Genomic DNA, 111,271 nt, shown 5'->3' with positions numbered 1-111,271 from the left:
TGGTCGGCGACATCTCCTTCGGCGCCTTCACCCGGTTGCCCGCGCTGGCCGCCGCGATGCTGGTGTTCACGCTGGTCCTGGCGAACTTCTTCGACGCGATGGGCACGATGACCGGCCTCGGCAAGGAGGGCGAGCTCACCGACGAGAAGGGCAACCTCCCGGGCATCGGCAAGGCGCTGGCCGTCGAGGGCCTGGGCGCGGTGGCCGGTGGTGTGGGCTCGGCGAGCTCCAACACGGTCTTCGTGGAGTCGGCTTCGGGCATCGCCGAGGGCGCGCGCACCGGTCTGGCCAACGTGGTCACCGGTGCGCTGTTCCTGGCGGCGATGTTCCTGACCCCGCTCTACCAGGTGATCCCGGTGGAGGCCGCGGCCCCGGCGCTGGTCGTGGTGGGCGCGATGATGCTCGCGCAGATCCGCCAGATCGACCTGTCGGACTTCACGGTCGCGCTGCCTGCGTTCCTGACCATCGCGGTCATGCCGTTCACGTACTCGATCGCCAACGGCATCGGTGCCGGGTTCGTCAGCTACGTGCTGCTGCGGACCTTCACCGGCAAGGCCCGCGAGGTGCACCCGCTGATGTGGGTCGTGGCGGCCGCCTTCGTCCTGTACTTCGCCTCCGGCCCGCTGAGCTCGGTGCTCGGGGTCTGAACCACTGCTGAAAGAGGCACTCGCGTCCAGGAAAACTCGGACGCGAGTGCCTCTTTTTCACGCTTCGGGCACGGGTTGTGGCCTGACCTTTTGGCGCTGCGAGCCATGTTCACGTCAAATGCTCCGTTCGGAGGCATCCGCTGGCTAAGGTATGCGACCACTGGTCGTCTGATCAGTTTGTCCGAATTCCCGAGATAGTTTGGTAGACTAACGACGTGTCCGATATCGCGGAGCGCGAACGCACCCTGGCAAGCCGCCTGCGGCTCGCGGTCGTTCGCCTGAACCGGCGGTTGCGCGCGCAGCGGGCCGATTCGGCCCTCACGCTGTCCCAGCTGTCAGCCCTGTCCTGCCTGCACAAGGCCGGCTCCATGACGCCGGGAGAGCTGGCGTCCAAGGAAGGTGTCCAGCCTCCCTCGATGACCCGGGTCATCGCGGCGCTGGAGGAGAACGGTCTGGTGGTCCGGCGACCGCACCCCACCGACGGCCGGCAGGCCATCGTCGAGGTGACCGAGCCCGGTGTCGCCCGAGTGGAAGAGGAAGTCACCATCCGCGAGCGATGGCTCGACCAGCACCTCGCGGAGCTCGACGCGGAAGAGCTGGAGGTGCTGTCCCGCGCCTCCGAGATCATCGACCGGCTGGCCAGTCGATGAGCGAGAGCTGAGAGGCGGTTCGCGGAAGCGTGGTTGACCAAGTTCGAAGGTCTGCGGAAGACGAGGACGCCGAAGACCCGGTCAACCGGCAGACGCCGTCCGCGACGGATCGGGAAGTGGACGCCGGCGGAGGGATGTTCCGCTCGCTGCGCGAGCGCAACTACCGCTACTACGCGTCCGGGCAGGTCGTCTCGCTGACCGGGACCTGGATGCAGCGGGCCGCGCAGGACTGGCTCGTCCTGGAGCTCTCCGGTGGAAGCCCGGCCGCGCTCGGCCTGGCCGTGGCGCTGCAGTTCCTCCCCACCCTCGCGCTCACGCTGTGGGCGGGGGTGTTCGCCGACCGGTTCGACAAGCGCCGGATCCTGATCGTCACGCAAAGCGCCCTGGGCCTCTGCGGCTTCGCGCTGGGGACGCTCGACGTGACCGGGATCGTCGCCCTCTGGCACGTCTACGTGCTGTGCTTCGTGCTCGGATGCTTCTCGGCGGTGAACGCGCCGGTGCGGCAGTCCTTCGTGGTGGAGATGGTCGGTCCCGCGCAACTGACCAACGCCGTCGCGCTGAACTCCATGACCTTCAACCTGGCCCGCATCGTCGGGCCTGCGATCGCCGGCGTCGCCATCACCGCCGTCGGCACCGGATGGGTGTTCCTGGTCAACGGGCTGAGCTCGGTGGCCGTGGTCGCCGGTCTCCTGCTGATGGACACCGCCCTTCTGCACCGCGCCACGGCAGTGGGCAAGGAACGAGGTCAGCTCCGGGCCGGCCTGCGCTACGTGCGCGGCCGCCCGGACCTGGTCGTCGTGCTGGTGCTGGTGTTCTGCATCGGCACCTTCGGGATGAACTTCGAGAGCACCTTCGCGGTGATCGCCCGCAACGTGTTCCACCACGACGCCGACGGCTACGGCATGCTCATCACGATGCTGGCCGTGGGCACGCTGACCGGCGCGACGCTGGCCGCCCGCCGCAGCGCCCGGCCCGGTTCCCGGCTGCGGCTGATGCTGGTCGGCGCCGGGGTGTTCGGGGCGCTGGAGGCGCTGGCCGGGGTCATGCCGTCCTACTGGCTGTTCGCGGCGACGCTGGTCCCGATGGGCGTCGCGGTCATGACCTTCACGACCAGTGCGAACTCGACCGTGCAGCTGGCCGTCGAGCCGACGATGCGAGGTCGCGTGATGGGCCTCTACATGTTGCTGTTCATGGGGGGCAAGCCGCTCGGCGGTCTCGCCTCGGGTTGGCTGGCGGAGGTCTTCGGGCCGCGCTGGCCGGTGCTGCTCGGCGGCCTGCTCTCGTTGGCCGCCGCGATCGGAGGCGCTCTCGTGCTGTCTCAGCAGCGCAAGAAGGGGTTGATCCAGCCACAAGGTTAGGCTAACCTAATACATGTCCGCTTCGTGGTGGGAGCGGTAGTCAGTTCGGGAACAGATCGAGCCCCGGCCTCCTTCGGGAGACCGGGGCTCGATCATTACCGGCGGCAAGAACTTGTCGGAGCACTCACCGCCGAGCCGGGGCCCACGATTTCAATGGAAGTCGGGTGCCCGATTCCCATTGAAATCGCGTCAGGCCGTGGGCAGGCGCAGGCCGTTGAGGCCCTTGCGGGCGTCGTCGAAGCGCTTGGCGACCTCGTCCCAGTTGACGACGTTCCACAGCTGCTTGACGTAGTCCGCCTTCACGTTGCGGTACTGCAGGTAGTAGGCGTGCTCCCAGATGTCGAACACCAGCAGGGGAGTGGTGGTGATCGACAGGTTGGAGTGGTGGTCGCGCAGCTGCTGGGTGATCAGCCGCTGACCGACCGGGTCCCACGCCAGCACGCCCCAGCCGTTGCCCTGGATCGTGGTCGACACCGCCTCCATCTGGGCGCGGAACTTGTCGAACGAGCCGAAGTCCTGGTCGATGGCCGCCGCCAGCTCGCCCGTCGGCTTGTCGCCGCCGTTCGGGGACAGGATCTTCCACCACACCAGGTGCATCGAGTGCCCGGCGAGGTTGAACGCCAGCGTGGTCTCCAGGCCGACGATCGAGGAGAAGTCGCCCTTGTCGCGCGCCTCGGCGATCTTGTCGATCGTGTCGTTCGCGCCCTTGACGTAGGTGGCGTGGTGCTTGCTGTGGTGCAGCTCGTTGATCTCCCCGGAGATCGCCGGCTCCAACGCCGCGTAGTCGTAGTCCAACTCCGGCAGCACGTACTCGGGCACCGGGGTCTCCCTCCGTAGTCGACACCATCTGGTTGTTGCCACCCTATGGCAATTGCTCAAGGGTGGCTACAGGTGCCCTCGGAGCGTCAGCCCGCCGGCCAGCTGTGCACCGGATCGCCGTTGTCGGCCAGCTCGATGTAGCGGCGCAGCATCGACGTCAGCGCGGCATGGCGATCCGCGCCGTCGGCCTCCAGCCGCGCGACCGCGTCCCGCTGCCAGGTGGCGCCGTTGCGGCGGTTCAGGCACCGCTGCTCGATGACGCCGAGGTAGCGGGAACGCGCCTCGTCGGAGACCCCGCAGGCCGCGAGCCCCTCGTGGGCCATCGGCAGCAGGCGGCGCAGGACCAGCTCGTCCGGCCTGACCCAGCCCGAACCCGGCCAGTAGAGGTGCGCGTCGAAGCCGTGCCGGGCGCCCGCGTAGAAGTTCTCCTCGGCCGCCGCGAACGACATCTGAGTCCAGAGTGGACGATCATGCTCGGTCAGCGCGCGCTGCGCGCCGTAGAAGAACATCGCGTTCGCCACGATGTCGACCACCGACGGGCCCGCGGGCAGCACCCGGTTCTCGATCCGCAGGTGCGGCACACCGTCGACCAGGTCGTAGACCGGGCGGTTCCAGCGCCAGATCGTGCCGTTGTGCAGCCGCAGCTCGTTGAGCTTCGGGGCGCGGCCGTTGTCCAGCGCGGCCACCGGATCCTCTTCCTCCGGTTCCGGCAGCAGTGCGGGGAAGTAGCGGACGTTCTCCTCGAACAGGTCGAAGATCGAGGTGATCCACCGCTCACCGAACCACACCCTCGGCCGCACGCCCTGGTTGCGCAGCTCCGTCGGGCGGGTGTCGGTGGCCTGCAGGAACAGCGGGATCCGCGTCTCGTGCCAGAGCGCCTTGCCCAGCAGGAAGGGGGAGTTCGCGCCGAGCGCGACCTGCACGCCCGCCAGGCACTGGGCGGCGTTCCAGTGCGCCGCGAAGTCCTCCGGAGCCACCTGCAGGTGCAGCTGCACCGACGTGCACGCCGACTCCGGCGCGATCGAATCCGCGTAGGAACGCAGCCGTTCCGGTCCCGCGTCGGCCAGCGGAACGCCCTCCATGTCCAGCAGCATCTCCTCGCCGCGGGCCATGATGATCTGGTCGTTGAGCACTGAGTAGCGCGGATTGCTCGTCAGCGTCGACGGGTCGAAGTGCAAGCTGCTCAGCGTCGGTAACGACCCGATCATGGCGATCTTCGCGCCCGCGTCGTGCGCCCCGGCGTCGGCTCTGCGCAACGCCGCCCGCACGCCTTCCTCCAAGCGCAGCGCGCTGTCGCCGGCGAGCACCCGCGGTTCGACGTTGAGCTCGATGTTCTGCTGCCCCAGCTCGGTGGTGAAAATCGCCTCGCTGATTTTCTCCAGCACCACCACGTTGTTCATCGACGGCTGCATGTGCTCGTCCACCAAGCACAATTCCATCTCCAGCCCCATCTGTTGATGGGGGAAGGAGAATTCACCATCGGCGAGCATGCGGGCCAGGGCGTCCAGTCCGCGTTGCATCTTGTTCCGATAGCGTTGCCGATCAATCGGTTTGAAGGATCGATCGTCCACGTGCCGTCCCATGCCGTCTCCCCTTTATCGGCAGCACGTCAGCGCCCAGCGCTGGGGGAACCACCGTGACACATCCCCACCTGCGGAGCCAGCGGCCAAAACGGTGTCAGCCGCGCAACGCCCCCACCTCGCGAACGCGCACGGCATTCAGCCTTTCCCGCTCCGCTGAAACGCGTTGAAATGGGCCGCCGGGAGCATTCCCGCGCGCTGTTCGGTGTTGCCCGCACGGGCAATCGGTCCAATCCGAGCCGGAAGTGGACGGCAACCAGTCCACCGCGATCCGGAGGCCCCGGCATCACGCAGCGTCGCCCTCTCGTCTGTTGGGGCGAGAACTTTCCCACCACTTCCGCGCGGCACTCGCGAAGTTCTCACGACCACCGCACGAGCAGGTCTGAACAAATCCCCCGAGGCGAATCCGAAATCGTGCATAACGCCACATCCATTCCCGTCACCGACCCCAACCCCGCAACACCAAGGCCCCCTTTCACCCACCGATTCCCGACCCCGCCAGGAGGAAGGGAACCTTCCTGTCATCGCCGCGGGCGAGCGGGGGAACCTTCCTGTCACGTCCCCGCGGGCGGGCGGGCGCGTGCGTGGGAACCTCTCGCTCATGCCGGACCCCGACGTGGGGAGCGTGGGAACCTTCCTGTCACCGGCGGTCGCGGTGCGGATGGGACAATGCCCGTCGTGGCGGAGATGGTCGAGATCAGCGACGTCGACGATCCTCGGGTCGACGACTTCCGCGATCTGTCCCGCGCGGACCGCAGGCCGGACCGGCCCGGCGGGCGCGGGCTGGTGATCGCCGAGGGCGTGGTGGTGGTCGAGCGGTTGCTCGCCTCGCCCTACCCGGTGCGGGCGTTGTTCGGGGTGCGTCGCCGGATCGAGGAGCTGGCCGAGGCCACCGCCGGGCTCGACGTGCCCGCCTACGCCACCGACGCCGACGTGATGGCGCGGGTCGTCGGGTTCCACCTCAACCGCGGTGTGCTCGCGGTGGCCGACCGGGCGCCGGTCGTCGACCCCGCCGAGCTGATCGGCCGCGCGCAGCGGCTGGCCGTGCTCGAAGGCATCGGCGACCACGAGAACCTCGGGGCGCTGTTCCGCAACGCCGCCGCGCTCGGCGTCGACGGCGTGCTGCTCGGCGCCGGGTGCTCGGACCCGCTCTACCGGCGCAGCGTGCGGGTGTCGATGGGGCACGTGCTGCGGGTGCCCTTCGCCCACCTCGAATCCTGGCCCGCCGACCTGAAGATGCTCCGCGAGGAGGGGTTCCGCATCGCCGCGCTCACCCCGCGCGGGGACTCCCGGCCGTTGCGCGAGGCCGGGCTGGATCGCGGGAAGACCGCCGTCCTGCTCGGGTCGGAAGGCCCGGGGCTGACCGACGAGGCCATCGAGGCCGCTGACGTCGCGGTGCGGATCCCGATGGCCCACGGGGTCGATTCGCTCAACGTCGCCACGGCCGGGGCCATCACCTTCCACGCGCTGAGCGGGACCTGATGGACGCCGGTTGGGAGCTGCACGCGCGGTCCGGACGCGCCGTGCTGGTGCGCGGCGACGGCGCCGAGTACGACCCGGCGCGGCTGCGGCTGCCCGAGGCGCTCGTCGCGGCGCTGCACGAGTGGGCCGGCGTGGCCGAGCTCGTGCAGAACGGCGAGTCGGCGCAGACCGGGGAGATCGTGTCCCGCCGCGGACGGCAGCTGGCGACGCGACTCGCCGCCGAGACCGGTGGCCGCGTCGGCTACGTCGATCCGCTCAGCGGGGAACTCGCCCAGATCGGGCGGCCGCGTTCGGCTCAGGCGATTCGCCGCGGCGGACGCCCGGTCGCGCCGGTGAACCCGACGCCGTGGGGTACCGGGCTGATGATCAGCGCGGTCATCGCGGCGATCGTGGCCGTGACGCTCGGCGTCGTCACCCAGGGGCTGGCCGACGTCAGCGGCGTTCTCGCGCTGTTCGTCAACATCGCCATCGCCGCCGGGTTCGCGCCCTCGATCTGGCTGGGCCGCAACGTGCCGGTCTGGCGCTGGGTCGCCTTCGGGACCGCGGCGGGCCTGGTGATCTCCTGGATCGTCGGGCTGCTCAGCCTGCTCGGACCCGGCTGAGAACGAGAAACGGCCAGGCCGCGAAGGCCTGGCCGTTCTTCGGTGAACCTGCTCAGCGGTGCGAGCGGACGCCCAGCAGCACGTCCTCCCACGACGGCACTATCGGGTGGCTCTTGCGGGCGTTGCGCTTGGGCTCGGCCTTGGTGTCCTCGGCGGACTCGGTCTCGGCCTTGGCCGGTTCCTCGATCGGCTCCGGGGTTTCCAGGTCCAGCGTCGGTTCGGCGGGCTCGACGGGCTCCGGTTCCGGTGGTTCGACGCGCTGCAGCGTCGGCTCGGCGCGGGCCGCCGGGGCCTCGGGCAGCACGGGCTGCGGCTCCGGCTCGATCGGCGCCGGGCCCGGCTGCTGGTCGAGCTGCAGCGCTTCGCGGGCCAGCTCGGTCACCGGTCGGACCGTGCGCAGCGGCCGGTTCGGCGACGGGTCGAGCAGGTCGACCGCGTGCTCGTCGAGCGAGGCGACGGTGCCGCCGTGCGCGCCGGGGTGGAACACCCAGTGCGCGCTGTTCTCCGAGCGACCGGCCTGCCAGGACAGCTGCACGACCCACTTGTTGTCGTCGCCGCGCCAGGCGTCCCAGTTGGCCTCGGTGTACTCGTGGCCGCGCATCCCGAAGGTGTGCGCGATGACCTCGCCGAGCGTCTGCACGTCGGGGCCGTCCTCGCGGACCGGGTGGGCGCGCTGGGCCATCTCGGCGATCTGGGCGCGTTCGAGCAGCACCGGGTACGCGTAGCGCTCGATGCGGTGCTCGGGCAGGCCCGAGGTGGCCGCTATCTGGGCGACGGACGCGCCGGAGCGGATGCGGGCCTGGATCTCGCGCGGCCGCATCTGCTGCTCCATCTCGATCTGCACCTGGCCCAGCCGGGTGAGGTCGCCGCGGGAAGCCGCGCGCAACCGCTCGTCGGCGGGCACGGTGAATCGCTCACCGTTCTCCGGGTCCTCGCAGATGACGGATTCACCGTCCTCGTCGAGCCCGACCACTCGCAGCGCTCGCATCACGCCAGCCTCCCGCCGACCTACATGTCACCAAGCTGTGACAGTAACCCGGCGCGCCGCCTTGACGCGGGAGGCACGCCGGGTACTCGTGTCGTTCGTTGGTCGCCCTGTCGGCTTCGATCTTGCCCTATGCGCGCGGGTCGCGCGAATGAGTTGAACTACTCAACTCCTGCGACCATCACTCGTGGTGATCAACTTCGTCGCTGATCGCGACCGCGAAACGGCAACGGCCGCCGGGGAAATCCGCAGGTCGCGGATGTCGCCCGACGGCCGCATAGCGCGATCAGGACAGCTTTGAAATCACCCAGTCGATGGACTTGGTCAGCTGGGTGATGTCGTCCGGCTCGATGGCCGGGAACATGCCGATCCGCAGCTGGTTGCGGCCCAGCTTGCGGTACGGCTCGGTGTCGACGATGCCGTTGGCGCGCAGCGCCTTGGCGATCGCGGCGGCGTCGATCGAGTCGTCGAAGTCGATGGTGCCGACGACCTGCGAGCGCTTCGCCGGGTCGGTGACGAACGGCGTCGCGTGCTCCGAGGCCTCCGCCCAGTCGTAGAGGCGCTTCGAGGACTCCTTGGTGCGCGCGTCGCACCAGGACAGGCCACCCTGGCCGTTCATCCACTCGATCTGGTCGGCCAGCATGAACAGCGTGGCGACCGCCGGCGTGTTGTAGGTCTGGTCCTTGCGCGAGTTGTCCAGCGCGGTCGGCAGCGACAGGAACTCCGGCACCCAGCGGTCCGAAGCGCCGATCTCGTTGACCCGCTCGATCGCGGCCGGGCTCATCGCGGCCAGCCACAGCCCGCCGTCGGAGGCGAAGGACTTCTGCGGAGCGAAGTAGTAGACGTCCACGTCCGAGGCGTTGAAGCCCAGACCACCGGCGCCCGAGGTGGCGTCCACGGCGATCAGCGCGTTCTCCGAGCCCGCCGGGCGGGACGGCGGCAGCATGACGCCGGTGGAGGTCTCGTTGTGCGCCCAGCCGATCAGGTCGACGCTCGGGTCCGACACCGGCTCCGGGGCGTCACCCGGCTCGGCGGAGACCACGACCGGGTCGCCGAGGAAGGGAGCGGTCTTGGCGGCCTTGGCGAACTTCGAGGAGAACTCGCCGTAGGTCAGGTGCAGCGAGCGCTCGCGGATCAGACCGAAGGTCGCGGCGTCCCAGAACGCGGTGGTGCCGCCGACGCCGAGCACGACCTCGTAGCCCTCGGGCAGCGAGTACAGCTCCCGCAGTCCCTCGCGGACCCGTCCGACCAGGGACTTCACCGGCTTCTGGCGGTGGGAGGTGCCCATCACCGCGGCGCCCTCGTTCGCCAGCCGCGCGAGCTGCTCCGGGCGCACCTTGGAAGGTCCGCAGCCGAATCGGCCGTCCGAGGGCTGGAGTTCGTCGGGCAGCTTCAGGGTCGTCGGGTCGGTGGTCTCGGCCTGCGTCATTCCGGCGCCTCCGGGCGTTGTTGTGGTGACTGTGCGGGTCGGTGAGAATCCCGTCCCCGCGCGCCAGTGGCCAGGTCCGCCGGCGCCATTGCCGGCTCGGCTCAAGTGTTGCAGCAGGGTTACCGCGCGGTGTCCGGCGGCTGCTGCCGCACCGCAACTTACTGCTGTTCGCCTCCCCGGCCAACCACACTGTGGCCCAGAAGGCCCGTTCGAGTCGGACTGATCAGGCGAATCCGGGCGCTCCGCAGCACTTCTTGTACTTGCGTCCCGAGCCGCACCAGCAGGTGTCGTTGCGGCCCGGTGGCCAGGGGAGATACCGGCCGTCGTGGGCCTCCTCGAAGACGAAGTCGTCAGGGGCCTCGGGGTCGGCCGGGTCGATGCCGAAGGAAGCGGCGAACTCCTCCACGGCGGTGACGGTCGTGGGAACCAGGCAGGCGCCCGTGGGGACGTCGGCGAGCTCGCGCTGCACCGAGCGCCGGTAGTCCTCGTGCGTCGTGCCCTCGTTCCACCACTCCGGGTGCTCGGCGACCGAGCGGGCGAACTCCTCCGCGGTCCACAGCGGGACCGGGTAGAGGGTGAGGGAGAGGTTCCCCTCCTCGTCCACGAGTCCGTCGAGGTCGCCTTCCTCGTCGGTGAGCCGGTGGATCCCCTCGCTCACCTCCTCGTGGTGCGCGGCGCAGCGCTGGACGAACTCGTCCATCGCGTCGGCGGGCATGCCCTGGTCGCGGCGGGCGTGCCAGCGCTCCATGAGCAGGTCGAACCCCTGATCGGTGGCCTCCAGCGGCTCGTCCAGCGACGGGACGATGTGGTTCGCGCCCGCGTTGAGCCAGCGCATCCCCTCGGCGACGTCGCCCGAGGCGGCGAAGCCGTAGTGGACGTCCATGTAGGTCATCGCGACCTTGCTCGGCGTGCGGCGCAGCTCGTCGAGCAGTGGCGCGGCCTCGTCGGTGCGCCCGTGGGTGAGCAGGTAGGCGATGTAGGCGCCCTTGCCGCTGAGCGGACCGGCGTCGACGTCGAGCTTGAATGCCCTGGTCACGGCGTCGCGCTCGCGTTCGTGCTCGTCGGCCAGGTGCCAGTTCTCGGCGGCCTGGACGAGTTCGGAGCACGGATCGTCGCAGAGCGCCGCGTCCTCCTCGAGGGCCTGGGCGTTCTGGACGTGCACACTCCGCGAATCGGTCACGAGCTCAAGGTAAACCCCGGTGGGCCGGTCATCGGACCGGCCCACCCGGGGCTCACACGGGTGCGATGACCTGCGTGATCGTGTCCCAGCCCGCGACGTCCTGCGGGGAGCGCGGGGCCGGGCCGACGTACTGCGCCGACGGCCGGACCAGGCGCCCGGTCTTCTTCTGCTCCAGGACGTGCGCCGACCAGCCGGCGAGCCGGGCGGCGGTGAACATCGAGGGCATCATCGTCGTCGGCACCTGGGCGAAGTCGAGGACGACGGCCGCCCAGAACTCCACGTTGGTCTCGATCTGGCGGTCGGGTCGCCTTTCGCGCAGCTCGGCCAGCGCGGCCTGCTCCAGCTCGCGGGCCACCTCGAAGCGGGGGGCCTTGAGCTGGTCGCAGGTGTTGCGCAGGACGCGGGCGCGCGGGTCCTCGGCGCGGTAGACGCGGTGCCCGAACCCCATCAGCCGGTCACCTCGGTCGAGGATGTCGGCCACCACCCGGCGGGCGTCGCCGGTGCGCTCGACCTCCTCGATCATCGGCAGCACCCGGGCCGGGGCGCCGCCGTGCAGCGGGCCGGACATGGCGCCGACCGCACCCGACAGGCTCGCGCCCACGTCGGCGCCGGTGGAGGCGATGACGCGGGCGGTGAAGGTCGAGGCGTTGAGCCCGTGCTCGGCCGCCGACACCCAGTAGGCGTCCAGCGCCTGCACGTGGGCCGGGTCGGGCTCGCCGCGCCACCGGGTCAGGAACTGCTCGGTGGTGGTCCTGGCCTCGGCGATGCGGGCGTGCGGGACCGGCGCCTGGTCGCCGCGCGCGGACTGGGCGATGTAGGACAGGCCGAGCGAGCAGGCCCGCGCGAGCTGCTCGCGCACCTGCTCCGCCTCGATGTCGAGCACCGGCTCGAAGCCGAAGGCGGGTGCGGTCATGGCCAGCGCGGCCTGGGCGTCGGCCCGCACGTCGCCGGTGCGGACCGGCAGCGGGAGGTCCTCGGCGAGCGGCAGCCCACCGCCGAAGGCCCCGTCGACCAGGAGCGTCCAGACGTCGCCGAAGGAGACCGTGCCCACCAGGTCCTCGATGTCCACGCCTCGGTAGCGCAGCGCGCCACCGTCCCGGTCGGGTTCGGCGATCTCGGTCTGGAAGGCGACCACGCCTTCCAAGCCGGGGCGGAATTCGCTCATAGCTGCCTCGTCTCCTGGTCGTAGGGGTGCGCGCGTGCGGTTGGGCGGGCGGCGTGGCGGGGGTGTCCGCCCACAGTGCACCGCCGGGGGAAGAACCGGCAATGGAGTCGGGGTGGGAAAAAATTCCGAGATGAGTTGACGCGGGGGGAATGGATGGTTTTGCTCCCCGTGGAAAAATTCCGGAAAAATTGTTGTTTCGCAACGTGGCGATCCGGACGAATCGGTCGTCTGATCAGGGGCTGACCCCACCCGGGTGTGTTAAGGATTCAGACATGCACCTCGCCCCGCACGAGCGCGACAAGCTGCTCGTCTACGTCGCAGCGCAACTGGCCCGCGAACGGATGGACCGCGGCCTCAAGCTCAACCACCCCGAAGCGATCGCGCTGATCACCCACCACGTCGCCGAGGGCGCCCGCGACGGGCGCACCGTGGCCGAGCTCATGCAGAGCGGGCGCGAGGTGCTGCGCGCCGACCAGGTGCTCGACGGGGTGCCGGAGATGATCCACGACGTGCAGGTCGAAGCGACCTTCCCGGACGGGACCAAGCTCGTCACCGTCCACGACCCGATCACCTGAGCAGGAGCCGCGCATGCGTCCCGGCGAGATCATCACCGCCGACGAGCCGATCCCGCTGAACCCCGGCGGGCAGCGCGTCCGGCTCACCATCGTCAACCGCGCCGACCGGGCCGTGCAGGTCGGCTCGCACTACCACTTCGCCGCGGTCAACCCCGGCCTGGAGTTCGACCGCGCCGCCGCGTGGGGCCACCGGCTCGACGTGCCCTCGGGCACCGCCGTGCGCTTCGAACCCGGCGTGGAGCGCGAGGTCGACCTGGTGCCGATCGGCGGGGCCCGGCTGGTGCGCGGGCTGCGCCCGGAGTTCGCCGGTGAGCTCGACCAGCGGGACCACCAGGCCCGCGACTTCGCCTACGGGCAGAAAGGTGAGGGAACCCGGTGAGCACGCCCTCCATCGACCGATCCCGCTACGTCGAGCTGTTCGGCCCCACCACCGGGGACCGCATCCGGCTCGCCGACACCGACCTGCTCATCGAGATCACCGAGGACCGCAGCCGCGGCCCCGAGGGCTCCGGTGAGGAGGCCGTGTTCGGCGGCGGCAAGGTCATCCGCGAATCGATGGGCCAGTCCGTGGCCACGCGCGCCGAGGGAACGCCCGACGTGGTGATCACCGGAGCGGTGATCCTGGACCACTGGGGCGTGGTCAAGGCCGACGTCGGCATCCGCGACGGCCGCATCGTCGGCATCGGCAAGGCCGGCAACCCCGACGTCGCCGACGGGGTGGACCCGGCGCTGGTCATCGGCCCGTCCACCGAGATCGTCGCGGGCAACGGCCGGATCCTCACCGCGGGCGGCATCGACTGCCACGTGCACTTCATCTGCCCGCAGGAAGCCGACACCGCGCTGGCCAGCGGCATCACCACGCTCATCGGCGGCGGCACCGGTCCCGCCGAGGGAAGCAAGGCCACCACCGTCACGCCCGGGGCCTGGAACCTCGCGCGGATGATGCAGTCGATGGACCACGTGCCGGTCAACGTGCTGCTGCTCGGCAAGGGCAACACCACGCGCGGGGAAGCGCTGCTGGAGCAGCTGCGCGCCGGGGCCGGTGGGCTCAAGATCCACGAGGACTGGGGCGCCACGCCCGCCGTCATCGACGCCTCGCTGCGGGCGGCCGAGGAGACCGGCGCGCAGGTCGCCATCCACACCGACACGCTCAACGAGACCGGCTTCCTGGAGTCCACGCTCGCGGCCATCAACGGCCGGTCGATCAACGCCTACCACGCCGAAGGCGCCGGTGGCGGGCACGCGCCGGACATCATCAAGGTCGCCGCGGCCGCGAACGTGCTGCCCTCCTCGACCAACCCGACCCGGCCGCACACCGTCAACACCATCGACGAGCACCTCGACATGCTCATGGTGTGCCACCACCTCAACCCGTCGGTGCCCGAGGACCTGGCCTTCGCGGAGAGCCGCATCCGGCCCTCGACGATCGCGGCCGAGGACGTGCTGCACGACCTCGGCGCCATCTCGATGATCAGCTCCGACGCCCAGGCGATGGGCCGCATCGGCGAGGTCGTGCTGCGCACCTGGCAGACCGCGCACGCCATGAAGCGGCGCAGGGGTTCCCTCGACGGCGACACCCGCGCCGACAACAACCGGGCCCAGCGCTACGTCGCGAAGTACACGATCAACCCGGCCCTGGCGCACGGCATCGCGGGCGAGGTCGGCTCCGTGGAGGTCGGCAAGCTCGCCGACCTGGTGCTGTGGGAACCGCAGTTCTTCGGCGTCCGCCCGCACTCGGTGCTCAAGGGCGGGTTCGCGGCGTGGGCGGCGATGGGTGACGCGAACGCGTCCATCCCGACCCCGCAGCCCTACGTGCTCCGGCCCAGCTTCGGCTCGGCGCCGCGCACCGCCGCCGCGAGCAGCTCGTTCTTCGTGGCGCCCGCGTCGCTGGACGACGGCCTGGCCGAGCGGCTGGAGCTGAGCTCGCGGATGACCGCGATCGAGAGCACCCGCGACGTCACCAAGGCCGACATGGTGCGCAACTCGGCGACCCCCGACATCCAGGTCGACCCCGACAGCTTCGCGGTCCGCGTCGACGGCGACCTCGTCGAGCCCGACCCGGTCCGCGAGCTGCCGATGGCGCAGCGCTACTTCCTGTTCTGATGGGAATCGCTGCGCTGGCGCTGGCCGACTCCCGGTTCCCCGGGGGCGGCCACGCGCACTCCGGCGGCGTCGAGGAAGCCGCCTCGCGGGGACTCGTCAACAGCGTTGCCGACCTGCGGGAATTCATGCGCGGCAGGCTCTTCGGCGCGGGTTCGGGGCAGGCGGTCTTCGCCGCCGCCGCGACCCACGCCGCGCTCCGCGGTGTCCACACCGGACACTGGGCGGAGCTGGACGTCGAGTTCGACGCCCGCACCCCGTCCCCGGCGCAGCGGGAGGCCTCGCGCGCGCAGGGGAAGGGGATGCTCCGCGCCGGCCGGGCCGCCTGGCCCTCGCCGACGCTCACCGAACTGGTGGCCGCGACGCCGCGACCACACCACCCGATCGTGCTGGGCGTGCTGGCGGCGACCGCCGGGTCGTCGCCCCGGGAGGTCGCGCTGACCGCCGGATACCTGGCGATCAGCGGACCCGCCTCGGCCGGTATCCGGCTGCTGGGGCTGGACCCGTTCGCGGTCAACGCGGCGCTCGTTGAGCTCTCCGCGGAGCTCGACGAGATCGCCGACGAGGCCGCCCGGCTCGCGGGCACCGCCCCGGCCGAGCTGCCCGCGCCCGGTGCCCCGGCGCTGGACCTGCTCGCCGAGGCGCACGATCGTCATCACCGGGAAGAGGTGCGTCTCTTTGCTTCCTGATCACGGCCGCGGACACGGCCACACGCATCCGGTCGGGTTCGACCCGACCGCCGCCGGACCCGATCCGCACGCGGCGACGCCGCAGCGCGGCAGGCCGTTCCGGCTGGGCATCGGCGGCCCGGTGGGCAGCGGGAAGACGGCGCTGACCGCCGCGCTGTGCCGCGCGCTCGGTCAGGAGATCGACCTGGCGGTGGTCACCAACGACATCTACACCACCGAGGACGCCGACTTCCTGCGCAAGGCGGGTGTGCTCGACGTCGACCGGATCGAGGCGGTGCAGACCGGGGCCTGCCCGCACACCGCGATCCGCGACGACATCACCGCCAACCTCGACGCCGTCGACCGGCTGACCGACCGGCACCCGGGCCTGGAGCTGGTGATCGTGGAGAGCGGCGGCGACAACCTCACCGCCGTGTTCAGCCGTGGCCTGGCCGACCGGCAGATCTTCGTCGTCGACGTCGCGGGCGGGGACAAGGTCCCCCGCAAGGGCGGTCCGGGCGTCACCACGGCGGACCTGCTGGTCATCAACAAGGTCGACCTCGCCGAGCTCGTCGGCGCCGACATGGACGTGATGGTCTCCGACGCCCACCGCATGCGCGGGAACCTCCCGGTCATCACCCAGTCCCTGACCCGCACCCCCAACGCCCCCGACGTCGCCGCGTGGGTTCGCGACCAGGTGAAGGTCGGCATCGGTGCGTGAGCTCGGCAGCGGACGGCCCTTCCTCGAATCACCCGTGATCGAAGTCCCTTCCGCCCGGACGGTCTGGGCGAGAACCGTCCCCGGCGAAGCGCGATGAAGGCCACCGCCCTGCTGTCCGTCGAGCTCTCCGGCGACCGCGCGGTCGTCCGCGAGCTGCGCTCGCAGGCCCCGATCACGCTGGTGCCGCGCCGCACCGCCACCGCCGGTGGCCGGACCGCCGTCGTCCACCTGGTGAACTCGGCCGCGACCCCGCTCGGCGGCGACCACGTCGACCTGCGGGTGCGGGTCGGGGCCGGAGCCCGGCTCCGGCTCGCCGGGACGGCGGCGACCGTCGCCCTGCCCGGCCGTGGGAGCAGCCGTTCCACCGTGCGCATCGAGGTCGACGAGGGCGGCGCGGTCGAGTACCTCCCCGAGGCCTCGGTGATCAGCTCGCGGGCCGATCACGAGTCGGAGCTGATCGTCGAGCTGGCCGCCGGTGCGCGGGCGCGGTGCCGGGAGACCTTGGTGCTCGGGCGATACGGGGAACCTTCCGGTCACCTGGTCGCCTCGACGCACCTCACGCGGTCGGGCGTTCCCCTGCTGCGGCAGCGGCTCGACCTCGGCGACGCGCGGATGGCGGCCAGCACCGGCTACCTCGCGGGCGCGCGCGTGCTGGCCACCGAGACCGTCGCGTGGGACCGCGACCCGCTCGACCCGGCCAGCGGCCAGTGGTGGTCGCTGGCGCCGCTGGCCGCTGGGGGAGCGCTGGCGACCGCGGTCGCCGACGACGCGGTCACGGCCGACCGCCGCCTGGCGGAGGCCCTGTCCCATCATCCGGACGCGAAGGACCTGGTCCTGCCGATCTGGTGACGTGGGGTGAGCGAAAGGTTCCCCTGCTCGCGTCCCAGCGCAACGGCTGTTCGGGTGACGTGAGGGCGGTGTGGGAACGATCACTGCATCGGTTGCGGAATCGATCGTGATCTATCGTCGATTCGGCTCCCGTTCCGATCCCGTTTACCGTCATAGCGAAATGGCCGGGGCGCATCGCGCGCGTCGGTCTCGTCCAACCCGTACCGTCCGGCGCTGGGGCGAAGTGCGTCCAGGCCGGAATGTCGAAGTCGAGTCGTGCCGTTCGCCGGACGAGTCAGGGAGGAAGAGGATGTCGGAGGCCAAGGTCGCGATGCCGTCCATGCGCGTGTCCTACGAAGCGGGGGCGCTGCACGAGGACTCGCTCGCCGGCACCTGGCACGAGCAGCTGCAGCTGTGGTTCGACGAGGCCCTCGCCGCGGAGCTGGTCGAACCCAACGCGATGGTGCTGGCCACCGCGGACCCGGAGGGCTTCCCGTCGTCGCGGACCGTGTTGTGCAAGGGCTTCGACGAGCGCGGCGTGGTGTTCTTCACCAACTACACCTCCAACAAGAGCCACGACCTGAAGTCGACTCGCGTCGCGGCGGCGACGTTCCCGTGGCTGGGTCTGCAGCGCCAGGTCAACGTGCGCGGCGAGGTCGAGAAGGTCACCCCGGCCGAGACCGCCGAGTACTGGGCCGAGCGCCCGCGCGGTTCGCAGCTGGGCGCCTGGGCGTCGCCGCAGTCGCGCGTGGTCAACGGCCGCGAGGCGCTGGAGAACTCGCTCAACGGCATCGAGCGCCGCTTCGGCGACGCCGAGAAGGTCCCGGTCCCGCCGCACTGGGGCGGCTGGCGGATCCGGCCGGACTACGTCGAGTTCTGGCAGGGCCGCCCCGACCGGCTGCACGACCGGCTGCGCTTCCGCCGCAACGACGACCGCTGGACCGTCGAGCGCCTCGCCCCCTGACCGAAGTTCTCATGAAAACCTCCCTCCCCATCTCCACCCAGGAGATGGGGAGGTTTTCATGAGAATTGTCCCTCCCCACCACAAGTCTCGATCGGGTGTGGGAGGACGAAGTTTTCATGAAAACTTCCCCCATCACCCAGGGTCTCGACGGGACCCCGAGGAGACGAGGTTTTCATGAGAACTGCGGTCTCCCCCTTGGGGGCTAGAGGTTGTGACGTGGGGTTTCGTGGGGATCCCGGTCTCCACTCCGGGGTCTGGAGGGGTTGTGGGGTGGGGGAAGTTTTCATGAGAACTTCCCCCGTCACGTTCGGGTGTTGAGGTTGTGGGGACGGGGACAGTTTTCATGAAAACTGTCCTCCCGATCTCGGGTCTCGACGGGGTTCTGGGGACGAGGTTTTCATGAAAACCGTCCCTTCCTCCGGGGATCTCGACCAGGTGTGGGTGGGGAGGTCGGTCACATGCGGTGGAAACGAGTGGTCCATTAGCTTCGCGAAGGACTAGGCTGCTGCGTTCGTGCGGCAGAGCAGCGGAACCCTTCCCCGGCGCAGCGTCAAGTCCTTGCTCGGCAAGGTCTTCATCGACACCCGACCGCTGCAGTACCCGGCCTACCGGCGGCTGTGGCTGTCCAACATCGTCACCGCGGTCGGTGCCCAGTTCTCCGCCGTGGCCGTGCCCAAGCAGCTCTACGACATCACAGGCTCGTCGTTCTACGTCGGGCTCGCGGGCATCTTCGGCCTGGTCCCGCTGCTGGTGTTCGGCCTGTGGGGTGGGGCGATCGCGGACTCCGTCGACCGCCGCAAGCTGCTGATCATCACCAACGGCGGCCTCGCGGGAACCTCCGTGCTGCTGTGGCTGGTCGCCTACGCGGGCATCCCGTCGGTGTGGCTGGTGCTGGTGCTGTTCGCGCTCCAGCAGACCTTCTTCGCGGTCAACTCGCCGACCCGCGGTGCCGCCATCGCGCGGCTGATCCCCACCCACCTGCTCCCGTCCGCGCAGGCCCTGGGCGCCACCGTCTTCCAGCTCGGATCGATCGTCGGACCGCTGCTGGCGGGAGTCCTGCTGCCGCTGCTGGGGCTGTCCGTGCTGTACCTGGTGGACGCGATCGCGCTGTGCCTGGCGCTGGTGGCGGTGTTCCGGCTGCCCGCGCTGCCGCCGCAGGACGGCGCGCCGAAGAAGGCCGGGCTGCGCTCGGTCCTCGACGGCTTCCGCTACCTCGGCCTGCACGCGGTGCTGCTGGCCTCGTTCCTGCTGGACATCATCGCGATGGTCTTCGGCATGCCGCGCGCGCTGTTCCCGGAGATGGCCGAGCGCACCTTCGGCGACCCGCCGGGCGGCGGGGCCGCGCTCGGCTGGCTGTACGCGGCGATCCCGCTGGGGGCCTTCTTCTTCGGGCTGTTCTCCGGCTGGCTGCACCGCATCGCCCGGCACGGCGTCGGCGTGACCGCGGCCGTCGTGGCCTGGGGCGTGGCGATCATCGGCTTCGGGTTCGCCGACTCGCTGTGGCTGGCGGTGCTGTTCCTGGCGCTCGGCGGCGGAGCGGACCTGATCAGCATGGTCTACCGGAGTTCGATCCTGCAGGCCGCGGCGACCGACGAGATGCGCGGCCGCATCCAGGGCGTGTTCACCGTCGTCGTCGCGGGCGGCCCGCGGCTCGCCGACACCCTGCACGGGGTGGCCGGTGCCGCGCTGGGCACCGGTGCCGCGGTGATGATCGGGGGAGTGCTCGTGGTGGTGGCCGCAGCTCTGTCGGCGGTGTGCCTGCCCGCGTTCTGGAAGTACCGCGCCCCCACCGGCGACGGCGCGTGACCTGATCGGGACGGAGCGTCCGGATTGGGCACTCCGCCACGCCTGCGCCACCCGACGGAGTGCGTTTCGACCAGGGGCGGGCAGACAAGCCCGAAACGGACCCTGCACACTGCTCAGCTATGGCCAACGAAACGTCCGTCAACGCGCCTGGCGGTGCGCAGGAGCCCGGCCTCAAGAAGGTGATGGGCCCCAAACTGCTTCTCTTCTTCGTGGTCGGAGACATCCTCGGGACCACGATCTATTCGTTGACCGGGAAGGTCGCCGACAAGGTCGGCGGAGCGCTCTGGGTGCCGTTCCTGGTCGCGTTCGTGGTCGCGTTCCTGACCGCGTTCAGCTACCTGGAGCTGGTCGGCAAGTACCCGAGGGCCGGTGGTGCGCCGCTGTACGTGCACAAGGCGTTCGGCATCCACTTCGTGACGTTCCTGATCGCCTTCGCGGTGATGTGCTCCGGCATCACCTCGGCCTCGTCGGCCGCGCAGGCGTTCAGCGGTGACTACCTGAGCGGCATCTTCGGCGAGGGCGTCGAGCCCTACTCGTGGATGGTCGCGCTCGGCTTCCTGCTGCTGCTCGCCGCGATCAACTTCCGCGGTGTCGGCGAGTCGGTGAAGATGAACGTGGTCCTGACCTGCGTGGAGCTGTCCGGTCTGGCGATCGTGATCGTGTTCGGCCTGATCGCCATCTTCGGCGGCAGCCACAGCGCCGACATCACCCCGGACCCGAGCAGGCTGACGCAGTTCGACTCCGGCAGCTCGCCGCTGCTGGCCGTCACGTCGGCCACCGCGCTCGCGTTCTTCGCGATGGTCGGCTTCGAGGACTCGGTGAACATGGCCGAGGAGACCAAGGACCCGGCGAAGAACTTCCCGCGCGCGCTGCTCCTGGGCATGATCATCACCGCGACGATCTACCTGATCATCGCGCTGATCACCTCGACGCTGGTGCCCACCGAGGAGCTCGCCGAGTCCGACGGACCGCTGCTGCTGGTGGTCAAGGCCGCCGCCCCGTGGTTCCCGCCGGTCCTGTTCTCGCTGATCGCGCTGTTCGCGGTCACCAACACCGCGCTGATCAACATGCTGATGGCCAGTCGGCTCGTCTACGGCATGGCCAACGAGGGAGTCGTCCCGGGCGCGTTCGGCAAGGTCCACAAGGGCCGTCGCACGCCGTGGGTGTCGATCCTGTTCACCAGCATCATCGCCATGATCCTGGTGAGCTCGCTGGAGATCTCGGACCTCGGCAGCACCACCTCGCTGCTGCTGCTCGTGGTCTTCGCCGTGGTCAACGTGGCGGTGCTGGTGCTGCGCAAGGACGAGGTCGAGCACGAGCACTTCAAGGCCCCCACCTGGGTTCCCGTGCTGGGCGCGCTGACCTGCGTGTTCTTCGCCAGCCCGCTGTCCGGGCGGCCGGCCACCGAGTACATCATCGCCGGCATCCTGCTGGGCATCGGCGTGATCTTCTGGCTGATCAACTACTTCATCAAGGGCAAGACGGACTTCGACGCCGAGGCGCTGAGCAAGTAGTCCCCTTCGACGATCGGGAGGCGGTTCCCGGTGCCGTTCGCGGTGCCAGGAGCCGCCTCCTGGTCGTAGAGTGGCGGCGTGCATGATCCTCTTCCCGCCACCGGCAGGCAGTTCGAGATCGCCTCGGGGACCGCGAAGGCGGTCATCACCGAGTTCGGCGCTGCGCTGCGCTCCTACACCGTCGACGGCGTGCCGTTCACCGAGACCTTCGACGCCGACCACCTCCCGCCGTCCGCGGCGGGCGCGGTGCTGGTGCCGTGGCCGAACCGGGTCGCCGACGGCCGCTGGGTGCTCGACGGCGAACCGCAGCAGCTCGCGCTGACCGAGCCCGACCGGCACAACGCCATCCACGGCCTGCTGCGGCACGAGCCGTGGTCGATCGTCGAGCACACCGACTCCGCCGTCGTGCTGCAGGCGACCGTCTCACCGCGTCCGGGCTGGCCGGTGCCGCTGCTGACGTCCATCGGCTACGCGCTCGACGGCGACGGGCTCACCGTGACCCACACCGTCGAGAACCTGGGCGGGCGCGCGGTCCCCTTCGGCGTCGGGGTGCACCCGTACCCGCGCGCGGGTGCCGTCGAGACCGACGAGTGCACGCTGCGCCTGGCGGCCTCGACCGTGCTGCCCGTCGACGCCGACCGGCTGCTGCCGGTCCGCCCGCCCCGGGCGCTGGAGGGGGACGAGGTCGACTTCCGCACCGGCCGCCGCCTCGCCGGTGTCTGGCTCGACACCGCCTTCGGGGGCGCCGCCCCGGCCCCCGACGACCCGGCGGGACTGGTCCGGCACTCGCTGACCGGCCCGGACGGCCGCGGCGTCCAGCTCTGGGCGGACCCGGTGTTCAAGTGGGTCCAGGTCTACACGGCCGAGGACTTCCCGGAGCGCGGCCGGGCGGTCGCCATCGAACCGATGACCTGCCCGCCGGACGCCCTCAACTCCGGCACCGACCTCATCACCCTGAACCCGGGCGAAGCCTGGACAGCCCACTGGGGCCTATCGCCCCTCTGACCTGCGGGGAAGTCTTTTTCTTCAGGTGTGGGACTCAGCCCGCACCGCCGCGGGTTCTGACACGTCTTCTGGTGAGGACAGCCGAAGCGCCGTGAATTGGTCATACATCAGTCTCGGATCCCGGAGCCAGAAGGCGTGTCAGGTTCCGCTACCCGCACCGCCAAGCAGAGTGACCACACGGCTCGTTCATCCAGCCAGGTGGCGGCCGATGACCATGCGTTGGATCTGGTTGGTGCCCTCGAAGATCTGCAGGACCTTCGCCTCGCGCATGTAGCGCTCGGCGGGGAAGTCGCGGGTGTAGCCGGCGCCGCCGAGGACCTGCACCGCGTCGGTGGTGACCTTCATCGCCGCGTCGGTGGCCACGAGCTTGGCGACCGACGCCTGCTCGCCGAAGGGGAGTCCCGCGTCGCGGCGGCGGGCGGCGTCGAGGTAGGTCGCGCGGGCGGAGTGGATGGCCGCGGCCATGTCGGCCAGCATGAACTCGATCCCCTGGAACCGGATGATCGGCTGCCCGAACTGCGTGCGCTGCTTGGCGTAGTCCACCGCCAGGTCCAACGCGGCCTGGGCGAGCCCGACGGCGCAGGCCGCGATGCCCAGGCGACCGGAGTCCAGCGAGCACAGCGCGATCTTGAGCCCGTCGCCCTCCTCGCCGAGCAGCCGGTCGGCCGGGACGTGGGCGTCCTCGAAGTACAGCGGTGTCGTCGGTGACCCGGTGAGTCCCATCTTGTGCTCGGGCGGGCCCGCCGTCAGGCCCGAGGTGGTCGAGTCGACCAGCAGGCAGCTGATGCGGTGCGGGCCGTCGCCGGTGCGGGCCATGAGCGTGTAGAAGTCCGCCTCGCTGCCGTGGGTGATCCACGCCTTCTGCCCGTTGACGACGTAGTCGTCACCGCTGCGCTCGGCGCGGGTGCTCAGCGCGGCGGCGTCGGAGCCGGCGTGCGGCTCGGACAGCGCGTAGGCGCCCAGCAGCGAGCCGCCGATCATCTCCGGGAGCCACCGTTCGCGCTGTTCAGCGGTGCCGAAGCGGGACAGCGGGTAGCAGCTCATGGTGTGCACCGACAGGCTCACGCCGACCGTCATCCAGGCGCTGCTGATCTCCTCCAGCACCTGCAGGTACACCTCGTAGGGCTGCGCGCCGCCACCGTGCTCCTCCGGGTAGGGCAGGCCCAGCAGCCCGGCCTCGCCGAGCAGGCGGAACGCGTCGCGCGGGAACTTCCCGGCGGCCTCGTCCTCGGCGGCGCGGCCGGCGAGTTCATCGCGGGCGATCTCGCGGGTCAACGCGAGCAGGTCTGCGGCTTCCTCGGTCGGAAGAAGACGGTCAACGGTCATGGCGCGCTCCCGCGGTCCAGTGTGCGTAGCCGGTGTGCGTACTGCAACCAGTACTGTAGGCGGTACTGCAGTACTGTGAAAAGGTCTGCTCGGATGCCTAGAGTTCCTGTGGCAGGCTTTCGCTGATGAGCACCTCCCGAGCCGAGCGGACGCTGAACCCGAGACGAGCCGACCTGCTGGACCGGCTCCGCGATCTGTTCCTGGCCGAGGGGTTCGCCCACTTCACCCTCGACGACCTGGCGGGCAGGCTCCGCTGCTCGAAGTCGACGCTCTACACGCTGGCCGGCAGCAAGGACCAGCTCGCGGTCCGCGTCGTCGCGCACTACTTCAAGAACGCCACCGAGGACATCGAGCGCCGCACCGGCGCCGCCGAGGACGCCCGCGAGAAGGTGCGCGCCTACCTCGACGCGGCCGCCGAGGCGCTGCGCCCCGCCTCGCGGGAGTTCATCAACGACATGGCCGCCAACCTCGCGACCCGCGCCACCTACGAGGCCAACGCGCACGCCGCGGGAGACCGCCTCCGCGGGTTCATCTCCGAGGGCGTGCGGCAAGGTGTGTTCCGCGAAGTCCACGCGGGCTTCGTCGGTGAGATGGTCGGCCGGACCATCGCCGGCATCCAGCGCGGCGAGATCGGCGAGCGCACGGGTTTGTCCGACGCCGCCGCGTTCGCCGCGCTGTCGCAGTTCCTGCTGGGCGGACTGGCCCAGGACGAGAAGCCCGAAGCGGACCCGCTCGAAGCGGACCCATCAGAAGTGGACCCGTTAGAAGTGGACCCATCAGAAGTGGACACAGTGGAGGAAAAGTGATCGTCATCGGCGGAGAGGCCCTCGTCGACCTCGTGCCGGATCCGTCCACCCCGGACGGTGAGCTCGGCCCGCTGCACCCGTTGCTCGGCGGCGGCCCGTACAACGTGGCCATCGCGCTGGGCAGGCTCGGTGCGCCTGTCGCGTTCTACGCGAAGCTGTCCACCGACCAGTTCGGCGACCGGATGCTGCAGCGGCTCACCGAGTCCGAAGTGGACACGTCGCTGGTGCAGCGCGGCCCGGAGCCCACGACGCTGGCCGTCGTCGGGCTGGAGCCCAACGGTTCGGCCCGCTACAGCTTCCACACCGAGGGCACCGCCGCGCGGTTCGTCGCCGACCGGCCGCTGCCGGTCGAGACCACCGCGTTGTGCCTGGGCACGCTGGGCATGGTGCTCGAACCCGGCGCCACCACCTACGAGAAGGCGCTGTTCCGCGAGGCCGAGCGGGGCGTGTTCATCGCGCTGGACCCCAACGTCCGCGCCGACCTCATCGCCGACCCGGACGCCTACCGCGCGCGATTCGCCTCCTGGTTGCCCTCGGTCGGGCTGCTCAAGGTCTCCGACGACGACGCCGAATGGCTCGCTCCCGGCCGCGACGTGCTCGACGCGGCCCGCGAGTGGCAGTCGCGAGGACCCGCCGCAGTGGTGGTGACCAGGGGTGCTGACGGGATCACCGCGGTCACCTCCGAGGGCGAGATCACGGTGCCCGGCCGCCGCGTCGAGGTCGCCGACACCATCGGCGCGGGCGACACCGTGCAGGCCGCGCTGCTGGCCTGGCTGGACCGCAACGGCGCGCTGTCGCCGGAGAAGGTCCGCGCGCTCGACGCCGAGCAGTGGGAGCGGGCGCTGGCGTTCGCCGCGTCCGCCGCGGCGATCACCGTCTCGCGCGCGGGGGCCGAACCGCCGTGGTCCTCGGAGCTCGATGCGTGATCGAAATCCATCCGGGGGGTGGCGAACACGCCCTGTGAGCTCACGCGCCTGACTGCGGAAGGTGGAGTCCGGATTAGACCGATCGGATTTCACGCGTGGTCACGATGGTGGCGTCAAACGGTGGCGGAGCGTCGACAAAGGCGCTCCGGCTACCGGTAAGTGTGATGTGATCGTGGTCCCACCTGCAAAAAAGAGGAAACGCGATTGCTGCGCGGGGACCCTCCGGCGGTCTAGCGTGACTACTGACAGGACCCCAACGGGGTGGTGCTGCGACGGTTCGGACACCCCGACCGGAGCGCGGGCGACACGGAGCCCTGCCGCTTGGCTGGGCAATCGCGGTCGTCACCACGCACCCCTTGACGAGCGCGAGAGGTTCCCGAATGCCCGACGACGTGACCGCCAAACGTACCGTCGCGCTGCGCTATGACGCCGGCGAGCACGAAATGCAGGTGACGCAACCGACCGAGGGTGCGCCTGGCGTCGATCTCGGCAAGTTGCTGTCTCAGACCGGTTTGGTGACGTTGGATCCGGGCTTCGTCAACACGGCAGCCTGCCTTTCCGACATCACCTACATCGACGGCGACGCCGGCATCCTCCGGTACCGCGGCTACCCCATCGAGGAGCTCGCCGCGAAGTCGAACTTCATCGAGGTCAGCTACCTGCTCATCTACGGTGAGCTGCCGACCCAGCAGGAGTACGACGCGTTCTCCGAGCGCATCAAGCGGCACACGCTGCTGCACGAAGACCTCAAGCAGTTCTTCGACGGCTTCCCCCGCGACGCGCACCCGATGCCGGTGCTGTCGTCCGCGGTCTCCGCGCTGTCGACCTTCTACCAGGACGCGCTCGACCCGTTCGACAAGGACCAGGTCGAGCTGTCCACGGTCCGCTTGCTGGCGAAGCTGCCCACGATCGCGGCCTACGCCTACAAGAAGTCGGTCGGCCAGCCGTTCCTGTACCCGGACAACTCGCTGGGCCTGGTGGAGAACTTCCTCCGGATGACCTTCGGCTTCCCCGCCGAGCCCTACGAGGTCGACCCGACCCTGGCCCGCGCGCTGGACCTGCTGTTCATCCTGCACGCCGACCACGAGCAGAACTGCTCGACCTCGACGGTGCGGATGGTCGGCTCGTCCGAGGCCAACATGTTCGCCAGCGTCTCGGCCGGCATCAACGCCCTGTTCGGCCCGCTGCACGGCGGCGCCAACAGCGCGGTGCTGGAGATGCTGGAGGGCATCCAGGCCAACGGCGGCGACGTCGACGCGTTCGTCGAGCGGGTGAAGAACAAGGAGCCCGGCGTCCGCCTGATGGGCTTCGGTCACCGGGTCTACAAGAACTACGACCCGCGCGCCGCGATCATCAAGAAGACCGCCGACGAGGTGCTGTCCAAGCTGGGCGCCAACGACCCGCTGCTGGACATCGCCCTGCGGCTGGAGGAGAAGGCGCTGGCCGACGACTACTTCGTCTCGCGCAAGCTCTACCCGAACGTGGACTTCTACACCGGCCTGATCTACAAGGCGATGGGCTTCCCGACGAAGTACTTCACGGTGCTGTTCGCGCTCGGCCGCCTGCCCGGTTGGATCGCGCACTGGCGCGAGATGATCGAGGACCCGGCCCGCAAGATCAGCCGTCCGCGCCAGGTCTACACCGGCTCCGGCGAGCGCTCGTACAAGCCGATGGACCAGCGCTGATCTGAATCGTTACCTGAATCAAGTCGGGGGCCGCGTTCCTCCGACCACGCATTGGGCCCCGGAGAGCCCGGCCACCAGGCCGGCCCCGGGGCCTTTCTGCGTCCCGCCCCTGGGCACGGCGCGGCCGGGCGACGGATTACGGCCGTGTTCGGCAAACGGATTACGGCCGTGTTCGGGTGCCGGAATACGGCCGCAATCCTGAAAACCTCGTCGGGTCAGGGGTCGATTCCGCCCAGGGCGCGGGTGACGAGGTCGTGGACCCGGGGGAGGGCCGCGGCGCGTTCGGCGGGGTCGAGGCCGATGCGGGAGCGGCGGTCGAGGACGTCGTCGGCGTCGAGGGCGCCTTCGTGGCGCACCGCCCAGAGGACTTCGGCGGCGGTGAGGTGAAGGCCCTCCGCCACCGGTTCGCCGAGGTCGGGGTCGAGTTCGGACAGCGCCGCGACGCGGGCGGCCTCGGTGCCGTACTTGGCGACGAGCGCGGCGGGGGCCTCGACGTCGGTGAGGTGCCGTCGAGGGGCCGCTCCGACCAGCGGGATCTCGGTGGTGCGGGAGGGGCCCGCCGACAGGCCGCGGGTGCTCACGGCGGCGTCGACCGCGTCGGCCGCCATCTTCCGGTAGGTGGTGAGCTTGCCGCCGACGACCGTGATGATCCCTTCCTCCGAGGTGAGCACCGCGTGGTGGCGGGACAGGTCCGCCGAGTCCTTGCCGTCCTGCTGCAGCAGCGGCCGGAGACCGGCGAACGAGCCGAGGACGTGCTCGCGGGTCAGCGGTGCGCCGAGCACGTCGCGGATGCCGGCCAGAAGGAAGTCCACATCGGACTCCGGGACCTCCGGCACGCTCGGGACCGGGCCGGGTGTGGGTTCGTCGGTCAGGCCGAGCAGGGCGCGGCCGTCGGGAAGCGGGATGAGCAGCAGGAACCGTCCCGTCGCGCCCGCCATCGGCGCCACCACGGCGGTTCCCGCCACGCCGGCCGCGTCGGCGTCGACGACCAGGTGCGATCCGCGCGACGGGCTCAGCTTCACCTCCGGCGCCAGGTCTCCGGCCCACACCCCGGCCGCGTTGACCACCGAGCGGGCGCGGATCCGCAGCGATTCCCCGCTGCGCGCGTCCACCACGTCGGCGCCGCCGCCGTCGAGGGACTCCACCGCGCAGCGGGTGAGGATGCGCGCGCCGAAACCGGCCGCGGTGCGCGCCAGCGCGACCACCAGCCGCGCGTCGTCCACCAGCTGGCCGTCGAAGCTCAGCAAGCCGCCGCGCAGCCCGGCCCGGCGCAGGCCCGGGACCAGCGCGAGCGCTTCGGCCGAGGGGATCCGCTTGGGCGGCGGCAGCACGTCCGAGGGCGTTCGCGCCACGCGCCGCAGCGCGTCGCCGGCGCGCAGCCCGGCGTGGAGGAAGGCCTCCTTTCGCCGCGGGACGCCCTCGTGCAGCGGGATGATCTGGGGCAGCGCGCGCACCAGGTGCGGGGCCGTGCGGGTCATCAGCACGTTGCGCTCCACCGCGCTCTCCCGGGCCAGGGCGACGTCGCCGTGCGCGAGGTAGCGCAGGCCGCCGTGCACGAGCTTGCTGGAGAAGCGAGAAGTTCCCCACGCGAGGTCCTCGGCCTCGACGAGCGCGACGGACAGTCCCCTCGCGGCCGCGTCGAGGGCGACCCCGGTGCCGGTGACGCCTCCGCCGACGACGAGAAGGTCGACTTCCTGCTCCGCGGCCGCGTGCAGGTCGTCCTTCAGCCGGGCGGAGTTCAGCGAGGTGGCGCGCAGCGATCCGGCGGGAAGCGGTGTGGTGGTCATGCGGGGCTCCTTGGCTGGAGGGCGCCTTCGGGTCGAAGCGCGCCGTCGAGGAGGAGGGCGAGTTCGTCGGTGAGTGCGTCGAGGTCGAGGTCCTGGCTCGCCGGCCCGGCCGAGATGACGAACGACTGGGTCAGCAGCAGCAGCGAACGGGCCTGCACCGCGACGTCGCCGGGCCGGATCGACCCGTCGGCGTGCCCGGCTTTCAGGAACTCGCGGAGGAACCCGTCGGCGGCGATCTGCGTGCTGCCCAGCCGTTCCACCAGGTAGGGCAGCAGGAGTTCGGCGTCGGTGTCGAGGACCCGTTGCAGCAGCGGGGCTTCGTGCAGCAGCCTGATGCCGCGCACCATGCCGTTGACCAGCCGAGTCCGCGCGTCACCGGTTCCCGCGGCCCGGTGGGCCTGCTCCAGGACTTCGCCGAACTCGACCGTGACGAGGGTGGTCACCATGCTGCCGACGTCGGGGAAGCGCCGGTAGAGCGTCATCCGGCTGACCCCGGCGGTGCGGGCGACCTCGGTGAGCGTGGTGCGCCGGACGCCGTTGGTGAGCACGCACTCGCGGGCCGCGCGGAGCAGGTCGGCGTCGTCGACGCGGTTGGCCGCCTGGCGCCTCCCGGTGCCGGTGGAGCGCACTTCGACCCGATCGATGCTGTGACAATCCGACTCCATGTGTCACACTCTAGCCGTGAACGGCCAGATCGAACACACCCTCCGCGGCAGCTGGACCTCATCGGGGGCAGCCGCCGCGCACCTGTCCCCGGCCGCGATGCGCTGGCTGCGCCACCGCATCGGGCTCGCCGAGACGACCACCCCGGCGGTGCCGTCGTCCCTGCTCGACGTACCCGCGAGCGCCCTCGACGACACCCCGCGCGCCGAGCTGGAGGCGCTGCTGGGCGAGCGGCACGTGCTCACCGACGCCGCCGCGCGCCTGGGCCGGGCCGGCGGGATGTCCTACAGCGACCTGATGCGCCGCCGCGACGGCGCGGAGCTCGCCGTGCCCGACGCGGTGCTGCTGCCCGCCGAACCGGAGCTGGTGCAGGGCGTGCTGGAGGTCTGCGCCCGCCACGACATCGCGGTCGTGCCCTTCGGCGGCGGGACGTCCGTGGTGGGCGGCGTCGACGCGCTGCGCGGCGGCAAGCGCGCCGTCGTCGCCCTCGACCTCGTGCGGCTGGACCGGCTGGTCTCCCTCGACCCCGACTCGCGGATCGCCGTGCTGCAGGCCGGGATGCGCGCCACAGAGGCCGAATCGCTGCTGGCCGCGCACGGTTTCACGCTCGGGCACTTCCCGCAGTCCTTCGAGCGCGCCACCATCGGCGGGTTCGCCGCGACCCGCTCGGCCGGTCAGGCGTCCTCGGGTTACGGGCGGTTCGAGGACATGGTCGAGGGCGTGCGCCTGGCGACCCCGGCCGGTGAGTGGAAGCTCGGCGTCGCACCGGCCTCGGCGGCGGGACCCGATCTGCGGCAGCTGGCCATCGGCAGCGAGGGGGCCCTCGGTGTCATCACCGAGGTCGCCGTGCGCGTGCGGCCGGCACCCCGCCGGACCCGCTACGAAGCGCTCGTCGTCGACGGCTGGCAGGCCGGTAGCGACGCGGTGCGCGCGCTCGCGCAGGACCGGGTGGCGGCCGACGTGACCAGGCTGTCGGACCCGGACGAGACCGAGGTGCAGCTCGCGCTGTCGGGTCAGCTCAAGGCACGTGCGCTCGGGAACTTCTTGCGCGCCAAGGGCGTTCGCAACCCCTGCCTGCTGGTGCTGGGCTGGGACGCCGGTTCCCGCACCGAGCTCAAGCAGCGCCGGGCGGCCGCGCGCCGCGCCCTGCGGGACGTGCGGACGGTGCGGCTGGGCCGCGCGGTCGGCGAGTCCTGGCGGTCGCACCGGTTCGCCGGGCCCCGGCAGCGCGACGCCCTGCTCGACCGGGGTGTGTGCGTGGAGACGCTGGAGACCGCCACCACCTGGAGCGGGCTCAGCGAGCTGCGCTCGGCCGTGCGCACGGCGCTGCTGCGCAACCTCAACTCCGGCAGCAGGCCGCCGATCGTGATGTGCCACGTCTCGCACGCCTACGAGACCGGTGCCTCGCTGTACTTCACGGTGCTCGCGCCGCGCGACTCCGAGCACGCGCTCGGCCAGTGGCAGCGCGCGAAGGAAGCCGCCTGCGACGCCATCGCCGGGCGCGGCACCATCAGCCACCACCACGCCGTCGGCGTCGACCACCGGCCGTGGCTGAGCGCGGAGATCGGCGACCTCGGTGTGTCGGTGCTGGCGGCGGCCAAGCGGGCGGTCGACCCGACCGGCATCCTCAACCCGGGCAAGCTGATCCGCGACTGAGGGCTGTCGATCGCGGATCAGCCGGGCGTCTCAGCGGCGACCAGCCGAGATCGCCGCGTACCGGTAGCCGAGACCCCGGTAGAGCCGCAGGGCCGGTTCGTTGTCCGGGTCGACCATGAGCACGACGTCGCCGAGCCGGGCGAGTTCGCGGGTGATGAAGGTGCACACGCGGGTCGAGAGCCCCTCGCCGCGGTGGTCGGGACGAGTGGCGACCCCGGACACGTAGCGCAGGCCGGGCGCGGGCCAGGAGTCGCCGGCGACCGAGATCGGCGCGCCGTCGGCGCCGCGGATCCCCGCCCACCGCACCGCACCCGGGTCGTCGGGGAACAGGTACGAGCCGGGGTTGGCCTCGCGCAGCAGCGCGTCGATCGCGGGAACGTCGGCGTCGGTCAACCACTCGACACCCGGGACGGGCCGCTGCGGCGGAGGGGCGTCGAGGTGCATCCAGCCGAAGGTCGCCAGCACCTCGGTCCCGAGCCGTTCGGCGACCTGCGCGGCCAGCGGGGCTCCCGCCAGCAACCGGACCTTCTCACCGGACACCGTCGGCAGGACCTCGCGCAGCAGCGCGACCACGTCGTCGACCTCACCGGCGTGCACGAGCCGATCGGACCGGTTCAACCGGGGCGCGAACACCGCCACCGCGCTCCCGCGCCGCCAGGCCCTCCCGCGCTCGTGCGGATACCCGGGCTCCAGCGCTTGAGCGGCCCACCGCAGCATCAGATCCGGCGACACCGCGGCCACCTCCGCCGCGCTCCCCAACACCTCCACGACGGCGAGCGTAGTGCCGCCGGGTGCGACGGCTCCGCGGCGGCGGTGGTCACCAGGTGACAGTTTTAGTGAGAACTGTCCCGACATTTCGGACATTGATCATGGGTGATTCGAGGAAGAACTGTCCCCTGGTGACGAGAGCACCCGACGGAACGCCGTCGTCCCGTCGGAACGCCGCAGCCCGTCGGAATGCGGTCATCGCGAGGGGAGGGCGGTTCGCGCCGGGTGGGGTCACCTGCCGTGGGGTCGGGTCACTTGCGGCGGCGGGGGAGGGGGAGGCGTGGTTTGGCGATGGCGGAGCGGAGGGCGTCGTAGGCCTCGTGGGCCGCGATGCGGGACTCCATCGGCGTGGCGTCCGGCGCGCTGCGGTCCGGGGCCGGAACACCGTCGGAGCGCAGCCAGCGCTCGTCCCAGACGACCTGCATCGCGGACTTCCAGATCCCCTTGAGCTCGGCGACCAGCTCGTCGCGGGTCTGCTCGGACTCCTCCTTGCGCTGGTTGCCCGCCGCGACCTGCTCACCGAGGTCCTTGGCGGTCTCCCGCTCGTGCTTGCGCATCTGCTTGCCCGCGGCCGTGGCCAGCTCCGCCAGCTCGCGGTAGCGCTCCGCCGCCGTCTCAGTCACCGGCTTCCTCCCGCACTCCCGCTTCCGGTTCCGCCGAGCGCTGCTCGGGTTCGGTCGACCGCTGGGCCGGGACCTCCGGCGCCCCGCCCAGGTCGAAGGGCAGCACCACCTCGGGCCGCGAGTGCACCGAGCGGTCGAAGAACAGGCCGCGGCGCGACCGCGGCGACCAGTTCACCGGCTGCCCCGCGGCGAAGGCGCTGAGCTCCTGGCCGTGCACGTCGAAGGCCACCCACGCGCCGATGTCGTCCACCGGACCCATGCCGAGGGTGTTCTTCACCCGCTGCACGCTGCGCCACCAGCCGAGCACGTGCACACGGGACTCGGGGCCCTGCTTGAGGATCGTGCGCAGCGAGTCCAGCGCGGAGGCCCGCGTGACGGGGTCCTTGCGCTCCAGCGTCGTCTGCGCCGCGTCGACCGCGTAGAGCACCACGCAGTGCCGGACCGGGGACGCGCCCGCGCCGATCTCGGCGGCGATGCCGTCGAGCGTCTCGGAGATCCCGTCCAGCCCGACCAGGTCGACCTGGTGGCCGCGTCCCTCCAGCTCGGTGGCGACGGCGCGCGCGTCGTCGTCCACGTCGTCGAGCAGCGAGCCGATGGTGAACCGGATCGTCCCCGGCTCGTGCTGGCGCGACAGCGACAGCGCCGCCGCACCCAGCGCGCTGGTCGTGTCCTCGGGCACCGAACCGATCACCGCGACGTTGCGGCCCGGCGAACGCGACATCCGTACCGCGGCGGCGGTGCCCTCGACGTCGATGATCTGCCCGAGCAGCGCGCGCGGCGTGCTCACCGACGTCGTCAGCTTCCGGTAGTCCTCCAGCGCGGAGAGCTTCGGCAGGTTGGAGCCGTCGAACAACCGGGGCGCCAGGGCACCGGCCGAACGCCGTTTCCACAGCTTCTGCTGCAGCTCGTGGAAGGTGTCGCGGGCGGTGGCGTCCGGGACGCGCGCGATCTCGTTGCCGTGCTTGACACCCGACTCGTGGTTGACCACGGCGTGCCAGCGCGGCAGCTCCATCGCCGCCTGGTTGTGCTCGGTGAGCACCCGCCGCGCCTTGGGCAGCGCGATGCGCAGGATGAACTGCTCGAAGATCGCCGGCTTGCCCCAGAACGCCTCGATGCCGGAGACGTCCTGGCTGGCCAGCACCAGGTGGATGCCCTGCGAACGCCCGCGCCGCGCAACGTCTTCCAGCAGCTTGGTGGCCTGCGCGGTCACCGGGTCGCGGTCGGCGAACAGGTACTGGAACTCGTCGATCACCGCGACGATCCGCGGCCAGCGGCCCTCGGGGTCCTCGGCGCGCAGCTCTTCGAGCTTGGTGACCTCGTGCTGCTTGGCGACGTCGGCACGTCTTCGCATCTCGTCGGCCAGGAACCGCAGCAGCGCCAGGCCGAACTCGCGGTCGGTGTTGACGTTGACGCCCACCAGCTTGGCGTGCGGCAACCAGCTGGGGTCGCGCTTGCCCGGTGTGAACTGGGCGAACGACACGCCTTCCTTGAAGTCCAGCAGGTACAGCTCCAGCTCGTCCGGCGAGTAGCGGGCGGCCATCGCGCCGAGCATGCCGTAGAGGAAGTTGGTCTTGCCCGAGCCGCTGGGACCGCCGATGAGGGTGTGCGGGCTGGCGTCGCCGAGCCGCACCCACACCTCCTCGCCCTCGTCGAACCCGACGGGGGCCTGCAGCTCCGAACGCGAGTGGCACTGCCACAGCTCGTCCGGCATCAGGTCGTCGAAGGTGCGCACCCGGGCCCGTCGCGACTCGAAGTCGGTCGCGATCGTCCCGCACGCCTTGGCGGCCTGGCCGCGGGTCGGCGGATCGTCCAGCGCCACAACGGCTTCCGGTCCGGTCATGCTGGTGCGCGCGCGGTTCTCGCCGATCAGCGTGATGGACTCGATGGAGCTGTTGACGGTCAGCGGCAGGTCGACGGTGATCAGCTGGATGCCGCAGGCCAGGCCGTTGCGGGCGATCCGCTGGAGCTGTTGCTGCTGCTCGTCGCGCAGCGGGTTGCCGTTGCCGAACAGCACCGCGATCCGCCACGGCTCGCTGCGCCTGCCGTGCGCGGAGGCCAGCGCGCGCAGCGTGGTGTGCTCGCCGAGCAGGGCGTGGGAGTGGATGCGCTTGATGTGGTCGGAGAGCGCGTCGAGCATGTCGCCGAGCCGCGTCGGGTCGTGGGCGGTGAGCAGTCCGGCGCTGCTGAGCGGGTGCAGGTCGGGCAGCGTGCCGGTCAGCCGGGCGACGTCCCAGCTGTGGATCCGCACCTGGCCTGGCTGGAAGTGGCTGATGATGCGCAGCAGCAGGTTCTGCACCAGCGTCTCGGCGGTCTCCGGCACCTCGTCGGTGGTGATGCGCAGGTGCGCGAAGTCCAGTGCCGGGACGACGGCGGGGAAGGACGGCGACAGCGGGGAGTCCGGCACGCTCGCGGTGCCGATGCGCCACAGCTCGGGCGGGTTGGCGGGGTCGCCGTCGCCGGAGCTCCCGAGCCAGGTGTCGAAGGGTTCCGAGGCGCTGCCGGGGGAGTTGGACTCGACCAGCTTCTCCAGCGACGGCGGGCCCTGCTCGGTCCAGTCCCGGTAGATCTCGTCGCGGTCGGCGAGCGCGCGGGTCAGCGCGGCCTGGAACCGCGGGTCGGCCGGATCGTCGGTGATCTGCTCCGGTTCGCGCTCGGCCTCGGCCGTGCCGAGCTGCGCGATGCGCAGCGCGTGCTCCTGCTCGGCGCAGGTGTCGATCACCTGCTGGTGGGCGTTCTCGGCGGCCCCGAGCGCGTCGGAGATGCTGCGGCGGAGGTGCTCGAAGGCCGATTCGATGCGACTTCGCCGGTCACTGCGTTTCACCACACGCCACCCTCGGACACCGGGTTACGGAACGTGATCAAGGTACCACCTAGGAGTAAGCCCCGCCTAACCCATGCGTGAGCGCGAATCTCGCGCAGTGGGACGGAATTCCTCCGGTTCGAGCGCCCTAGAGGCGGGTCGAGAAGTCGCGGATCGTGCTCAGCACCAGGTCGATCATGCGCTGCGCCCGTTCGACCTGGTCGTGGGTGCGGGGGAGTCCCGGCGGCAGGACGGTTTCCGGGTGCTCGGGGTCGAGCTGGACGAGCGCCCGCCGGGCCTCGTCGAGCTTGCCCTGGCAGGTGCCCAGGTGGGCACCCGCCTCTTCGAGCCTGCGCTCGATCTCCTGCAGCGCCTGGAGGAGTTCGTCGAGGGAGGACACGGTTACAGCCGTCCGGCGTAGCTCTCGGTGGAGGTGATCGTCGCCTGCAGCGTGCCCTGCGCTCCGCTGAGGGTCTGCAGGACCTCGGCGAGCATGCCGTAGGCGTGCTGCATCTCGTCCTGAGCGGTCCCCTGGATGGCGCCGGAGAGCGCGGCCTGGGCCTCTTCGAGGACGAGCGCGGTCTGCTGGATGGCCGCGACGCCTTCCTGCATCTTCTGGTTGGCCAGCGAGATGCCCGCGCGAACTTCTTCCACGCCTGCCATGGATGTGGTCCTCTCCCAGGGCGGTACGACTCTGTAACGATGCACAACGTAGTGCCCGAGCAAGATCACCGCGCGGCCGGGGGCCGCCCTTGTTGATCATTGTTCGGTCTTGGCAGGCGGGCATGTTTGAGTCGGTTGTCTACTGTGGATTGTTGGGCAGCGGGGCGCGCTCGGCCTCTTCCGACCACGTCTCGATGAGCAGCCGCTCGCCCGCCGGGACGAGCTCGCCGACCAGCTCCGGGTCGTCGACCACCGACCACGCCGTCGGCGGTGCGCAGGCGACGCGGTGGCGGGCGTAGTCCGGCCCGAGCTCGCGCAGGAAGTTGCGCACGACGCGGGACAGCGCGGCCACGTGCCAGCCGGTCTCGCCGGTGCCGCGGCTCATGGTCAGCGCCCAGCAGCCGGGTTCCTCGTCGGAGCAGTCGGCGGCGGTGATCACCCGGCCGTCGATCCGTCTGACCAGGCCCTCGCAGGCCTCCCGCGCCGAGGCCTCGTCCTGGGCTCCGACGACGACCGTGATGTGCAGTTCGAGCTCGCTGTGCGCTTCCATCGCGGAGGATTCTTCCGCATGAGCCCGCGAGTTCGAACCGCCGAGGCGGTCAGGAGTTGATCTCGCTCCCGTCGTCGGCGAGGCCGTAGTAGGCGTAGAGGTCGCGGCCCTCGGTGTCGGTGAGCCGACCGCCGATCGCCTCGACTGTGGGTGCGTTGCGGATCGTCGCGCGGGTCACCGGGATCTCCAGCCGGTTCTCCGCCTTGGTGGCGCCGTCGAGCGGCACGAAGGTCTCCTTGATGCCCAGCAGGCCCAGCCGCACCGTGACCCATTCGGGTTGGTTGGTGTGGTCGTCGACGTAGACGTTGCCGACCCGGCCGACCCGGTTGCCATCCTGATCGAAAACCGGTGTCCCGATCAGATCTTGCGCGCGCTCGACGTTCATGACAGCCCCCCGCTCTCCGGTCTTCAAGCTGCCCGGGAGAGCAGGGGGCTGCAACCGCGCAAGCGACACGCCTCACCCGATCGAGTAATGATCGTCAGTATTAGTAACGGCTCTAAGAATTCAGCGCTCGTCCGATGAAGTTGTGCACATCGGCCATGACCTCGGCCTTGTTCGTCTCGTTGAACAGCTCGTGGCGGGCGCCCGGGTAGATGTGCTCGTGGAACTCGTGGCCGCGGATCCGGTCGATGCCGGTGCGCGTGTCCGCCTCCGGCACCAGCTCGTCGTCCTCGCCGTGGATCCACAGCGTCGGGATCTCCAGCGTCGGGCCCTCGTTGATAGCCAGCAGGCAGTCGTCGATGGCCCGCAGCGTCGCGCGCTTGAACGGCCCGTGCCACACCAGCTCGTCGGCCAGGTAGGCCGCGCCGACCTCCGGGTCCCGCGACAGCGTCGCCGGGTCGATGGGGGTGTCCGGGATCTCGTCGTGCTCCAGCAGGTCCAGCACGTGCCAGGTGCCCAGCACCGGCCCCGACAGCACCACCGCGGCCAGCTGCCGCTGGTGCTCCTGGGCGAAGCGCGCCGCGAGCATGCCGCCCATCGAGTGCCCGATCAGCACCACCGGAAGGTCCGGGTGCTGCGCGGTGACCTCGCGCCGCAGCGCCTCCAGGTCACCGACCAGCACCTCGGCGTCCTCGTAGTGGACCCGGTCGCCCGGGGAACGGCCGTGGCCGATGTGGTCCGGCGCCCAGACCAGCGCCCGCGCGTGCACCAGCTGCTCCGCGACCCACTGGTAGCGCCCGGAGTGCTCGCCGTAGCCGTGCGCGATCAGCGCGATCCACCCCGGGTTCTCCGCCGACCACTCCCGCACGGCCAGCGGCCCCAGGCTCCCGGCCACCTCGCGATCAGTTGACTCGATCATGTGGCCACCACAGCACAAACCCACTGCCGCGGCCACCACCTCCCGACGGAGTTTCCGCGGTCGCGGGCTCAGCCCTGGTGGTAGGCGGTCTCGTCGAGAGCTCCGCCGCCGCACACGGCGTCGCCGGTCCAGGGGACCGGGAGCCAATCGGTCTCGTCGGGCGGGATGACCTCCAGGCCGGTGGCCGTCGGCTGGCACGGGTAGCCCTCGTCGCCGTGCGGGACGGCGCTCCAGTGCAGCGTCGCCGACGCCGACTCGCCCGGATCCAGGCCGATGAGCGTCGGGCCCGGGTTGGCGGTGCGGGTGACCTCGGTCGGCAGCGGGTTGCCCGCGTCGTCGACCAGCTGCATCCCGCCGTAGCCGTAGAGCGTGCAGTAGGAGCCGCTGGAGTTGGTCAGCGTCAGGTCCGCGTAGCGCTGGCCCGCTCCCGCCTCGACCCGCGACATGCTGCCGCTGAGCTGCGAGGTGTGGCAGCGCGGATCGCGCGGTTGCGGCGCGTCCTGCGCGTTGGCCGGCAGCGCCGAGCCCGCCAGGGCTCCGGCGGCCAGCAGGCCTGCGGACGTCTGCAGAATGCGTGCTCCGATGTGCCGGTTCACGGCCATCACCCCCGTTCCCGCCGCCCCAGCGGGTTCGTGTGCGGGCTGTTGTGTGCGGGCCCTCTCGCGGGCCCTCTGCGTTCGGGACTCTGCTGTTGAGTAGACGTCCGCCGGCGGAAATGGTTGCCCGCGCCGGGAAATCGGCGGTGCTTTCGCGGGTCCGCCCTCACTGTGCATCGCGTGAAGGAAACTCGCGACTAGGATCAGTGGATAGCGCGACCGGGTGAGTAGGAATACGCACTGATTGCATTGCGTGGGACTTTCCTCGGGCTTTCGGCCCTTGATCTTAACCCGAATGGCGGAACTTCCTGTTTCTCCGGCTTCGATAGTTTGAGCAGTGCCAGATGTCAGAAGTCAGTGCGGCCAGAAGTGCAGGGGGTAAATCATGGCCGAACGCATTCCCGGTATCGACGTCGCGAGATACCAGGGGGAACCGGACTGGGGAGCCGTGCGCGGCGCCGGTTACGTCTTCACCTACATCAAGGCGACCGAGGGCATCGGTTACGTCAGTCCCACGCTCGACTCCCAGCTCAACGGAGCGCGCGGGGCCGGCATGGTCACCGGGCTCTACCACTTCGCCAGGCCCGACACCAACGCCCCGCAGCAGGAGGCCGCCGACTTCGCCGCGCAGCTGGCGCGGACGAACTCCGCCGGGCCCGGCAACCTCCCGCCGTGCCTGGACATGGAGACCGACGCGCCCAACCTGGGCGGGTGGATCAAGGGGTTCATCGACGCGCTGCGCGGCCACACCGGCCGCAACGAGATCGTCGTCTACGCGTCCAGCTCGTGGTTCCAGGACAAGCTCGCCACCGACACCTGGATCGACCCGGGCGTCTTCCTGTGGGTCGCGCACTACGGGCGCAACCCCGGTGAACCCGGGTACATGACCGACCGCGTCGTGATCCACCAGCACGCCTCCGACGGGCAGGTCCCCGGCATCGGCGGCGACACCGACCTCAACGTCTCGCTGGTTCCGCTGGAGGTGCTCACCGGGGCGGGCGCCCCGCCGCCTCCGCCGCCGGCGCCGCCGCAGGAGACCTACGTGGTGCAGCCCGGTGACACGCTGTCGGACATCGGCGCCAAGCTCGGCGTCGACTGGCGGGAGATCGCGCGGGTGAACGGAATCGCCGACCCGGATCTGATCTACGTGGGGCAGGTCCTCAAGATTCCACGCTGAGATTCCTCTCAGTTCGAGCCCGGCATCGAGTGGTGAAAACCGGTGCCGGGCTTCGCATTTCCGCGATCTCATTTCCTTTCGGAAAAGGTTGGTCACGGATCACCGGTTACCGGTTCCGCCGCGATCAACTCGGGTTACCGTTTTCGTGAACATCACCCGAGTTGGAGGTGAACGCGATGGCGGACGTCGCTGTGCTGGTCCGGGCCCACTGGACTCGCGGTGAGCCCGGGAGGGAAGCGCCGGCCGAACTGGTCACGGCGCTGTATCGCTGGTGGGTCGTCGCGATGGTGCTCAAGATCCTCGGCGCCACCTGGGACATCTGCTGGCACTTCCGCTGGTTGCGGGACGACCTGGCGCCGCCGCACCTGCTCAACTCGGTCGGCACCGTGATGGTGATCGGGCTGGTGGTCTTCCACAGCTACACCGGCATCGGCGTCGACAAGGTCACGCTGCGCTGGATGCAGTGGGGGCTGGGGATCTTCCTAGTCGCCGCGCCGCTGGACGTGATCAACCACCGGGTCAACGGCCTGGACATCACCGCCTGGAGCCCGTCGCACGCGCTGCTGTACCTGGGCACCGGGATGATGAGCATCGGACTGCTGCTCGGCTGGTACCGGCAGGGCCGCTCCGACCGGTACTACTACCCGATCACGTACTTCCTGTGGTTCACCGTGCTGGACAACTTCATGTTCCTCAACCAGCACCAGGAGTACGGCGTGCTCGGGCTGGCGGCCTGGGAACGCGGCACGCCCTACGCCGAGGACAGCCTGCTGCAGTTCGCCGCCGACCAGCTGCACCGGCCGCTGGACTACATCGCGGTGGAGAACTTCACGCTGCCCACGCCCGACTGGCTCTACCCGGTCTGGGCGGTGCTGACCGGGCTCGGGACGCTGCTGCTCGCGCGGACCCTCGTCGGCCGCCGCTGGACGGCCACCACGATCGCCGCCGGGTACCTGGTGTTCCGCTGCGTGGCGTGGGCGCTGCTGGCCGCCGCCGACTTCCCGATCTCCACGGTCCCGTTCTTCCTGCTCATCGGTGCTCTGGCCATCGACATGTCCGCCCAGCTGATCACCCGGCTGCGGCCGCTGATCGGTGCTGCTGCGGTGACGGCCGCGGCCTACGCGGCGCTGTGGCTGCAGGACGCCTACATCGCCGCGCCGCCGTCGGACTACGCGTCCGCGCTGTACGTGGTGGCGCTGCTGGCCGCGATGTGGTGGCTGTTCGAGCACCTCGGCTCGGGCGGCGTGCGCCGCATCGAGCAGCACCTGGCGGCGATCCGCGACCGGCGGGGCCGCGGTCTCAGCCCTCGCTGAGGCCGGTCAGACGATCACGGGCGCCCGGGAGAGGACGACACCGAGGCCGTAGGCGACGCCCATCACCGCGACCTCGACGGCCACCCAGGTCAGCAGCGCGGTCCGCTCCTGCCGTGCGAGGCGCGGCAGGAGCCGGAAGCGCATCTGGGCGCCGATCGCGCCGAGCAGCACCAGGCAGACGAGCTTGCCGATGAGGATCTGGCCGTACTGGGTGGTGACCAGGCCGATCAGCCCCACGTTCGGGGTGATGACCAGCTCCATCAGGCCGTTGAACAGCCCCGAGGCGCCGACCACGAGCAGCGCCAGCCCGGCGAGCTTGGAGAAGCGCGGCATGGCCTCGGCGAGCAGTCCGCGACGCGGTGCGACCAGCAGCGCCACCGCGGCCAGGCCGCCGACCCACATGGCCGCGCCGACCACGTGCAGCTCCATCGAGATCATGCTGAAGTCGTGGTACTGCCAGTCGGTGGCGTGCCCGGTCAGCGGCATCGGCAGCAGCCCGAGCAGGGCGACGATGGTGCGGAGCTCGGTGGGCACCGACTCGCCGAAGCGGACCGCGAGCAAACCCACCAGCGCGCACAGCAGGCCCGCGCCCGCGCTGGTGAGCAGTCCGGGCCCGGCCGGGACGTTGTTGACGTAGTCGACGAGCAGCCCGGTGGTGGCCGCGGCCCCGGGGCTGGCCTCCATTGCCTGCAGGACCAGCGAGAACAGCGCGGCGAGCATCCACACCAGGGCGGCGACCACGGTGAGCCGGCGGGCCTGGGCGAGCACCGGTTCGGTGTGCTCGGGCCGGTCGAAGCCGACGAGCTTGGGCAGCATCGACAGGCCGACCGTGGCCAGCGCGGCCAGGTCGAGCACGGCTCGCGCGACCGGGATGCCGAAGCGGACCAGGGGTGGCAGCGCGGGAAGTCCGGGGATGGTGCCGACGTCGGTGTAGGCCGTGGCGGCCAGCGCGGCCAGCAGCGCGGCGCCCACCAGGGCCACGACGACCAGTGCTTTCGCGGCGCGCGGGCGGTCCCGCACTGCCTGCTCTTTCCCGGATGTCGCTTCGCGCACTGCCACGTTCCGCATGATGTCACCCGAACGTGCGTGCGGAGGTCGGAGTCCGACTGAGATCACTCCTCGTGATGGAAATGTTCCCGAGAGCGAGTGCGGCGTGGCGGCGTGATGTTCTCCCCATGTCGTTTGGATCACCGTTTCCGGCGCCCGATTGTTGATCTTCATTTTCGCTGATCTGCCTGCTCCAAAGGCATGTTCGGGGAAATGGTTCGCATGCGAGGCAATTGCCGGGAGCGGGCTGCGGAGGTGAGGGCACGGTTGTGCGATGTGTTGCTGACAAAGTCCTCAGCCTCGTTGTTCTAGAGTCGGCGGCGTGATTCCGGCCGACGTCGACGCACTTGTGCGCACCAGCAGGGCTGCGCACGGGCTCGATTCGCCGGGGCGTCGCGGAGTGTTCACCGGATCGATTGCCGCGAATTCCGCTCAAAGTCGGACCGGCGGTGAAGAATTCGTGCTTCGCTGTGATCTCCGGTGCGCGGAACTGCGGGATCACCCGGGGTTCACCCGGAGACCGTCGGGGAACCCCGTGGGGGCCGCTGGATCCGGTCTTCGCAGCCAGACGCCGGGAGCGTGGCGCGGCGGCGGAGCGCGGCCGAGGTCGGCCGCTGAGGTGCGGGGCCCGATGGCCTCAGGGAAATTGGGGGTCCGGCCCCGGATGCGAGCCGGGCTCGCGAGACGCGAGATTGAGCGGTGTGGACGGACAGGGTGTCATGCAACGCGCGCTAGGGCGTGATCCGCGATGACCGCACTTGCGGTGGTGCTGGCGGCGCTGGGCGCCTGCGGATACGCCTTCGGAGCGCGGCTGCAGCACGCGGCCGTGCACGCCACGATGGCCGGTGGCGGCCTCGGGCTGCGCAGTCAGGCCCAGCTCGTGCGCAACCCGCGCTGGCTCGCCGGACTCGCGGCCCTGGGCAGCGGCGCCGCGCTGCACGTGAGCGCGCTGGGTCTTGCCCCGCTGAGCGTGGTGCAGCCGATCGGCGTGCTCGCCCTGCCGATCACCGTGCTGCTCAACCTGCGCGAGCAGGGCTACACCCGGCGCGATGTGCACCCCAGCATGGTGCTGGCGGTGCTGGCCGCGACCGGTGGCCTGGCGGTGTTCGTGCTGCTGGCCGCCGGCAGCGCCACGCCCACCCCGGTCGGCGAGGACGACCAGTTCACCGCCACCCAGATCGTGGCCGTGGCGGTGCTGCTGATCGGCCTCGTCGCCGCCGCGACCCGCTCGAAGGTGCGCTGCGTGCTCTTCGCCGCCGGCTGCGCCGTGGCCTACGGGTACGTGTCGCTGATGGCCCGCGCCGTGGCCCAGCAGGTCGGCACCGGGGACCTGCTGGCGATCAACCTCCTGTCCGTGCTCGGCATCGCGGTCGCGATGGTGGTGGGCGGTTGGCTGCTGCAGCACGGCTACGCCAGCGGCCCGCCCGACCTGGTCGTGGCGTGCCTGACCGTCATCGACCCGCTGGTGGCCGTGGGCCTGGGCATCGGCCTGCTCGGCGAGGCCGACCACGTCAGCGGCTGGGTCGCCGCCGCCGAGGCGCTGTGCGCCCTGGTGGCCTGCGCCGGGGTGTTCGCCCTGGCCCGCCACCACCCCGACACCACCGAACGCAGCACGTCGGAGACGCTGGAAGTGGCCCCGCCCGGGGATCGCACGGCCACGCCAGCACCCACCACCGGGCCCACCACCGGGTCCGCGAACGAAGTTCCCGCCGGTACCGCCGGACACCGCACGTCCCCTCGTCCTAACGGGAGTTCCTCTTGACTTCGCAACCGTCGCGCAGGCGCCCGCTGCGGATCGTGGTCGGTGCGACCACCTACCCGCCGCACGTCAACGGTGCCGCCAACTTCGGGCACCGGCTGGCCACGGGCCTGTCCGCCCGCGGGCACGAGGTGCACGTGGTGTGCCACTCCGACACCCGTGAGCCGCGCACCGAGGTCGAGGACGGCGTGCTGGTGCACCGGGTCGGCTCCTACAGCTCGCCCTTCCACCCGACGATCCGCGGCCTGATGCCGTGGCAGGCGGGGCAGGCCGACGCGCTGCTGGAGGAGATCCAGCCCGACATCGTGCACGTGCAGTCGCACTTCTTCATCTGCCGCGGCCTGATCGACTCCGCCCGCCGGCGCGGCATCGGGCTGGTGGCCACCAATCACTTCATGCCGGAGAACATCTTCGGCTACTTCAAGATCCCCCCGTTCCTGCAGAACGCCGCCGGGCGCCTGCTCTGGCACAACCTGGTCAAGCACTACCGCAAGGCGCAGATCGTCACGGCGCCCACGCCGCGCGCCGTGCAGCTGCTGCAGGACAACGGCTTCGACCGCACCGCGCTGCCGGTCTCCTGCGGCATCGACGTCGAGCGCTACCGCGTCCCGGCCGAGCGCTTCCGCGAGCAGAACCCGGACCCGCGGCCGCGGACCGTGCTGTTCGTCGGCAGGCTCGACGAGGAGAAGCACATCGACGACCTGCTGCGCGCCATGTCGCTGCTGCGCACCGAGGCCGAGACCCGCCTGGAGATCGTCGGCAACGGCGCTCGCCGCGAGGCCTTCGAGCAGCTCGCCACCGAGCTCGGCATCGCCGAGCGGGTGCACTTCCACGGCTTCCTCAGCGACGAGGAGCTGCTGGAGGCCTACGCCCGCGCCGACCTGTTCTGCATGCCCAGCATCGCCGAGCTGCAGAGCCTGGCCACGATGGAGGCCATGTCGGCGGGCACGCCGGTCGTGCTCGCCAACGCGATGGCCCTGCCACACCTGTGCCGCCCGGGCGAGAACGGCTGGCTGTACGCGCCGCGCGACGTGCACGCCCTGGCCGCGGCGATCGACGACGTGCTCGACGACCGCGCCACCATCGACAGGATGGGCCAGGCCAGCCAGCGGCTGGTCGCGCGGCACGACATCGACCAGATCCTCGGCCGGTTCGAGTCGCTGTACCACCACGTGATCGACCCGAACAGCGCCGTCGAGCTCGACGAGATCAGCACCGAGCTGGCGAGCTGACCATGAGCCTTCCTGATCTGCACCCAGCGGAGCGTGTAGCTCGGATCAACGGCTCCGACCTGCACTACTGGGTCTACCGCGAGGAGCTGGGCTCCTCGGTCGAGACGGTGCTGCTCGTGCACGGGCTGCGCGGCACGCACCACGGCCTGGAGCTCATCGCCGCAGGTCTGGAGGGGCGTCGCGTCGTGATCCCGGACCTGCCCGGGTTCGGGGACTCCGGGCCGATGGCGGGCAAGCACGACGTCACCGGCTACGCCGAGGCCCTCGTCGAGCTGCTCGACCGGCTCGGTGCGGCCGAGCATCCGATCGTGCTGATCGGGCACTCCTTCGGTTCGATCGTGTCCTCCCGTCTGGCGGCGATGCGCCCGTCGCTGATCCGTCGGCTGGTGCTGATCAATCCCATCGCGCAGTCCGCGCTGCGCGGACCGCACGCCGCGGTGGCCGGGCTGACCGCCGCCTACTACTCGCTCGGGGAACGGCTGCCCTCCCGCGCCGGGCGGTCGCTGCTGACCAACCGCTGGGTGGTGCTGGCGGCCAGCCGGGCGATGACCCGAACCAGGGACAAGAAGCTGCGCGGGTTCATCGACGACAACCACCTGCGGCACTTCAGCCGCTTCCACTCGCCCGCCGTGGTCAACCAGTCGTTCCAGGCGTCGGTGACGCACACCGTGACCGACTACGCCGACCAGCTGCGGATGCCGGTGCTGCTGGTGGCCGGGGAGCACGACGAGATCGCTCCGCTGCCCGGGCAGCGCGCGCTGGCTGAACGCCTGCCCGATGCCGAGCTCGTGGTGATCTCCGACGTGGGGCACCTGGTGCACTACGAGACCCCCGACGCCGCGGCGGTCGAGATCCAGCGGTTCCTCAACCGCGCGGATCGCGGCGCTCCCGGGATCCCGGAGCAGCAGCGATGAACCTCGTGGTCGACGCGCGCTGGACGCGCACCGATCAGCACGACGGCATCAGCCGCTACGGCGCGAGCCTCGTCGAGGCCCTGCACCGGCTGCATCCCGTGACGATGCTGATCCACGACGAGCGGCAGCTGGAGCTGCTGCCCGACGGCGTTCCCCACGTGCTGATCAACAGCCCGTTCTCGCCGCGCGAGCTGTGGGTCTCGCGCACCCTGAACCGGCTCGGGGCCGACGTGGTGTTCAGCCCGCTGCAGATCATCGGTGGCTTCCGGCGCGACTACCGGCTGGTGCTCACGCTGCACGACCTCATCTACTACCGGCACCCGGAACCGCCGGGGTTCCTGCCGAAGCCGGTGAAGGTCGCCTGGCGGCTGTACCACAAGGCCTTCTGGCCGCAGCGCGTCATGCTCAACCGGGCCGACGCCGTGGTGACCGTCAGCGAGACCACGCGGCGGCTCATCCAGCGCCACCGCCTGACCCGCAGGCCGGTCGCGGTGGTGCCCAACGCGCCCCAGCAACAGCCCGAGCAGGACGTACCGGACGCTCCGGCCGGCGGGCCGCGCGAGCTCGTGTACATGGGTTCGTTCATGCCGTACAAGGACGTCGAAACGCTGCTGGCGGGCATGGCTTTCCTCCCGGGATACCGACTGCACCTGGTCAGCCGGATCGCGCCGCAGCGCGAGGCCGAGCTGGTCGAGCAGGTGCCGCCGGGGGCGGACGTGGTGTTCTGGCGGGGGATCGGGGAGGACGACTACCAGCGGCTGCTGGCTCGGGCGAGCGCGCTGGTGACGGCGTCGCGGGACGAGGGTTTCGGGTTGCCGGTCATCGAGGCGATGAACGCGGGGACACCGGTGGTCTGCAGCGATCTGGAGATCTTCCACGAGGTCACCGGCGGGCACGCGCGGTTCTTCGGCTCGGGGAGGCCGAAGGACTTCGCCGATGCCGTGCGATCGTTGGAGGACGACGCGGTGCGCGCCGACCTCGTCGCGGCGGCCCTGACCCAGGCGGCGAAGTTCACCTGGCACAACTCCGCCGAACGACTCCTGGAACTGGTGCGAGGGCTGGCCGCGACGTCGCGTCAGTGAGTCCAGACCTTGATGGCCCGCGCGACGTACTCGGCCTGCGGGGTCTGCGAACCCGTTGGGTGCGTGTCGAAATCGGCCTCCTCGTCGCAGTGCGGGTCCTGGTACACGGTCACCGGATGGCCGGTGCTGTTGGCGAAGGACTTGGCTTCCCAACCGGTTTCGAGCGCGACGCACTGCTCGATGCCGGTGGCGCGCAAGGTGAGCTCGCGCGTCTCGCCGCCGAACCCGGGTTCCGGCCAGACGCAGAAAGAGCCTGCGGCGCACCGGCTCTCGGTCGCGTCGGCCGTCGGGCCGGTGAGCAGCGCGGCCAGTGACAGCGCCACCGCGAGCGCCAGGGCGAGCGCGAAGGACGGTCGGAACCGGTGGGCGAGGGCGTGGCTGGGCATGGCGGAAATTCCTCTCGATGCGGGGGTTTCGATCCGATCGCGACGTCGTCCGCCGCGCTGAGGAAAGATTGGCGGGGCCGTCCACCCGTTTCCAGCGAATTCGGTGGATACACCACCTACGGGTGGATTCGCAGGCGTGGAAGCGCATTCTGATTCGGCGATCGATCGACTCGCCATCCCTGCCGGATACACCACGATTGAGGTATAAAGTCCCTCACTACCCGTCGGTAATAACGGAGGTCGGCGATGGCGCTGGACGCTGATGTGATCGTGGTGGGAGCGGGCCTGGCGGGCCTGGTCGCCACCGCGGAACTGGCCGATGCCGGTCGCCGGGTGGTGCTCGTCGACCAGGAGCCCGAGGCCTCGCTCGGCGGCCAGGCGCACTGGTCCTTCGGCGGGTTGTTCCTGGTCGACTCGCCGGAGCAGCGCAGGCTCGGGGTGCGCGACTCGCACGAGCTGGCGCTGCAGGACTGGATGGGCACCGCCGCCTTCGACCGCGACGAGGACCACTGGCCGCGCAAGTGGGCCGAGGCCTACGTCGACTTCGCCTCCGGTGAGAAGCGGGCCTGGATGACCGCGCAGGGCGTGAAGTTCTTCCCGCTCGTGCAGTGGGCCGAGCGCGGTGGTTATCTCGCCTGCGGCCACGGCAACTCGGTGCCGCGCTTCCACATCACCTGGGGCACCGGGCCCGGTGTGCTCGAACCGTTCCTGCGCCGGGTCCGCGCCGCCGAGGCCGCGGGTCTCGTCGAGCTGCGATTCCGGCACCGCGTCACCGAACTCGTGACCACCGACGGAGCCGTCACCGGCGTGCGCGGCAAGGTGCTCATCCCCAGCGACGCCGAACGCGGCCGGCCGACACCGCGCAAGGCCAAGGGCGACTTCGAACTCGCCTCGCAGGCGGTCGTGGTCACCTCCGGCGGCATCGGCGGAAACCTCCCGCTGGTGCGCAAGAACTGGCCGAAGCGCCTGGGAAAGCCGCCGAAGAACATGATCGCCGGGGTGCCCGACCACGTCGACGGGCGGATGCTCGAAGTGGTCGCCAAGACCGGTGGCCGGGTCATCAACCCGGACCGGATGTGGCACTACACCGAGGGAATCCGCAACTACGCCCCGGTGTGGTCCAAGCACGGCATCCGCATCCTGCCCGGACCGTCGTCGCTGTGGCTGGACGCCAACGGCAACCGGCTGCCCGCACCGCTGTTCCCCGGTTTCGACACCCTGGGCACGCTGGAGCACATCGTGCGCACCGGCCACGAGCACACCTGGTTCGTGCTCAACCGCAAGATCATCAGCCGTGAGTTCGCGCTGTCGGGCTCCGAGCAGAACCCCGACCTGACCGGCCGCAGCGTCCGCCAGCTGCTGCAACGCGGCGGCGGGGCGACACCCGGACCGGTGATGGAGTTCGTCCGCCGCGGCGAGGACTTCATCGTCCGCAACGGCGTGGCCGAGCTCGCCGAGGCCATGAACCGGCTCGGCGACGGCCACATCGACGCCGCGCAGCTGGAGCGCACCATCGTCGAGCGCGACCGCCAGGTGGCCTCCGGGCTCGGAAAGGACCTGCAGGTCAACGCGATCCGGGAAGCCCGCCGCTACGCGGTGGACAAGCTGATCCGGGTCGCCGAACCGCACCGCCTGCTGGACCCGGCGGCCGGGCCGCTGATCGCGGTGAAGCTCAACCTGCTGACCCGCAAGACCCTCGGCGGCCTGGAGACCGACCTGGACGGGCGGGTGCTCACCGACGGCGTGCGGCCGGTCGAAGGGCTCTACGCGGCAGGCGAGGTCGCCGGTTTCGGAGGCGGCGGCGTGCACGGCTACCGAGCACTGGAAGGCACCTTCCTCGGCGGCTGCCTCTTCTCCGGAAGGCAAGCCGGAAGAGCCGCAGCCGCCGCGGTGAGCTGACGAACGCGGTGTGGGACCGCTTTGCTCAGCGGTGCGAGCCGAGTCCCGCACTCGAAACAACAATTCCTAGATGAAGCAGCTGCTCACGAATCCTGAGACGTGGCTGCGTTCGTTGGTGACGTTGACCCATTCGGACAACGTTCGACCGTCATCGCACACGATGTTCTCGCCGACCACGCGGCGGTGAATCGTCGCGGTGTCGCCCGGATTTCCGATGCCGCGCACCGACGATGCGGTGCCGGGTTCGGAGCGGATCCGGGTCCCGAAGGCGAGGAAGTCGGTCCTGTCCTGCTCAGGGGCCGCGTGCGCGGCCTGGACCAGGGCGTCCCTGATTTCGAGGGCGATGGTCGCGACGTGGGTTCCGAGCCCGGTTATGGGCACCATCGCGGCCACCGCCACGCCTAACAGGTAGTTCCGAAGCTTGCGCATCATCACGAACCCCCACGGCCCGCCCAGTTCGTTTTCTCGACCGGATTTTCGGCGAGGAGTGTTGCTGGTCGGGCCGATTCCCAGTTTATGGATCGGAACCGGAGGACAGCAGTATCCGATCGGGTAAGGCGAATTCGTGCGGAACAGTCACGAAAGCCGGTGACGCGCAGCGTTCGGGAGGCGTTCGCCAACCCCTCTGGTGAGTGAGCCCTCGGCCGGGGCCGATGCGTTGCGCAACGGCGGAGGGCGCCAGGGGAACACGTGGTCCCCTGGCGCCCTCCGAGGTGCATCCGCGCAGGTCAGCCGGTGCGCGAGCCGATTCCGGTGAGGGAGCGGACCTCCATCTCGGCCTGGCGTTCGGCGTCCTGCTCCGGCTTGCCGACGAACGTGCCGATGGCGGCGAACAGGAACGAGATCGGGATCGAGACGATGCCCGGGTTCTTCAGCGGGAAGAACGCGAAGTCCACGCTCGGGATGATCGAGTCCTCCGCGCCCGACACGACCGGCGAGAAGATCACCAGCAGCAGGCAGGAGATCAGACCGCTGTAGATGCCCCACAGCGTGCCGGTGGTGTTGAACCGCTTCCAGAACAGCGTGTACAGCAGCGTCGACAGGTTCGCCGAGGCGGCGAAGGCGAACGCCAGTCCGACCAGGAACGCCACGTTCTGCCCGATCACCAGGATGCCGCCGAGGATCGACGCGGCACCGATGACCAGCGCCGTCACGCGCGCCACCCACACCACGCGATCGGAGTCGACCTCACCGCCGCGCACCACGCTCGCGTAGACGTCGTGCGCGAACGAGGCCGACGCGGTCAGCGTCAGGCCCGCGACCACCGCCAGGATCGTCGCGAAGGCGACTGCCGAGATGATGCCCAGCAGCACGGTGCCGCCGATCTCGTAGGCCAGCAGCGGCGCGGCGGAGTTCTCCGCGCCCGGCGCGGCCAGGATCGCGTCGGTGCCGACCAGGGCGCTCGCGCCGTAGCCGATGATCAGCGTGCACATGTAGAAGATCGCCATCGTCCAGGTCGCCCACACCACCGAACGCCGCGCCTCGCGCGCGTTGGGCACGGTGTAGAAGCGCATCAGCACGTGCGGCAGGCCGCCGACGCCCAGCACCAGAGCCAGCGACAGCGAGATGAAGTCCAGCTTGGTCATGTCGGACTTGCCGTACTGGGCACCGGGCGCGAAGATCGCACGGCCGTTCGGGTTGTTGTCCGCGGCGGCGCGCAGCAGCTCGGTCATGCTGTAGCTGAACTTGCCGAGCAGGAAGATCGTGATCAGCACGGCGCACAGCACGAGCATGGTGGCCTTGATGATCTGCACCCACGTGGTGCCTTTCATGCCGCCCACCAGCACGTAGACCATCATGACCGCGCCGACGCCCGCCATCACCAGCATCTGGCCGAAGTGGCCGTGCACGTTGAGCAGCAGCGCGACCAGGCCGCCGGCACCGGCGATCTGGGCGATCATGTACATGATGGTGATGGCCAGCGTGGAGGTCGCGGCCGCGGCGCGGACCGGGCGCTGCTTCATCCGGAAGCTGAGCACGTCGCCCATCGTGAAGCGGCCGGTGTTGCGGGTGCGCTCGGCGAGCAGCAGCAGGTTGACCAGCCAGGCGACCAGGAAGCCGATGCTGTAGAGGAAGCCGTCGTAGCCGTAGATGGCGATGGCCCCTGCGATGCCGAGGAAGGACGCGGCGGACAGGTAGTCGCCGGACAGCGCCACGCCGTTCTGCACACCGCTGAAGGCGCTGCCCGCGACGAAGTAGTCGCCCGCGGTGCCCCGGCTGCTGACGCGGTAGACGATGAACAGCGTGATGAGCACGAACGCCGCGAAGACGCTGGTGTTGATGATCACGCTGTCGTCGGGGATGACGGTGTTCTGGGCAAGGTTCATCGGTCGAACTCTCCGGCCTGCTCGCGGATCTCGTCGACGCGCGGATCGATGTGGCGGCGGGCGAACCGGACGTAGAGGGTGGTCAGCCCGACGGTGGTGACGAACTGCCCGATGCCGAGCAGCAGTCCGACGTTGACCTCGCCGTAGACGGTGCGCGCCAGCTCCTCGGGGAAGTACGCCGCGGCGACCACGTAGCTCATGTACCAGATCAGGAAAAACGCCGTCGCGGGGAAAACGAACCATTTAAGTCGACGGCGGAGGCTGCGGAATTCGGCGCTCTGCTGGATAGCGGTGAAATCGGGCCGGTCGGCGGTTGTGCGAACCGCGCTCTTCTCGATTCCGCCGAACGCCGCGCGTTGATTTCCGGGCTCGCGGGGGGAACCGCGCAGCGCGGATTGCGTTGCGTTGCTCATGCATCCTTCCTGGACTTCAGGGTGTGCCTGCCGGGGTCGCCGAGCTGGCCGAGGCGGGCAATTATTACCACTGTTCTACCTCTATCGACACTGTGGGGAGGGCCACCTGCCAACTTCCATTTCACCCGTCTGAGCAGGAGCGGGGCCGACAGGCCGCGACGGGTGGGCAACTCTCGGTTACCGGCGGGTAAGGCCAGGTCAGCGCCCTACGGCTTCAAGATCGAAAGTCGCTGACCAGGCGTTACATCGTCTTCCGGAGAAGAGTTCCGGCCTCCTTTTAGTCCGAACGGGTGAAATTGCGTGAAGCGCTCCCGAACTGATCGGACACTCGGCGTGATCTCGCCTGATTGGCGTAGCACATTGCGAAAAAGCCCCCGGTGCTTTCCTTGCGCAGGGGGCATATAGTGCTTGGGCACTGAGAGGTAGTCGTGCGAACGGGAAGGGTCACGGTTCGATACCAGTGTCCGGAATGTGCCGGCCGGGGAAGCCATCGGTGACGCTGAGTATCGACAAGATCTCGAAGTCGTGGAGTCCTCAGTTGGTTCCCCGGCGTCGTGCCCTCCCCGCATGCCCGCCTTTCACCCCTGACCATCAGCACGACGATTGCGGGACCGCACGCATGCGCCGTTCGCCTACGCCTAGTTCGACACGCCTGCTTGACCAGCGCGGAGACGCACGGGGAGTGCGCTCGTGAGCGGGGACCGGCGGCCCGCCGGCTTCCTGCAGTGGCGCAACTGGTCGCTGCCCACGAAGCTGGCCGCCGTCGTTCTGGTGCCCGTCCTGTTCGCCATCACTCTCGGTGTCGGGCAGATCCAGTGGCAGGTGGAGCAGGCCGACGAGTACGGCCGGGTCGCCCAGGTGCTCGACGCCGAGAAGCAGGTGGAGCCGCTGCTCAGCGGTCTGCAGCAGGAGCGCAACCACGCCGTGGACTCGCTGGTCGGCGACGGCCGGATCGGCGCCTTCACCGACCAGGCCAAGGCCACCGACAAGGCCGCCGAGGACCTGCGCGGCGTCATCACCGACAACGACGTCTACACCGACGTCGTCGGTGAGCGGTTCAACGAGACCCGCCGGGCGCTGGACGCCCTCGGCGCGGTCCGGGCCGGGGTGCAGGCCCACCGGGTCACCGCCGTGCAGGCCATCGGCGCCTACAGCCAGGCCGTGCGCGCCGCGCTGGCGCTGGACCGCGCGCTGACCACCAGCGTCGCCGACCCCCGGATCTCGTCGAGCGCGACCGCCATGACCGACCTGCTCGGTCTGACCGAAGAGGTCCGGCTGCAGCAGTCCCTGGTGCTGTCCGGGCTGGACGAGGGCTCGCTGGACGCCGCCACGCTCGACAACCTGTCCGGGTCGCGCGCCCGGCTGCTGTCCAAGATCAACGACGCCGGTTCCGGTGTGGCCAAGCACTGGCAGCAGCGCCTCCAGCAGCAGCTGCAGGTCCCGGCGATCGTGCAGCGCAACCAGATGCTCGGCGCGATCATCAGCGAGAGCACCGACGACGTGTCCAGCGGCGGCTTCTCCGTCAGCCGCGAGGCCTGGAACAGCTCCAGCGACGGCTCGGCGGCCACCATCGAAGGCGGCCGCGGCGAGCTCGCCGTCGAGATCCGCTCGATCGCCCAGGGCCTCGCCGACGACGCCAGCGACCGCGCGGGGTGGGACTCGGTGCTGCTGCTGGCCTCGCTGATCGCCGCCGCCGGCGTGATCATCATGATCACCCGCCAGCTGCTCGGCTCGCTGCGCGAACTGCGGATCGGCGCGCTCGACGCCGCCGAGTACGACCTGCCCCAAGCCGTCACCGCGGTCCGCGAGGGCAAGGGCGCCGAAGCCGAGGTGCCGCCGCTGCCGGTGACCACCACCGAGGAGGTCGGCCAGGTGGCGCGGGCCTTCGACGAGGTCAACCGGCAGGCGCTGCGCCTGGCCGTCGAGCAGGCCGACCTGCGCCGCGGCTACAGCGACGCGTTCGTCAGCGTCTCCCGCCGCAGCCAGGCCCTGCTGGAGCGCCAGCTGCGCCTGTTCGAGGAGCTGGAGCAGGACGAGGAAGACCCCGACCAGCTGTCCCGGCTGTTCCAGCTGGACAACCTCGCGACCCGGATGCGCCGGAACAACGAGAACCTCATGGTTCTGTCCGGCAGCGACCTGGCCCGCCGCTTCACCCAGCCCACCGACCTCGCCGACGTGCTGCGCTCGGCGGTCTCGGAGATCGAGCAGTACCCGCGGATCGCGGTGCAGCCGACCCCGTCGGTGAAGCTGCGCGGCAACACCGCCAGCGACCTGGTGCGGCTGACCGCCGAGCTGATGGACAACGGCGCGAACTTCTCCGCGCCGGACACCGTCGTCACGGTCTCCAGCTACCAGTCCGGCGACGGCACCGTCGTGCTCGACATCCTCGACAACGGCATCGGCATGGGCGACGAAGACCTGGCCGAGGCCAACGAGCGGCTCGCCCGCGTCGCCGAGGACGACATCTCGACCTCGCGCCGGATGGGCCTGTTCGTGGCCGGGCGCCTGGCCGCCCGGCACGGCATCAGCGTCGAGCTGCACGGCGGTCCCGATGTCGAAGGCGTGCGCGCCACCGTGCTGGTGCCCGCCGAGCACGTGGTCTCGGCCCAGCCGGGGCCGTCGCAGATGCCGCCGTCGGCGCAGCCCGCGCAGGTCAACGGCCACTCGCTGCCCGGTCTGCACAACCCGGGCACGTTCCCCGGTGCCGGATCGCTCGCCGGGGCCGGATCTCCGCTGCCGCAGCGCAGGCCCGACCGGAACCGCCCGGAGGACGGCGGCTGGCAGACCCAGGAACCGTCGTTCGCCCAGGACCCCGGCACCCAGGACTCGGGCGCGCACGACTTCAGCGGTCAGGACTTCGGCGGTCAGGACATCGGGGCCCAGGACTTCGGGAGCCCGGAGTACGACAACGCCAACCAGCCGACGAGCCTGTTCGAGCCGATCTTCCCGCAGGACCAGGGTGAGAACTCCGGCCAGTTCGACGGGACGGGCTTCTTCGAACCGGCCGGCGGCCAGTCGAACGACTTCTTCGCCCCCGCGGGCGGGGAGGACGCGCCGACCAGCAGCTTCTTCGGCTCCTCCCTGGACTACGACCAGCCCGCGGCCGAGGAGGCACCGGAACCCGCGCCCGAGCCGGTGCGCAACGACCTGGCGGGGCAGTGGTTCATGCCCGCCGCCTCCGACTCGGTGTCGGAGACCGGCGAGTTCCACTGGCCCGAGACCAAGGACGGCGACTCCGCGCTGTTCACCTCGGGACCGTCGGCCGACGCCGACGACGAGCCGCAGCTGACCTCCTCGGGCCTGCCGCAGCGCAAGCCGCGGAACAAGCCCGCCGAACCGGTCGGGAGCACCTCGCAGGAGTCCTCGCCGGGACGCAGCGCCGAGGACATCAGCAAGCAGATCGCGCGCGGGGGCGTCCAGTTCGGCAGCACCGACCCGGACTCGGCCTTCAAGGCGTGGCCGCCGGACCCGTCCGAGCCGGCGCCCGAGCTGCCCGAGGCCAAGCCCTGGATCCCGCAGACCGCGGAGGCCCAGGCCTGGGACTTCGCCGCGGACAAGGCCCGCGAGGCCGCCGAAGCCGCGGCGAACCCGCAGGAGACGTCGTTCACCAGCGCCGGTCTTCCCCGGCGCAAGCCCAAGGCGAACCTCGTCCCGGGCAGCGTGTCCGACCAGTCGCAGCAGCCCCGGCAGCCGCGACGGCTCCAACGCGATCCGAACGCCTTGCGCAGCAGGTTGTCCGACTTCCAAGGCGGTGTCAGCCGAGGCCGTCACCGGATGAGCGACGAGGGCTGAGTGGTGGACACTCTGGAGAAGACACGTGATCATCTCGGCAACGAACAGGAGGTTGCATGAGCGCACAGACTATTTCCCGCAGGTTCGGCTGGCTGATCACGGACTTCACCGAACGCGTGCAGGGAGTGGCGCACGCGATCGTGGTCTCGGCTGACGGCATCGTGCTCACCGCGTCGGCGACGCTGCCGCGGGATCGTGCCGACCAGCTCGCCGCCGTGGCCTCTGGTCTGCTGAGCCTCACGCAGGGATCGGCGAAGTGCTTCGAGGCCGGTCGCGTCGTGCAGACGATCGTGGAGATGGACCGGGGCACGCTGCTGCAGATGGGCATCAGCGACGGTTCGTGCCTGACCGTGCTCGCCGCTCCCCAGTGCGACATGGGCCTGATCGCCTACGAGATGACGATGCTCGTCGAGCGCGTCGGTCAGATGCTCACCCCGGAGATCCGCAGCCAGCTGCAGAACAGCAACAACGCTGCGTCGGGCCAACTGGTGTGAGGACGCGATGAGCAGACGCTCGGACAACCCGCGCCGGGACCGAAGACGACAGAACTCGGGTGACGACACCTTCGCCGACGTCGTCAACGCGTTCGCGTTCGGCGCCAAGCCGCCCAAGCGCGACAAGCGCCGCGAGCGCTCGGCATCGGGCTCCTCGCGCGAGGACGATCCGGACCAGCGCGCCCGCACGGTGTCGCAGGATCCCGCGGACGCCGTGCCGGAAACCCCTGTGGCCTCCAGCATCCGGTCCTACACCTGGACCGGCGGCCGGACGAAGTCGAACTACGAACTGGCCATCGAAACCTTGGTTTCGGTCGGCGAGAATTACCGACCCGGCGCACCGGTCCGGCTGGAGCACCAGTCGATCGCCGAGCTGTGCCAGCAACCGCGATCGGTGGCCGAGGTGGGAGCATTGCTGTCGGTGCCGATCGGGGTCGCCCGCGTACTGCTGGCCGACATGGCCGAACTCGGATTGATTACCGTGCACACCACGGTGAGCGAAAGCGGTAGCGCACCACACATGCTGTTGATGGAAAGGGTTTTGAGTGGACTCCGTCGGCTATAGCGCGCCCCAGCTCGGCTCCATGCCGGAGGCTGCCAACCGGGGTGGCACCAGCTCGACGTCGGCGAAGATCGTCGTCGCGGGTGGGTTCGGTGTGGGCAAAACGACGTTCGTCGGTTCGGTCTCGGAAATCGTTCCGCTGACCACCGAAGCGGTCATGACGGAGGCTTCCCAGGGCGTCGACAACCTCGACGCCACTCCGAACAAGACCACCACCACCGTGGCCATGGACTTCGGCCGCATCTCGCTGGCCTCGGACCTGATCCTCTACCTGTTCGGAACCCCCGGGCAGCAGCGGTTCTGGTTCATGTGGGACGACCTGGTGCGCGGTGCCATCGGCGCCGTCGTGCTGGTCGACACACGCCGGTTGGCGGACTCGTTCTCGGCGATCGACTTCTTCGAGGACCGGGGCCTGCCGTACCTGGTGGGCGTGAACATGTTCGACGGCGAGATGCTGCACTCGCTCGAACAGGTGCGGGAAGCGATGGCGATCGGGCCTGACGTGCCGATCGGTCCGGTGGACGCCCGGGATCGGGAATCCACCAAGCGCACCCTGATCGCGCTCGTCGAGCACGCGATGCGGCACTGGACGCAGCGCCAGGCCATGTGATCAGCGCCAGGCCATGTGATCAGCGCCAGGCCATGTGATCGGGCGGCGCCTTTGGGGTTCTGGGGGAAGTTTTCATGAAAACTTCCCCTCCCGCCGTCAAAGGCGCCCTTCGAATCCGGCTTCCGGAGCTCGGGGTTCCCGGAATTCGCGGATTCCCCCGCGATTCGCCGGGGTCCGCCGGGGTTCAGGGCTTGCGGGCGACGCCGCCGAGCAAGTTGTACTCGCCGTCCGAGGGCTCGGTCAGGCGCGGGCCGTCCGGCCACCAGTCGAAGAGGTGGACCAGACCCGGCTCGATCATCTCCAGGCCGTCGAACAGCGCCTGGATCTCGTCGCGGCTGCGGTAGAAGCAGCTGCCCATCATCGAGTTGAACTTGACCTCGGACTCCTCGGCGAGCTTCGCGCGGGAGCTGCCGTCGGCCGGGTTGTGCAGGTGCGAGATCGCCAGGTACGAGCCGGAGGCCAGCGCGTCGAGGTAGGTGCGCATGATGGCCGCGGGGTTCTCGTCGTTGGTGACGTGGTGCAGCGTGTTGCTGTGGATCAACCCGACCGGCCGGTCCAGGTCCAGGTACTTGCGGACCGACTCGTGGCCCAGCACCGCCTCGGGATCGCGCAGGTCCGCGACCGCGAAGTGCGTGTACTCGTTCTCCTCCAGCAGCGCGCGCCCGTGCGCGGCGACCGACGGGTCGTTGTCGACGTAGATGACCGTCGCCTCGTGGTTGAGCCGCTGCGCCGCCTGGTGGGTGTTCTCCGCCGTCGGCAGGCCCGATCCCAGGTCGAGGAACTGGTCGATGCCGGCGTTGCCCGCCATGAAGCGCACGACGCGGATCAGCCAGTTCCGGCACTGCCTGCCGACCTGGATGGCCTCGGGTGCCAGCTGCTGGATCTGCCGCAGCACCTCGCGGTCGACGTCGAAGTTGTCCTTGCCGCCGACGAACGCGTCGTAGACCCGCGCGATGCTGGGCTTGGTCGTGTCGATCTGCGGGGGAGGTGCGTCAGCCATGAGAGGGGTCCGCTCGGTTGCTTCGTGGGGAACGATCTCGTACCAACAGTATGCCGGTGGCTGCGGCGGGTAAACAGCCATACCGGTGTTGTCGGTGGTGAGCTGAGCGACTGAGCCGGTCCGGTGTTGTCCCCGAGTCCTCTGGGGACGGACCTCGAACACCGCAAAATCGTTGCCCGGCAAGCTACCGGGTCCCGCCGCGCCCGCGCGTGCGGGGGCAGTGGCAGACTGGCGCGCGATGAGCGACGCGGTACTGATCCTGGGTGGCCGGAGCGAGATCGGCCTGGAGGTCGCGAAGCGCCTGGTGCGCCGCGGCAACGGCAAGGTGGTCCTCGCGGCCCGGCGCGCGCAGGACCTCGACGGTGAGGAAGCCGTGCTGCGCGAGGCGGGCGCGACCGAGGTCGTGCGGGTCGAGTTCGACGCCGCCGAGCTGGGCACCCACGAGGCCCTGCTGCGCGACATCGCGCAGAAGCACGGGCCGATCGGCACCGCGGTGATCTCCTTCGGGATCCTCGGCGACCAGCAGCGCGCCGAGGACGACGCCGCGCACGCGGTCGACGTGGTGCACGTCGACTACGTCGCGCACGTCAACGTCCTCACCCACCTGGCGAACCTGCTGCGCAGGCAGGGCCACGGCAAGATCGTGGTGTTCTCGTCGGTCGCGGGCGTGCGGGTCCGCCGCGCCAACTACGTCTACGGCTCGGCCAAGGCGGGCCTCGACGGTTTCGCGAACGGTCTCTCCGACGCGCTGGTCGGCAGCGGCGTGGACCTGCTGATCGTCCGCCCGGGCTTCGTCATCGGCCGCATGACCACCGGCATGGACCCGGCCCCGTGGTCGTCGACCCCGGAGCAGGTCGCCGACGCCACCGACAAGGCCCTCCACAAGGGGCGCCGAGTCGTCTGGGTCCCCGGCATCCTCCGCTGGGTCTTCGCAGCCATGCACTACGTCCCCCAACCGATCTGGCGCCGCATGCCCCGGTGATCGCCGGAGCTACGCGGCGCTCCCGCTGTTCGGTGGCTCCTGGAGCGGGACGGTTTTAGTGAGAATCGCCCGGGATCTCGACACCGAGGTCCCGGGCGATTCTCACTAAAACCGTCCCCTGCCCTCGACCCCGCCATCGGTGGCCTGCGACTACGTCGTCGGTGGCCTGCGGCGGGGTTCTGGGGGCTTGAAGTGGCCTCCGTCGGGGCCGGTGGGTTTGTCGTGGCCCGCGCCGAGGTACTGGCAGAACCAGCGGCCCGCCATGTCGGCGACCTTGTCCAGCGCGCCGGGTTCCTCGAAGAGGTGGCCTGCGTGCGGCACGATCTCGATCTTGACGTCGGTCAGCGGCAGCGAGGTGAGCAGTTCGGCGGCCTGACGGTTGAGGTTGAGGACCTCGCGGTCGTCGCCGCCCACGATCAGCAGCGTCGGCGCCTGCACCTCGGCGAGCCCGTCGCCGCCGAGATCGGGACGACCACCCCGCGACACCACCGCCGCGACCCGCTCGGGCCTGCGCGCGGCGGCCTTCAACGCCGCTGCCGCCCCCGTGCTGGCGCCGAACAGGCCCACGGGCATGCCGCGGGTGGCGCGCCAGGAGTCGAGCGCGTCGATGGCGGGGGTGAGCCGCTCGGTGAGCAGCTCGATGTCGAAGCGGAACTCGTGCGTGCGCTGGTCGGTGGCGGCCTCGTCGGAGGTGAGCATGTCCAGCAGCAGGGTGCCGAAGCCGGCGTTCTGCAGCTGCTCGGCGACGGCCCGGTTCCGCGGGCTGCGCCGTGAGCTGCCGGAACCGTGCGCGAACAGAACCACCGCCCGGGCGGGCGGTGGCATCACGAGGTCCCCTTCGAGCATTCCGGCAGGGGTCTTGACCGTCATCGGTTCGGTCGTCAGTTGAACCATCGGGAGCCTCCCTCGGATTCCGGGCGCAACGAGTACCCCGACGGGCCCGTCGCGACACGCCTCAGGTCAACCCCACTGTCACCTGAACGGGGCGGCTCCGCAGGAGGATCTAGGAGCGCACGGCGTTGCCCAAGGTCATGATCAGCCGGTTGTCCCAGGCGAACATGGAGGCCACGGCCACCAGGTCGTGCACGTCGTCGGCCCCGAGCCCGGCCGAGTGCAGCCGCCGCACGTCGGCGGGCCGCAGCGAGGACGGCGTGTGGGCCAGGGCCCCGGCGACGTCGACGACGGCCCGCAGCCGCTCGTCGGCGATCGCGGCCGGCCCGGCCTCGGCCAGCACCACGGCGGTCAGCGGGTCGCCGGAGAGCTCCACCTGCCGCTTGCCGTGCACGGAGGTGCAGTAGCCGCAGCCGTTGATCAGCGAGGTCGCCAGCGCCGCCAGCTCCCGATCGGCCCGGTCCAGCGCTCCGCGGCCGGTCATGATCGCCTCGCGCAGCAGCGTCTGCGCCGACAGCACGCCGGGGTCGAGCTTGAGGGTCTCCACGAACTCGCCCCCGGGCACGACCCGCGACACCCACCGCATCGACGGGAACGCCTGGTCGGGCGTCGACAGCGCGAACCCGTCGGCGGCCGCCCCGGCCTCGATGGTGATGCCCCGCTGCGAGGCGGGACCGTCGCCCGCGCCCGCGACGAGCTCCAGCCCGCTCTCCAGCCGCACCCGGAAGCTCGCGTAGGCGGCGACCTGGGTGGCGGTGACGACCTGCGCGGGGCTGAAGTGCTGCAGCAGCTCGGCGACCTCATCGGCACCGGCGTCGGCGGGGTCGAGGGCGACCTGCTCGCAGTGCGCCAGCAGCGCCTGCGTGGCCTCCGGCAGCTCACCCCAGCGCTCGACGTCGCGCACGACCTCGGCGTCGTCGAGCCCGGCGGCCACGGCGTCGGCGTAGGAGGGGGATTCGTTGACCAGTGCGACGCGCAGCGCGATCCGAGCCCGATCGGCCTGGTCCAGCTGGGACTGGTCTTCGGGCCGGAGCACTGCGGCATCGGCGTTCTCGGCGGCTTCCCGGACGTCCGGTCGAAGCACGGTGAGCGTTTCGGCTGCGCGATCGCTGACGGTCGTCATGCGCAGACCTTAGCGCTGCAAGATCTTTCAGCTGTGCGGGAGGTTGAGCTGCCAGGACACCCCGTAGCGGTCCTCGACCCAGCTGAACTTGCGGGAGAACCCGTAGTCGTCCGGCGGCATCATCACCGCCCCGTCCGAGGAAAGCGCCTGGTGGAGACGGTCCTGCTGCGCCTCGTCCACGCAGTCGACGTACAGCGACACCGACGGCGTGAAGTCGAAGGCGTGCGACACGGGCGAATCGATGCACATGTGCTGCCGCCCGCACAAGGTGAACGTGGCGTGCTGCACGGAACCTTCGGCGCCCTGCTCACCGGGTCCGTAGCGGTGGATCGCGATCACTTCGGAGTCGTCGAACAGGCTGACGTAGAAGTTCATCGCCTCCTCGGCCTTGCCGTTCTGGAACATCAGGAACGTCGAGATCCGCGTGTCCATGTCGCCTCCCTGGTGCGCGGGTGGAACGCGGGCGAGTATTGCCGCTGCCACCGACATCCGCCCGAGGAGGAACTTTCGTGACCATCCCGATGGTGATCGACACCGACACGGCTCAGGACGACTGCATCGCCCTGCTCGTCGGACTCCTCGACCTCCGGGCCGACTTGCGCGCGATCACGATGGTCGCCGGCAACGTCGGTTTCGACCAGCAGATCCGCAACGCCTTCCTGACGTTGAACGTCGCAGGTCGCCTGGGTTCCGTCCCGGTGCACCTCGGCTGCCGGCGCCCCCTGGTCCGCCCGTGGGAGAGCGCCGAGAACGTCCACGGCGACGGAGTCGGCGGCCTGACCATGGACATGACCGGCTGCAACCCCGACCCGGAACACGCGGTGGACGCGTTGATCCGCCTGGCGGCGGAGTCGCCGGGGGAACTCACGATCGTCTGCATCGGCCCGCTGACCAACATCGCCACAGCAACGGTGAAGGACCCGACGTTCGTCGACAACGTCAAAGCCCTCTACGTGATGGGCGGCAGCAACAACGCCCGCGGAAACATCACAGCCGCAGCCGAGTTCAACTTCTACGTCGACCCAGAGGCCGCCAAGGCGGTCTTCGCAGCAGGGTTCAACATCACGGTCATCCCGTGGGCTCCACTCACGTTGGAGCACGCAGTCTTCGACCCGAACCAACTCGACGAGATCGCGGCCCTGGACACCCCGCTCTCCCGCTTCTTCACCCGCGTCTGCGCCACAACCCTCGACTTCGACCGAAGCGTCGGCATCAACGGCACCACCCACCCCGACTCCCTAACAGCAGCGGTGCTGCTTCACCCGGAGCTGATCACCCGCGTCGGCCAGTACCACGTGGACATCGAGACCCAAGGAGAGCTCACGCGTGGGTACGCCGCGATGTCTTGGGGTGTCCACAACTTGCAGCCGAATGCGACAGTTGTCGATACCGTCAACTCCGCTGGCTTCTACGACTACATCCGGCAACTGCTTGCGAGGAAGACCGCGCCTGTGATTCAGGCGCACTAGGTCGGAATGGCCCGGTCACCGTACGCACTCAGCGGCTGTGTCCAAGGAAGATCGATCCCTGAGCTGGGTGAAAGTGATCTGGATCGGACACACGGGCACCGATTTTGCAGCTGACAGTCGGAGTCGCGAGCTAACATCGAACGCATGTTCATGCAGCTAGCGGAGGGTGGTTTCGACACGCGCCACCGCGTCGTCGAGGAGCTCGTGCTCCCAGATGCGGACGACGTGCCATCCTGCGCTGCGCAGGGCTTCGCCGACGATTCGATCGCGCTCCATGTTGCGCCGAAGCTTCGGCGTCCAGTACCACTCGTTCGTCGTCGGCTGACGGCCGTGCTCAGGGCACACGTGCCAGAAGCATCCGTCGACGAACACTGCGACCTTGCGTGCCGTGAACACGATGTCCGGCTTGACGCGCACGCCGCCGTCGAGCCGGAGAAGAAGATCTTTTCGGTAGCGGTAGCCAAGCTTGTGCAGCGCCTTCCGGAGCCTGACCTCGGGCTTCGTGTCAGCTCGGCGGTTGGCGCGCATGTTCCGGGAACGACCGGCGTTCAGCGGAGCGGGATAGATGCCCGCAGCGTGGGCTCGCTCACGGGCGTCGCTGAGGTCTCGTTCAGACACGATCACACCAACTGTCAGGCGGTGAAGGCTAGCTCGCGCGTACAAGGCAAGATAACGCCCGCCAGGAGCAAGCCTGACGCACCGTGCCTAGCTGCGAGGAGGGGAACTGATGTCGGACTACGGCGTCGTTGAGATTTGCGCAGGTGCGGGCGGTCAGGCTCTCGGTCTGGAGAAGGCCGGCTTCGAGCACGAGCTCGCGATCGAGCTCGACAGCAACGCGTGCGACACGCTCCGCCTGAACCGGGAGAAGTGGGACGTCAAGCAAGGTGACGTCGCAGATCGGGACCTCTGGAACCCGAGCGACTATAGCGGCGTCTCGCTGTTGGCCGGGGGAGTTCCCTGCCCTCCGTTCACGATCGCGGGCAAGCAGCTCGGAGCCGAGGATGAGCGGGATTTGTTCGCGTGGGCGATCGAACTCGTTGACGAGGTTAAGCCGAGGGCGTTGCTGTTGGAGAACGTCCGCGGCCTGAGCATGCCGAGGTTCGCTGGGTACCGGCAGCACGTGCTGGACAGGCTGACGGAGCTTGGCTATGTGGCCGAATGGCAGCTGCTCAACGCCTCGGACTTCGGCGTGCCCCAGTTGAGGCCCCGTTTTGTCTTGGTCGCGCTGCGCCCCGAGGATGCTGCGTACTTCGCATGGCCCGAGACGGATGAGGAACCCAGCACTGTCGGCGAGGTCCTGAAGGACCTCATGGCAGCCAACGGCTGGGAAGGCGCTGACGAGTGGGCCAAGGCCGCGAACAAGATCGCTCCGACGATCGTGGGTGGATCAAAGAAGCACGGTGGCGCTGACCTCGGCCCGACCAGGGCAAAGCGTGCTTGGGCTGAGATGGGCGTTGACGCATTGGGGATCGCCAACGACGCACCTGGCCCTGGCGACAAGTTCGGGGTCGGGCCGAAGCTCACGACCGAGATGGTCGAGCGGATTCAGGGCTGGCTCCCGGACAAGGGCTTCAGCTGGAAGTTCGCTGGACGGAAAACGGCCACCTACAGGCAGATCGGCAACGCCTTCCCGCCGCCGGTCGCGGCCGCCGTCGGCTCAGCGATCATGCGCGCGTTCCAGCACGAAGGCGAGCCGAATGAGCGTCAACCTGTCGAACATGACCCCATCTACAAGGCCCTGCGCAGTAGTGGTGAGTTCATGACGCAGGCTCAGATCGCGCGAGCCAGTGGACGAGACTTCGATGCTCCAGAACTGGAGCGTCGTATCAGCGTGCTTAGTCGCGACTTCGATGTGGAGGTCCGCAACGGCAAGTCGTCCACCGCATACAAACTCGGAGAGTTCCGTGCGTTCACTGGTCAAGAAGGCCACGCACGCCATGAGCTTTTCCTAAAGCACCGCGCGAAGATCAGCTAGTGCACGGCCGCCTCTCTGAGGGGTCGACAAGGAGTGCACTTAGCAGAGACGCACACCGGCATGGTGGGCTGCCGGAGAGGTCAGATGCCGAAAAATGGTGACGGCAGGTTCCTGCTTCTGTCATGATCATTGGGTGACTGAGGAACAACCAGGACTTTGGCCTGACGTGGCTGCCCCAGAGGTTCCGATGGGCAATGACTCGCGTGGGATTGCACTTCGGTCGAAGCGAAACAGGTTTAGGGTCCATCCCGCGCCAGAGAAGCCGATGTCGACTGTGCGACCGTCCCGGTTCGGGATAAGTACAAACGGTGGAGAGGTTCCTCCCGACCTTAGACCGATTGTAGAGTGGTTTGACCAACAGCAAGACGCACGCGAGCGGTTCCGCTGGACGCTTCGTGACTCGCTTGATGAGCTACTGGATGGTCAGCGTACTGGGCGGTGGTGTTACCAGCACCTTTCCAAGGCGGAAAAGACGCATCTTGGTACGGCTATCGAGGTTAACCTTACAAAAGAGTTCGAGTTCGATTCTGGCGTTGACCTCGATTGGAGAATTTCCGGACAGGATCTTGACTGCAAATTTTCGCGAGAATTTGGCGCCTGGGAAATCCCGATGGAGATGTACCTTTGCTCTGCTCACAGGGATCGGTCGGGTGGTGCCGATCATCCGGCAATGCTGGTGTGGTTGAACGAAGAGTCGCGTCAATGGGCTGCTGGTCTGCTTCGGGTAACGGATGGGCGGCTGAGGTGGAAGCGCCACGATGGAACCGGGGACCCAGAACGCGCCTATAATAGAGATAACAAGCGAAAAATTAACTCAGACCATTTTGGCGATATTTTTTGGCTATGGGGAGGAATTCATTTCGATCTACCGGAGAACGTTCTGCTGAAGATGGATGCGCGACGCCGGGCGAGGATCTTAACCTCTTCCTCGGGGCAGGAACGAGTGAACCAGCTATTCCGGGAGGTGACCGGAAAAATTGTTGGTCGCCATACGGTTCTTACGGTTGCTCAGCAGGACGACTCCCCGAAGAGGGCTCGTGATGCCCGAATCGCCTTGCGCTCCGAGGGGATAGTTGTTCTGGGGCATCTTCCAGCGCATGTGAATATAGCAAGAATACTGGGATTGCCGGTTCCTGCCAAGGGGGAATGGGTATCAGAGAGGCTGGCGGCTGTTGCCGCCGATGACGACCGGACAAAGGTCAAAATCGATGGGTCTTGGTGGGCGATTGCCCGTCCTGGAGAAGCGATTGCAGCGGGGCCGCAAATCCCGAAGGATAAGCTACCTGATCAGGATAGGGATTAGTGTTAGCGGTCAAGTTGGCGCCTCTGTGGTGTTTATGGACCACAGGCCGATGATCGGATTCGTCATAATGCGTGATAGATCCTTAGGGCTATGGCAGGCATGTAAGGAGAGCTCCCCCGTCTGAACTCGCGCTCTTCGACGCGTAGCCGTCGCAGGTGGGAGCCCCTGGCCGAGATCGTGGACTACCGGTCGAGCGAACCCGACTTCGTCATCGCGACGAATTCCGACCAGGCTGAGTCTTTGAAGGCCAGGACTGGACTCGTCACGCCCAGCTTGGAATCCCGCACCCCGCGGAGGCCTGGGGCTTCGCCGACCTCGATGCACTGTTGGGGGTTGCCGCTGCTGTAGGTGGACTTGCGCCAGTTGGTGAACGCGTTGGCGTTCATGCTGACCCTCCTGGGGGACGATCGGTCACACGTGGTTGTCCGCTTCGCGGAGCAGGTACTCGCGAGAGGCCACCGGATCGAGTGCTGCTCCGGTGAGCCGTGCCCACAGGTGACTGTACGTCTCGACGTCGTCCTGTTCGTCGAGGTATCGACCGTCGTGAAAGTCCTCCAGGTAGACGAACTCCAGCGGGCCTGCCTTGCCTGGTGACTGGATGCGGAAGGTCGTGAAGGGATAGGTGCAGGCCGGCGTGTAGGTGCGGGCCTTGAACGGGAGGACTTGCAGCTGCACGTTCGCCAGCTCGGCGACGGTGGCGAGCTGCAGCAGCTGTTCGCGCATGACCTTCTCGTCGCCGACCTGCCGGAGCACGCAGGATTCCGACAGCACGAAGCCGATTTCGGGGGCCGACGACCGCTCGATCACCTTCTGGCGTTCGAGGCGAGCGGTGATGGCGCTGTCGATTGCCTGATCGAAGACGCGTGGGCCTCCTTCGGAGAACATCGCCCGCATGTAGCCCTCGGTCTGGAGCAGGCCGGGGATGAGTTCGGCTTGGTAGTGCCTGATGGTGCTGGCGTCTTCCTCGAGGTCGACGGCCATCCGGAAGTGTTTGGCGTACACCGAGCGGTAGCCCGACCAACGGCCGCGTTGGTTGCAGTGCCGGGCTGTTTCCAGAGCCCAGGCTTTCTCTTCTTCGGTGGCCTCGTAGCGGTCGAGAAGTACCTGGATGTCGAGGGTGCGGACGCTGCTCTGGCCGCGTTCGAGACGGCTCAGCTTCGTCTCCTTGTTGCCCAGTACCTCGACGGCTTCGGCGAGCGTCAGTCCGCGTTTCTCGCGGAGCCTCTTCAGCTCTTTCCCGAGCTGCAGCTGAAGCACGGTGGGTGTGGGCATGTCGATCAGCCTTCCAGGTTGCCGTTCATGCACTGCCATGAGGAGCGACATGTCATTGAAACAACGCTCCGTGACATGTCGTGTAGCCCTCCGGATGAAATATTGCTATGACATGTCACAGTAGGATCCTGTGCTGATACAACTCCCCCGTGACATGTCATCGAGAGTCTGGGGGCGACATGGGTTCGAGGTGCCGCGGCGAAGAACCGTGGATGTGGCCGCACTTGGCTGCGCTGGAAGCCAGCGTCTTGGCCGGATTTCGCTTTCGGTACCTGCCAGCGCTGGATGAGCTGGCCGCCGTGCAGGGGTTTCGAGTGGGGAGCGGAGCACTGGATGTGTTCGTCGCGGAGTCCGCAGACAGCGCGTCCGCAGCTCGGTTTCGCATAGAGGACATCGAAAACTCTCATGCGCCACCCGCCCTCTGGTATCGGCGCGGGGCGGTTGCGGATGTGGTCACTGAGCTGCTGGAACTTCCGGCCCACGGGTCTCCGGGTGCTCCTGTGCTCGCTGGTGAGCGCCCGAGCGATCTGTGGGTGCCGTGTGATTAGCCCCGGGCATTACTGGTTGCCGGTCGTCGACGGCGATCGGGGAGTCCGGCACGCCTTCCGCGGTCGGCGGTGGGAAGGGCAGTCAGCCGAGAACGCCGTGTGCGGTCGCGGTGTCGCGATGGCTCAGCCCTCGGAGCTGGACTGGGTGACCTTCCAGTCCTGCGGCGAGTGCCGTCGCGTGCTGCTCACCGAAGCCGGAATTTCTCCGGAATCCGTTGCGGCTGCGTCGCGCACTGCCGAGCAGGATCAAAGTTGAGAGGAACGAAGATGCAGGTGCAGGACCCGAACAGCACTTGGCTGCGGATCCGCGAGTGCGTCAGGGAGTGGCGAGCCGCCCTCGACTACGTCGAGATGGTGCCGGGGCCCGTTGAACCTCATCTCACGCGCGCTGACGAGATGGAAGTGGAGGTCGTGGAGTTGCTCGAAGGGTTGATCACTTGGCTGGACAAGGGTGGTCGTCCACCGTGCGAGCTCACCGACGACCGAGCGTGGCCTGTGCGTGGCCTGAACTGAGGAGTGTTGATGGCGAAGCAGAATCGGGACGACGAGAAAGCTGTTGTCGTCGGTCCGCCTGTCCCAGTGCGCGTCCCTGTCGAGCCGATTGCGACTGAGCTCGGGTGGAAAGTCGACCAGGACGACGATGACGACTGAGCTCCAGCCCTGACCTGCCCGTGCATCGGTGTTCCTCGGCCTTTAGGCCTCGGCAGGCGCGGGATCCCAGACGACGTGCACGGCACCGGAAGCCACCCGAACCTGCTCGATACGGTCGCTGGTGGTGCTGGCCCAGCGTTGGGATTCTCCGAAAGTGCGCACCAGCGCTTCGAGTGAGGTGAAGGCGGGTAGCACGAGCTCATCATCTTCGGAGCGGTACAGCTGAAGGCTGACTTCGCCACTCGGTGAAACGGGCTCGGAGGACGGAAGGTAGACCGTCGTCGGCGGAACGTCCTCTTCTTGCGCGTCACTTTCCAGGCCGAATACCGCGGGGGTCGCGTCGATGTCGGAGTTGAACGGATCGCGGCCGAAGTACGTCATAGGTTGAGCACGCTCCGGGTGGTCTGCTTCGCGCCGGAATCGTCGATGACCTGCGCGCCGTTGGCCACCGAGTGGCGAATCCCGTTGTAGACCAAGTCCCACAACGCCGGGTTTTCCTGCAGGTTGTCGACGCGGATGAGGAGTTCCTTGCCGTCTTGCCCCAGGGCGAGGTCGTTGGCCGTCAACCCGCTGGTGATCCGCACGCTCTCCAGCTCGTAGGTCCTGATCCACCGGCGCTTGTGATACAGCCAGTGCGCCCCGGCGGCGATGGGGCGGTCGTTGTTCATAGTCAAGACAACGATGGTCGGCACTACGATCAGGACAAGCCACAGCCACCAGACGTTGATCCAGGCGAACCCCCAGTCTTTGACCGTGAGTACGACGACGCCGAATGCGAAGTACCACCCGGCTGTGGACAACAGCCGAGTTGGGGATGCCCGCCACCATTCGAGTGCGGGTCCCCATCCGTTCGGCGGGGTGGGGATGGCTCGTCGGCCCCATCGGGAGTTGATGAGCTTAGGGGAGGGCTTGATTCCTCCCCAGACGTCGAGTTCGGGGGCCCGCGGTGGGCGTGGCTCACCTGCGGTGTCCGGTTTTGGCGGAAGCATGGTGTCCACTCCAGTTACCTCGACATCGGTGGTGTGCGGTACTGGCCGTTGTCGGTTGTGTAAGAGGGATTTTCGCCTGACGCGATCCCGTCGTACGCATAGCCGAGGCCGGTGGATACGAGCGTACCGACGACACTTCCGCCCACCGTGACCGCGATTGGCCCGCCACCGAAGACGGCGATCGCGCCGCCCGCGATGACTCCGGCGACCGTGCTTCCAGCGTTTGTGCCGATCGATTTTCCGGGATCTTTGACTTCGCGATGTCTTCGGCCACGGAGAAGGTAGTGAGCGCCAGCCCGGGATAACCCGCTCGGAAGCCATCCGCGCCGAGGGGAAGCTCGGACGTCAAAGCCCGTTTGAGTGAGGGCGGAAGTTTCTCAGCCATTGCAGCCGCTGTGCTTGCATCGCGCGAACCGATGGCTGGGTGTTCCGCGTCGGTGCGGTACTTGGCCACGACACCGAGCAGCCGTGTGCGTGCTTCTGCTGTCAGATACGGGTCCTTGAGGAGCTTCTCGGCGACATCGGCAGTAGCGCCGTTCTTGGCCGCCAGCGCGCGCCACTCCTTATTGGCCTTGAGATGACCACCCGTGTACGTGGTGATCATGGTCGGGACCGTCACCCAAGACTTCGCCAAGTAGCCGTCGACGAACTTCTCCAGCTCTTCCTCGGCCCGACGCTGGATGTCACGAGCGGTGAGAACTTTCTGCTCGGCCCTTCGATAGGCATCGATCTTGGCTTGTCGCTCGGCGACCTCGGCCGCATGGCCTGGTTGGTCCTGGACGCGGCTGTGTCCCGGTCCGCCTTTGCCTGGGTCTGCGGAACTTGGCGGGTCCTGGATAACTGATTCGATGACGGCGAGCCCGGCGCTCTCTGCGATATCCCGGGCCTCAGTCATCTGCGCGAGTGCTTTGTCAATGGCGTCGGCGAATCCGTCCAGTGCCCGTACGTAGCTCGCTGTCATCTCGGTGATGTCATCAGCTCGTTGTCTGAGTTCCGCGAGTCGTTCGCGGGCGAGATCGCCGGCCTCGCCAAGCCATTCCTGCTCGGAGTCGCTGCGAACCTGTTGTGCGCGGTCCCCGGAGTGCGCCAGAGGCTCGGCGGCGCCGCGCAGCCATTCGGCTGTCCTTCGGGCCTCTGCCGGAACCGCCACGATCAAGGTGTCGAGCACGCTCAATTCCCTCCGGCAGCTTGTTCGTCCGTGTGGTGATATGTCGCGCTCGCCTGGTTCACGGCTTCGGCTGCTGCTGCGAGGCCCTCGTTGACCGCGGCGATGCCTTCGAAGAGCTGGGCAAGGCCAGCGGATGTCATGGCCGTGCATCGTCCCGTGTTCGGCGGCTCCGGGGACCCCTGGGCAGCCGCGGTGAGACCGTCACCGGCTTGCTGCAAGCTCGAGGACCAGCTGCGCAGCGTCTCCGGCTGTGCGCGCATGCCGTCCATGCACCCCTCCCAAGTCCCGTACCGCACGCGTTATCGGCGACGGTATCGAATCGGTGAAAGATCGCCTCAGTGTTTCTACTTATCGAGGTATCCGTCACCCGGACAGCGCAAGTGGTGGAGCGGAGAAACTACGCGAATCGCCATGGCGTGCTCGGTAGGGCGGGTGCGATGTTGAGTAGAAATCCGCATCCAGAAGTTCTGTTCGGTGGATACGGTCTCGCGAATGATGTCGTCCGAGGGCAACCGGGCATGCTGGTTCAGAGTGCTGCGAATAGCGGTGATCTCTATCGGTGGTCTCGCGATGATGTTCGGGGCCGTGCTCTGGTACCTCTATGTGAGGGCGTCACTGATCGGTTTCGATCCGAGCGATTCCGGTCCAGGTGTCACCAACAAGCAGCTCATCGAGATGATGTTCGTGGTGTGGCTGATTCCGTGGTTCGGTGGATTGGTCTTCGTGCTCCTGGGATCCGCTGATTGGCTGCGTCATGTGCCGTGGGTGGTGCTCACGATGACCGGTGTCATGCTCGTCGTTTCCCTGGCGACGTACTTGATCGGAGCTGGGGTTCTCTGAACCGGCTGCGGACGCACCTCCCTTGGGGACGGGCGCAGTTTTCATGAAAACTTCGTCTTCCCTGCGTACGGAGGTACTACCGTGGGTGGATGGGGACTGTCAGGCAGGTTCAGGTGACTTTTGATTGTGCTGAGCCGGAGCGGGTGGCTCGGTTCTGGTGCGAGGTGCTGGGGTACGTCGTGCCGGCTCCGCCGCCGGGGTTCGACTCCTGGGAGGCGTTCGACCGGTCGTTGCCTCCGGACATGCAGGGGAAGGCGTTCGCCTGCGTCGATCCGAACGGGGTGGGGCCGCGGTTGTTCTTCCAGAAGGTGCCTGAGGGCAAGGTCGTGAAGAACCGGGTGCACCTCGACGTGCGGGTCGGGACGGGGCTCGTGGGGGAGGAGCGGCTCGCCGCGCTGGAGGCCGAGTGCTCGCGGCTGGAAGCGCTCGGAGCGACCAGGGGAGAGCTCCTCGTCGCCGACGGGTTCAACGAGTCCTGCCAGGTCATGCACGACGTCGAGGGCAACGAGTTCTGCCTGGATTGACCAGGGTCGAAGGACTACGGTTCGTTGATGGGTTGGTTGAGCGAGGTCCGCGACTCCTACGACAGCATCGCGGTCGGCTACGCCGACGAGACCCGCGACCTGCTCGACAGGCTGCTCCACGTGCGGGCCGGGGTCGTGCTGTTCGCCGATCTGGTGCGGTCGGTCGGCGGCGGGCCCGTCCTCGACGCGGGGTGCGGGCCGGGGCACACCACCGCTCTGCTGCGGGAACTGGGCGTGGACGCGTTCGGCGTCGACCTGTCGCCTGCGATGATCGAGATCGCTCGTCGCGAGCACCCCGAGGCGCGGTTCGAGGTCGGGTCGATGACCGAGCTCGACATCGCGGACGAGTCCCTGGCCGGGGTGATCGCGTGGTGGTCGCTGATCCACATCCCGGACGAGGCGGTTCCCGGTGTTCTCGCGGAGTTCCACCGGGTGCTGCGGCCGGGTGGCGTGCTGGCCGCCGGGTTCCACGTCGGCGACGGGCGTGAGGAGCGGATCCGCGACGATCAGCCCGCACCGGTGTACGGGTACCTCCGCCAGCCGTCGCGCGTCGCCGACTGGCTCCGCGAAGCGGGGTTCACCGTGGAATCGCAGCACCTGCTGAGCCCGGACGGTCCGAAACCAGGAGCGATCCTGTTCGCCTGCCTGCCCCGGCCGAGCGCCTGACCGCCTACTCCGCGGTGAACAGGCCGCTTTCGCTGTCGAGGACCGAATCGAGGAGGTGCAGCAGCTCGGAGGTCTCCGCGAGCTCACCGATGATGATGATCTTGAGTCGGTTCCGGTGCTCGTCGTGGATGGTCTGCACCCGGGGTGCGCCCATGCCAGCGAGGACGAGGGAGCCGAGGCGGTCCGCCGCCGCTCGGTCGACCCCGTCGAGCTGGACGATGCTGGAGACCTCGACCGCGCCCGCGGTGCGGGCGGGTTCGGTCGGGCGTCCGGTGAGCTGCTCCAGGTCCGACTTGGCGATCCGGTACTGCTTGCCGATGCGGACCGCGTTGAGCCTGCCGGAGCGGATGTAGCTGCGAACCGTGCGCACGTGCAGGCCCAGCAGTGCCGCGACCTGCTCGACCGAGTACATATCTTCCTGCATCGTCGCTCATCTTAAGTTGTGAAGCGGAAGGATGCGTCAGGCCGGATCTCCGGGTTCGATGAACGACTGCACCATCCTCGGGAAGATCTGCGTGAACAGCGGTTTCGACGTCGCGCTGGTACCGGTGAAGGCCGCGTGCTCCAGCTGGGCCTCGTAGACCGAGGTCAGCGCGCGCACCGCGTCGCGGGTGTCGACGACCAGGCGCAGGTTGAGCCGGTCCAGGGCCTCGTGCAGCAGCTCGGCGATCGAATCCGTCAGGTGCTCCAGGGACTCGCCGGCGCGCTTGCGCAGCTGCGGGTCGCGCAGGGCGTGCGCGCGGAACTCGGTGACCAGCATGTACCAGTTGTGGTCGGCGATGAGCGACTCCGCGCAGGCCGTGCCGACCTTGACGATCGCCTCGTGCAGCGACTCGCGGTCGGCGACGCCCTCGACGAGCACGTCGTTGACGATCGTGCGCGTCTTCTGGATGCGCAGGCTCATCTCCTCCTCGTACACCGCGAGGAACAGGTCCTCCTTGGTGTCGAAGTTCGAGTAGAAGGCGCCCCGGCTGAAGCCCGCGGTCTCGCAGATCAGCTCGACCGGCGTGTCGCGAATGCTGTGCTCGGAGAACACCTCGCGCGCGGCGTCGATCAAGCGTCGACGCGTCTGCGCCCGCCGCCGTGTTTCCCGTTGGCGCGGTTGGTCGGTCATGCGGGGCATTCTCCTGCGGTGTTTCGGCTCACAGTTGCCTGGAGCCACGAGCTAGGTGGATCTCGGGAAATATACAGTCTGTATCGCATACACCGTGTATCGAAATACCGGGAGTGTTCCCCTTGTCTTCGTTGCTTTACCGGCTGGGGCGGGCAGTGGTCCGCGGTCGAGCCTGGGTGCTGGTCGCGTGGTTAGCCCTGCTCGCGGTGCTGGGAACGGGCGCTGCGCTCTTCCAGCAGGGCATGGAGACCGAGATGTCGATCCCCGGCTCCGAGTCGCAGGACACGCTCGACCACCTCAACAACGTTTTCCCCCAGATGAGTGGCTCCAGCGCGCAGCTCGTGGCCACCGCGCCGCCCGGCGAGCGCATCGACTCCCCGCAGGGACGTGAGGCGATCGACGACCTCATCAAGCGGGTCGAGGGCCAGGAAGGCGTCACGGCGGTGATGAACCCGCTGTCGGACATGGTCAAGAACCAGGTCTCCGACGACGGCGACACCGCCCTGATCACCGTGCAGCTCAGGTACGCCGCCACCTCGGTGCCGGAGAACGTCAAGAACGACATCCTCGGCGAGGCCGACGCCCTGGAGCGCCAGCTCGGGCCGGGCAGCGAGGTGCACGCCGGCGGATCGATCTTCTCCGTCAACATGCCCGCCGTGGGCGCCACCGAGGCCGTCGGCGTGATCGTGGCGCTGCTGGTGCTGCTGCTCATGCTGCGCTCGCTGGTCGGCGCCGTGATGCCGCTGGTCACCGCCCTGGTCGGCGTCGGCGTGTCGATGACCATCGTGCTGCTGTCGACGGCGTTCGTCACCGTCTCCTCGGCCGCGCCGATGCTCGGCCTGATGCTCGGGCTCGCCGTCGGCATCGACTACTCGCTCTTCATCGTCTCCCGGCACCGGGAGCAGCTCGGCGAGGGGCTCGACGTCTCCGAGTCGATCGCGCGCTCGGTCGCCACCGCCGGATCGGCGGTCATCTTCGCCGGTGCCACGGTGATCATCGCGCTGCTGGCGCTGGCCGTGCCCGGCATCCCGTTCCTGACCGTCATGGGCATCCTCGCCGGCGTCTCGATCGCCATCGGCGTCGCCGCCTCGCTGACGATCATCCCCGCGCTGCTCAGCTTCGCCGGAGAGCGGCTGCGCCCCAACCGCCCCCGCGCCAAGCGTTCCACCCGCACCCGCCCGCGCGCGAAGTTCAGCCTGCGCTGGGTCCGGGCCGTCACCAAGGCGCCGCTGCTGACCATCGTGCTCGTCATCGGTGCCCTGGGGATCTGCACGCTGCCCGCCGCCGACCTGCGGCTGTCCGTGCCCGACGCCGGAGCGCAGGCCGTGGGAACCCCGGCGCGCGACACCTACGACGCCATCGCGGAGCAGTTCGGCCCCGGCTACAACGCGCCGCTGATCGTCACCACCGACGTCATCGGCACCAAGGACCCGCTGGGCCAGGTCAACGGCATGGCCGACGAGATCCGCGCGCTGCCCGGCGTGGCCGCGGTGCCGATGGCCACCCCGAACGAGACCATCGACACCGGCATCATCCAGGTCATCCCCACCGGCGGCGGCGAATCGCAGTCGACCGAGGACCTGGTCCACCAGCTGCGCGAGATGAGTCCGCACTTCGAGCAGGAGTACGGCGCGGGCATCGCCGTCACCGGCATGACCGCCATCGGCATCGACCTGTCCGAGAAGCTCTCCGAGGCGCTGCTGCCCTTCGGCATCATCGTCGTCGGACTCACGCTGGTGCTGCTGGCGATGGTGTTCCGCTCGGTGTGGGTCCCCGTCAAGGCCGCGCTCGGCTACCTGCTGTCGGTCGGCGCCACCTTCGGCGCCACCGCGTTCGTGTTCAACCAGGGGCACCTGGCCGAAGCGCTCAACATCACCCACGTCGGCGGTGTGATCAGCTTCCTGCCGCTGCTGCTGATGGCGATCCTGTTCGGCCTCGCGATGGACTACGAGGTGTTCCTCGTGTCCCGGATGCGCGAGGACTACACGCACAACCGCGACGCCAAGCGCGCCATCGAAGCCGGCTTCACCAACGTCTCGCCGGTCGTGGTCGCCGCCGCCGTCATCATGATCTCGGTGTTCGCCGCGTTCGTGCCGCACGGCGACTCCAACATCAAGCCCATCGCCTTCGGACTCGCCGTCGGCGTGTTCGTCGACGCCTTCGTCGTGCGCATGACGTTGGTGCCCGCGGTGATGGCGCTGCTCGGCGACCGGGCCTGGTGGCTGCCGAAGTGGCTGTCGCGCAAGCTGCCCGCGCTCGACGTCGAGGGCGAGGCCCTCGAGCACGAGCTGCGGCTGGCCAACTGGCCGGGCAACGACGAGGTCGTCAGCGCCCGCGGCTTCGGCGTCCGCGACGACCGCGACGAGCCGATCTTCGAGGACGTGCGCATCGCGCTGCGGCCCGGCGGCGTGCTGGCCGTGCAGGGCGATGACGACGAGCTGTCGTCGGCGATGCTGCACGCGCTCGGCGGACGGCTCAGCGGCGTGCAGGGCGACGTGCGGGTGCTGGGGCTGCTGCTGCCGCAGCGTGCCCGGGCCGTGCGCTCGCAGACAGCGCTGGTGCGCTGCCGCGACAGCGAGGCGCCCGCCGCCGAGATCGCCTCCGCGCTGGCCGACGGCGTGCGGCTGGTGCTCGTCGACGAGCTCGACGCGGTCGCCGACACCGAGCAGCGCCGCGAGATCGGCCGACTGCTGGCCGACGCGTCCACATCGGACGGTCAGCCGGTGGCCTTCGTGGTCACCCACCAGAACCCGAGCCTGGTCTCCGGCCTGCTGCCGGAGCACCGGCTCAGCACCATGCGGCTTTCCACGCGGCCGGCCTCCCCGGCGTTCACCGGCCGCCTCCTGGAGGTTTGAGGGACATGCTGAACCCGTTCACCAACGCGAGCCGCCGCGCGGGCGGCTCGGTGGGCTGGCGCACCTGGACCGGCTTAGTCCTGGTGCCGGTGATCATCGTCGGAGTGCTGGCCTGGGCGTTCTGGGCGCCGATGTCGCAGCACGGCGCCGCCAAGGTCGCGGTGGTCAACAACGACGAACCCGCCACCATCAACGGTCAGATGGCGCCGCTGGGCCGCGAGATGGCCGCGAAGCTGGTCAACAACACCGAGTCCGGCTACTCGTGGGAGATGACCGACACCGACGACGCGAACGAAGGGCTCAGCGAGGGCCGCTACTCGGCGGCGGTGATCATCCCCGAGCAGTTCTCCCGCAACACCGCCTCGGTGATGACCGGTGAGCCGCTCGACGCGACCCGCGCGGGCATCAGCGTGCAGACCTCGCCGATCGCGGCTCCCGCCGACGCCGCCGCCGTGTCGGCCGCGGCCCGGGACAGCGTGGCCGTGTTCAACAAGCAGATCCTGGAGCAGCTGCTCGACGGGTTCTACGGCGGCTTCACGCAGATGCACGACCAGCTCGGCACGGCCGTCGACGGAGCCAACCAGCTCGCCGACGGCAGCGGGCAGCTCGCCGACGGCGTCGGCCAGCTCGCGGGCGGTGTCGGTCAGCTGACCGGCGGCACCGGGCAGCTCGCGCAGGGCGGCAACCAGCTCGCCGACGGTACCGAGCAGCTCGCCGGGGGCGTGTCCCAGCTGTCGGGCGGCCTCAACCAGCTGCACCAGCAGATCCAGCAGATGCCGGCGCAGACCCAGCAGCTCGCCGACGGCGCCAAGCAGGTCGCCGCCGGAAACCGGCAGATGGCCAACACCTTCACGCCGCTGGCCGATCAGATCATCACCGCCACCGACCAGATCCCCACCGAGTCCACCGCGCTCGACGGCCTGCAGAAGCTGCTCGCCCAGTGCCCGCCGGAGGGCACGACCGTCGACCTGTGCAAGGGGCTGCGCGCCGAGGTCGACCGGCTCAGCCAGCAGCAGGGGGCGCTGGACTCGATCAAGGAGCAGATCCAGAAGCCCGCCCGCGACATGCGCGACGGCATGAACGGCCTGGCCTACGGGTCCGAGCAGGTCGCCAACGGCAACCAGATGCTCGCCGACAAGTCCGGTGAGCTCGTCAACGGCATCGGCCAGCTCGCCCAGGGCGGGCAGCAGCTCGACGGCGGCGCGCAGCAGCTCTCCGGTGGTGCGCGGCAGCTGGCCGACGGGCTCAACCAGTTCAACGGCGCGTCGCAGCAGCTCGGCACGGGTGTGCAGGCGCTCGCCGACGGCAGCCGTCAGGTCGCCGACGGCAACCGGCAGTTCGCCGAGCAGATGGCTCCCGCGGGCGACAAGCTGCCCAGCTACAGCGACGCCGAGCGGGAGCACCTCAAGACGGTGGCCGCGAGCCCGGCCTCGCTGGAGTCGAGCCTGCCGGGCTTCGGCAAGTCGCTGATCGCGCTGCTGGTGGCCATCGCGTTCTGGACCGCCGCGCTGGGCGTCTACGCGGTGACCCGCGCGGTTCCGGCCGACGCGTCGACCTCGCGGAAGTCGACCTGGTCGCTGGCGCTCGGCTCGGTGCTGCCGGGCGTGGCCGTGGCCGCGATCGGATCGGTGCTGGTGAGCACGGTTCTCGCGCCGTTCCTGGGACTCGGGTTCGGCGGCTGGGCGGCGTTCACCGGTGTGACGCTGCTGGCGGCGCTGGCGTTCGTGGCCGTCAACCAGGCGTTGATCGCGGTGTTCGGCAGCGTCGGGCGGATCATCTCGATCGCCGTCCTGGTGCTGGCCGCCGCGACCGGGGTCGTGTCGACGGTGCCCGGATTCCTCCGTGACATCAGCGGGTTGCTGCCGACCCAGGGTGCGGTGCAGGCGCTTTCGGCGATCGTCACCGGCAGCAGCGGCGCGGGCAGCGGCGTCCTGCAGCTCCTCGCGTGGCTGGTGGCGGGCGTCCTGGTCTTCGCCCTGGCGGTCGACCGCGCCCGCGTGGTCCCCTCCCGCCGGTTCCGCCGCCGACCCACCCCGGGCCCCCGCCCGGCCTGGTGACCCTGCCCACGGGGTGTCCGGCTCCGCAGAGCCGGACACCCCGGGGAATTGTGTGGTCCCGGGGAGTGCGTTCGTCACCCGCGGACAGTTTTAGCCATAATTGACCGGACATAAAGGACATTGATCATGGGTGATTATGGCTAAAACTGTCCACGGGTCACCCGCAGCGGCCCCGCAGCGGAGGAATCGTTGCCGGTGAGCGGCTTCAAGGGTGCCAATGGGGGTTCCGGCCGGTCTTGGCGACGATCTTGTCGAGGACGGGGGAGTCCTCCGGGACCGGGACCTCGGGGGCGTAGGCGCCCATCTCGCGGCCCCGGGGCGCGGTGCGGGTGACCACCGCGAGCACGTGGGTGAGGGTGTCGGTGCTCCAGGTGGCCTCGGTGTCCGATGCGCGGGTGAGGTCCCAGGCGTGGACCGTGTGCTCGACCGTGATCAGCCCGCCCACCAGGTCCGACGGGTACCGCGAAGGACCGCCCATGTGCGTCTCGCCGGTCCAGGCGTCCGGGGCGCTCCAGGCGTGGGCGATGCGGGTCAGCTGCGACAGCAGCGCTTTCGGCCAGTCACCGGAGGTCCGGTCGACGACCTCGGCCGCCGCCGGGACCAGCTCGCCCCGCGCGGCGGCCTCGAACGACGGGCCCCAGTGCAGCAGGTGGTTGATCAACCCGCGCACGTCGAACTCCGCGCACGGCGTCGGCGCCGACAGCTGCGACGGCGAGATCCCGGCGACGACCTGCTTGAGCGTCGCCACGGCCTGAACCAGGTGCTGAGCTCCGGACATGCCGACACCCAACCATCACCCAGCCGTGTTCGCCCGATCGAACGTGGCTCACCCCCGGTGGCCCGGAATACGGCCGCAATCCCGGTGCGCACCCGGAATACGGCCGTAATCCGGACCTCGATTACGGCCGTAATCCGGACTCCGAATACGGCCGTAATCCGTTCGGAAAGACGCGCTCAGGACAGGAGTTTGCGGAGGAACTTGTTGCCGAAGCCGTAGCGGATGAGGCCGTCGAGGTTGCGGATGGTCTTGTCGGTGTAGGGGTACCAGACGCTCTCGCCCTTCGGGGAGCCGCGCGTGAGCAGGATCGGCTGGGCGTGGGTGAAGCCGCGCAGCGAGTCCAGGCCGTTGACCTGCCCGACCCCGCTGTTCTTCCGCCCGCCGAAGGGAGCTTCGGGAACGCCGTAGATGACCGCGGCGTCGTTGTGCACGACCGAACCCGTGGTCAGCTGCCCGCCGATGCGCTCGGCCTTGGCGGCGTCGCGGGTGAACACGCTGCCGCCGAGCCCGTACTGGCAGTCGTTGGCCATCCGGATCGCCTCGTCCTCGTCGCGCACCCGCATCACGGTCGCGATCGGGCCGAAGGTCTCCTCGGTCATCAGCTCCATGTCGTGGGTGGCGTTCACGACCACCGTGGGCTGGAAGAACAGGCCGTCGCCGGACACCCGGGAACCGCCGACCAGCACCTCGGCGCCCTTGTTGGTGGCGTCCTTGAGGTGCCCGCTGACCACGTCCACCTGCTTGTCGAAGAACAGCGGACCGACGTCGCCGTCCTCGGAGCCGTAGCGCAGCGCGGAGACCTTCTCCTTGAGCAGCCGGATGAACTCGTCGGCGACCGACTCCACCACGTAGATCCGCTCGACGCTCAGGCACACCTGCCCGGAGTTGAACATCGACAGGTACGCCGCGCCGGACGCGGCGCGCTCCAGGTCGGCGTCGGCGCAGACGATCATCGCGTCCTTGCCACCGAGCTCCAGCGTGCAGGGCTTGAGCGAGGACGCGCAGGACGAGGCGATCTTGCGGCCGGTGCCGACGCTGCCGGTGAACGAGATCTTGTCGACGTCGCCCTCCACCAGCGCCGCGCCGGTCTCGCCGTCGCCGTGCACGCACTGCACGACGTCGGCCGGAACGCCGGCCTCGTGCAGCACCTGCACGGCCAGCTCGCCGGAGCGGGGCGTGACCTCGGAGGGCTTGAGCACCACCGAGTTCCCCGCCAGCAGCGCCTGCACCACGGGGTTCAGCGACAGCACGAACGGCGCGTTCCACGGCGTGATCACGCCGACCACGCCCAGCGGCTGGTACTTGATGCGCAGCTTCTTCATCGGCAGCAGGTAGCCGTGCAGCCGGCGCTTCTCGTCGCGCAGGTCCTTCGGCGCGCGCTTGCACCAGAAGTTGACGAAGTCGCAGGCGGGCACGACCTCGATGGTCAGCGCCTCGGCCCGGGGTTTGCCGGTCTCGGCGCGCACCTGCTCGACGATCTCCTCGCGCCGCCGCACGAGCACGTCGACGACGTTGCGCAGGACGCGGGCGCGTTCGGCGACCGGTCGCGCGGCCCACTCGGCCTGGGCGGCGCGGGCGCGTTCGATCGCCGCGTCGACCTCGGCCTTGGTGCTGATCTCCAGGTCGCCGACGTGGTGGCGGTCCACCGGGCTGTCCAGGCGGATCCGGCGCCGTCCGTCCTCAGCGGTCGGTTGCGGCTGCACGATTGCCATGCGGATTCCTCACTCGTAGCTGACTTGCCAGTGCTTGATGCCGTTGATGAAGCTGGATCGCAGCCGCTCGGGTTCGGAGACCTGCCGCAGGTTCGGCAGCACGTCGGCGATCGCGTTGAAGATCAGGTCCAGCTGCAGCCGCGCCAGGTTCGCGCCCACGCAGTAGTGCGCGCCGGTGCCGCCGAAACCCAAGTGCGGGTTGGGGTCTCGGAGCACGTCGAAGCGGAACGGGTCGTCGAAGACGTCCTCGTCGAAGTTCGCCGAGCTGTAGAACAGCGCGACCCGCTCGCCCTCGCGGATGAGCTGCCCGCCGATCTCGACGTCGGCGGTGGCGGTGCGCTGGAACGAGGTGACCGGCGTGGCCCAGCGGACGATCTCGTCAGGCGCGGTGGCCGGCCGGTGCTCCCGGTAGATCTCCCACTGCTCGGGGTGGTCGACGAACGCCTTCATGCCGTGCGTGGTGGCGTTGCGGGTGGTCTCGTTGCCCGCGACCGACAGCAGGATCACGAAGAACCCGAACTCGTCGGAGGACAGCGACTGCCCGTCGACGTCGGCGGCGACCAGCTTGGAGACGATGTCGTCCATCGGGCACGCGCGCTTGGTCTCGGCCATCGTCATCGCGTAGCCGAGCACTTCGGCCGAGGCCGCGACCGGGTCGCCGAACTCGGGGTCGTCGAAGTTGAGCATCTGGTTGGACCAGTCGAAGAGGTTCTTGCGGTCCTCCTGCGGCACGCCCAGCAGCTCGGCGATGGCCTGCAGCGGCAGCTCGCAGGCGACCTGCTCGACGAAGTCGCCGCCGCCCTGCTCTGCGGCGTTGCGCACGATGTCCTGGGCGCGCTCGGTCAGCGCCGCCCGCAGGTTCTCCACCGCGCGCGGGGTGAACCCCTTGTTGATGATGCCGCGGATCTTGGTGTGCTTCGGCGGATCCATGTTGATCAGCATCGTGCGGATCGCCTCGAACGCCTCCGGCGTGGTGTAACCGGGGAAGCGGATGATCGCGTTGTTGGCCGCCGAGGAGTACAGCTTCGGGTCGCGGGAGATCGCCCGGATGTCGGCGTGCTTGCTGATCACCCAGAAGCCGCCGTCGTCGTAGGGCGCGTCCATGCCGTCGGTCTGCGCGTTCCACCAGACCGGCGCGGTGGCGCGCAGCGAGGTGAACTCCTCGACGGGCGTTCGCCGCGCCCACAGCTCGGGGTCGGAGAAGTCGAGTCCAGCCGGGATCGTCGGGTCAGGCACCGTTGCCTCCTCGCGGATCGCGGGGGTTGATCGCGTTCCGGCTTGCCGAAGCGCGTCATACAGACATACCGTAGATGTATGATTGTCCGGAGGCAATGGGCAGCGTCGCGGGTCCGCTCGGCCATACTCGAGTCATGAAACGACCGGCGTGGAACGGTGCGCCGCCGCGAGACGGCGAGGAGGCCAAGGCCCGCATCATCGATGCGGCGATGCGGTGCATCGACCGGCACGGGCCGGGCAAGACGAGCCTGTCCGACGTCGCCTCCGAACTCGGCGTCATCCGGCAGACCGTCTACCGCTACTTCCCGAGCACCGAGGAGCTGTTCATCGCGGTCGGCTTCGCCGCCCTCAACAGCTTCCTCGAACGGCTCGTCGGCCACCTCGCCGGACGCCGCGACCCCGCCGACGTCGTCGTCGAGGCGATGGCCTACGCCATCGAGCAAGTGCCGAAAGACCCGTACCTGGGGCTGTTTCTGGACCTGGGACGTCCGGATGCGTTCTCGCGCGGGGCGACTTCGGTCCGCGCCTTCGACGCCTGCCGCCTCGCGTTCGCCCGCACCGACGTGGACTGGGACGCGCTCGGCTTCTCCGGCGACGAGCTGACCGAACTCCTGGAATTCCTGCTGCGCGTGCTCTTGTCGTTCGCCAACGACCCGCTCCCGGGACGCGACGGCGCCGATCTGCGTGCGTTCCTGCACCGCTGGGTAACCCCCGCACTGCACGCCCCGACACCTGCTCCCTAGTTGCAGGGACTGGTCTCGGGACCGTACGTTGCGGGCACGCCGAGGGAACGGGACCAGACATGGACCACGACAAGCGTGAGCCCTGGGCGGTGCAGGTAGGTGCGGAGAAGATCCTCGCCGCCGAGGACATGCGGGACTACGCGATCTTCGCGCTCGACGCCGACGGGCACGTCGCCAGCTGGAACGAGGGCGCCGAACGCCTCAAGGGCTACACCTCCGACGAGGTCATAGGAAGCCACTTCTCGCGGTTCTACCCGCCGGAGCAGATCGCCGCGGGCTACCCGGACTGGGAGCTTCAGCAGGCGAGCGAGGACGGCTTCTTCATCGACCGGGGCTGGCGCGTCCGCAAGGACGGCAGCCGGTACTGGGCGCACGTCGTCATCGCCGCGCAGCGCACCCCGGACGGCGAGCTCGACGGGTTCATCAAGGTCGTGCGCAACGAGAGCGAGGCCTCCGCGCGCGTCGAGCGCACCCGCCGGCGGCTGGCCGACCTGTTCGAGCTCGCGCCCTCCGGGATCGCGCTGCTCGACGCCGACGGGTGGTTCCTCGACGCCAACGGCGCGCTCTGCGACCTGCTCGGCTACCGACTCGACGACCTCGTCGGCCGCCGCGACCTCGACCTGCTCGACCCCACGGACACCGGTGGCGGGCTCGTCAACGGCGACACCCGGTCCACCGGCGACCTGCTCGTCCCGCACCGGGTGCTGGCCCGTTCCGACGGCACCCCCGTGCCCTGCCAGGTGCGGGCCGCCGCGTCGATCCGCGACGACGGCAGCCGCAGCTGGCTGATCACCTTCCACGACATCACCGAACAACTCGCCCGCGCCATGACCTTGCGCCACCAGGCCACGCACGACGAGCTCACCGGACTGCTCAACCGCCGCGGCTTCCAGGAGCGGCTCGCCGACCTGCTGCCACCGGACAAGCCGGGCAGCGTCGCGGTGCTGTTCTGCGACCTGCACAACTTCAAGCGGATCAACGACGCCCTCGGCCACGAGGCCGGCGACGAATTGCTCTCGGCCGTCGCCGAACGCCTGCTGGCAGGTCTTCCGCCGCGCTGCGAGGTGGCCCGCTTCTACGGCGACGAGTTCGTCATCCTGTGCCGGGACCTCGACGGCGACGCCGACCTGGAGGCGGTCACCGAGAGCGTCGCCGAGCTGTTCCGGATGACCGTTCCGCTGCGCCGCAGGCACGTCCAGGTCACCGCGTCGATCGGCGTCAAGGCCGTCGAGGATCGCAACGTGGACGTGGTGAGCCTGCTGCGCTCGGCCGAGTCGGCGATGCTCGACGCCCGGGTCCGCGGCCAAACCCTCCGCGGCAACGACCACGACCAGCTCGCACTGGAGGAGGAGCTGCGGGAAGCCATCGCGGGTGAGGAGATCGACCTGCACTACCAGCCGGTGGTCGACAACGACGGCACCGTCGTCATCGCCGAGGCCCTGCTGCGCTGGACCCACCCCGAACTCGGGCCGCTCACGCCGGACGTGGTGCTCGCGATCGCTTCGCGCGGCGGGATGCTCGCCGAGCTCGACACCTGCGTGCTGCGCACCGCCCTGCGCGAGGCGATGACCTGGCGGCGCATCGACGGCGGGGGAGCGGTGAAGGTCGCGGTGAACCTCTCCGGACTGCGGCCCGAGCAGCCGGGTTTCGCCGACGTCGTGCGCTCGGTGCTCGCCGAAACCGGTGCGGCGCCGGAGGACTTGGTGCTGGAGATGGTCGAGACGGTGTTCGCGCAGCTCGAACCGGAGCAGCGGCAGGAGATGAACGACCTGGTCGCCGACGGCGTGCAGTTCGCGGTCGACGACTTCGGCACCGGCTACTCGTCGCTGGCGGTGCTCAAGGAGCTGCCGACGCAGATCATCAAGCTGGACCGGATGTTCGTCTCCGGTGTCGGGACGGACCCCGACGACCTGGGGATCGCCCGCGCCATGACCGAACTCGCCCGCACGCTCGGCCGGATGTGCATCGCCGAGGGCGTCGAGACCTCCACGCAGCACCAGCTGCTGCGCGCGGTGTCGGTCGACGCCTACCAGGGCTACTACTTCTCCCGCCCGGTCCCGGCCGAGGAGTTCCGCCGCTACCTGGCCGGCTGATCCCCGGGCTCGGCGGCGGTGGATCCCAAAACCGCTGGCGCACAACGCGACGCCGGTGTCGGACATCCCCATGTCGACACCGGCGTCGCGTCCACCCCCTCAGAGTGGCCTTTCGAGTGGGCACGCGCTGGCGCCGGGCATCCCCGATCCGGCGCCAGCGCGGGCCCCTTCCCCCTCGCAGTGGTCTCTTCGGCGGTGCGCCGGTGCCGGGCATCCCCAAGCCGGCACCGGCGCCCGCCTTCCCCCTCACAGTGGTCTTCCTTCCCCAGAGGCAGCGCCCTCGGAGCGCTTCTCCGCGAAACACCCTCACTCGGAAGTGTCTCACCAGAGGCTTTCTTCTCTGTCGTTTTCTTCTCAGAAAGATATCTCCCGGGAAGAATCGTCACAAGAACTGAACAGTGATTTGTGACATAGATCACTCTGAGTGAAGGGTGCGGAGTCCTTGGAAAGCGGCGATGAACTGCGAAAACGCAGGGGGAGGGCAACCGTGCGGATTGGTGCGATCGGCACCGGCTGGGGTGCTGGCGAAGCCGCGCACGACTCCGGCGCCAGGAGGGGGGAACTGGCGCGTCACCAGGCTCGGTGCGCGGGTGGGTTCATCCCGTCGCACGTCGCGGGGCGCCCGCTCGCCTGGGGAGTCGGCGGCTCCTCGGGCCGCCGCCGACGCTTCCAATCCGCACGGCTCGGTCCTGGCTTCCAGCGCCTCGGCGCGAGCCGGACCGATCGACACCTCCCGGGTCCAGAATGAAATCTTGCTAACTAGAAGCTAGCAACGCTACCTCTCGCGCGCAAGATAGTTCTGTGTGAGAAGCACTGAGAACTCCCGTCACAACAGCGCTCATTCCCGTTGCGGGTTCACGAACCCCCCGCGCATGCTGAATTCCGTGCAGCTCCGGCGGATTCACCTCGTCTGCTGCGAGATCTTCGTCCTCGCGGCGATGAGCGCGTGCACGATCAACATCGTGCCGCCGGGAACTCCGCCCGCACCGCCGCCCGCCACGACGGCGCCCTCGCCTCCGGCGACCGAAGTGCCGCCCGTGGTGATCCAGCCGCGGGAACCGGTCCAGAACACCCACGACTGCCGGCGGCTCCAGAACGCGGGGATGAGCTTCACCCAGGTCGTGCAGTACTGGTACGGCCTGGGCTCGCCGACGGACATGGACGACGACAGCGACGGCATCCCCTGCGAGACCGTCTACGGCGAGAAGAACGCCCCCGCCACGACGCCCGCCACGACCACCCACGACTGCGCGACCCTGCAGGCCCAGGGCATGACCTTCACCGAGGTCACCGCCTACTGGAACTCGCTCGGCTCCCCGACGGACATGGACGACGACGCCGACGGCATCCCCTGCGAGACCGTCTACGGCGAACGCTGATCACCTCGAGCTCGTCGGCCCCCGGGGCCCGTCCGGCCTCGGGAAATGTGACCGTGGACGCAGGGGTGCACCGCGCGAACCTACGGGTGCGTAACCTGCTCAAATGGCTGAAATCGTCTATCCGCCCGTCGTCCTGGCGGCGAAGGCCATGTTCCGCGTGCTGGACAACCGGCTGCGTGTGACGGGCACCGAGCACATCCCGCGCACCGGTGGCGCGGTGATCGCCTGCAACCACGTCAGCTACCTGGACTTCATCTTCTGCGGACTGGGCGCGCAGCCCGCCAAGCGGTTGGTGCGCTTCATGGCCAAGAAGGAGGTCTTCGACAACAAGATCGCCGGGCCGCTCATGCGGGGCATGCACCACATCCCCGTCGACCGGGCCGCGGGCCGCGAGTCCTACGACGAGGCCGTGCGCCGGCTGCGCGCGGGCGAGGTCGTCGGCGTGTTCCCGGAGGCGACGATCAGCCGCTCGTTCACCGTCAAGCCCATCAAGTCCGGCGCGGTCCGGATGGCCGCCGAAGCCGGCGTCCCCGTCGTGCCGATGTCGCTGTGGGGCACGCACCGGCTGTGGACCAAGGGCAGGCCGCGCACCCTCACCAAGCGCCACGTGCCGATCCACATCCACGCGGGCGAACCGTTCTGGCCGACACCGCAGGACGATCCCGACGTGCTCACCGACGACCTCCGCGGCCGCATGTCGAAGATCCTCGACGACCTGCAGGCCGACTACCCCGAGCAGCCCGCCACCGAGGACGAGCGCTGGTGGCTGCCCGCCCACCTCGGCGGCACCGCCCCGACGCCGGAAGAAGCGGCGGAGCTGGACGCGCGCAAGCGCGACTAGGGCCCGTCGACGAGGTGGGGGTGGGGACAGTTCTCATGAAAACTGTCCCGTCCCGAACACCACGAAGTTTTCATGAAAACTTCCCCACCCCGACGGGACAGAACGTCCTCACACCGCCGATCCCCTCAGGGGTGGTGCAGTTTTCATGAAAACTGCCCCGACTCTGAGGGGGTGACGGTTTTCATGAAAACTGTCGTCCCCCGCGACGTCATGGGGTCGCGACGTCACCAGGTCACGGGTAGGGACGTGACCCCGCCGGTGATGGTGGGGCGGACCTCCAGCTCGTCCATGCCCTTGGCCAGGCGGAGGCCGGGCAGGCGGCGGGCGAGGGTCTCGAAGACGATCCGCAGCTCGGTGCGGGCCAGGCTCGCGCCGATGCAGAAGTGCGCGCCGTGGCCGAATCCCAGGTGGGTGCGCTCCTCGCGGTCCGGGTCGAAGGTCTCCGCGTCGGCGTAGGCGGACGCGTCGCGGTTGGCCGAGTTGACCGACAGGATCACGGCCTCACCGCGCCGGATCGTCACGTCGGCGATGTCGACGTCGGTGTGGGCGTAGCGCAGCAGCCCGAGATCGCCCGGGGCGCCCAGCCGCATGATCTCCTCGACCGTGCGGTTGACCCGGTCGGCCGGGTCGTCGGCCAGCGACTTCCAGTGCTCGGGCTGGGTGAGCAGGAACAGCGTGCCGAGACCGATCCGGTTGACCGTGGTCTCGTGACCTGCGAAGAGCAGTCCGACGCAGAGCCGGATCATCTCCTCGTAGTCGTAATCGTCATCGTCGTCCTGGGCGCGCACCAGGTCGGAGATGACGTCTTCGCCCAGGTCGCCGCGCTTCCCTTCGGCCAGGCCGGTCATGTAGGCGTTGAACTCCGCCCGGGCCTTGTGCGGATCGTCGTCGTCGGCCAGCGTCGCCATCCGGCTCGACAGCGAGTGGAACAGCTCGCGGTCGCTCTCCGGGACGCCGAGCAGCTGGCAGATGACCGCCACCGGCAGCGGGAACGCGAGCCCTTCGTGCAGGTCGACGACGTTGCCGCCCTCGTGCTCGGCGATGAGCCGGTCGATGTAGCCGTCGACCAGCTGCTGCACGTGATCGGTGAGCATCCGCATCCGCTTGGCCGAGAAAGCCGGGGTCAGCAGCCGCCGCATGCGCGTGTGGTCGGCCTCCTCGGTCTCGTAGTTGCCGGTCGGGCCGTCCTGCACCGCGGCGGTCGACACCCGCGACGCCTTCTCCGGCTCGGGGTGGGAGCGGCCGAACCGCTTGTCGCTCAGCAGTTCTCGGACCTCGTCGTAGCGGGTGACGAGCCATGCGGGGTCGCCGGCCGGGGTGGTCACCGGCGCGACCGGTGCCTCGCGGCGCAGCACCTCGTAGAGCGGAGCGAGATCGAGCACGTTCGGCCTGGCGAAGGGCAGCTGCGGGCGCTCGGCGACAGAACTCATGGCACTCCTCGGTGCATTTTAATTGGCAGTCACTGCCAATAATGTTGTGCCGATTAGGGTGTGTCAACACGAGTCCGGTTCGTCCGAGGGAGGGCCAGTGGTCGAACGCCCCCGCCGAGGCCGTCCGCCGGCCAGTGACCGGCAAAGACAGCAGCAGCGGCTCGACATCTCCCGCCACGCCGTGGCGCTGTTCCGGCAGCACGGTGTGGCCGCGACCTCAGGTGAGCAGATCGCCCGCGCCGCCGGCATCTCCGAGCGCACGCTGTGGCGCTGCTTCCGCACCAAGGAGAGCTGCGTCGAACCGCTGCTGGCGAAGTCCATCGACGCCTTCCAGGTCGTGCTGCGCACGTGGCCGCCCGAGATCGAGCTCGCCGAGCACCTGCGGGAGTCCTACACGCCGGTGCTGGACTCCGGCGACGACATCGAGGCGGTCCTCGCCGTCATCCGCATGACCCACGACGAACCCGCCCTGCGAGCCGTCTACCTGGTGCTGCGCGAACGCGCCGAACCCGCCTTCGCCGACGTCCTCGCCGACCGCATGGGTCTCCCGGCGGACTCGCTGGAGGTCCGCATGCAGGCCGCGGCGACGAGCGCGGCCCTGCGCGAATCCACCGACCACCTCGTCGCCACGGCCACCGCCGACGGCGTCCCCCCGGAGGTCCTGCAGGAACACCGGGAGCACGTCGCCGACGCGCTCCGCCGCCTCACCCACCCGCCGGCGCTGTAGGAGGTCAGCTCACCTGCGGGCCGATGTTGCCGACGCGCACGGGACCCTCGATCGGGCCCGGCCAGGCCGCGCTGATCCCGCCGCCGGCGGGCAGGTCGAAGGTGATCGAGGAGGCCGGGATCGGGTTCGGCGATTCCGCGGGCGTCGCGACGTAGGCGACGCCGGGTGCTTCTCGTCGATCGTGTAGGGCTCCGCCGTGCTCGGTTCCGGCACCACCACCGGCACGTCCACGACGGAGTTGCCGTTGAAGAAGGTCAGCCCCGACGGCGCGCCCTCGACCTGGCAGGACACTCCGGGCTTGGCCTCGAACTCGATCTGGAACAGCCGGCCGCCGTTCGGCGACGGGATCTCGGCGACCGAGGTGTTCAGATCACCCGGAACGCAGTGCGGGTACTCGGCTGCCTCCGCCGCACCCGCGCTGACCAGCGCACTCGTGCCGATCAGGGTGCTGAGCGCGGCGGCGGTCGTGACGCGGCGGAACTTCGACGTGATCCCCATGCGGTACCTCCAGGTCGGTGTGACGTCCTCACCCACCAAGACGCGAACCACCGACCGAGGATGCCTCCGCCCCAACGAAAGTGACATCCCCGACGACGGGCAACCCCGACCGCTACCGAGACGTCCCGGGGCTTTCCGCGCTCAGCACGAGCGGCAGCTCCTGAGGCAGCTGAGGAACGAGGCTTGGCTCGACCGATGAGTTCCGCGCCGCCGGGAAGTCTGCACAGGAGAAGGAGGTGGTGGAGGTGGCCGACTGCGTGAGCGCCGCGCTGACCATCGACGTCCCCGCCGAGGAGTTGTTCGCGGTCCTGGCGGATCCGACGACGCACGCCGCGATCGACGGCACCGGCTGGGTCCAGGAATCGGTTGACCGGGCACCGCTGACCGAGGTCGGCCAGCTCTTCCGGATGGACATGTACCACCCGGACGCCCGCGACGGCGACTACCAGGTCGTCAACCAGGTCCACGTCCTCGACGCCCCGCGCGCCATCGGCTGGCGAACCGGCTACGACCCCGAAGGCGACGGAAACCTCGAATTCGGAGGCTGGTTCTGGCGCTACGACCTGGAACCGAAATCCCCGAACGCCACCCGAATCACCCTCACCTACGACTGGTCGGCAGTCCCGAACACCATCCGCGACCACCTCGAATTCCCACCCTTCCCCAAAACCCACCTCCCCAACTCCCTGAACCACCTCGCCGCCCTGGTTCGGGGGGATTGATCAGGGATTGAGGCTGTGGTCAGCGGTGACGGACATTGTGGCCGGTGTTGGACAAAGGTGATTGGCCGCAAACATTCGTTCTCGTTGCGGCACTTCTGTTGACGGTCCAGTGTTTCTGGTGTCGGCGGAAATCGATTTTCCAGTTGCCCGCCGATCGAATCCGGGAAGCATCAGGAAGAGGGAGTGTGGGGATGAAGAAGGCGATTTCTGCTGTGCTGGTGGCGGGTCTGCTGTCGGTGTTGTCGGCGAGCTTCTTCGCGGCGCCGGCCTCGGCGGCGTCGTGCAAGAGCCGGACGAGCGGCTTTCCCGGGAAGTGGGGGCCGGTTTCCAATGAGTGCGAGTACACCAGCCCGGCGAGCGGTTGGGACGGCAAGTTGAACATCACCTGGAATGTTCAGGCGGACACGAACCAGTACGCGTGCGTCGAAGCACGGCACGGCAACGCGGCGAACCCGGAGAAGTGGCAGTCGCTCGGCTGCGGAACTCGCGGCCAGGGCGAGATCCGGTGGCCCAAGAACAACGCGTCCAAGGTCGAGGTCCGGGTCCGCAGCGGCAACGCCCACATGGCGAACGTGGACTACTCGATCTGACCTGGGCTGAATCACGAGACGTGGTCTTGCGGCGTCGTCAGCCCGAACCGCCGCAAGACCACGCCCACGCGCAAACCCAGCGAGCACAGATACCGAACGACAACAACCACCACGAAGCGCCCCCGGCAGGATTCGAACCTGCGACACCGGCTTTAGGAGAGCTGGGCTGTGTGTGGGCGTTTGTGCAGGTGAGAGTTGAGGTATCTAGGCGCAAGCGGTGATGTTGCCCGTGAATTGCCCGTGCCCCGCTATGTGATGTAGGCGCGAGGTACATCGATCCCGAGCCACGAACGAGAGTGCTGAGCCGACGAGGCCAACAAGCGCCGGGCAACTTGAGGTTGAAAGATCCTCTGTCAAGCCGCGAAGTTACTCGGGGACGACCGTCCTGACCCAGAAGATCCACCGAGTGAGCGATGCCCTCGTTGGCGCAGGACACCCGGTCAAGGCTGCTGGCGTCTATTCGAAGTCAGCAGCCCCGGGGCGTGAGAAGTACAAGAACCGGTCGATGCGCCGACGAGGGGCGTCGGCAGTGGCTCACGGGTTTTCTCGGAAGGAAGAAATCGCAGATCAGTAAGTCGTATCTGCGCGGAATCTTGGCTACGCGTGTCAGAACATTAAGGCCTTCTTTGTGGCCTCAGCTAGCTGACTTCGAAAAAGAGTTCGACGTGCGATCAGCCCAAGTTGTCGAAGAGGGCTGATGTGCCCGTGTGATTGTGTCATGCTGTCAGGCGTGGAGCTTAACGACTTGCTGATCGCGATCGACCGAGCCGCAGCAAACCTAGCGAAACTCGAAGAAGTCTGGCAGCGAGCTGAGCCTTTCATACCAACAGAACCGCAGCGGGGCTCTCACCCCGAGTATGATAACCTCCGGCGCGCCTGGGCGGACCTGTTGCCTGGCTTGCCTGAGGTTGACGGGTGGACGATTACAGACGAGTTGCCCGATATTGATGAGATCGGGCAAATGTTTCTCGACTACTTCACTATCAGTGAATATCCCGCCGAGGCCTACAAGGTGAGGGAAAAGCCGGGAAATGATTTGAGCGAGTACCGATACAGATTGGATCGAGCCCGGCGCCGGGCTGCTCGCGAACGCCTAAATGAGCTCACATCGTTCATCGACACGACGCTTCCCGTTCTCCTTACCGATGTAGCCCGCGACTCCCAGGACGTACTTGAAGGGCTAGCGGTTGACAAGGTCTCCGACGCTGTCGACGAAATCGAGCGCCTGCTCGGCCCCTCGGCTGAGCGTCGTGGCCGTTGGAACGACCTTCATCGCCACTTGCGCTTCGGGCAAGGGCACGATTGGCACGACATCTACGAGTTGGACTGGCCAAGCGTCCGCGCCGATGTTGAGGCCGGAGCGCTCGCCGACACTGACCCGCTTCCTGTCCCCGATATTGACCTTGGGCAAGCCGCCGCCGGAAAACTCACGGGAGCGGCCACTGTCGCATTGCCGTGGGATCGTCTCGACGATGACGGATTCGAACGGCTGCTCTTTGATCTGCTCCGAAGTTTTCCGGAGCATGCCAATGTCCAATGGCTGATGAAGACACGAGCTCCTGACAGGGGGCGAGATCTTTCCCTTGAGCGTGTCCTTCGTGACAGTACGGGTGGCACACGAAATGAGCGAGTCATCGTACAAGCAAAGCACTGGACCAAGCGATCCGTTGGTCCTACTGAGGTGTCCGATACCGTTACTGCGGTGAGTCTTTGGGAACCCCCGGTGGTCCGCGGCCTCATTATCGCGACGACTGGACGCTTCACAGCTGATGCTGTGAGCTGGGCCGAGGCGCACAATAACAAAGGGCACGCTCCGTTTATCGAGCTCTGGGCAGACAGCAGGCTGGAGACCCTTCTCGCTCAAAAGCCCCATTTGGCCGCAAGTCACGGCCTTCGATGACTGGGCGAGCATCAATCGGTGCTCTACCAAGGGATGGTATCCACCCTCCTGACGTCGTTGAGGGCTCGGTCGTGCTGGCGCCGCAGGACAACGTCCGCATCGGGACAATCGGTACTACGTGGTGCTTGTCGTGCACTAGAACGGTGCAGAAGCACCCAAATAGACGCCTGGCGCAATAGAGGAAATAGTGGAACCATCATGGGATGTCCTCTGACCACACCCGGCGGAAGTACGTGACTGAATGGACAGTCATAATCACAATCTCAGCGCAGCTAGTCGGTCGGCAACAAGACTTTCAGGCTGCGAAAATACCTGACTCGCACCCTCCTTGTCATCTGTACCTAGTAAGTATTCGTCCGAGAGTCTCTGTAAGTCCCGAATCTGTTGAGATCACCAAGGAAGCGATCCGTGGCATCGTGCGATTGCAGCATGGTGGGGAATTTGAGGAGCACAGGTTCTCCATCAGAAATTTAGAATCAAGAGATGACATCATTTGGAAATCGGACTGGCCATACGAAGATTTCCGCATAGAGGACATGGACGGAAATAGTCTTCTAATCGGAGGTGTGGCGCAGCTCGCGGCAATAGCCTCCGAATGGCCTCGAACTGCAGCCGACCACGAGGTTGTCTATATTGGCCAGGCATTCGGACGCGAAAAGGAACGCACTGCGTGGGATCGACTTAAACGCCATGAGACGGTCCAGCGGATCCTTGCGGAAACCACTCCAGACAAGCAAGTGTGGCTTACCCTTGCTGCCATTACGGACACAAATCTCAGCATGGATGTGAGCCCTGAGAGTGCTGAAGTGTCTGATGAGGAGGACCTAGCGCATGGCAATCTCATCATGGCGACTTTCGAGCAAGGTACATTCAAAAAACGTCATGCTGTCGCTCTTGCCGAGGCGGGACTAATTCGAATGTTTGAGCCTCACTACAACACACGACTCAAGAGCAAGTTCCCAGCTGGCACTCTCGCCTCACTCGAATCTGTCCGTCCCCTCGACTTGAGTGGTGTGGTGATCGAACTTCAGGGCTGGGATATTGGCATGAGGTACGGGTCAAGTGTCAGGAAAATGAACCAACTTCATTTTGCTGGTTTTATGATCCACCAAGATCAGGGTAGAAGCGCCCCGATCACGCTCCAGCCAAACGACGATCTCGTCGTCTATCGTGAAAAATAGCCTTACGGCAGGAATAAAACTACCGTCCCGATTCAAGATCGCTGCTTGCTCCAAGCTGTGGAGTAGATCTCTCCGAAACTAACCGCGTTCTTTGGTCTGATGTACTGGGTTGCGCTGCGAGGAGGCAACGAACCTCCGTAACAAACTCGCGGGTCGGCCGCGTTCAAGCTCATCCGCCGTCGGAGCCGGGGGCGACCGCCGTCGCAAGTCGCCGGTGCCGGTCCAGGTCGACCTCGGTCGCGTGTTCAACAACCTGAGGGCGGGGTGTCGTTGCCGGATGGGTGGGTGCTCGTTGGCGTTGTCGATGGTGAATTGCTGTCCTGGCGCCGTGACATCCGGTCGCGGTGGTGGGGCGAGGTTCGCATCCGCCTCTGTCGCGAAGTGAACCCAGGAACAGGAGGGAGAGCGACACATCTGGTGGGTTCCGATACACGTCATCGCTCGCTGCTAGTCGCTCCGCGTGGGGCACTCGCGTTGGCTAGCGGCGGTCGCCGCGCAGGCATCGGGCGGGGCCGGATGGGTGCGTGACGGCGCGGCGGGCGAGGGTTACCCGAGAGTCAGCTGACCGTGACGTAGGTACCCATGCCGTTGACGACGGTAAGAAGGCCGGCTTCCTGTAGATGCCGAATGGCCTTGGTGGCGGTGACCTTGGTGACGCCGTAGATCTCGGCTAGTTCGGGACCGGAGGGGAGGCGTTGGCCTGGGGTGAGTTCGCCGGATTCGATGTCGGCTCGGAGGTCGTCGGCGATCTGGGACCAGACGTAGACCGGCAGGTCTCGGTTGATCCTGTCTGCGCGGCTCTCCCAGCTCATGACCTGACGCTATGCAGGGGGAGGAAGCTACGCCTGATGAGATGAACCCATAGGTAGGTGTAGGTAGCTACACTGCTGCCTATGGAAGTGCCTCAGCGTGAGGAGTTGCAGTCGGTCTTCGTGGACGGTCGGCGCTGGCTCGTGTGCCCGGTTGATGGTCCTCGTTGCTTCCGCGTTGTCGCCGACCTCGGGCAGATCGCCGTGGACGCGGTGGAGTTCCACGCGGAGAACCACTACTTGGGAAGGTGCTGCCCTAGCTGTGGCCGATGACCGCCGAACCTCCGAGCAGCTGACAGATGCCCTCCGACGTGCGATGACGTTGGGAGAGGCGATCTCATGGCGCGCTGAGATCGCCACAGCGGCGACGAAACACCTCGCCTGGTGTCCAGGCAGGGCCGGAGGTGTGGCGTGAGCTGGTTATTCGGTGCCGTGAAGGAGGCGTTCGAGGTCTTCGGCCGGTGCTGCGCAGCGGAAGCCGGTGTCGTCGTCGCACATGGTCTCGTTGGCGTCGTTGAACTGCGACGGGACCGCGCGGTCGAACTGACTCGTCCAGGCTCCGCCCTTGAGCTCTCGGCGACCGGGCGTGGACTGGGTGTCGAGCCATTCCCAGACGTTGCCGCACATGTCGTAGACGCCGTAGGGGCTGGTGCCGGACTGGTAGCAGTCGACGACCGTCGTCGCGCCGACGCCGTTCTCCCGAACGTTGCACTTGGCCGGTGTCGGCTGGTCGCCCCACGGGTAGGTGGCACCGCGGGTTCCCCTGGCGGCCTTCTCCCACTGCTGCGCGGTTGGGAGCGTCTTGCCCGCCCACTTCGCGTAGGCGGCGGCGTCCTTCCAGGTCACCCACACCACGGGGTGGTTGGCCAGCTCCTTCGGGAAGGTGCCGTTCTCCCAGTGCTGCGGCGGCTCGTGACCGGTCGCGGCGACGAACTGGGCGTAGTCGGCGTTGCTGACCAGGTAGATGTCGATGTAGTACGACGGCACCCACAGCGGCGTGTTGCTCGGTCCGGCCTGGTAGATGCTGCCGTCCACCTTGACCATCGGGCTGCCGGTCATCGGGTGGCGAACCTGGCTGCTCCCAATCGGCTCGATGGTCTCGGCGCCGGAGATCTCCGCGCCGCCGGTCAGCCCCTTGAACCGGGCCTTCGTGTCGGGGTCGGACATCCGCAGGGCCGTGTCCAGGATGGCCTGGTTGACCGGGAGCGGGGTGATATCTGAGCCCTTGGCCTCCCACTTGGAGATCATGCGCTCACTCACGCCCAGGTGGGCCGCGAACTCGCGGATGCTCAGTCGCATCGCGGTGCGAAGAGCCTTGATCTCGGCCCCGGTCCAAACCTGCACATTCGCCACTTGCTAGCTCCCCTGTCACGACTTCCGCAGGGAAGCCTAAAGGTCATGCCCGCGTGGCTACACCCTTTCGCCTGGGATGTCTGCGTAGAGCCCGCGCAGCTCGTCGAGAACCGGGTGCTCCTTGGGCCATTCGTTGCTCTCCACGGCCGCCACCGCCCGGAGTCCGGTGGCGGCGTTCGTCGCGAACACGGCGTCCATCTCGTCCAGGTCGGAGAGTGTCACCGGCTCGACCATGACCGACTCGTCGAGCTCCTGCTGAAGCAGGGTCATCGTGACGCCGGACAGGTACTCGGCCTTGGGCCAGATGATCTGTCCATCTCGGACGAATCCGATGTTCGAGGTCGCGATCTCGCTGATGGTGCCGTTGGGGTTGAGAAACAGCACGTCATCGAAGCCGTCCCGCTGGGCGATGCGGCGCCGTCGCAGCGCGGCGTACAGGCCGATGTGCTTGACCGGCGGATCGTCGCGGACGTACGAGATCGCTCGCAGCCGCAGCGGTGAGGCGATGCCCGGCGATGCCGCGCGCGTGGTCACGAGCACGTGCGGTTCGGCGTCCTGGCCGATCGAGCCGAGGTCGAGCGCCGGGTCATAGATCGTCACGCGCGCCGTGGTCAGCGCCGGTGCGTCTTCGAGCGCCAGGCGGACGAAGTGCCGGACGCGGTCGACGTCCAGGTCGACGTCGAAGAGCTGGCGGGAGTCGCGAAGCAGCCGCTGCATGTGGTGGGACAGGCCGCGGACGTGCCCGTCTTCGACCCGCATCGAGGTGAAGTGGCCGTAGTTCGTCAGAGCCAGGGTCTTGACCTGCTCCATCTCGGGCGGGGTGCCGTTGAGCTGCATGGCACCCAGCTTCGCATCTGACCGGCCGTTTCTGAACTTCAGCGGAACCGGAGTGCAGCACGAGTTCAGGGGTGCCGGTTCAGCACGGGTTCAGCAAGGGGCGTTCAAGGGCAGTTCTTTGTAGCTCGCTGAGACCGCAATCTGGATATGTCAGCGGATCGGGCAAGCGAAAAGCCCTCAGCGAGAAGGAGAAAGTCATGGCGAAGCAGGCGTTCCCCGGAGTCCAGACCGGCGGCGGCATCATGCCCAAGCTCATCGGCGCGGCCGTCACGTTCGCGGTCTTGGTCCTCATCGTCAAGCACCCCGCCGAGTCGGCCGTCTGGGTCAAGGGCGCGTTCGAGCTCTTCATCGCCCTCGTCAACGGCATGGCTCAGTTCTTCCAGGGACTCATGGCATGAGCGCGCCGACCACCAAGCGCTGCGCGCTACTCGTCTCGGACTCGGCTGATGAGGTCGTCAAGCCGCTCTTCCAGGGCGTTGATGGCGGCGTCCGCCTGCTGAACCGTCCTGCGAAGCTCGGTCAGCTCCGAGCGGGTGCGGGTGAGTTCCGCAGCCACGTCGACCTGCTCGGACGGCTCCCGGACGTAGGCCCCGGCGTTGGTTCGGATCGTGACCACGCCGGAGTCCCGGAGCAGGCGAACCGCAGCCAGCGCGGTGTTGACCGCGACCTCGTACTCCTCCGCGAGCAGGCGATATGTCGGCAGCTGGGCGCCCGGGGCGAATTCGCCGGCGTCGATCCGCCCCTGTAGGGCGTCCGCCACACGCCGACTAGCTGGGCGCTTGTCCTCGTGCGCGTCGTCAGTAGCCACGTGATCAGCGTACTCGGCATGTCTTGAGACATGGGTTGACAGCTGACTTCGCGCGCCCTAATGTCTCGCGACATAGAAAATCTCTTAAGACATCGGGAGGTAGCAATGCCCAACCAGGGCGACAGGTCCCTCGGCGCCGAGCTGGCCGACTGCGAGGCCGAGCTCAGCGAGTTCGAGCAGGAAGCGGTGCAGGACTACTGGTCGCAGGTCATCGCCGAGGAACTCGGCGAGCTGCCGGTCACGCCGTTCGCCTGGTCGGAGCTGGGCGCGGGGGAGCGGACGCGGCTGCGGCGGTACGAGCGTCGCGAGGCCGGTGCGGTGCTGCGGCTGATCACGGACGAGGCGGACTCCGGGGAGGCGGCGTGAACGGGCTGATGAGTTGGCTGTTGTCGGGGCGGCGTGTTCCGCGGTTCTCGACTGCTGATGGTTCCCGGGGTGCTCGGCGTCGGCGTGAGCTGACCTGCCCGGAGCACAAGCCGAGTCGTGGTGAGCAGGTCAGCGAGGTGTCGGTGCGGTGGACCTGCGAGTGCGGTGCGTACCGCTTCGAGATCGACGCGCCCCCGCCGCACGTCGACGAGATCCCGACGACGGCTTACCTGGAGATGGAGCGCCGGGGTCTTCAGGGCAAGAAAGGCCCGTGGCGTTCGCAGATCACCGGAAAGCCGCTGTCGGTAGCCGCCGAACCGGCGGACGAGGAGGCCGGGGAGCGCGCCTCGGAACGGGCGCAAAGCGAGTTGCGGTGCGACCGGCTGGCTCGGGAGTACGTCCGGCGGTACGGGCCGTATGCGGCCCGGGATGAGGGCTACGCGGCCGATCATCGCAACGACGTCTTGATGGCCGAGGCCCTGTTCAAGGCCGCTGACCGCGTCGACGGCGGCGAGACCACCTGGCCTTTCTGATGTCCCGGCCCAACAGCCCTTCCGCCAAGAACGCCTGTTGGGCCGGGTCTCCCACCGATCACCAAACCGTTAGGAGATCCCCAATGCTACGGATCACCGCTAGCCCCGGTGGGGGTGCGCGATGACCACCGCGAAGAGCGCTTACCCCGTGCCGGTTGCCGAGCTGCTGCCGCAGGCCCGCCAGCTGGCGAAGCAGTCGGGACGGGTTCCGAGCCGCAACCAGTTGATGGCTGAGCTGCGGATCGGGGCACCGAAGGCCCGCGAGATCCTGGACCGCCTCGCCGACGAGCAGCCGGTGAAGGCTCCCAACCCGGGGGGTCTGCACGTCGTCGCCGAACCCACTCCGGACGAGACCGAACCCACCGAGACCGACGACGACGAACCCACCGAACCTGATTCCGAGCCCACGGATTCCGAGCACGTGTCCCCGGAGTCGGAGCAGGCGACCGAGTCTGCCCCGGTTTCGGCCGAGGAGTCGGCGCCGGTGCGGGAGGCGGTGTCGGAGCCGATCACGGTCGACGCAGACCCGGCCACGCCCACCCAGCCGACCGAGACGACCGCCTCGAAGCCTGTCGCCGTGTGGCCGGTGATGCTGCTGGCTCTACCGGCGTTCGTGGCGATCTGGTCGGGGTGGGTCGGACTCGGTCAGCTGACCGGGTTCGGGATCGTGCACCCGCTTCCGGGGATCGCGGACTCCTTCGCGATCAACACCGCGATCACGCTGCCGATCGGGGTCGAGACCTACGCCGCCTATGCCCTGCGCGTCTGGCTCTCCGGCCAGGTCCCGGCCCGAGCCCGGCGGTTCGCGAAGTACTCCGCGCTCGGCTCGCTCGCCCTCGGGGCGTTGGGGCAGATCGCGTTCCACCTGATGAAGGCCGCCGGGATGACCTCGGCGCCCTGGCTCATCACCGCCGCCGTGGCCTGCCTGCCTGTCGCCGTGCTCGGCATGGGCGCGGGCCTGGCCCACCTGATCAAAGACACCCACCGGGAGGTGCAGCAATGACCGAACAGCCCCAGACGCCCAAGCCCCAGGGCGACGAGCACCAGGAGGCCGAGGAACAGGCGCAGGTGCTGCGCTTCCCGTCCGAACGCCTCAACCACGACCAAGCCCAGGCCGAGGCCGAGGCCGGTGCTGAGTCGCAGGTGATCGACGGCGAGCTGGTCGACGACCAGGACCAGGCTCCTCAGGTCGACCAGCTGCAGGCCGAGGCGGGTTCGAGTCTGGTCCGTGGTGAGAAGCGCGAACCGGTCCTGCCCGCGTGGGCGAGCAGTGTCGAGGAGTTCCGGGAGACCGCGAAGTGGGCGGTCAGCTACGCGGGACACACCCTGGCGTTCCACGCGGTGCGGTGCCCGGTCTACCTCGCCCGCATCCTCATCCGCGTCCCGCAAGGGACCCTGCGCCTGCTGCGCGGTTTCCTGCGGTGGGTGACCGATGCCGAAGGCCGCCCGGTTCGGCACGCTGCCGCTGACCGCGCCGACGCCGCCGAATACCTCCGCCTGTCCGGACAACGTGATAGCCGAGTCCGGGGCCGGGTCTACGCCACGGTGGGCTTGAGTGCGGCTGCTCTGGCGGCGTTCTTCCTCGGCCGTGAGCTACTGCCCGAGATCGTTCAGTACGCCATCGTGGCAGGCGCCCTCGGCGCCGTGGGTTGGTTGGGAGCTCCGGCGGATCAGCCGATCGCTTCCCGTGCGGTGGAGGCGACGAAGGTGCCGAAGCTGACCAGCAACGCCGTCGAAATCGCCCTCGGAGCCCTGGGGATCTCGGGGATCAACCAGGCGATGGGCAAGGGCGGCGAGGGGATCGGGTTCCCGAAGCCGATTTCGCGCGACGGCAAGGGGTGGCGTGCGGATGTGGACCTGCCCCACGGTGTGACCCCTGGGGACATCATGGACCGCCGCGAAAAGCTCGCTTCCGGCCTGCGTCGACCGCTCGGGTGCGTGTGGCCCGAGGCCGACAACGGCGAGCACGCGGGCCGGTTGATCCTCTGGGTGGGGGATCAGGACATGCGCAAGGCCAAGCAGCCCGCTTGGGCACTGCGCAAGGGCGTGCGGGTCGACCTGTTCCAGCCCCAGCCGTTCGGCACCGACCAGCGTGGACGGTGGGTCGACCTGCGGCTGATGTTCACCAGCGTGGCGATCGGTGCGATCCCGCGCATGGGCAAGACCTTCGCGCTGCGCGAGTTGCTGCTCATCGCGGCGCTCGACCCGCGTGCCGAGTTGCACACCTACGACCTCAAGGGCACCGGTGATCTCGACCCCCTGGAGAAGGTCACCCACGCCCACGGCGTCGGAGACGACGACGAGGAGATCGAGAAGGCTATTGGTGACCTGCGGAAACTCCGCGACGAGCTGCGTCGCCGAGCCAAGCTGATCCGGGACCTGGCCAAGCAGGGTCTCGCGCCGGAGAACAAGGTCACCCCGGACCTCGCGGGCAAGAAGTCGCTCGGCCTGCACCCGATCGTCATCGGGGTGGATGAGTGCCAGGTGTGGTTCGAGCACCCCGACTACGGCGAGGAGTTCGAAGCCATCTGCACCGACCTGGTCAAACGAGGGCCCGCCCTCGGGATCATCATCATGCTCGCGACCCAGCGCCCGGACGCGAAGAGCTTGCCCACGGGGATCTCGGCGAACGTGTCGACGCGGTTCTGTCTGAAGGTGCAGGGGCAGACCGAAAACGACATGGTCCTGGGCACCTCGAAGTACAAGCAGGGCGTCCGAGCGACGACGTTCGCGTGGGCGGACAAGGGCATTGGCTACCTGGTCGGTGAAGGCTCGGACGCCCAGATCGTGCGCACGGTGGCAGGTTTGGACGGTCCGGCCTCGGAGAAGGTCGCTGCCTACGCCCGCACCTTGCGCGAGCAGGCAGGCACTCTGACCGGCCACGCCATCGGCGAGGCCCCGGAGGTGGACGAGTCGGTGTCCAAGAAGGACACGTTGCTCGAAGACATCCTGGCCGTGGTCGGCGAGACCGAGAAGAAGGTCTGGAACGAGCGCGTCATCGCACGCCTCTACGAGCTCAAGCCCGAGGTCTACGGCACCTACACCGAGTCGGCCGACCTCACCGCGGCTTTGAAGCGCCACGGCATCCGCACCGCCCAGGTGTGGGGAACCACCGACGACAACAAGGGCGCCAGCCGCATCGGCATCACCCGCGCCGACATCGCCCACGAAGTCGCGGAACGTAACCGCCGCGAGGGGTCCGGCTAGCCCTCGCCGGGTCTCTAGACCTAGACGACCGCGCCTCTAGGTCTAGAGACCCCGCTAGACCCCCATCCCTTATCTCACCAGCGCCCTAGTCCCTAGAGGCGCGTGGGCCAGTGCGCCCAAAAACCGCCCAGGAGGCCACCTGTGACCCCCGCCGACTCCGCTAGCACCGTCCTGTTCCTCGCACTCCTGTTGGTCACGTCCGGTTACGGCGTGACGTGCTGGTTCTGGCCCTTCAAGGCCTGCCGCACCTGCCACGGCACCGGCAAATTGCGCTCCCCGTTCCTGCGCGCCATCCGCCTCTGCCCGCCCTGCAACGGCACCGGCCTCCGCCTCCGCCCCGGCCGCCGGGTCATCAACGCCGCTCGCCGCATCCACCGCGCCAACCACCACCGCCACTGAAAGGAGGACAGCCATGACCACGAACCTGACCATCGCCAGCTGGCTCGCCGCACAAGGCATGTACGTCTTCCCGCTGCGGCCCGGCAGCAAGCGCCCGTTCGCCAACTGCCCGCACTGCAAGACCGGCCACGCCGCCCCGGCCGCGTGCCGGTGCCTGACCACCGAACAGCCCTGCCACGGCCTCCTCGCCGCCACGATCGATCAGGAGTTGATCCGGCAGTGGTGGACCCGCACCCCCGGTGCCGGAGTGGGCATCGCGACCGGCCCGTCCGGGCTGGTCGTGCTCGACCTCGACCGCAAGCCCAAGCCGCCAGCCCCGGCCGCGCACGACGTGCCCAGCCCGGTCGGCAACGGGTTGGAAGCCCTCGATGCCCTGACCATCGCCGCTGGAGCAGCGTGGCCGACCACGCTCACCGTCGCCACACCCTCCGGCGGCCGCCACTTGTACTTCCGCGCTCCGCACGGTCTGCAGGTGCCCAGCGACGCCACCGGCCGAGTCGGATACCAGATCGACGTCCGAGCCCTGGGCGGCTACGTCCTGGCCCCCGGAACCAGCACCACAACACCCCCGGAGGACGTCGCGGGCGCCTACACGCGGATCTCAGCGGCCGCTGAGATCGCCGAGCTGCCCGGCTGGTTGCGGCCCCGGGTCATGCCCCCGGCTGCACCAGCACCGGCAGCACCCAACCTCACGGCAGCCCGCCCAGGTGATCACGCACCGGGCTACTGGCAGCGCATCTGGGAAGGCCAGCTGTCGAAGGTCGAAACCGAGCCGGGGGAGCGCTGGCGGCTCGTCTATGCGGCCGCGCGTCGCCTGGCCAACCTCGCCACCCACGACACCGCCCCGTGGACCGCGACCGAAGCTATCGACGCCCTGACCGCCGCCGCACTCCGCCGACGCGAGCGCACCGGCAAGCCCCTCGAACCCGCCGCCGCCCGACGCAACGCCCTCCGGGGTTGGGAGCGCGGAACCCACGACGGTCCGGAATCCCTGTTGGGACGGGGCGCGGCATGACGACCACCGACATGAAGGGAGGTAGCCCGATGACGGCACCCACCACCGGCGCTGAGCTCCTGGACGAGCTCCACCAGGCGGTGACGCGCTACGTGATTCTGCCCAGCCCGCAGGCTGTCGACGCCGTGGTCTTGTGGATCGCCGCGACCCACGCCCAGCCCGCCTGGGCGCACGCCCCGCGCCTGGTCATCCGCGCCCCGGAGAAGCGCTGCGGCAAGTCCCGGCTCCTCGACGTCGTCGAAGCCGCTTGCTACGAGCCGTTGATCACCGTCAACGCCTCGCCGTCGGCGGTGTACCGGTCGATCGACGAGGACCCGCCCACGATGCTCGTCGACGAGGCCGACACGATTTTCGGCGCCGACGCGGGCAGCAACGAAGACCTGCGCGGCCTGCTCAACGCTGGCCACCAGCGCAACCGCCCCGCGATCCGCTTCGACGCCAACACCCGCAAGGTCGAAGCCATCCCGACCTTCGCAATGGCCGCGTTGGCCGGGATCGGCGCCATGCCCGACACGATCGAAGACCGAGCAGTCGTGATCCGCATGCGCCGCAGGGCACCGGGCGAGAAGGTCTCGCCCTTCCGCCACCGCCGCGACCGACCGGCGCTGACCCGCCTCGCAGACCGGATCAACGAGTGGTTGCGCGCCGACCTGGACAAGCTCGAAGCCGCTGAACCGGAAATGCCGCTGGAAGACCGAGCAGCCGACACCTGGGAACCGTTGATCGCCCTGGCCGACCACGCTGGAGGGACGTGGCCGGAGCGAGCAAGGCAATCCGCGGTTGACCTCCTGGCCGAAGCCAACGACAACGACCAGGGCTCGATGAAAACTCGGCTGCTCATCGACATCCGCCGCGCTTTCGGCGATCAGCAGGCCATTTCCACCAGCGACCTGTTGGGCAAGCTCAACGCTGACCTCGAAGCGCCGTGGTGCGAGTACGGCTCGTTGGGACTCAACCCCAGCAAGCTTTCAAAGCTGCTGGCGGACTTCGAGATCCGTTCCGGCAACGTCCGCTTCCCTGACGGCTCCCAAGCCAAGGGCTACCGCCGCGCGGACTTCGTCGACGCCTGGCAGCGCTACTGCCCGCCGGAGACACCTCCGGCAGAGGCGTCCCAGCCGTCCCAAGCGTCCCAGCCCAGATCAGCCCGGGACGGCACCACCGAGCGGGACGGCACCAGCCGTCCCACCCAGATCACCAGACCAGTCCCGTGGGACGGCACAAGCCGTCCCAACGCCCCTAGCCGTCCCGCGCTGACCTGCATCGGGACGGATGGGACGGCTGGGACAGCAACCCCGCACACCACGAAGCAGAGGGGGATCGCATGACCGATCGAGTCCGTTCGCTCAGTTCGTCTCGACCGAAGGAAACCGCCGTGAAAACCCGCCGACGCGAGTACCTGTCGATCCCTGATCTCTGCGCCGAACTCGGCATCAGCAGGGACACCTTCTACAAGTGGCGCGCCAGGGGAACCGCGCCGCGCTGCACGAAGTTGCCGAACGGAGCACTCCGAATCCTCCGCGACGACCTCGAAGACTGGCTGAATGACCGGAAGGAAGTGGCCTGAAATGCAGAGCTACGACGTGCGCATCTGGGCCATCACCGCTCGCAAGAACAAGAGCGGAAAGGTCACTAGCTACCGGCTCCGCTGGCGAGTTGGGCGCGAGGAGTTCGAGGAGGCGTTCAAGAAGCGTGCGCAGGCGGATGGCCTTCGGGCTGAGCTCGTATCCGCCCAGAACCGCGGCGAGCCGTTCGACACCTTGAGCGGTAGGCCAGTATCGCTCGGTAGGGCAACGCGGGACATGCGTTGGTTCGAGTTGGCCTGCAACTACGTCGACATGCGCTGGCCGGAAGCTGCCGCGAACACGCGCCAGACCATCGCGGAGGCCCTGGTCAGGGTGTCACCGGTCTTCTTCAACGGCGGTAGGGGCAAGCCGGCCGACGCGGAAATTCGTTCGATGTTGCGGGGCTGGGCTTTCAACTCTGATCAGCGAGCGAAGGGTGTGCCGGAAGAGCATCGCGATGCGATCGAGTGGTGCACGCGCAACAGCCTCCCGATCAGCGTCGTCCAGGATGAGGCAAAGCAGCGGGAGTTGCAGCAGGCTTCGCTCGTGAGTCGAGCTGGCAAGAAGTATGCAGCGACAGTGGCCCGTCGAAACCGCGCTGTGCTCTCACACTTCCTGTCCTACGCGGTCGATGAGAAGGCCCTGGAGACCAACCCGTTGCGGGACATGAAGTGGGAATCCATGCCGAAGGGCAGTCGCTCGATTGACCCCCGAACGATGCCAAACCCGGTACAGGCGCGGACATTGCTGCGAGCTGTGAGCCAGATCCAACGAAGTGGCCCGAGGTTGGAAGCCTTCTTTGCAGTGATGTATTTCGCGGCGCTTCGACCTGAAGAAGCCGCAGCTTTGACCAAGGACGATCTCAACCTGCCGAAAAGGGGATGGGGCGAGATCTACGTCAGTCAAGCACATCCGCATGCCGGCAAGCATTGGACCGGAACCGGCCAGGCGCGGGAAAGGCGAGGAGTGAAAGCGCGCGCTGTGGGGGAGGGGCGGCCCGTGCCGTGTCCGCCTGAATTGACCGCGTTGCTGCACAACCACATCGAGGCATATGGCGACGGCGGTAGTGGTCTGCTCTTCGAGGGTGATCAGGGTGGAGGAATTCCAAAGATTACCTACACGCGAGTGTGGCGGGCAGCTCGTGCGGCGGCGTTCACGGAAAAGGTTGCCCAGTCTCGCCTGGCTGAGCGCCCGTACTCGCTGCGGCACGCAGCGGTAAGTACATGGCTGACAGCTGGCGTCGACCCGACGACCGTGGCGCGGTGGGCTGGCCACTCCGTGGCGGTCTTGTTGGAGACTTACGCCTCATGCTTGCACGGTCAGGACGTTGTGGCCCGCCAACGTGTCGAGAGTTTTCTGGGATACCGGGCCAAGTAGCTATGGTTAGTTAGATAGTGGAGGAAAACAGGTAAAGCTGCCCCCGGGCAAGGTGTTCCTGCCGGGGGCGGCTGTCACCTTTCGCGAATGCGGTCTACGAACCGAGCATATCGAAGCCGAATCCGATGAAAACGAGAGCGAGAGCCGTCCACTTGGCGGAATTTCCATCCTTTGCAATAGAAGACAGGTAAGATAGAAACCTGAAAATGCTGAATAGAGATTTTTTGATCGATAGAGCTAGGAGTGCAGCGCTGCCGAGCAAAAGTAAGAGAGTGGCTGCGCTTCCTAGGGAGAACTCCTTCGCTACCAGCAGTGCAAAAATCGGAGCGAAGGCTCCTGCAGAAAGAGCTGTCAAATCCTCCCCGTGTTCGATCTTTAACACGGTTTGAACGCTGATGAACTGATGCATGGCCGGGTTCGAAAACGCCGACGACTCCATTCTCTTCGAGAACTTCCGCACACTAGCGCGCTTGAATCGACTGGCGATCCGGTCAAATCTTTCGGGGCCAACCAGGTCGATCACGGCGACCGTGCCCGCAACAAATTGAAGTAGTTTTCCGAATCGCGCCCACCAGATAACCTTCACCCCAAGAAGGGTGGCCTCTTTCACTTCGCATCCTCTCGCCCACTCGCCAATGATTTGGATCAAGTCAATTGAGCTAGGATCGATGCAATGTGGCGGTAGGTTGGTTAGCAAGCTCAGGCGAACCCCCGGTAGTCAAGTTGCGCGTGTTTTCGCGGGGCGATTATCTTTGCTGGACTCGTGGTGTATGGGCGGTTTCTCTGCAAGAAGTGATGCACGACACGTTGATCAGTGGCGGTCGTGTGTTGATCGAGGATCAACGTAGCAGTACTGCAATCAATCGATTGCTGCTCGCCCGTTTCCCGCTAGCGCTCGGGCTATCGGCTGCCCACTGAACCGCCGATGAGGTTGCCTGCTGGCGTCAGGTCGGTGCAACTCTGCCTGCGCGGTAGCCAAGGTGCCGGGGGCAGTGGTGCCCGTGAATCGCCCGTAGCTGGCGGCCGCTAACGGCCGAAACTGGTAGACAACGACCGATTGGCGAAGAGGCATTGGACCGCTTTACGCCTGGTCACGAGAGGTTTCGCGAGTTCATCAAGAGCGCCCCCGGCAGGATTCGAACCTGCGACACCGGCTTTAGGAGAGCCGTGCTCTATCCCCTGAGCTACGGGGGCCTGGTCGGAGGGTACCTGGGTGGGGGTGGGGGGTTGGCACCTGGTGGTGCCTGTGAGGCGGAACCGCTGGTTGCTTCGGACGCGTATGGTCAGGTGATCGTTACTGTTCGCGATGCTCTGGGGCTGGGATGCGCAACGAGTTCAGCGGTTCGGCGGGGAACGTGGTGCAGGGCGGCATCGCGGGTGACGTGCACTTCCACGCGGCCGAGGTGCGGCGGGAGGCTGCTCGGGAGGTTCCGCCCGCTCCGGTGGGATTCGTGGATCGGGAGGGGCCGCGGGCCGTGCTCGACGCGGTGCTGGCCGAGGAGCGTCACGGGCGGGCCGGGTTTGCGGTGATCAGCGGGGCCGGTGGGGTCGGGACCAGCGCCCTGATGAAGATGTGGGCGCACGACGTGGCAGACGAGTTCGACGACGTGCTGTGGATCGACTTCGGCGGCCGGCCGCGCAGTCTCGACGACGTGGCCGCGCGGTGCCTGCGGTCGCTCGGGGCCGCCGACGAGCACGTTCCCGCGTCCGCCGCGGATCGGATCGCGCAGCTGCGCAGCCGCACCAGCGGTCGGCGGGTGCTGTTCGGGTTCGACCACGTCACCGACGCCGAACCGCTGCTGGAGCTCCTGCCCGCAGCGCCCGGGTGCGTGGTGGTGTGCACGGCCGCCACCGACGCGCCGGAGCTGGCGATCGACGGGGCCCGGCCGATCCGGCTGTCCGCGCTCGAACCCGCGCACGCCCTCGACTACCTGCGGGAACGCGGCATCGCCGTCGACGACGATCCCGCGTCCGCGGCCCAGGTGGTGGAGCTGTGCGGGCGGGTTCCCCGGGCACTGCGGTTGATCGTCGGGCAGATGCTCAAGCGCCGCTGGAACCTCGCGCGGACCGCGCGCGAACTGCGGGAACACCGCCGCGACCACCTCCGCGACGCGCTCACCGCCTACGACGTCACCGTCGCCGACCTCACCGACGCCCAGGCGCGCTGCTACCGGACGCTCGGCGCGTTCCCCGGAACCGCGTTCAGCGCCGACGCGATCGCGGCGCTCACCGGGGACCCGGAGGCGGACGACCACCTCGCCGAGCTGCACCGCGTCTGCCTCGTCGAGGAGAACGACCAAGGTCAGTACCTGCTGCCCGCGCTGGCCGCCGAACACCTCGGCACCGTCACCGACGACGAGGCGCTGCGCCGGCTCGTCGCCTGGTACCGGCGGACCGGCGGGTTCGCCGACCGGGCCGTGATGGACCCGCACCGGTTCCGGGCCGTCGAAGACCGGCTCGAAGGGGAGAACCCGTTCACCCGGACCACCGGGCGCGAATGGCTCGAACGGGAACGGCTGAACCTCCTCGCCGTCATCCGGGCCGCCGCCGCGCGCGACTGGGACCCCGACGTCGTCGTGCTCTGCGAAAGCCCGCTGTGGGCGCTGCACAACCAGCACAAGAACTACGCCGACACGCTGTCCGCGCTGGTCATCGGCGTCGAATCCGCTCAGCGGCTGGGCGACGAGCTCGCGGAGGCGCGGCTGCGGAGCCTGCGCGGACAGCTGCTCACCGAGCTCGGCCGGCTCGACGAGGCGGCGGCGGAGTGCGAGGCCGCAGTGGGGCTCGCCGAGCGGATCGGACACCGGCGGGGACTCGCCTCGGCCGTCGAGTTCCTCGGCAAAGTGCGCTACGCGCAAGGGGAATTCGGCGAATCCATCGCGCTGCACGCCCGCTCCGAGGAGATCAACCGGGAACTCGGCAAGCCCCGGGGCGAGGCCATCCAGCAGCACCGGATGGCGATGGCGCACATCGCGCTCGGCGAACCCGAGCGGGCGCTGGAACTGCTGCGAAAAGCCCTGTCCTGCTTCGAAGAACGCGACGACACCCGGCTCGTGCAGCGCGTCCGGTCCGAGATGGGCCGGGCGCACCAGGCCCTCGGCGAGCACGCCGAAGCGGTGACCGCGCTGCGCGAATCGGTGTCGATCGCGCGGCGGCGGGAGGCGTCGTTCGACCTCGCCGGGGCGCTCGAACTGCTCGCGGACTCGCTCACCGGCGCCGAACGGGAACAGGCGCTGCGCGAAGCCCTGGCGATCTACGACCAGGCGCACAGCCCGCGCGCCGAGCGGGTCCGGAGCAGGCTCACGGGGTGACGACCTCCACCGGCTCCGGCGTCGCGGGCCACGACGGTTCCCGCAGGTCGAGCAGGTCGTAGATCAACGCGCGGAGCCGTGCGCACGCGTCCTCGGCGAAGGTGAGCCCGGCGAGCTCCGCGTGCCCCGGGACCGGTCTCGCACCCTCCAGCTGCGGACGCGGGTCCGCGTGCGGATCCAGCCGAGCCGCGCGCTCGCCGAGCAGCGCCATCGGCGACTTCGGCGCCACCTCCGCATCGCCGAAAGCGCCCAGCAGCAGCGGTTTTCCCAAGCAGGCCGCGTAGTGGGCGAGACTGCCGTGATCCGACACCACCACGTCCGCCGCCACCAGCGCCGCCTGCCACGCGCGGATCCGGGGGAGCAGCACGAGACCGCGGGAGCGGGCCGTGCTCAGCCACGTCTCCAGCTGCAGGCGCTCGTAGCGCGTCCACACGTTCGGGTGCAGCGCCAGCGCCACCTGAGCGTCCGGGAACTCGGTGACCAGCTGTTTCGCCAGGTCACCACGCCGCGCGAACAGCGACTCCGGGCCCCACGTGGACGCCAGCAGGACCAGGCGACGATCACCCGCGCCCAGAGCCCGGCGGTAGTGCTCGCGCAGCGGCATGCTCGCGCGCAGCCGCGCGAAGCACGGATCACCGACCACCGCTGCGCGCGGAACCGCCTCCGGGCACTGGCGGCGCAGATCCTCCAGCCTGTCCACGTGGGACACGCCGATGGCGGTGGGGACGACCTCGCCGCCGTGCACCAGCTGCTGCCGGGAGAGCCCTGAGATCTCCTCGGCCACACCGGTTTCCGTCGCCACGCGCTTGTGGTGACCCGCGCCGTGCGGCAGCGTCAGGACCCGGGCGTCCAGCTCGTGCAGCGGGCCGTTGCCGCTCGGCGAGACCGCCAGGTCGAACTCGCCGGAACCCCAGCCGACCACGTTCGCAGCCGAACCGCGCAGCTCATCCGCCAGGTTCGCGGCGAACTCCGAACCCGGGCACACCGCGAAACGCGTCTCCACCCGCATGTCGTCGGCCAGCAGCGGCAGCACGTCGAGCAGCCGGTCCAGCGCCGTCAGCGTCCGGACCGCCCCCAGGATGCGGCGTTGCACCGGAGCCGAATCCCACCGCTGCGCCCGCTCACCGGACACGGCCGCCACCTGGTTCCTGGTTCCTGGTTCCTGGTTCCTGGTTCCTGGTTCCTGGTTCCTGGTTCCTGGT

Annotated in this window: 107 protein-coding genes and 1 tRNA gene (1 of these 108 cut by a window edge); 60 read left to right on the top strand and 48 right to left on the bottom strand. The window is 68.7% G+C overall.

Annotated features, from left to right (window positions below):
- The 3 genes from QFW96_RS23645 to QFW96_RS23635 form a co-directional block, all read left to right on the top strand.
- On the top strand, nucleotides 1-647 hold the 3' portion of the coding sequence (locus QFW96_RS23645; protein WP_281457915.1) for an NCS2 family permease. 820 nt of this gene lie to the left of the window's left edge; only the last 647 of its 1,467 coding nucleotides appear in the window; its start codon lies off the left edge, out of view; it ends in the stop codon at nucleotides 645-647.
- A gap of 215 nt (nucleotides 648-862) precedes the next feature.
- Nucleotides 863-1,297 (top strand): MarR family winged helix-turn-helix transcriptional regulator, encoded by a 435-nt coding sequence (locus QFW96_RS23640; protein WP_281457914.1) that lies wholly within the window; start codon nucleotides 863-865, stop codon nucleotides 1,295-1,297.
- Nucleotides 1,298-1,431: 134 nt separating this feature from the next.
- Nucleotides 1,432-2,655 carry an MFS transporter gene (locus QFW96_RS23635; protein WP_281457924.1) on the top strand — a complete coding sequence of 408 codons (1,224 nt, stop codon included), beginning with the start codon at nucleotides 1,432-1,434 and terminating at the stop codon, nucleotides 2,653-2,655.
- Between the two features lie 189 nt (nucleotides 2,656-2,844).
- Here the strand turns inward: QFW96_RS23635 and QFW96_RS23630 are convergent, their stop codons facing one another.
- Both QFW96_RS23630 and QFW96_RS23625 read right to left on the bottom strand, forming a co-directional pair.
- Nucleotides 2,845-3,474 carry a superoxide dismutase gene (locus QFW96_RS23630; RefSeq protein WP_281457913.1) on the bottom strand — a complete coding sequence of 210 codons (630 nt, stop codon included), beginning with the start codon at nucleotides 3,472-3,474 and terminating at the stop codon, nucleotides 2,845-2,847.
- Nucleotides 3,475-3,560: 86 nt separating this feature from the next.
- Nucleotides 3,561-5,057 (bottom strand): glutamate-cysteine ligase family protein, encoded by a 1,497-nt coding sequence (locus QFW96_RS23625; RefSeq protein WP_281457912.1) that lies wholly within the window; start codon nucleotides 5,055-5,057, stop codon nucleotides 3,561-3,563.
- A gap of 666 nt (nucleotides 5,058-5,723) precedes the next feature.
- Between QFW96_RS23625 and QFW96_RS23620 the strand changes: the two genes are divergently transcribed.
- Nucleotides 5,724-6,536, top strand: coding sequence for a TrmH family RNA methyltransferase (locus QFW96_RS23620; RefSeq protein ID WP_425524787.1), 813 nt, complete (start codon nucleotides 5,724-5,726; stop codon nucleotides 6,534-6,536).
- Nucleotides 6,536-7,138 (top strand): DUF2537 domain-containing protein, encoded by a 603-nt coding sequence (locus tag QFW96_RS23615; protein ID WP_281457910.1) that lies wholly within the window; start codon nucleotides 6,536-6,538, stop codon nucleotides 7,136-7,138. Before QFW96_RS23620 ends, QFW96_RS23615 begins: the two co-directional genes overlap by 1 nt.
- A 52-nt stretch (nucleotides 7,139-7,190) precedes the next feature.
- On the opposite strand, the gene sepH is transcribed toward QFW96_RS23615, so the two are convergent.
- The 4 genes from sepH to QFW96_RS23595 all read right to left on the bottom strand — a co-directional run bounded on the left by sepH (nucleotide 7,191) and on the right by QFW96_RS23595 (nucleotide 11,897).
- A complete protein-coding gene (sepH, locus tag QFW96_RS23610) occupies nucleotides 7,191-8,126 on the bottom strand; it encodes a septation protein SepH (protein WP_281457909.1) in 936 nt (311 codons plus the stop codon).
- Nucleotides 8,127-8,409: 283 nt separating this feature from the next.
- On the bottom strand, nucleotides 8,410-9,552 hold the full coding sequence (gene serC, locus QFW96_RS23605) for a phosphoserine transaminase (protein ID WP_281457908.1): 1,143 nt from the start codon (nucleotides 9,550-9,552) through the stop codon (nucleotides 8,410-8,412).
- 223 nt (nucleotides 9,553-9,775) lie between these two features.
- Nucleotides 9,776-10,732 carry an SEC-C metal-binding domain-containing protein gene (locus QFW96_RS23600; protein ID WP_281457907.1) on the bottom strand — a complete coding sequence of 319 codons (957 nt, stop codon included), beginning with the start codon at nucleotides 10,730-10,732 and terminating at the stop codon, nucleotides 9,776-9,778.
- Nucleotides 10,733-10,784: 52 nt separating this feature from the next.
- Nucleotides 10,785-11,897: a citrate synthase 2 gene (locus QFW96_RS23595; protein ID WP_281457906.1), complete on the bottom strand. Its 1,113-nt coding sequence runs from the start codon at nucleotides 11,895-11,897 to the stop codon at nucleotides 10,785-10,787.
- A gap of 272 nt (nucleotides 11,898-12,169) precedes the next feature.
- Here QFW96_RS23595 and QFW96_RS23590 point away from each other — a divergent pair, with 272 nt between their 5' ends.
- From QFW96_RS23590 to QFW96_RS23545, 10 genes are all read left to right on the top strand, one after another.
- Nucleotides 12,170-12,472 carry an urease subunit gamma gene (locus QFW96_RS23590; RefSeq protein WP_281457905.1) on the top strand — a complete coding sequence of 101 codons (303 nt, stop codon included), beginning with the start codon at nucleotides 12,170-12,172 and terminating at the stop codon, nucleotides 12,470-12,472.
- A gap of 13 nt (nucleotides 12,473-12,485) precedes the next feature.
- The gene (locus tag QFW96_RS23585; protein WP_281457904.1) at nucleotides 12,486-12,851 is read left to right on the top strand and encodes an urease subunit beta; all 366 of its coding nucleotides are present in this window, start codon (nucleotides 12,486-12,488) and stop codon (nucleotides 12,849-12,851) included.
- Nucleotides 12,848-14,575 carry an urease subunit alpha gene (locus tag QFW96_RS23580; protein ID WP_281457903.1) on the top strand — a complete coding sequence of 576 codons (1,728 nt, stop codon included), beginning with the start codon at nucleotides 12,848-12,850 and terminating at the stop codon, nucleotides 14,573-14,575. Before QFW96_RS23585 ends, QFW96_RS23580 begins: the two co-directional genes overlap by 4 nt.
- Entirely contained in the window at nucleotides 14,575-15,261 is a 687-nt protein-coding gene (locus tag QFW96_RS23575; RefSeq protein WP_281457902.1) for an urease accessory protein UreF, read from the top strand. The genes QFW96_RS23580 and QFW96_RS23575 overlap by 1 nt, the downstream gene beginning before the upstream one ends.
- Nucleotides 15,251-15,961 (top strand): urease accessory protein UreG, encoded by a 711-nt coding sequence (gene ureG / locus QFW96_RS23570; protein ID WP_281457901.1) that lies wholly within the window; start codon nucleotides 15,251-15,253, stop codon nucleotides 15,959-15,961. The genes QFW96_RS23575 and ureG overlap by 11 nt, the downstream gene beginning before the upstream one ends.
- A gap of 93 nt (nucleotides 15,962-16,054) precedes the next feature.
- Entirely contained in the window at nucleotides 16,055-16,810 is a 756-nt protein-coding gene (locus QFW96_RS23565) for an urease accessory protein UreD (RefSeq protein ID WP_281457900.1), read from the top strand.
- Between the two features lie 289 nt (nucleotides 16,811-17,099).
- On the top strand, nucleotides 17,100-17,753 hold the full coding sequence (pdxH, locus tag QFW96_RS23560; RefSeq protein ID WP_281457899.1) for a pyridoxamine 5'-phosphate oxidase: 654 nt from the start codon (nucleotides 17,100-17,102) through the stop codon (nucleotides 17,751-17,753).
- A 513-nt stretch (nucleotides 17,754-18,266) separates the two neighbouring features.
- Entirely contained in the window at nucleotides 18,267-19,559 is a 1,293-nt protein-coding gene (locus tag QFW96_RS23555; RefSeq protein WP_281457898.1) for an MFS transporter, read from the top strand.
- A gap of 119 nt (nucleotides 19,560-19,678) precedes the next feature.
- Nucleotides 19,679-21,073 carry an APC family permease gene (locus QFW96_RS23550; protein WP_281457897.1) on the top strand — a complete coding sequence of 465 codons (1,395 nt, stop codon included), beginning with the start codon at nucleotides 19,679-19,681 and terminating at the stop codon, nucleotides 21,071-21,073.
- A gap of 78 nt (nucleotides 21,074-21,151) precedes the next feature.
- Nucleotides 21,152-22,078, top strand: a complete 927-nt coding sequence (locus tag QFW96_RS23545) for an aldose 1-epimerase family protein (RefSeq protein ID WP_281457896.1) — start codon at nucleotides 21,152-21,154, stop codon at nucleotides 22,076-22,078.
- 186 nt (nucleotides 22,079-22,264) lie between these two features.
- On the opposite strand, the gene QFW96_RS23540 is transcribed toward QFW96_RS23545, so the two are convergent.
- The gene (locus tag QFW96_RS23540) at nucleotides 22,265-23,404 is read right to left on the bottom strand and encodes an acyl-CoA dehydrogenase family protein (RefSeq protein ID WP_281457895.1); all 1,140 of its coding nucleotides are present in this window, start codon (nucleotides 23,402-23,404) and stop codon (nucleotides 22,265-22,267) included.
- Between the two features lie 125 nt (nucleotides 23,405-23,529).
- Here QFW96_RS23540 and QFW96_RS23535 point away from each other — a divergent pair, with 125 nt between their 5' ends.
- From QFW96_RS23535 to QFW96_RS23525, 3 genes are all read left to right on the top strand, one after another.
- Nucleotides 23,530-24,210, top strand: coding sequence for a TetR/AcrR family transcriptional regulator (locus QFW96_RS23535; protein ID WP_281457894.1), 681 nt, complete (start codon nucleotides 23,530-23,532; stop codon nucleotides 24,208-24,210).
- Nucleotides 24,207-25,136 (top strand): carbohydrate kinase family protein, encoded by a 930-nt coding sequence (locus QFW96_RS23530; protein ID WP_281457893.1) that lies wholly within the window; start codon nucleotides 24,207-24,209, stop codon nucleotides 25,134-25,136. The genes QFW96_RS23535 and QFW96_RS23530 overlap by 4 nt, the downstream gene beginning before the upstream one ends.
- Nucleotides 25,137-25,516: 380 nt before the next feature.
- Nucleotides 25,517-26,821 (top strand): citrate synthase, encoded by a 1,305-nt coding sequence (locus QFW96_RS23525; protein WP_281457892.1) that lies wholly within the window; start codon nucleotides 25,517-25,519, stop codon nucleotides 26,819-26,821.
- A 215-nt stretch (nucleotides 26,822-27,036) separates the two neighbouring features.
- On the opposite strand, the gene QFW96_RS23520 is transcribed toward QFW96_RS23525, so the two are convergent.
- Both QFW96_RS23520 and QFW96_RS23515 read right to left on the bottom strand, forming a co-directional pair.
- Nucleotides 27,037-28,608, bottom strand: a complete 1,572-nt coding sequence (locus QFW96_RS23520; protein ID WP_281457891.1) for a glycerol-3-phosphate dehydrogenase/oxidase — start codon at nucleotides 28,606-28,608, stop codon at nucleotides 27,037-27,039.
- Nucleotides 28,605-29,273 carry a TetR/AcrR family transcriptional regulator gene (locus QFW96_RS23515; protein WP_281457890.1) on the bottom strand — a complete coding sequence of 223 codons (669 nt, stop codon included), beginning with the start codon at nucleotides 29,271-29,273 and terminating at the stop codon, nucleotides 28,605-28,607. Before QFW96_RS23515 ends, QFW96_RS23520 begins: the two co-directional genes overlap by 4 nt.
- A gap of 16 nt (nucleotides 29,274-29,289) precedes the next feature.
- On the opposite strand from QFW96_RS23515, the gene QFW96_RS23510 reads away from it, so the two are divergent.
- Nucleotides 29,290-30,927, top strand: a complete 1,638-nt coding sequence (locus QFW96_RS23510; protein ID WP_281457889.1) for an FAD-binding oxidoreductase — start codon at nucleotides 29,290-29,292, stop codon at nucleotides 30,925-30,927.
- Nucleotides 30,928-30,957: 30 nt separating this feature from the next.
- On the opposite strand, the gene QFW96_RS23505 is transcribed toward QFW96_RS23510, so the two are convergent.
- The 9 genes from QFW96_RS23505 to QFW96_RS23465 form a co-directional block, all read right to left on the bottom strand.
- Complete coding sequence (locus QFW96_RS23505; protein ID WP_281457888.1) at nucleotides 30,958-31,695, bottom strand: GNAT family N-acetyltransferase; 738 nt, start codon at nucleotides 31,693-31,695, stop codon at nucleotides 30,958-30,960.
- Nucleotides 31,696-31,946: 251 nt separating this feature from the next.
- Nucleotides 31,947-32,318 carry a hypothetical protein gene (locus QFW96_RS23500; protein WP_281457887.1) on the bottom strand — a complete coding sequence of 124 codons (372 nt, stop codon included), beginning with the start codon at nucleotides 32,316-32,318 and terminating at the stop codon, nucleotides 31,947-31,949.
- Entirely contained in the window at nucleotides 32,311-35,142 is a 2,832-nt protein-coding gene (locus QFW96_RS23495) for an FtsK/SpoIIIE domain-containing protein (RefSeq protein WP_281457886.1), read from the bottom strand. Before QFW96_RS23495 ends, QFW96_RS23500 begins: the two co-directional genes overlap by 8 nt.
- Before the next feature lie 124 nt (nucleotides 35,143-35,266).
- Nucleotides 35,267-35,518, bottom strand: a complete 252-nt coding sequence (locus tag QFW96_RS23490) for a hypothetical protein (protein WP_281457885.1) — start codon at nucleotides 35,516-35,518, stop codon at nucleotides 35,267-35,269.
- Between the two features lie 2 nt (nucleotides 35,519-35,520).
- Complete coding sequence (locus QFW96_RS23485) at nucleotides 35,521-35,781, bottom strand: hypothetical protein (protein ID WP_281457884.1); 261 nt, start codon at nucleotides 35,779-35,781, stop codon at nucleotides 35,521-35,523.
- Nucleotides 35,782-35,920: 139 nt separating this feature from the next.
- Complete coding sequence (locus QFW96_RS23480) at nucleotides 35,921-36,331, bottom strand: hypothetical protein (protein WP_281457883.1); 411 nt, start codon at nucleotides 36,329-36,331, stop codon at nucleotides 35,921-35,923.
- Between the two features lie 49 nt (nucleotides 36,332-36,380).
- Nucleotides 36,381-36,716 (bottom strand): PRC-barrel domain-containing protein, encoded by a 336-nt coding sequence (locus tag QFW96_RS23475; protein ID WP_281457882.1) that lies wholly within the window; start codon nucleotides 36,714-36,716, stop codon nucleotides 36,381-36,383.
- A 112-nt stretch (nucleotides 36,717-36,828) separates the two neighbouring features.
- On the bottom strand, nucleotides 36,829-37,632 hold the full coding sequence (locus QFW96_RS23470; RefSeq protein WP_281457881.1) for an alpha/beta hydrolase: 804 nt from the start codon (nucleotides 37,630-37,632) through the stop codon (nucleotides 36,829-36,831).
- A 68-nt stretch (nucleotides 37,633-37,700) separates the two neighbouring features.
- Nucleotides 37,701-38,228 carry a DUF4232 domain-containing protein gene (locus QFW96_RS23465; protein ID WP_281457880.1) on the bottom strand — a complete coding sequence of 176 codons (528 nt, stop codon included), beginning with the start codon at nucleotides 38,226-38,228 and terminating at the stop codon, nucleotides 37,701-37,703.
- A gap of 385 nt (nucleotides 38,229-38,613) precedes the next feature.
- Between QFW96_RS23465 and QFW96_RS23460 the strand changes: the two genes are divergently transcribed.
- Together QFW96_RS23460 and QFW96_RS23455 are read left to right on the top strand one after the other, a co-directional pair.
- Nucleotides 38,614-39,405: a GH25 family lysozyme gene (locus QFW96_RS23460; RefSeq protein WP_281457879.1), complete on the top strand. Its 792-nt coding sequence runs from the start codon at nucleotides 38,614-38,616 to the stop codon at nucleotides 39,403-39,405.
- Nucleotides 39,406-39,581: 176 nt separating this feature from the next.
- Nucleotides 39,582-40,718 (top strand): hypothetical protein, encoded by a 1,137-nt coding sequence (locus QFW96_RS23455; RefSeq protein ID WP_281457878.1) that lies wholly within the window; start codon nucleotides 39,582-39,584, stop codon nucleotides 40,716-40,718.
- Between the two features lie 6 nt (nucleotides 40,719-40,724).
- Here QFW96_RS23455 and QFW96_RS23450 read toward each other — a convergent pair whose 3' ends face one another.
- Nucleotides 40,725-41,777, bottom strand: a complete 1,053-nt coding sequence (locus tag QFW96_RS23450) for a copper resistance D family protein (RefSeq protein ID WP_281457877.1) — start codon at nucleotides 41,775-41,777, stop codon at nucleotides 40,725-40,727.
- A 736-nt stretch (nucleotides 41,778-42,513) separates the two neighbouring features.
- On the opposite strand from QFW96_RS23450, the gene QFW96_RS23445 reads away from it, so the two are divergent.
- Genes QFW96_RS23445 through QFW96_RS23430 form a run of 4 tightly spaced genes read left to right on the top strand, consistent with a single transcriptional unit; the run spans nucleotide 42,514 to nucleotide 46,752 of the window.
- Nucleotides 42,514-43,527, top strand: coding sequence for a DMT family protein (locus tag QFW96_RS23445; RefSeq protein WP_281457876.1), 1,014 nt, complete (start codon nucleotides 42,514-42,516; stop codon nucleotides 43,525-43,527).
- Nucleotides 43,524-44,756, top strand: coding sequence for a glycosyltransferase (locus QFW96_RS23440; RefSeq protein WP_281457875.1), 1,233 nt, complete (start codon nucleotides 43,524-43,526; stop codon nucleotides 44,754-44,756). The genes QFW96_RS23445 and QFW96_RS23440 overlap by 4 nt, the downstream gene beginning before the upstream one ends.
- A 2-nt stretch (nucleotides 44,757-44,758) precedes the next feature.
- Nucleotides 44,759-45,670 (top strand): alpha/beta fold hydrolase, encoded by a 912-nt coding sequence (locus tag QFW96_RS23435; RefSeq protein WP_281457874.1) that lies wholly within the window; start codon nucleotides 44,759-44,761, stop codon nucleotides 45,668-45,670.
- On the top strand, nucleotides 45,667-46,752 hold the full coding sequence (locus QFW96_RS23430) for a glycosyltransferase family 4 protein (RefSeq protein WP_281457873.1): 1,086 nt from the start codon (nucleotides 45,667-45,669) through the stop codon (nucleotides 46,750-46,752). Before QFW96_RS23435 ends, QFW96_RS23430 begins: the two co-directional genes overlap by 4 nt.
- On the opposite strand, the gene QFW96_RS23425 is transcribed toward QFW96_RS23430, so the two are convergent.
- Entirely contained in the window at nucleotides 46,746-47,138 is a 393-nt protein-coding gene (locus QFW96_RS23425; protein WP_281457872.1) for a peptidase inhibitor family I36 protein, read from the bottom strand. The two genes, QFW96_RS23430 and QFW96_RS23425, sit on opposite strands and share 7 nt — an antisense overlap.
- Before the next feature lie 246 nt (nucleotides 47,139-47,384).
- Between QFW96_RS23425 and QFW96_RS23420 the strand changes: the two genes are divergently transcribed.
- Nucleotides 47,385-49,037 carry an FAD-binding dehydrogenase gene (locus QFW96_RS23420; protein WP_281457871.1) on the top strand — a complete coding sequence of 551 codons (1,653 nt, stop codon included), beginning with the start codon at nucleotides 47,385-47,387 and terminating at the stop codon, nucleotides 49,035-49,037.
- 66 nt (nucleotides 49,038-49,103) lie between these two features.
- Here the strand turns inward: QFW96_RS23420 and QFW96_RS23415 are convergent, their stop codons facing one another.
- From QFW96_RS23415 to QFW96_RS23405, 3 genes are all read right to left on the bottom strand, one after another.
- Nucleotides 49,104-49,472, bottom strand: coding sequence for a hypothetical protein (locus QFW96_RS23415; protein WP_281457870.1), 369 nt, complete (start codon nucleotides 49,470-49,472; stop codon nucleotides 49,104-49,106).
- Nucleotides 49,473-49,765: 293 nt separating this feature from the next.
- Nucleotides 49,766-51,364 (bottom strand): solute symporter family protein, encoded by a 1,599-nt coding sequence (locus QFW96_RS23410; RefSeq protein ID WP_281457869.1) that lies wholly within the window; start codon nucleotides 51,362-51,364, stop codon nucleotides 49,766-49,768.
- Nucleotides 51,361-51,777: a DUF485 domain-containing protein gene (locus tag QFW96_RS23405; RefSeq protein WP_281457868.1), complete on the bottom strand. Its 417-nt coding sequence runs from the start codon at nucleotides 51,775-51,777 to the stop codon at nucleotides 51,361-51,363. Before QFW96_RS23405 ends, QFW96_RS23410 begins: the two co-directional genes overlap by 4 nt.
- A 690-nt stretch (nucleotides 51,778-52,467) precedes the next feature.
- Between QFW96_RS23405 and QFW96_RS23400 the strand changes: the two genes are divergently transcribed.
- From QFW96_RS23400 to QFW96_RS23385, 4 genes are read left to right on the top strand one after another with little or no spacing between them, the layout of a single operon-like run.
- Nucleotides 52,468-55,569, top strand: a complete 3,102-nt coding sequence (locus tag QFW96_RS23400) for a sensor histidine kinase (RefSeq protein WP_281457867.1) — start codon at nucleotides 52,468-52,470, stop codon at nucleotides 55,567-55,569.
- Nucleotides 55,570-55,625: 56 nt separating this feature from the next.
- Nucleotides 55,626-56,063, top strand: a complete 438-nt coding sequence (locus QFW96_RS23395; protein WP_281457866.1) for a roadblock/LC7 domain-containing protein — start codon at nucleotides 55,626-55,628, stop codon at nucleotides 56,061-56,063.
- A 7-nt stretch (nucleotides 56,064-56,070) separates the two neighbouring features.
- On the top strand, nucleotides 56,071-56,628 hold the full coding sequence (locus QFW96_RS23390) for a DUF742 domain-containing protein (RefSeq protein WP_281457865.1): 558 nt from the start codon (nucleotides 56,071-56,073) through the stop codon (nucleotides 56,626-56,628).
- Complete coding sequence (locus tag QFW96_RS23385; RefSeq protein ID WP_281457864.1) at nucleotides 56,609-57,235, top strand: GTP-binding protein; 627 nt, start codon at nucleotides 56,609-56,611, stop codon at nucleotides 57,233-57,235. The genes QFW96_RS23390 and QFW96_RS23385 overlap by 20 nt, the downstream gene beginning before the upstream one ends.
- A gap of 184 nt (nucleotides 57,236-57,419) precedes the next feature.
- On the opposite strand, the gene QFW96_RS23380 is transcribed toward QFW96_RS23385, so the two are convergent.
- Entirely contained in the window at nucleotides 57,420-58,235 is an 816-nt protein-coding gene (locus QFW96_RS23380; RefSeq protein ID WP_281457863.1) for an SAM-dependent methyltransferase, read from the bottom strand.
- A gap of 238 nt (nucleotides 58,236-58,473) precedes the next feature.
- Here QFW96_RS23380 and dprE2 point away from each other — a divergent pair, with 238 nt between their 5' ends.
- Nucleotides 58,474-59,217 carry a decaprenylphospho-beta-D-erythro-pentofuranosid-2-ulose 2-reductase gene (dprE2, locus tag QFW96_RS23375; protein WP_281457862.1) on the top strand — a complete coding sequence of 248 codons (744 nt, stop codon included), beginning with the start codon at nucleotides 58,474-58,476 and terminating at the stop codon, nucleotides 59,215-59,217.
- A 150-nt stretch (nucleotides 59,218-59,367) separates the two neighbouring features.
- Here dprE2 and QFW96_RS23370 read toward each other — a convergent pair whose 3' ends face one another.
- The 3 genes from QFW96_RS23370 to QFW96_RS23360 form a co-directional block, all read right to left on the bottom strand.
- On the bottom strand, nucleotides 59,368-60,111 hold the full coding sequence (locus QFW96_RS23370; protein WP_281457861.1) for a dienelactone hydrolase family protein: 744 nt from the start codon (nucleotides 60,109-60,111) through the stop codon (nucleotides 59,368-59,370).
- Nucleotides 60,112-60,220: 109 nt separating this feature from the next.
- Nucleotides 60,221-61,231 carry a peroxidase-related enzyme gene (locus QFW96_RS23365; RefSeq protein ID WP_281457860.1) on the bottom strand — a complete coding sequence of 337 codons (1,011 nt, stop codon included), beginning with the start codon at nucleotides 61,229-61,231 and terminating at the stop codon, nucleotides 60,221-60,223.
- A 27-nt stretch (nucleotides 61,232-61,258) separates the two neighbouring features.
- Nucleotides 61,259-61,663, bottom strand: coding sequence for a VOC family protein (locus QFW96_RS23360; protein WP_281457859.1), 405 nt, complete (start codon nucleotides 61,661-61,663; stop codon nucleotides 61,259-61,261).
- Nucleotides 61,664-61,683: 20 nt separating this feature from the next.
- Here QFW96_RS23360 and QFW96_RS23355 point away from each other — a divergent pair, with 20 nt between their 5' ends.
- Nucleotides 61,684-62,700 (top strand): nucleoside hydrolase, encoded by a 1,017-nt coding sequence (locus QFW96_RS23355; protein WP_281457858.1) that lies wholly within the window; start codon nucleotides 61,684-61,686, stop codon nucleotides 62,698-62,700.
- 156 nt (nucleotides 62,701-62,856) lie between these two features.
- Here the strand turns inward: QFW96_RS23355 and QFW96_RS23350 are convergent, their stop codons facing one another.
- Nucleotides 62,857-63,318, bottom strand: a complete 462-nt coding sequence (locus QFW96_RS23350; RefSeq protein ID WP_281457857.1) for a very short patch repair endonuclease — start codon at nucleotides 63,316-63,318, stop codon at nucleotides 62,857-62,859.
- A gap of 109 nt (nucleotides 63,319-63,427) precedes the next feature.
- Between QFW96_RS23350 and QFW96_RS23345 the strand changes: the two genes are divergently transcribed.
- Complete coding sequence (locus QFW96_RS23345; protein WP_281457856.1) at nucleotides 63,428-64,675, top strand: DNA cytosine methyltransferase; 1,248 nt, start codon at nucleotides 63,428-63,430, stop codon at nucleotides 64,673-64,675.
- A 265-nt stretch (nucleotides 64,676-64,940) separates the two neighbouring features.
- On the top strand, nucleotides 64,941-65,978 hold the full coding sequence (locus QFW96_RS23340) for a NaeI family type II restriction endonuclease (protein ID WP_281457855.1): 1,038 nt from the start codon (nucleotides 64,941-64,943) through the stop codon (nucleotides 65,976-65,978).
- Nucleotides 65,979-66,160: 182 nt separating this feature from the next.
- Here the strand turns inward: QFW96_RS23340 and QFW96_RS23335 are convergent, their stop codons facing one another.
- Complete coding sequence (locus tag QFW96_RS23335; protein ID WP_281457854.1) at nucleotides 66,161-66,364, bottom strand: DUF397 domain-containing protein; 204 nt, start codon at nucleotides 66,362-66,364, stop codon at nucleotides 66,161-66,163.
- Between the two features lie 25 nt (nucleotides 66,365-66,389).
- Complete coding sequence (locus QFW96_RS23330; RefSeq protein WP_281457853.1) at nucleotides 66,390-67,301, bottom strand: helix-turn-helix domain-containing protein; 912 nt, start codon at nucleotides 67,299-67,301, stop codon at nucleotides 66,390-66,392.
- A 764-nt stretch (nucleotides 67,302-68,065) separates the two neighbouring features.
- Here QFW96_RS23330 and QFW96_RS23325 point away from each other — a divergent pair.
- Entirely contained in the window at nucleotides 68,066-68,311 is a 246-nt protein-coding gene (locus QFW96_RS23325; protein ID WP_281457852.1) for a hypothetical protein, read from the top strand.
- 180 nt (nucleotides 68,312-68,491) lie between these two features.
- On the opposite strand, the gene QFW96_RS23320 is transcribed toward QFW96_RS23325, so the two are convergent.
- The 4 genes from QFW96_RS23320 to QFW96_RS23305 all read right to left on the bottom strand — a co-directional run bounded on the left by QFW96_RS23320 (nucleotide 68,492) and on the right by QFW96_RS23305 (nucleotide 70,875).
- A complete protein-coding gene (locus QFW96_RS23320) occupies nucleotides 68,492-68,830 on the bottom strand; it encodes an SAV_915 family protein (RefSeq protein ID WP_281457851.1) in 339 nt (112 codons plus the stop codon).
- A complete protein-coding gene (locus QFW96_RS23315) occupies nucleotides 68,827-69,249 on the bottom strand; it encodes a hypothetical protein (protein WP_281457850.1) in 423 nt (140 codons plus the stop codon). The genes QFW96_RS23320 and QFW96_RS23315 overlap by 4 nt, the downstream gene beginning before the upstream one ends.
- 157 nt (nucleotides 69,250-69,406) lie before the next feature.
- Nucleotides 69,407-70,606, bottom strand: coding sequence for a hypothetical protein (locus QFW96_RS23310; protein ID WP_281457849.1), 1,200 nt, complete (start codon nucleotides 70,604-70,606; stop codon nucleotides 69,407-69,409).
- A gap of 2 nt (nucleotides 70,607-70,608) precedes the next feature.
- Complete coding sequence (locus QFW96_RS23305; protein WP_281457848.1) at nucleotides 70,609-70,875, bottom strand: hypothetical protein; 267 nt, start codon at nucleotides 70,873-70,875, stop codon at nucleotides 70,609-70,611.
- Between the two features lie 223 nt (nucleotides 70,876-71,098).
- Here QFW96_RS23305 and QFW96_RS23300 point away from each other — a divergent pair, with 223 nt between their 5' ends.
- From QFW96_RS23300 to QFW96_RS23290, 3 genes are all read left to right on the top strand, one after another.
- Complete coding sequence (locus QFW96_RS23300) at nucleotides 71,099-71,446, top strand: hypothetical protein (protein ID WP_281457847.1); 348 nt, start codon at nucleotides 71,099-71,101, stop codon at nucleotides 71,444-71,446.
- An 89-nt stretch (nucleotides 71,447-71,535) separates the two neighbouring features.
- Nucleotides 71,536-71,970, top strand: coding sequence for a VOC family protein (locus QFW96_RS23295; protein WP_281457846.1), 435 nt, complete (start codon nucleotides 71,536-71,538; stop codon nucleotides 71,968-71,970).
- Between the two features lie 27 nt (nucleotides 71,971-71,997).
- On the top strand, nucleotides 71,998-72,636 hold the full coding sequence (locus QFW96_RS23290; RefSeq protein ID WP_281457845.1) for a class I SAM-dependent DNA methyltransferase: 639 nt from the start codon (nucleotides 71,998-72,000) through the stop codon (nucleotides 72,634-72,636).
- 4 nt (nucleotides 72,637-72,640) lie between these two features.
- On the opposite strand, the gene QFW96_RS23285 is transcribed toward QFW96_RS23290, so the two are convergent.
- Nucleotides 72,641-73,060: a helix-turn-helix domain-containing protein gene (locus QFW96_RS23285; protein WP_281457844.1), complete on the bottom strand. Its 420-nt coding sequence runs from the start codon at nucleotides 73,058-73,060 to the stop codon at nucleotides 72,641-72,643.
- A gap of 36 nt (nucleotides 73,061-73,096) precedes the next feature.
- The gene (locus tag QFW96_RS23280; protein WP_281457843.1) at nucleotides 73,097-73,750 is read right to left on the bottom strand and encodes a TetR/AcrR family transcriptional regulator; all 654 of its coding nucleotides are present in this window, start codon (nucleotides 73,748-73,750) and stop codon (nucleotides 73,097-73,099) included.
- A gap of 122 nt (nucleotides 73,751-73,872) precedes the next feature.
- Between QFW96_RS23280 and QFW96_RS23275 the strand changes: the two genes are divergently transcribed.
- A complete protein-coding gene (locus QFW96_RS23275; RefSeq protein ID WP_281457842.1) occupies nucleotides 73,873-76,605 on the top strand; it encodes an MMPL family transporter in 2,733 nt (910 codons plus the stop codon).
- 5 nt (nucleotides 76,606-76,610) lie between these two features.
- On the top strand, nucleotides 76,611-78,662 hold the full coding sequence (locus tag QFW96_RS23270; protein WP_281457841.1) for an ABC transporter permease: 2,052 nt from the start codon (nucleotides 76,611-76,613) through the stop codon (nucleotides 78,660-78,662).
- 205 nt (nucleotides 78,663-78,867) lie between these two features.
- Here QFW96_RS23270 and QFW96_RS23265 read toward each other — a convergent pair whose 3' ends face one another.
- The 3 genes from QFW96_RS23265 to QFW96_RS23255 form a co-directional block, all read right to left on the bottom strand.
- On the bottom strand, nucleotides 78,868-79,440 hold the full coding sequence (locus QFW96_RS23265) for a TIGR03086 family metal-binding protein (RefSeq protein ID WP_281457840.1): 573 nt from the start codon (nucleotides 79,438-79,440) through the stop codon (nucleotides 78,868-78,870).
- 176 nt (nucleotides 79,441-79,616) lie between these two features.
- On the bottom strand, nucleotides 79,617-81,152 hold the full coding sequence (locus tag QFW96_RS23260) for an aldehyde dehydrogenase family protein (protein WP_281457839.1): 1,536 nt from the start codon (nucleotides 81,150-81,152) through the stop codon (nucleotides 79,617-79,619).
- A gap of 9 nt (nucleotides 81,153-81,161) precedes the next feature.
- The gene (locus QFW96_RS23255; RefSeq protein WP_281457838.1) at nucleotides 81,162-82,388 is read right to left on the bottom strand and encodes a cytochrome P450; all 1,227 of its coding nucleotides are present in this window, start codon (nucleotides 82,386-82,388) and stop codon (nucleotides 81,162-81,164) included.
- Nucleotides 82,389-82,522: 134 nt separating this feature from the next.
- On the opposite strand from QFW96_RS23255, the gene QFW96_RS23250 reads away from it, so the two are divergent.
- The 4 genes from QFW96_RS23250 (at nucleotide 82,523) to QFW96_RS23235 (ending at nucleotide 87,444) form a co-directional block, all read left to right on the top strand.
- Nucleotides 82,523-83,131, top strand: coding sequence for a TetR/AcrR family transcriptional regulator (locus tag QFW96_RS23250; protein WP_281457837.1), 609 nt, complete (start codon nucleotides 82,523-82,525; stop codon nucleotides 83,129-83,131).
- A 59-nt stretch (nucleotides 83,132-83,190) separates the two neighbouring features.
- Nucleotides 83,191-85,224 carry a putative bifunctional diguanylate cyclase/phosphodiesterase gene (locus QFW96_RS23245; RefSeq protein ID WP_281457836.1) on the top strand — a complete coding sequence of 678 codons (2,034 nt, stop codon included), beginning with the start codon at nucleotides 83,191-83,193 and terminating at the stop codon, nucleotides 85,222-85,224.
- 884 nt (nucleotides 85,225-86,108) lie between these two features.
- Complete coding sequence (locus QFW96_RS23240) at nucleotides 86,109-86,603, top strand: hypothetical protein (RefSeq protein ID WP_281457835.1); 495 nt, start codon at nucleotides 86,109-86,111, stop codon at nucleotides 86,601-86,603.
- A 103-nt stretch (nucleotides 86,604-86,706) separates the two neighbouring features.
- Nucleotides 86,707-87,444 carry a lysophospholipid acyltransferase family protein gene (locus tag QFW96_RS23235; protein WP_281457834.1) on the top strand — a complete coding sequence of 246 codons (738 nt, stop codon included), beginning with the start codon at nucleotides 86,707-86,709 and terminating at the stop codon, nucleotides 87,442-87,444.
- A 224-nt stretch (nucleotides 87,445-87,668) separates the two neighbouring features.
- Here QFW96_RS23235 and QFW96_RS23230 read toward each other — a convergent pair whose 3' ends face one another.
- Nucleotides 87,669-88,874 carry a cytochrome P450 gene (locus QFW96_RS23230; protein ID WP_281457833.1) on the bottom strand — a complete coding sequence of 402 codons (1,206 nt, stop codon included), beginning with the start codon at nucleotides 88,872-88,874 and terminating at the stop codon, nucleotides 87,669-87,671.
- A gap of 97 nt (nucleotides 88,875-88,971) precedes the next feature.
- Here QFW96_RS23230 and QFW96_RS23225 point away from each other — a divergent pair, with 97 nt between their 5' ends.
- Complete coding sequence (locus QFW96_RS23225; protein WP_281457832.1) at nucleotides 88,972-89,601, top strand: TetR/AcrR family transcriptional regulator; 630 nt, start codon at nucleotides 88,972-88,974, stop codon at nucleotides 89,599-89,601.
- Between the two features lie 9 nt (nucleotides 89,602-89,610).
- Here QFW96_RS23225 and QFW96_RS23220 read toward each other — a convergent pair whose 3' ends face one another.
- Nucleotides 89,611-90,099, bottom strand: coding sequence for a hypothetical protein (locus QFW96_RS23220; RefSeq protein WP_281457831.1), 489 nt, complete (start codon nucleotides 90,097-90,099; stop codon nucleotides 89,611-89,613).
- Between the two features lie 236 nt (nucleotides 90,100-90,335).
- Here QFW96_RS23220 and QFW96_RS23215 point away from each other — a divergent pair, with 236 nt between their 5' ends.
- The 4 genes from QFW96_RS23215 to QFW96_RS23200 all read left to right on the top strand — a co-directional run bounded on the left by QFW96_RS23215 (nucleotide 90,336) and on the right by QFW96_RS23200 (nucleotide 94,492).
- On the top strand, nucleotides 90,336-90,821 hold the full coding sequence (locus tag QFW96_RS23215; RefSeq protein WP_281457830.1) for an SRPBCC family protein: 486 nt from the start codon (nucleotides 90,336-90,338) through the stop codon (nucleotides 90,819-90,821).
- 191 nt (nucleotides 90,822-91,012) lie between these two features.
- Nucleotides 91,013-91,411 carry a hypothetical protein gene (locus tag QFW96_RS23210; protein ID WP_281457829.1) on the top strand — a complete coding sequence of 133 codons (399 nt, stop codon included), beginning with the start codon at nucleotides 91,013-91,015 and terminating at the stop codon, nucleotides 91,409-91,411.
- Between the two features lie 730 nt (nucleotides 91,412-92,141).
- The gene (locus QFW96_RS23205; protein ID WP_281457828.1) at nucleotides 92,142-93,311 is read left to right on the top strand and encodes a restriction endonuclease; all 1,170 of its coding nucleotides are present in this window, start codon (nucleotides 92,142-92,144) and stop codon (nucleotides 93,309-93,311) included.
- Between the two features lie 566 nt (nucleotides 93,312-93,877).
- The gene (locus tag QFW96_RS23200; RefSeq protein WP_281457827.1) at nucleotides 93,878-94,492 is read left to right on the top strand and encodes a hypothetical protein; all 615 of its coding nucleotides are present in this window, start codon (nucleotides 93,878-93,880) and stop codon (nucleotides 94,490-94,492) included.
- 557 nt (nucleotides 94,493-95,049) lie between these two features.
- On the opposite strand, the gene QFW96_RS23195 is transcribed toward QFW96_RS23200, so the two are convergent.
- From QFW96_RS23195 to QFW96_RS23185, 3 genes are all read right to left on the bottom strand, one after another.
- A complete protein-coding gene (locus QFW96_RS23195; protein WP_281457826.1) occupies nucleotides 95,050-95,304 on the bottom strand; it encodes a winged helix-turn-helix domain-containing protein in 255 nt (84 codons plus the stop codon).
- 417 nt (nucleotides 95,305-95,721) lie between these two features.
- Nucleotides 95,722-96,654, bottom strand: coding sequence for an SUMF1/EgtB/PvdO family nonheme iron enzyme (locus QFW96_RS23190; RefSeq protein WP_281457825.1), 933 nt, complete (start codon nucleotides 96,652-96,654; stop codon nucleotides 95,722-95,724).
- 57 nt (nucleotides 96,655-96,711) lie between these two features.
- On the bottom strand, nucleotides 96,712-97,491 hold the full coding sequence (locus QFW96_RS23185) for an aminotransferase class IV family protein (RefSeq protein ID WP_281457824.1): 780 nt from the start codon (nucleotides 97,489-97,491) through the stop codon (nucleotides 96,712-96,714).
- Nucleotides 97,492-97,688: 197 nt separating this feature from the next.
- On the opposite strand from QFW96_RS23185, the gene QFW96_RS23180 reads away from it, so the two are divergent.
- Complete coding sequence (locus QFW96_RS23180) at nucleotides 97,689-97,889, top strand: hypothetical protein (RefSeq protein WP_210971130.1); 201 nt, start codon at nucleotides 97,689-97,691, stop codon at nucleotides 97,887-97,889.
- A gap of 26 nt (nucleotides 97,890-97,915) precedes the next feature.
- Here the strand turns inward: QFW96_RS23180 and QFW96_RS23175 are convergent, their stop codons facing one another.
- Nucleotides 97,916-98,299: a GntR family transcriptional regulator gene (locus QFW96_RS23175; protein WP_281457823.1), complete on the bottom strand. Its 384-nt coding sequence runs from the start codon at nucleotides 98,297-98,299 to the stop codon at nucleotides 97,916-97,918.
- Between the two features lie 105 nt (nucleotides 98,300-98,404).
- Here QFW96_RS23175 and QFW96_RS23170 point away from each other — a divergent pair, with 105 nt between their 5' ends.
- From QFW96_RS23170 to QFW96_RS23130, 9 genes are all read left to right on the top strand, one after another.
- Nucleotides 98,405-98,665 carry a hypothetical protein gene (locus tag QFW96_RS23170; RefSeq protein WP_281457822.1) on the top strand — a complete coding sequence of 87 codons (261 nt, stop codon included), beginning with the start codon at nucleotides 98,405-98,407 and terminating at the stop codon, nucleotides 98,663-98,665.
- Nucleotides 98,662-99,198, top strand: coding sequence for a hypothetical protein (locus QFW96_RS23165; RefSeq protein WP_281457821.1), 537 nt, complete (start codon nucleotides 98,662-98,664; stop codon nucleotides 99,196-99,198). The genes QFW96_RS23170 and QFW96_RS23165 overlap by 4 nt, the downstream gene beginning before the upstream one ends.
- Before the next feature lie 121 nt (nucleotides 99,199-99,319).
- The gene (locus tag QFW96_RS23160; protein ID WP_281457820.1) at nucleotides 99,320-100,201 is read left to right on the top strand and encodes an ABC transporter permease; all 882 of its coding nucleotides are present in this window, start codon (nucleotides 99,320-99,322) and stop codon (nucleotides 100,199-100,201) included.
- The gene (locus tag QFW96_RS23155; protein ID WP_281457819.1) at nucleotides 100,198-102,405 is read left to right on the top strand and encodes an FtsK/SpoIIIE domain-containing protein; all 2,208 of its coding nucleotides are present in this window, start codon (nucleotides 100,198-100,200) and stop codon (nucleotides 102,403-102,405) included. The genes QFW96_RS23160 and QFW96_RS23155 overlap by 4 nt, the downstream gene beginning before the upstream one ends.
- Nucleotides 102,406-102,546: 141 nt before the next feature.
- Complete coding sequence (locus tag QFW96_RS23150; protein WP_281457818.1) at nucleotides 102,547-102,804, top strand: hypothetical protein; 258 nt, start codon at nucleotides 102,547-102,549, stop codon at nucleotides 102,802-102,804.
- A gap of 13 nt (nucleotides 102,805-102,817) precedes the next feature.
- Nucleotides 102,818-103,819 (top strand): bifunctional DNA primase/polymerase, encoded by a 1,002-nt coding sequence (locus QFW96_RS23145; protein ID WP_281457817.1) that lies wholly within the window; start codon nucleotides 102,818-102,820, stop codon nucleotides 103,817-103,819.
- 29 nt (nucleotides 103,820-103,848) lie between these two features.
- Nucleotides 103,849-105,144 carry a DUF3631 domain-containing protein gene (locus QFW96_RS23140; RefSeq protein ID WP_281457816.1) on the top strand — a complete coding sequence of 432 codons (1,296 nt, stop codon included), beginning with the start codon at nucleotides 103,849-103,851 and terminating at the stop codon, nucleotides 105,142-105,144.
- Complete coding sequence (locus QFW96_RS23135; protein ID WP_132681195.1) at nucleotides 105,141-105,383, top strand: helix-turn-helix transcriptional regulator; 243 nt, start codon at nucleotides 105,141-105,143, stop codon at nucleotides 105,381-105,383. Before QFW96_RS23140 ends, QFW96_RS23135 begins: the two co-directional genes overlap by 4 nt.
- Nucleotide 105,384: 1 nt before the next feature.
- Complete coding sequence (locus QFW96_RS23130) at nucleotides 105,385-106,758, top strand: tyrosine-type recombinase/integrase (RefSeq protein WP_281457815.1); 1,374 nt, start codon at nucleotides 105,385-105,387, stop codon at nucleotides 106,756-106,758.
- Nucleotides 106,759-106,852: 94 nt separating this feature from the next.
- On the opposite strand, the gene QFW96_RS23125 is transcribed toward QFW96_RS23130, so the two are convergent.
- Nucleotides 106,853-107,368: a hypothetical protein gene (locus QFW96_RS23125; protein WP_281457814.1), complete on the bottom strand. Its 516-nt coding sequence runs from the start codon at nucleotides 107,366-107,368 to the stop codon at nucleotides 106,853-106,855.
- Nucleotides 107,369-107,879: 511 nt separating this feature from the next.
- Nucleotides 107,880-107,952, bottom strand: a tRNA-Arg gene (locus QFW96_RS23120).
- Nucleotides 107,953-108,080: 128 nt separating this feature from the next.
- Here QFW96_RS23120 and QFW96_RS23115 point away from each other — a divergent pair.
- Nucleotides 108,081-110,069 carry a tetratricopeptide repeat protein gene (locus QFW96_RS23115; RefSeq protein WP_281457813.1) on the top strand — a complete coding sequence of 663 codons (1,989 nt, stop codon included), beginning with the start codon at nucleotides 108,081-108,083 and terminating at the stop codon, nucleotides 110,067-110,069.
- Here the strand turns inward: QFW96_RS23115 and QFW96_RS23110 are convergent.
- Nucleotides 110,059-111,201 carry a hypothetical protein gene (locus tag QFW96_RS23110; RefSeq protein WP_281457812.1) on the bottom strand — a complete coding sequence of 381 codons (1,143 nt, stop codon included), beginning with the start codon at nucleotides 111,199-111,201 and terminating at the stop codon, nucleotides 110,059-110,061. The two genes, QFW96_RS23115 and QFW96_RS23110, sit on opposite strands and share 11 nt — an antisense overlap.
- Nucleotides 111,202-111,271 lie beyond the last annotated feature (70 nt).

The organism is Saccharopolyspora ipomoeae (assembly GCF_029952525.1).
Classification (GTDB): domain Bacteria; phylum Actinomycetota; class Actinomycetes; order Mycobacteriales; family Pseudonocardiaceae; genus Saccharopolyspora; species Saccharopolyspora ipomoeae.
This window is presented reverse-complemented; position numbering and strand designations above follow the sequence as displayed.

Excerpts from the sequence above, each read along its gene's own strand:
- QFW96_RS23300 (WP_281457847.1), top strand. The coding sequence starts at position 71,099 with ATGATGTCGTCCGAGGGCAACCGGGCATGCTGGTTCAGAGTGCTGCGA.
- QFW96_RS23395 (WP_281457866.1), top strand. The coding sequence starts at position 55,626 with ATGAGCGCACAGACTATTTCCCGCAGGTTCGGCTGGCTGATCACGGAC.
- QFW96_RS23635 (WP_281457924.1), top strand. The coding sequence starts at position 1,432 with ATGTTCCGCTCGCTGCGCGAGCGCAACTACCGCTACTACGCGTCCGGG.
- QFW96_RS23345 (WP_281457856.1), top strand. The coding sequence starts at position 63,428 with ATGTCGGACTACGGCGTCGTTGAGATTTGCGCAGGTGCGGGCGGTCAG.
- QFW96_RS23480 (WP_281457883.1), bottom strand. The coding sequence starts at position 36,331 with ATGGAAGCGCACAGCGAGCTCGAACTGCACATCACGGTCGTCGTCGGA.
- QFW96_RS23485 (WP_281457884.1), bottom strand. The coding sequence starts at position 35,781 with ATGGCAGGCGTGGAAGAAGTTCGCGCGGGCATCTCGCTGGCCAACCAG.
- QFW96_RS23180 (WP_210971130.1), top strand. The coding sequence starts at position 97,689 with ATGGCGAAGCAGGCGTTCCCCGGAGTCCAGACCGGCGGCGGCATCATG.
- dprE2 (WP_281457862.1), top strand. The coding sequence starts at position 58,474 with ATGAGCGACGCGGTACTGATCCTGGGTGGCCGGAGCGAGATCGGCCTG.
- QFW96_RS23475 (WP_281457882.1), bottom strand. The coding sequence starts at position 36,716 with ATGAACGTCGAGCGCGCGCAAGATCTGATCGGGACACCGGTTTTCGAT.
- QFW96_RS23535 (WP_281457894.1), top strand. The coding sequence starts at position 23,530 with ATGAGCACCTCCCGAGCCGAGCGGACGCTGAACCCGAGACGAGCCGAC.
- QFW96_RS23285 (WP_281457844.1), bottom strand. The coding sequence starts at position 73,060 with ATGCAGGAAGATATGTACTCGGTCGAGCAGGTCGCGGCACTGCTGGGC.
- pdxH (WP_281457899.1), top strand. The coding sequence starts at position 17,100 with ATGTCGGAGGCCAAGGTCGCGATGCCGTCCATGCGCGTGTCCTACGAA.
- QFW96_RS23335 (WP_281457854.1), bottom strand. The coding sequence starts at position 66,364 with ATGAACGCCAACGCGTTCACCAACTGGCGCAAGTCCACCTACAGCAGC.
- QFW96_RS23615 (WP_281457910.1), top strand. The coding sequence starts at position 6,536 with ATGGACGCCGGTTGGGAGCTGCACGCGCGGTCCGGACGCGCCGTGCTG.
- QFW96_RS23380 (WP_281457863.1), bottom strand. The coding sequence starts at position 58,235 with ATGGCTGACGCACCTCCCCCGCAGATCGACACGACCAAGCCCAGCATC.
- QFW96_RS23405 (WP_281457868.1), bottom strand. The coding sequence starts at position 51,777 with ATGAGCAACGCAACGCAATCCGCGCTGCGCGGTTCCCCCCGCGAGCCC.
- QFW96_RS23330 (WP_281457853.1), bottom strand. The coding sequence starts at position 67,301 with ATGTCGCTCCTCATGGCAGTGCATGAACGGCAACCTGGAAGGCTGATC.
- QFW96_RS23155 (WP_281457819.1), top strand. The coding sequence starts at position 100,198 with ATGACCGAACAGCCCCAGACGCCCAAGCCCCAGGGCGACGAGCACCAG.
- serC (WP_281457908.1), bottom strand. The coding sequence starts at position 9,552 with ATGACGCAGGCCGAGACCACCGACCCGACGACCCTGAAGCTGCCCGAC.
- QFW96_RS23410 (WP_281457869.1), bottom strand. The coding sequence starts at position 51,364 with ATGAACCTTGCCCAGAACACCGTCATCCCCGACGACAGCGTGATCATC.
- QFW96_RS23430 (WP_281457873.1), top strand. The coding sequence starts at position 45,667 with ATGAACCTCGTGGTCGACGCGCGCTGGACGCGCACCGATCAGCACGAC.
- QFW96_RS23425 (WP_281457872.1), bottom strand. The coding sequence starts at position 47,138 with ATGCCCAGCCACGCCCTCGCCCACCGGTTCCGACCGTCCTTCGCGCTC.
- QFW96_RS23550 (WP_281457897.1), top strand. The coding sequence starts at position 19,679 with ATGGCCAACGAAACGTCCGTCAACGCGCCTGGCGGTGCGCAGGAGCCC.
- QFW96_RS23470 (WP_281457881.1), bottom strand. The coding sequence starts at position 37,632 with ATGATCGAGTCAACTGATCGCGAGGTGGCCGGGAGCCTGGGGCCGCTG.
- QFW96_RS23290 (WP_281457845.1), top strand. The coding sequence starts at position 71,998 with ATGGGTTGGTTGAGCGAGGTCCGCGACTCCTACGACAGCATCGCGGTC.
- QFW96_RS23250 (WP_281457837.1), top strand. The coding sequence starts at position 82,523 with ATGAAACGACCGGCGTGGAACGGTGCGCCGCCGCGAGACGGCGAGGAG.
- QFW96_RS23135 (WP_132681195.1), top strand. The coding sequence starts at position 105,141 with ATGACCGATCGAGTCCGTTCGCTCAGTTCGTCTCGACCGAAGGAAACC.
- QFW96_RS23585 (WP_281457904.1), top strand. The coding sequence starts at position 12,486 with ATGCGTCCCGGCGAGATCATCACCGCCGACGAGCCGATCCCGCTGAAC.
- QFW96_RS23370 (WP_281457861.1), bottom strand. The coding sequence starts at position 60,111 with ATGGTTCAACTGACGACCGAACCGATGACGGTCAAGACCCCTGCCGGA.
- QFW96_RS23260 (WP_281457839.1), bottom strand. The coding sequence starts at position 81,152 with ATGGCAATCGTGCAGCCGCAACCGACCGCTGAGGACGGACGGCGCCGG.
- QFW96_RS23540 (WP_281457895.1), bottom strand. The coding sequence starts at position 23,404 with ATGACCGTTGACCGTCTTCTTCCGACCGAGGAAGCCGCAGACCTGCTC.
- QFW96_RS23435 (WP_281457874.1), top strand. The coding sequence starts at position 44,759 with ATGAGCCTTCCTGATCTGCACCCAGCGGAGCGTGTAGCTCGGATCAAC.
- QFW96_RS23140 (WP_281457816.1), top strand. The coding sequence starts at position 103,849 with ATGACGGCACCCACCACCGGCGCTGAGCTCCTGGACGAGCTCCACCAG.
- QFW96_RS23210 (WP_281457829.1), top strand. The coding sequence starts at position 91,013 with ATGAAGAAGGCGATTTCTGCTGTGCTGGTGGCGGGTCTGCTGTCGGTG.
- QFW96_RS23445 (WP_281457876.1), top strand. The coding sequence starts at position 42,514 with ATGACCGCACTTGCGGTGGTGCTGGCGGCGCTGGGCGCCTGCGGATAC.
- QFW96_RS23575 (WP_281457902.1), top strand. The coding sequence starts at position 14,575 with ATGGGAATCGCTGCGCTGGCGCTGGCCGACTCCCGGTTCCCCGGGGGC.
- QFW96_RS23390 (WP_281457865.1), top strand. The coding sequence starts at position 56,071 with ATGAGCAGACGCTCGGACAACCCGCGCCGGGACCGAAGACGACAGAAC.
- QFW96_RS23620 (WP_425524787.1), top strand. The coding sequence starts at position 5,724 with ATGCCCGTCGTGGCGGAGATGGTCGAGATCAGCGACGTCGACGATCCT.
- QFW96_RS23460 (WP_281457879.1), top strand. The coding sequence starts at position 38,614 with ATGGCCGAACGCATTCCCGGTATCGACGTCGCGAGATACCAGGGGGAA.
- sepH (WP_281457909.1), bottom strand. The coding sequence starts at position 8,126 with ATGCGAGCGCTGCGAGTGGTCGGGCTCGACGAGGACGGTGAATCCGTC.
- QFW96_RS23565 (WP_281457900.1), top strand. The coding sequence starts at position 16,055 with ATGAAGGCCACCGCCCTGCTGTCCGTCGAGCTCTCCGGCGACCGCGCG.
- QFW96_RS23195 (WP_281457826.1), bottom strand. The coding sequence starts at position 95,304 with ATGAGCTGGGAGAGCCGCGCAGACAGGATCAACCGAGACCTGCCGGTC.
- QFW96_RS23625 (WP_281457912.1), bottom strand. The coding sequence starts at position 5,057 with ATGGGACGGCACGTGGACGATCGATCCTTCAAACCGATTGATCGGCAA.
- QFW96_RS23365 (WP_281457860.1), bottom strand. The coding sequence starts at position 61,231 with ATGACGACCGTCAGCGATCGCGCAGCCGAAACGCTCACCGTGCTTCGA.
- QFW96_RS23590 (WP_281457905.1), top strand. The coding sequence starts at position 12,170 with ATGCACCTCGCCCCGCACGAGCGCGACAAGCTGCTCGTCTACGTCGCA.
- QFW96_RS23360 (WP_281457859.1), bottom strand. The coding sequence starts at position 61,663 with ATGGACACGCGGATCTCGACGTTCCTGATGTTCCAGAACGGCAAGGCC.
- QFW96_RS23160 (WP_281457820.1), top strand. The coding sequence starts at position 99,320 with ATGACCACCGCGAAGAGCGCTTACCCCGTGCCGGTTGCCGAGCTGCTG.
- QFW96_RS23520 (WP_281457891.1), bottom strand. The coding sequence starts at position 28,608 with ATGACCACCACACCGCTTCCCGCCGGATCGCTGCGCGCCACCTCGCTG.
- QFW96_RS23245 (WP_281457836.1), top strand. The coding sequence starts at position 83,191 with ATGGACCACGACAAGCGTGAGCCCTGGGCGGTGCAGGTAGGTGCGGAG.
- QFW96_RS23270 (WP_281457841.1), top strand. The coding sequence starts at position 76,611 with ATGCTGAACCCGTTCACCAACGCGAGCCGCCGCGCGGGCGGCTCGGTG.
- QFW96_RS23305 (WP_281457848.1), bottom strand. The coding sequence starts at position 70,875 with ATGGACGGCATGCGCGCACAGCCGGAGACGCTGCGCAGCTGGTCCTCG.
- QFW96_RS23420 (WP_281457871.1), top strand. The coding sequence starts at position 47,385 with ATGGCGCTGGACGCTGATGTGATCGTGGTGGGAGCGGGCCTGGCGGGC.
- QFW96_RS23525 (WP_281457892.1), top strand. The coding sequence starts at position 25,517 with ATGCCCGACGACGTGACCGCCAAACGTACCGTCGCGCTGCGCTATGAC.
- QFW96_RS23230 (WP_281457833.1), bottom strand. The coding sequence starts at position 88,874 with ATGAGTTCTGTCGCCGAGCGCCCGCAGCTGCCCTTCGCCAGGCCGAAC.
- QFW96_RS23220 (WP_281457831.1), bottom strand. The coding sequence starts at position 90,099 with ATGGGGATCACGTCGAAGTTCCGCCGCGTCACGACCGCCGCCGCGCTC.
- QFW96_RS23235 (WP_281457834.1), top strand. The coding sequence starts at position 86,707 with ATGGCTGAAATCGTCTATCCGCCCGTCGTCCTGGCGGCGAAGGCCATG.
- QFW96_RS23115 (WP_281457813.1), top strand. The coding sequence starts at position 108,081 with ATGCGCAACGAGTTCAGCGGTTCGGCGGGGAACGTGGTGCAGGGCGGC.
- QFW96_RS23325 (WP_281457852.1), top strand. The coding sequence starts at position 68,066 with ATGCAGGTGCAGGACCCGAACAGCACTTGGCTGCGGATCCGCGAGTGC.
- QFW96_RS23170 (WP_281457822.1), top strand. The coding sequence starts at position 98,405 with ATGCCCAACCAGGGCGACAGGTCCCTCGGCGCCGAGCTGGCCGACTGC.
- QFW96_RS23455 (WP_281457878.1), top strand. The coding sequence starts at position 39,582 with ATGGCGGACGTCGCTGTGCTGGTCCGGGCCCACTGGACTCGCGGTGAG.
- QFW96_RS23130 (WP_281457815.1), top strand. The coding sequence starts at position 105,385 with ATGCAGAGCTACGACGTGCGCATCTGGGCCATCACCGCTCGCAAGAAC.
- QFW96_RS23340 (WP_281457855.1), top strand. The coding sequence starts at position 64,941 with ATGTCGACTGTGCGACCGTCCCGGTTCGGGATAAGTACAAACGGTGGA.
- QFW96_RS23595 (WP_281457906.1), bottom strand. The coding sequence starts at position 11,897 with ATGAGCGAATTCCGCCCCGGCTTGGAAGGCGTGGTCGCCTTCCAGACC.
- QFW96_RS23295 (WP_281457846.1), top strand. The coding sequence starts at position 71,536 with ATGGGGACTGTCAGGCAGGTTCAGGTGACTTTTGATTGTGCTGAGCCG.
- QFW96_RS23185 (WP_281457824.1), bottom strand. The coding sequence starts at position 97,491 with ATGCAGCTCAACGGCACCCCGCCCGAGATGGAGCAGGTCAAGACCCTG.
- QFW96_RS23280 (WP_281457843.1), bottom strand. The coding sequence starts at position 73,750 with ATGACCGACCAACCGCGCCAACGGGAAACACGGCGGCGGGCGCAGACG.
- QFW96_RS23320 (WP_281457851.1), bottom strand. The coding sequence starts at position 68,830 with ATGACGTACTTCGGCCGCGATCCGTTCAACTCCGACATCGACGCGACC.
- QFW96_RS23515 (WP_281457890.1), bottom strand. The coding sequence starts at position 29,273 with ATGGAGTCGGATTGTCACAGCATCGATCGGGTCGAAGTGCGCTCCACC.
- QFW96_RS23265 (WP_281457840.1), bottom strand. The coding sequence starts at position 79,440 with ATGTCCGGAGCTCAGCACCTGGTTCAGGCCGTGGCGACGCTCAAGCAG.
- QFW96_RS23145 (WP_281457817.1), top strand. The coding sequence starts at position 102,818 with ATGACCACGAACCTGACCATCGCCAGCTGGCTCGCCGCACAAGGCATG.